Origin of the sequence: Ensifer sp. B1-9, assembly GCF_050474445.1 — a bacterium.
GTDB lineage: Bacteria > Pseudomonadota > Alphaproteobacteria > Rhizobiales > Rhizobiaceae > Ensifer.
Genome location: NZ_JBCHVG010000002.1, coordinates 110,646 through 221,409, shown reverse-complemented (window position 1 = coordinate 221,409; position 110,764 = coordinate 110,646). Strand labels below are relative to the sequence as shown.

Annotated in this window: 113 protein-coding genes and 1 pseudogene (1 of these 114 running past the window's edge); 62 read left to right on the top strand and 52 right to left on the bottom strand. The window is 62.6% G+C overall.

Translation table 11 applies throughout. The features are described 5' to 3' along the window. Positions 1–22: 22 nt before the first annotated feature. A complete protein-coding gene (locus tag ACQ5BM_RS04280) occupies positions 23–2,239 on the bottom strand; it encodes a caspase family protein (protein WP_429808201.1) in 2,217 nt (738 codons plus the stop codon). Positions 2,240–2,548: 309 nt separating this feature from the next. Here ACQ5BM_RS04280 and ACQ5BM_RS04275 point away from each other — a divergent pair, with 309 nt between their 5' ends. The 3 genes from ACQ5BM_RS04275 (at position 2,549) to ACQ5BM_RS04265 (ending at position 4,723) form a co-directional block, all read left to right on the top strand. After that, positions 2,549–2,905 carry a hypothetical protein gene (locus ACQ5BM_RS04275; protein WP_429808198.1) on the top strand — a complete coding sequence of 119 codons (357 nt, stop codon included), beginning with the start codon at positions 2,549–2,551 and terminating at the stop codon, positions 2,903–2,905. 193 nt (positions 2,906–3,098) lie between these two features. Next, positions 3,099–3,476, top strand: a complete 378-nt coding sequence (locus tag ACQ5BM_RS04270) for a PilZ domain-containing protein (protein WP_429808195.1) — start codon at positions 3,099–3,101, stop codon at positions 3,474–3,476. A gap of 131 nt (positions 3,477–3,607) precedes the next feature. Beyond that, positions 3,608–4,723 (top strand): pyridoxal phosphate-dependent aminotransferase, encoded by a 1,116-nt coding sequence (locus ACQ5BM_RS04265; RefSeq protein ID WP_429808192.1) that lies wholly within the window; start codon positions 3,608–3,610, stop codon positions 4,721–4,723. A gap of 58 nt (positions 4,724–4,781) precedes the next feature. Here ACQ5BM_RS04265 and ACQ5BM_RS04260 read toward each other — a convergent pair whose 3' ends face one another. Beyond that, positions 4,782–5,048 carry a sel1 repeat family protein gene (locus ACQ5BM_RS04260; RefSeq protein ID WP_429808190.1) on the bottom strand — a complete coding sequence of 89 codons (267 nt, stop codon included), beginning with the start codon at positions 5,046–5,048 and terminating at the stop codon, positions 4,782–4,784. 595 nt (positions 5,049–5,643) lie between these two features. Between ACQ5BM_RS04260 and ACQ5BM_RS04255 the strand changes: the two genes are divergently transcribed. The 5 genes from ACQ5BM_RS04255 (at position 5,644) to ACQ5BM_RS04235 (ending at position 8,800) form a co-directional block, all read left to right on the top strand. Continuing rightward, a complete protein-coding gene (locus ACQ5BM_RS04255; protein ID WP_429808187.1) occupies positions 5,644–5,985 on the top strand; it encodes a DUF2147 domain-containing protein in 342 nt (113 codons plus the stop codon). Between the two features lie 253 nt (positions 5,986–6,238). Then, complete coding sequence (locus ACQ5BM_RS04250) at positions 6,239–6,412, top strand: hypothetical protein (RefSeq protein ID WP_034804185.1); 174 nt, start codon at positions 6,239–6,241, stop codon at positions 6,410–6,412. Between the two features lie 76 nt (positions 6,413–6,488). Continuing rightward, complete coding sequence (locus ACQ5BM_RS04245; RefSeq protein ID WP_429808955.1) at positions 6,489–6,665, top strand: hypothetical protein; 177 nt, start codon at positions 6,489–6,491, stop codon at positions 6,663–6,665. Positions 6,666–6,891: 226 nt separating this feature from the next. Further along, positions 6,892–7,212, top strand: coding sequence for a YnfA family protein (locus ACQ5BM_RS04240; RefSeq protein ID WP_429808185.1), 321 nt, complete (start codon positions 6,892–6,894; stop codon positions 7,210–7,212). 85 nt (positions 7,213–7,297) lie between these two features. After that, positions 7,298–8,800 (top strand): AMP nucleosidase, encoded by a 1,503-nt coding sequence (locus tag ACQ5BM_RS04235; protein ID WP_173515983.1) that lies wholly within the window; start codon positions 7,298–7,300, stop codon positions 8,798–8,800. A gap of 56 nt (positions 8,801–8,856) precedes the next feature. Here ACQ5BM_RS04235 and ACQ5BM_RS04230 read toward each other — a convergent pair whose 3' ends face one another. After that, positions 8,857–9,810, bottom strand: a complete 954-nt coding sequence (locus ACQ5BM_RS04230) for a lysylphosphatidylglycerol synthase domain-containing protein (protein WP_429808183.1) — start codon at positions 9,808–9,810, stop codon at positions 8,857–8,859. A 133-nt stretch (positions 9,811–9,943) separates the two neighbouring features. Between ACQ5BM_RS04230 and ACQ5BM_RS04225 the strand changes: the two genes are divergently transcribed. Together ACQ5BM_RS04225 and ACQ5BM_RS04220 are read left to right on the top strand one after the other, a co-directional pair. Continuing rightward, positions 9,944–10,921: a glycosyltransferase family 2 protein gene (locus ACQ5BM_RS04225; protein WP_429808180.1), complete on the top strand. Its 978-nt coding sequence runs from the start codon at positions 9,944–9,946 to the stop codon at positions 10,919–10,921. Next, entirely contained in the window at positions 10,914–12,443 is a 1,530-nt protein-coding gene (locus ACQ5BM_RS04220) for an ArnT family glycosyltransferase (RefSeq protein WP_429808178.1), read from the top strand. The genes ACQ5BM_RS04225 and ACQ5BM_RS04220 overlap by 8 nt, the downstream gene beginning before the upstream one ends. On the opposite strand, the gene ACQ5BM_RS04215 is transcribed toward ACQ5BM_RS04220, so the two are convergent. Together ACQ5BM_RS04215 and ACQ5BM_RS04210 are read right to left on the bottom strand one after the other, a co-directional pair. Next, on the bottom strand, positions 12,380–13,303 hold the full coding sequence (locus ACQ5BM_RS04215) for a diacylglycerol/lipid kinase family protein (protein WP_429808175.1): 924 nt from the start codon (positions 13,301–13,303) through the stop codon (positions 12,380–12,382). The genes ACQ5BM_RS04220 and ACQ5BM_RS04215 overlap by 64 nt on opposite strands. A gap of 146 nt (positions 13,304–13,449) precedes the next feature. Then, complete coding sequence (locus tag ACQ5BM_RS04210) at positions 13,450–13,923, bottom strand: Lrp/AsnC family transcriptional regulator (RefSeq protein ID WP_429808172.1); 474 nt, start codon at positions 13,921–13,923, stop codon at positions 13,450–13,452. A gap of 152 nt (positions 13,924–14,075) precedes the next feature. On the opposite strand from ACQ5BM_RS04210, the pseudogene ACQ5BM_RS04205 reads away from it, so the two are divergent. Then, positions 14,076–14,983: pseudogene (locus tag ACQ5BM_RS04205) on the top strand (DMT family transporter). Positions 14,984–15,063: 80 nt separating this feature from the next. Here the strand turns inward: ACQ5BM_RS04205 and ACQ5BM_RS04200 are convergent. The 3 genes from ACQ5BM_RS04200 to ACQ5BM_RS04190 all read right to left on the bottom strand — a co-directional run bounded on the left by ACQ5BM_RS04200 (position 15,064) and on the right by ACQ5BM_RS04190 (position 19,067). Next, on the bottom strand, positions 15,064–15,951 hold the full coding sequence (locus ACQ5BM_RS04200; RefSeq protein ID WP_429808169.1) for an ABC transporter permease: 888 nt from the start codon (positions 15,949–15,951) through the stop codon (positions 15,064–15,066). A 109-nt stretch (positions 15,952–16,060) separates the two neighbouring features. Next, a complete protein-coding gene (locus ACQ5BM_RS04195; RefSeq protein WP_429808166.1) occupies positions 16,061–17,059 on the bottom strand; it encodes an ABC transporter substrate-binding protein in 999 nt (332 codons plus the stop codon). A 346-nt stretch (positions 17,060–17,405) separates the two neighbouring features. Next, positions 17,406–19,067 (bottom strand): electron transfer flavoprotein-ubiquinone oxidoreductase, encoded by a 1,662-nt coding sequence (locus ACQ5BM_RS04190; protein WP_429808163.1) that lies wholly within the window; start codon positions 19,065–19,067, stop codon positions 17,406–17,408. A gap of 460 nt (positions 19,068–19,527) precedes the next feature. Between ACQ5BM_RS04190 and ACQ5BM_RS04185 the strand changes: the two genes are divergently transcribed. The 5 genes from ACQ5BM_RS04185 to ACQ5BM_RS04165 all read left to right on the top strand — a co-directional run bounded on the left by ACQ5BM_RS04185 (position 19,528) and on the right by ACQ5BM_RS04165 (position 24,088). Then, entirely contained in the window at positions 19,528–20,826 is a 1,299-nt protein-coding gene (locus ACQ5BM_RS04185; RefSeq protein ID WP_429808161.1) for an Hsp70 family protein, read from the top strand. An 88-nt stretch (positions 20,827–20,914) separates the two neighbouring features. Then, the gene (locus ACQ5BM_RS04180; RefSeq protein ID WP_429808158.1) at positions 20,915–21,805 is read left to right on the top strand and encodes a uracil-DNA glycosylase; all 891 of its coding nucleotides are present in this window, start codon (positions 20,915–20,917) and stop codon (positions 21,803–21,805) included. 177 nt (positions 21,806–21,982) lie between these two features. Further along, positions 21,983–22,159, top strand: a complete 177-nt coding sequence (locus tag ACQ5BM_RS04175; RefSeq protein WP_156134297.1) for a hypothetical protein — start codon at positions 21,983–21,985, stop codon at positions 22,157–22,159. A 79-nt stretch (positions 22,160–22,238) separates the two neighbouring features. Next, the gene (locus ACQ5BM_RS04170; protein ID WP_429808155.1) at positions 22,239–22,394 is read left to right on the top strand and encodes a hypothetical protein; all 156 of its coding nucleotides are present in this window, start codon (positions 22,239–22,241) and stop codon (positions 22,392–22,394) included. A 401-nt stretch (positions 22,395–22,795) separates the two neighbouring features. Continuing rightward, a complete protein-coding gene (locus ACQ5BM_RS04165) occupies positions 22,796–24,088 on the top strand; it encodes an MFS transporter (RefSeq protein ID WP_429808152.1) in 1,293 nt (430 codons plus the stop codon). Positions 24,089–24,118: 30 nt separating this feature from the next. Here the strand turns inward: ACQ5BM_RS04165 and ACQ5BM_RS04160 are convergent, their stop codons facing one another. Next, on the bottom strand, positions 24,119–25,057 hold the full coding sequence (locus ACQ5BM_RS04160; RefSeq protein WP_429808149.1) for a DMT family transporter: 939 nt from the start codon (positions 25,055–25,057) through the stop codon (positions 24,119–24,121). Positions 25,058–25,484: 427 nt separating this feature from the next. Between ACQ5BM_RS04160 and pepN the strand changes: the two genes are divergently transcribed. Then, the gene (gene pepN, locus ACQ5BM_RS04155) at positions 25,485–28,133 is read left to right on the top strand and encodes an aminopeptidase N (RefSeq protein WP_429808146.1); all 2,649 of its coding nucleotides are present in this window, start codon (positions 25,485–25,487) and stop codon (positions 28,131–28,133) included. Positions 28,134–28,419: 286 nt separating this feature from the next. Continuing rightward, positions 28,420–30,750, top strand: coding sequence for a PAS domain-containing sensor histidine kinase (locus ACQ5BM_RS04150; RefSeq protein ID WP_429808143.1), 2,331 nt, complete (start codon positions 28,420–28,422; stop codon positions 30,748–30,750). Positions 30,751–30,759: 9 nt separating this feature from the next. Here ACQ5BM_RS04150 and ACQ5BM_RS04145 read toward each other — a convergent pair whose 3' ends face one another. From ACQ5BM_RS04145 to ACQ5BM_RS04090, 12 genes are all read right to left on the bottom strand, one after another. Then, positions 30,760–33,714 carry a bifunctional [glutamine synthetase] adenylyltransferase/[glutamine synthetase]-adenylyl-L-tyrosine phosphorylase gene (locus tag ACQ5BM_RS04145; RefSeq protein ID WP_429808140.1) on the bottom strand — a complete coding sequence of 985 codons (2,955 nt, stop codon included), beginning with the start codon at positions 33,712–33,714 and terminating at the stop codon, positions 30,760–30,762. Positions 33,715–33,795: 81 nt separating this feature from the next. Further along, the gene (locus tag ACQ5BM_RS04140; protein ID WP_429808137.1) at positions 33,796–35,202 is read right to left on the bottom strand and encodes a sensor histidine kinase; all 1,407 of its coding nucleotides are present in this window, start codon (positions 35,200–35,202) and stop codon (positions 33,796–33,798) included. Then, a complete protein-coding gene (locus tag ACQ5BM_RS04135) occupies positions 35,199–35,897 on the bottom strand; it encodes a response regulator transcription factor (protein WP_429808134.1) in 699 nt (232 codons plus the stop codon). The genes ACQ5BM_RS04140 and ACQ5BM_RS04135 overlap by 4 nt, the downstream gene beginning before the upstream one ends. Before the next feature lie 240 nt (positions 35,898–36,137). After that, positions 36,138–37,697, bottom strand: a complete 1,560-nt coding sequence (locus ACQ5BM_RS04130) for a Do family serine endopeptidase (protein WP_429808131.1) — start codon at positions 37,695–37,697, stop codon at positions 36,138–36,140. 428 nt (positions 37,698–38,125) lie between these two features. Then, the gene (locus tag ACQ5BM_RS04125; protein WP_429808128.1) at positions 38,126–38,581 is read right to left on the bottom strand and encodes a cytochrome c-type biogenesis protein; all 456 of its coding nucleotides are present in this window, start codon (positions 38,579–38,581) and stop codon (positions 38,126–38,128) included. Next, complete coding sequence (locus ACQ5BM_RS04120) at positions 38,578–40,566, bottom strand: heme lyase CcmF/NrfE family subunit (RefSeq protein ID WP_429808125.1); 1,989 nt, start codon at positions 40,564–40,566, stop codon at positions 38,578–38,580. The genes ACQ5BM_RS04125 and ACQ5BM_RS04120 overlap by 4 nt, the downstream gene beginning before the upstream one ends. Continuing rightward, a complete protein-coding gene (ccmE, locus tag ACQ5BM_RS04115) occupies positions 40,563–41,015 on the bottom strand; it encodes a cytochrome c maturation protein CcmE (protein WP_173515960.1) in 453 nt (150 codons plus the stop codon). The genes ACQ5BM_RS04120 and ccmE overlap by 4 nt, the downstream gene beginning before the upstream one ends. Then, positions 41,012–42,154, bottom strand: coding sequence for a c-type cytochrome biogenesis protein CcmI (ccmI, locus tag ACQ5BM_RS04110; protein WP_429808121.1), 1,143 nt, complete (start codon positions 42,152–42,154; stop codon positions 41,012–41,014). Before ccmI ends, ccmE begins: the two co-directional genes overlap by 4 nt. Before the next feature lie 129 nt (positions 42,155–42,283). Further along, on the bottom strand, positions 42,284–42,724 hold the full coding sequence (locus tag ACQ5BM_RS04105; protein ID WP_429808118.1) for a hypothetical protein: 441 nt from the start codon (positions 42,722–42,724) through the stop codon (positions 42,284–42,286). Positions 42,725–42,938: 214 nt separating this feature from the next. Continuing rightward, complete coding sequence (locus ACQ5BM_RS04100; protein ID WP_429808116.1) at positions 42,939–44,324, bottom strand: ATP-binding protein; 1,386 nt, start codon at positions 44,322–44,324, stop codon at positions 42,939–42,941. After that, positions 44,314–44,985, bottom strand: a complete 672-nt coding sequence (feuP, locus tag ACQ5BM_RS04095) for a two-component system response regulator FeuP (RefSeq protein WP_034789361.1) — start codon at positions 44,983–44,985, stop codon at positions 44,314–44,316. The genes ACQ5BM_RS04100 and feuP overlap by 11 nt, the downstream gene beginning before the upstream one ends. Positions 44,986–45,126: 141 nt before the next feature. After that, positions 45,127–45,381, bottom strand: coding sequence for a hypothetical protein (locus tag ACQ5BM_RS04090; protein ID WP_429808113.1), 255 nt, complete (start codon positions 45,379–45,381; stop codon positions 45,127–45,129). An 833-nt stretch (positions 45,382–46,214) separates the two neighbouring features. Here ACQ5BM_RS04090 and ACQ5BM_RS04085 point away from each other — a divergent pair. Both ACQ5BM_RS04085 and ACQ5BM_RS04080 read left to right on the top strand, forming a co-directional pair. After that, a complete protein-coding gene (locus ACQ5BM_RS04085) occupies positions 46,215–46,355 on the top strand; it encodes a hypothetical protein (protein ID WP_429808110.1) in 141 nt (46 codons plus the stop codon). A gap of 219 nt (positions 46,356–46,574) precedes the next feature. Further along, positions 46,575–46,913 (top strand): MmcQ/YjbR family DNA-binding protein, encoded by a 339-nt coding sequence (locus ACQ5BM_RS04080; RefSeq protein ID WP_429808931.1) that lies wholly within the window; start codon positions 46,575–46,577, stop codon positions 46,911–46,913. Positions 46,914–47,094: 181 nt separating this feature from the next. Here ACQ5BM_RS04080 and ACQ5BM_RS04075 read toward each other — a convergent pair whose 3' ends face one another. Further along, the gene (locus tag ACQ5BM_RS04075) at positions 47,095–47,562 is read right to left on the bottom strand and encodes a YcgN family cysteine cluster protein (protein ID WP_429808929.1); all 468 of its coding nucleotides are present in this window, start codon (positions 47,560–47,562) and stop codon (positions 47,095–47,097) included. Between the two features lie 163 nt (positions 47,563–47,725). Here ACQ5BM_RS04075 and ACQ5BM_RS04070 point away from each other — a divergent pair, with 163 nt between their 5' ends. The 3 genes from ACQ5BM_RS04070 (at position 47,726) to ACQ5BM_RS04060 (ending at position 51,200) form a co-directional block, all read left to right on the top strand. Further along, the gene (locus tag ACQ5BM_RS04070; RefSeq protein WP_429808108.1) at positions 47,726–49,924 is read left to right on the top strand and encodes a transglycosylase domain-containing protein; all 2,199 of its coding nucleotides are present in this window, start codon (positions 47,726–47,728) and stop codon (positions 49,922–49,924) included. Between the two features lie 147 nt (positions 49,925–50,071). After that, positions 50,072–50,662, top strand: a complete 591-nt coding sequence (locus ACQ5BM_RS04065) for a DUF1214 domain-containing protein (RefSeq protein WP_429808106.1) — start codon at positions 50,072–50,074, stop codon at positions 50,660–50,662. Beyond that, positions 50,652–51,200, top strand: a complete 549-nt coding sequence (locus ACQ5BM_RS04060; RefSeq protein ID WP_429808103.1) for a DUF1254 domain-containing protein — start codon at positions 50,652–50,654, stop codon at positions 51,198–51,200. The genes ACQ5BM_RS04065 and ACQ5BM_RS04060 overlap by 11 nt, the downstream gene beginning before the upstream one ends. Before the next feature lie 152 nt (positions 51,201–51,352). On the opposite strand, the gene ACQ5BM_RS04055 is transcribed toward ACQ5BM_RS04060, so the two are convergent. The 3 genes from ACQ5BM_RS04055 to ACQ5BM_RS04045 all read right to left on the bottom strand — a co-directional run bounded on the left by ACQ5BM_RS04055 (position 51,353) and on the right by ACQ5BM_RS04045 (position 52,942). Further along, positions 51,353–51,523 carry a hypothetical protein gene (locus ACQ5BM_RS04055; RefSeq protein ID WP_173515953.1) on the bottom strand — a complete coding sequence of 57 codons (171 nt, stop codon included), beginning with the start codon at positions 51,521–51,523 and terminating at the stop codon, positions 51,353–51,355. Positions 51,524–51,837: 314 nt separating this feature from the next. Further along, positions 51,838–52,119 carry a hypothetical protein gene (locus ACQ5BM_RS04050; RefSeq protein ID WP_429808100.1) on the bottom strand — a complete coding sequence of 94 codons (282 nt, stop codon included), beginning with the start codon at positions 52,117–52,119 and terminating at the stop codon, positions 51,838–51,840. 151 nt (positions 52,120–52,270) lie between these two features. Beyond that, positions 52,271–52,942, bottom strand: a complete 672-nt coding sequence (locus ACQ5BM_RS04045) for an SH3 domain-containing protein (protein ID WP_429808097.1) — start codon at positions 52,940–52,942, stop codon at positions 52,271–52,273. Positions 52,943–53,237: 295 nt separating this feature from the next. Here ACQ5BM_RS04045 and ACQ5BM_RS04040 point away from each other — a divergent pair, with 295 nt between their 5' ends. Beyond that, positions 53,238–54,311, top strand: coding sequence for a DUF2336 domain-containing protein (locus tag ACQ5BM_RS04040; protein WP_429808095.1), 1,074 nt, complete (start codon positions 53,238–53,240; stop codon positions 54,309–54,311). A gap of 255 nt (positions 54,312–54,566) precedes the next feature. Here ACQ5BM_RS04040 and ACQ5BM_RS04035 read toward each other — a convergent pair whose 3' ends face one another. From ACQ5BM_RS04035 to ACQ5BM_RS04025, 3 genes are all read right to left on the bottom strand, one after another. Continuing rightward, positions 54,567–54,926, bottom strand: coding sequence for a DUF1491 family protein (locus tag ACQ5BM_RS04035; protein ID WP_429808092.1), 360 nt, complete (start codon positions 54,924–54,926; stop codon positions 54,567–54,569). A 65-nt stretch (positions 54,927–54,991) separates the two neighbouring features. Beyond that, positions 54,992–55,957: a peptidoglycan-binding domain-containing protein gene (locus ACQ5BM_RS04030; protein ID WP_429808090.1), complete on the bottom strand. Its 966-nt coding sequence runs from the start codon at positions 55,955–55,957 to the stop codon at positions 54,992–54,994. Further along, positions 55,929–57,500, bottom strand: a complete 1,572-nt coding sequence (locus tag ACQ5BM_RS04025) for a sensor histidine kinase (RefSeq protein ID WP_429808926.1) — start codon at positions 57,498–57,500, stop codon at positions 55,929–55,931. The genes ACQ5BM_RS04030 and ACQ5BM_RS04025 overlap by 29 nt, the downstream gene beginning before the upstream one ends. A 641-nt stretch (positions 57,501–58,141) precedes the next feature. Here ACQ5BM_RS04025 and ACQ5BM_RS04020 point away from each other — a divergent pair. From ACQ5BM_RS04020 to ACQ5BM_RS04010, 3 genes are all read left to right on the top strand, one after another. Further along, a complete protein-coding gene (locus tag ACQ5BM_RS04020) occupies positions 58,142–58,609 on the top strand; it encodes a DUF5330 domain-containing protein (RefSeq protein ID WP_429808088.1) in 468 nt (155 codons plus the stop codon). A 208-nt stretch (positions 58,610–58,817) separates the two neighbouring features. After that, positions 58,818–59,498 (top strand): hypothetical protein, encoded by a 681-nt coding sequence (locus ACQ5BM_RS04015; protein ID WP_429808086.1) that lies wholly within the window; start codon positions 58,818–58,820, stop codon positions 59,496–59,498. A 182-nt stretch (positions 59,499–59,680) separates the two neighbouring features. Continuing rightward, on the top strand, positions 59,681–60,103 hold the full coding sequence (locus tag ACQ5BM_RS04010) for a SufE family protein (RefSeq protein WP_429808084.1): 423 nt from the start codon (positions 59,681–59,683) through the stop codon (positions 60,101–60,103). Between the two features lie 125 nt (positions 60,104–60,228). Here the strand turns inward: ACQ5BM_RS04010 and mucR are convergent, their stop codons facing one another. The 9 genes from mucR to ACQ5BM_RS03965 all read right to left on the bottom strand — a co-directional run bounded on the left by mucR (position 60,229) and on the right by ACQ5BM_RS03965 (position 67,375). Next, a complete protein-coding gene (gene mucR / locus ACQ5BM_RS04005) occupies positions 60,229–60,660 on the bottom strand; it encodes an exopolysaccharide biosynthesis transcriptional regulator MucR (RefSeq protein WP_043620098.1) in 432 nt (143 codons plus the stop codon). A 403-nt stretch (positions 60,661–61,063) separates the two neighbouring features. Then, positions 61,064–61,405, bottom strand: coding sequence for a monovalent cation/H(+) antiporter subunit G (gene mnhG, locus ACQ5BM_RS04000; RefSeq protein WP_429808924.1), 342 nt, complete (start codon positions 61,403–61,405; stop codon positions 61,064–61,066). A gap of 14 nt (positions 61,406–61,419) precedes the next feature. Continuing rightward, positions 61,420–61,785, bottom strand: coding sequence for a cation:proton antiporter (locus ACQ5BM_RS03995; RefSeq protein WP_429808081.1), 366 nt, complete (start codon positions 61,783–61,785; stop codon positions 61,420–61,422). Beyond that, positions 61,782–62,258 carry a Na+/H+ antiporter subunit E gene (locus ACQ5BM_RS03990; protein ID WP_429808079.1) on the bottom strand — a complete coding sequence of 159 codons (477 nt, stop codon included), beginning with the start codon at positions 62,256–62,258 and terminating at the stop codon, positions 61,782–61,784. The genes ACQ5BM_RS03995 and ACQ5BM_RS03990 overlap by 4 nt, the downstream gene beginning before the upstream one ends. Continuing rightward, positions 62,255–63,817 (bottom strand): Na+/H+ antiporter subunit D, encoded by a 1,563-nt coding sequence (locus tag ACQ5BM_RS03985; RefSeq protein WP_429808076.1) that lies wholly within the window; start codon positions 63,815–63,817, stop codon positions 62,255–62,257. Before ACQ5BM_RS03985 ends, ACQ5BM_RS03990 begins: the two co-directional genes overlap by 4 nt. A gap of 7 nt (positions 63,818–63,824) precedes the next feature. Further along, positions 63,825–64,202, bottom strand: coding sequence for a Na+/H+ antiporter subunit C (locus ACQ5BM_RS03980; RefSeq protein ID WP_173515941.1), 378 nt, complete (start codon positions 64,200–64,202; stop codon positions 63,825–63,827). After that, positions 64,202–64,621: a Na(+)/H(+) antiporter subunit B gene (locus ACQ5BM_RS03975; RefSeq protein WP_173515940.1), complete on the bottom strand. Its 420-nt coding sequence runs from the start codon at positions 64,619–64,621 to the stop codon at positions 64,202–64,204. The genes ACQ5BM_RS03980 and ACQ5BM_RS03975 overlap by 1 nt, the downstream gene beginning before the upstream one ends. Then, the gene (locus ACQ5BM_RS03970) at positions 64,618–66,978 is read right to left on the bottom strand and encodes a putative monovalent cation/H+ antiporter subunit A (RefSeq protein WP_429808073.1); all 2,361 of its coding nucleotides are present in this window, start codon (positions 66,976–66,978) and stop codon (positions 64,618–64,620) included. The genes ACQ5BM_RS03975 and ACQ5BM_RS03970 overlap by 4 nt, the downstream gene beginning before the upstream one ends. An 82-nt stretch (positions 66,979–67,060) precedes the next feature. After that, positions 67,061–67,375 (bottom strand): hypothetical protein, encoded by a 315-nt coding sequence (locus ACQ5BM_RS03965; RefSeq protein ID WP_429808071.1) that lies wholly within the window; start codon positions 67,373–67,375, stop codon positions 67,061–67,063. Positions 67,376–67,438: 63 nt separating this feature from the next. Here ACQ5BM_RS03965 and ACQ5BM_RS03960 point away from each other — a divergent pair, with 63 nt between their 5' ends. From ACQ5BM_RS03960 to ACQ5BM_RS03950, 3 genes are all read left to right on the top strand, one after another. Further along, positions 67,439–69,031, top strand: a complete 1,593-nt coding sequence (locus tag ACQ5BM_RS03960) for an EAL domain-containing protein (RefSeq protein WP_429808069.1) — start codon at positions 67,439–67,441, stop codon at positions 69,029–69,031. Between the two features lie 91 nt (positions 69,032–69,122). After that, the gene (msrB, locus tag ACQ5BM_RS03955; protein ID WP_247957925.1) at positions 69,123–69,530 is read left to right on the top strand and encodes a peptide-methionine (R)-S-oxide reductase MsrB; all 408 of its coding nucleotides are present in this window, start codon (positions 69,123–69,125) and stop codon (positions 69,528–69,530) included. A 110-nt stretch (positions 69,531–69,640) separates the two neighbouring features. After that, positions 69,641–70,165: a hypothetical protein gene (locus ACQ5BM_RS03950; RefSeq protein ID WP_429808067.1), complete on the top strand. Its 525-nt coding sequence runs from the start codon at positions 69,641–69,643 to the stop codon at positions 70,163–70,165. Positions 70,166–70,172: 7 nt separating this feature from the next. Here the strand turns inward: ACQ5BM_RS03950 and trhA are convergent, their stop codons facing one another. Further along, positions 70,173–70,829, bottom strand: coding sequence for a PAQR family membrane homeostasis protein TrhA (trhA, locus tag ACQ5BM_RS03945; protein ID WP_429808065.1), 657 nt, complete (start codon positions 70,827–70,829; stop codon positions 70,173–70,175). Positions 70,830–71,178: 349 nt separating this feature from the next. On the opposite strand from trhA, the gene ACQ5BM_RS03940 reads away from it, so the two are divergent. Next, complete coding sequence (locus ACQ5BM_RS03940) at positions 71,179–71,529, top strand: GNAT family N-acetyltransferase (RefSeq protein ID WP_429808063.1); 351 nt, start codon at positions 71,179–71,181, stop codon at positions 71,527–71,529. A gap of 41 nt (positions 71,530–71,570) precedes the next feature. Here the strand turns inward: ACQ5BM_RS03940 and ACQ5BM_RS03935 are convergent, their stop codons facing one another. Together ACQ5BM_RS03935 and ACQ5BM_RS03930 are read right to left on the bottom strand one after the other, a co-directional pair. Further along, positions 71,571–71,915: a TraR/DksA family transcriptional regulator gene (locus tag ACQ5BM_RS03935; RefSeq protein WP_429808060.1), complete on the bottom strand. Its 345-nt coding sequence runs from the start codon at positions 71,913–71,915 to the stop codon at positions 71,571–71,573. 62 nt (positions 71,916–71,977) lie between these two features. Then, the gene (locus ACQ5BM_RS03930) at positions 71,978–72,400 is read right to left on the bottom strand and encodes a universal stress protein (protein WP_429808057.1); all 423 of its coding nucleotides are present in this window, start codon (positions 72,398–72,400) and stop codon (positions 71,978–71,980) included. Positions 72,401–72,738: 338 nt separating this feature from the next. On the opposite strand from ACQ5BM_RS03930, the gene ACQ5BM_RS03925 reads away from it, so the two are divergent. Continuing rightward, the gene (locus ACQ5BM_RS03925; RefSeq protein ID WP_429808921.1) at positions 72,739–73,569 is read left to right on the top strand and encodes a VOC family protein; all 831 of its coding nucleotides are present in this window, start codon (positions 72,739–72,741) and stop codon (positions 73,567–73,569) included. 334 nt (positions 73,570–73,903) lie between these two features. Here ACQ5BM_RS03925 and ACQ5BM_RS03920 read toward each other — a convergent pair whose 3' ends face one another. After that, on the bottom strand, positions 73,904–74,176 hold the full coding sequence (locus ACQ5BM_RS03920) for a DUF2798 domain-containing protein (RefSeq protein ID WP_429808055.1): 273 nt from the start codon (positions 74,174–74,176) through the stop codon (positions 73,904–73,906). 136 nt (positions 74,177–74,312) lie between these two features. On the opposite strand from ACQ5BM_RS03920, the gene ACQ5BM_RS03915 reads away from it, so the two are divergent. Then, a complete protein-coding gene (locus ACQ5BM_RS03915) occupies positions 74,313–75,245 on the top strand; it encodes a LysR family transcriptional regulator (RefSeq protein ID WP_429808053.1) in 933 nt (310 codons plus the stop codon). Positions 75,246–75,248: 3 nt separating this feature from the next. Here ACQ5BM_RS03915 and ACQ5BM_RS03910 read toward each other — a convergent pair whose 3' ends face one another. Next, positions 75,249–75,659 (bottom strand): winged helix-turn-helix transcriptional regulator, encoded by a 411-nt coding sequence (locus ACQ5BM_RS03910; RefSeq protein WP_429808051.1) that lies wholly within the window; start codon positions 75,657–75,659, stop codon positions 75,249–75,251. 136 nt (positions 75,660–75,795) lie between these two features. Here ACQ5BM_RS03910 and gstA point away from each other — a divergent pair, with 136 nt between their 5' ends. The 4 genes from gstA (at position 75,796) to ACQ5BM_RS03890 (ending at position 79,847) form a co-directional block, all read left to right on the top strand. Continuing rightward, positions 75,796–76,410, top strand: coding sequence for a glutathione transferase GstA (gene gstA / locus ACQ5BM_RS03905; RefSeq protein ID WP_429808049.1), 615 nt, complete (start codon positions 75,796–75,798; stop codon positions 76,408–76,410). Further along, positions 76,407–76,802 carry a nuclear transport factor 2 family protein gene (locus ACQ5BM_RS03900; RefSeq protein WP_429808046.1) on the top strand — a complete coding sequence of 132 codons (396 nt, stop codon included), beginning with the start codon at positions 76,407–76,409 and terminating at the stop codon, positions 76,800–76,802. The genes gstA and ACQ5BM_RS03900 overlap by 4 nt, the downstream gene beginning before the upstream one ends. A 290-nt stretch (positions 76,803–77,092) precedes the next feature. Then, on the top strand, positions 77,093–79,201 hold the full coding sequence (locus ACQ5BM_RS03895; protein WP_429808043.1) for a S9 family peptidase: 2,109 nt from the start codon (positions 77,093–77,095) through the stop codon (positions 79,199–79,201). A gap of 127 nt (positions 79,202–79,328) precedes the next feature. Next, positions 79,329–79,847: a DUF1697 domain-containing protein gene (locus tag ACQ5BM_RS03890; protein WP_429808040.1), complete on the top strand. Its 519-nt coding sequence runs from the start codon at positions 79,329–79,331 to the stop codon at positions 79,845–79,847. Positions 79,848–79,921: 74 nt separating this feature from the next. Here the strand turns inward: ACQ5BM_RS03890 and ACQ5BM_RS03885 are convergent, their stop codons facing one another. Then, the gene (locus ACQ5BM_RS03885) at positions 79,922–80,539 is read right to left on the bottom strand and encodes a TetR/AcrR family transcriptional regulator (RefSeq protein ID WP_429808038.1); all 618 of its coding nucleotides are present in this window, start codon (positions 80,537–80,539) and stop codon (positions 79,922–79,924) included. A gap of 238 nt (positions 80,540–80,777) precedes the next feature. Between ACQ5BM_RS03885 and ACQ5BM_RS03880 the strand changes: the two genes are divergently transcribed. The 9 genes from ACQ5BM_RS03880 to ACQ5BM_RS03840 all read left to right on the top strand — a co-directional run bounded on the left by ACQ5BM_RS03880 (position 80,778) and on the right by ACQ5BM_RS03840 (position 89,769). Next, positions 80,778–81,734, top strand: coding sequence for a homocysteine S-methyltransferase family protein (locus tag ACQ5BM_RS03880; RefSeq protein ID WP_429808035.1), 957 nt, complete (start codon positions 80,778–80,780; stop codon positions 81,732–81,734). A 231-nt stretch (positions 81,735–81,965) separates the two neighbouring features. Further along, positions 81,966–83,471 (top strand): protein adenylyltransferase SelO, encoded by a 1,506-nt coding sequence (locus ACQ5BM_RS03875; protein WP_429808032.1) that lies wholly within the window; start codon positions 81,966–81,968, stop codon positions 83,469–83,471. Between the two features lie 409 nt (positions 83,472–83,880). Continuing rightward, entirely contained in the window at positions 83,881–86,214 is a 2,334-nt protein-coding gene (locus tag ACQ5BM_RS03870; RefSeq protein WP_429808029.1) for a glucose/quinate/shikimate family membrane-bound PQQ-dependent dehydrogenase, read from the top strand. A gap of 104 nt (positions 86,215–86,318) precedes the next feature. Beyond that, a complete protein-coding gene (locus ACQ5BM_RS03865; RefSeq protein ID WP_429808026.1) occupies positions 86,319–86,786 on the top strand; it encodes a hypothetical protein in 468 nt (155 codons plus the stop codon). A gap of 241 nt (positions 86,787–87,027) precedes the next feature. Beyond that, entirely contained in the window at positions 87,028–87,504 is a 477-nt protein-coding gene (locus ACQ5BM_RS03860; protein ID WP_429808024.1) for an alpha/beta fold hydrolase, read from the top strand. After that, positions 87,497–87,904, top strand: coding sequence for an alpha/beta fold hydrolase (locus tag ACQ5BM_RS03855; RefSeq protein ID WP_429808021.1), 408 nt, complete (start codon positions 87,497–87,499; stop codon positions 87,902–87,904). The genes ACQ5BM_RS03860 and ACQ5BM_RS03855 overlap by 8 nt, the downstream gene beginning before the upstream one ends. 136 nt (positions 87,905–88,040) lie before the next feature. After that, the gene (locus ACQ5BM_RS03850; RefSeq protein WP_429808019.1) at positions 88,041–88,454 is read left to right on the top strand and encodes a MerR family transcriptional regulator; all 414 of its coding nucleotides are present in this window, start codon (positions 88,041–88,043) and stop codon (positions 88,452–88,454) included. Positions 88,455–88,667: 213 nt separating this feature from the next. Beyond that, positions 88,668–89,171: a GNAT family N-acetyltransferase gene (locus ACQ5BM_RS03845; RefSeq protein ID WP_057250477.1), complete on the top strand. Its 504-nt coding sequence runs from the start codon at positions 88,668–88,670 to the stop codon at positions 89,169–89,171. Positions 89,172–89,181: 10 nt separating this feature from the next. Next, entirely contained in the window at positions 89,182–89,769 is a 588-nt protein-coding gene (locus ACQ5BM_RS03840; RefSeq protein ID WP_429808015.1) for a DJ-1/PfpI family protein, read from the top strand. 42 nt (positions 89,770–89,811) lie between these two features. On the opposite strand, the gene ACQ5BM_RS03835 is transcribed toward ACQ5BM_RS03840, so the two are convergent. From ACQ5BM_RS03835 to ACQ5BM_RS03820, 4 genes are all read right to left on the bottom strand, one after another. Next, positions 89,812–90,486: a nitroreductase family protein gene (locus ACQ5BM_RS03835; protein ID WP_429808011.1), complete on the bottom strand. Its 675-nt coding sequence runs from the start codon at positions 90,484–90,486 to the stop codon at positions 89,812–89,814. A 58-nt stretch (positions 90,487–90,544) separates the two neighbouring features. Continuing rightward, on the bottom strand, positions 90,545–91,459 hold the full coding sequence (locus ACQ5BM_RS03830) for a c-type cytochrome (RefSeq protein WP_429808009.1): 915 nt from the start codon (positions 91,457–91,459) through the stop codon (positions 90,545–90,547). 163 nt (positions 91,460–91,622) lie between these two features. Further along, positions 91,623–92,069, bottom strand: a complete 447-nt coding sequence (locus tag ACQ5BM_RS03825) for a c-type cytochrome (protein WP_429808006.1) — start codon at positions 92,067–92,069, stop codon at positions 91,623–91,625. Positions 92,070–92,305: 236 nt separating this feature from the next. Next, the gene (locus tag ACQ5BM_RS03820) at positions 92,306–92,938 is read right to left on the bottom strand and encodes a LysE family translocator (RefSeq protein ID WP_429808003.1); all 633 of its coding nucleotides are present in this window, start codon (positions 92,936–92,938) and stop codon (positions 92,306–92,308) included. Positions 92,939–93,069: 131 nt separating this feature from the next. Between ACQ5BM_RS03820 and ACQ5BM_RS03815 the strand changes: the two genes are divergently transcribed. Then, positions 93,070–93,762: a helix-turn-helix transcriptional regulator gene (locus ACQ5BM_RS03815; RefSeq protein WP_429808000.1), complete on the top strand. Its 693-nt coding sequence runs from the start codon at positions 93,070–93,072 to the stop codon at positions 93,760–93,762. Positions 93,763–93,847: 85 nt separating this feature from the next. On the opposite strand, the gene ACQ5BM_RS03810 is transcribed toward ACQ5BM_RS03815, so the two are convergent. Then, positions 93,848–94,450, bottom strand: coding sequence for a superoxide dismutase (locus ACQ5BM_RS03810; RefSeq protein WP_173515913.1), 603 nt, complete (start codon positions 94,448–94,450; stop codon positions 93,848–93,850). A 219-nt stretch (positions 94,451–94,669) separates the two neighbouring features. On the opposite strand from ACQ5BM_RS03810, the gene ACQ5BM_RS03805 reads away from it, so the two are divergent. The 3 genes from ACQ5BM_RS03805 to ACQ5BM_RS03795 all read left to right on the top strand — a co-directional run bounded on the left by ACQ5BM_RS03805 (position 94,670) and on the right by ACQ5BM_RS03795 (position 96,436). Beyond that, positions 94,670–95,008 (top strand): hypothetical protein, encoded by a 339-nt coding sequence (locus ACQ5BM_RS03805; protein ID WP_429807997.1) that lies wholly within the window; start codon positions 94,670–94,672, stop codon positions 95,006–95,008. A gap of 111 nt (positions 95,009–95,119) precedes the next feature. Continuing rightward, positions 95,120–95,707: a TetR/AcrR family transcriptional regulator gene (locus tag ACQ5BM_RS03800; RefSeq protein WP_429807994.1), complete on the top strand. Its 588-nt coding sequence runs from the start codon at positions 95,120–95,122 to the stop codon at positions 95,705–95,707. Positions 95,708–95,920: 213 nt separating this feature from the next. Continuing rightward, complete coding sequence (locus tag ACQ5BM_RS03795) at positions 95,921–96,436, top strand: hypothetical protein (protein ID WP_429807991.1); 516 nt, start codon at positions 95,921–95,923, stop codon at positions 96,434–96,436. A 99-nt stretch (positions 96,437–96,535) separates the two neighbouring features. Here ACQ5BM_RS03795 and ACQ5BM_RS03790 read toward each other — a convergent pair whose 3' ends face one another. Beyond that, on the bottom strand, positions 96,536–97,417 hold the full coding sequence (locus tag ACQ5BM_RS03790) for a branched-chain amino acid aminotransferase (protein ID WP_429807988.1): 882 nt from the start codon (positions 97,415–97,417) through the stop codon (positions 96,536–96,538). A gap of 152 nt (positions 97,418–97,569) precedes the next feature. On the opposite strand from ACQ5BM_RS03790, the gene ACQ5BM_RS03785 reads away from it, so the two are divergent. The 6 genes from ACQ5BM_RS03785 (at position 97,570) to tam (ending at position 102,238) form a co-directional block, all read left to right on the top strand. Next, positions 97,570–98,103 carry an N-acetyltransferase family protein gene (locus tag ACQ5BM_RS03785; protein ID WP_429807985.1) on the top strand — a complete coding sequence of 178 codons (534 nt, stop codon included), beginning with the start codon at positions 97,570–97,572 and terminating at the stop codon, positions 98,101–98,103. Further along, on the top strand, positions 98,100–99,140 hold the full coding sequence (locus tag ACQ5BM_RS03780; RefSeq protein WP_429807983.1) for a zinc-dependent alcohol dehydrogenase family protein: 1,041 nt from the start codon (positions 98,100–98,102) through the stop codon (positions 99,138–99,140). The genes ACQ5BM_RS03785 and ACQ5BM_RS03780 overlap by 4 nt, the downstream gene beginning before the upstream one ends. Positions 99,141–99,251: 111 nt before the next feature. Next, complete coding sequence (locus ACQ5BM_RS03775; RefSeq protein WP_429807980.1) at positions 99,252–99,935, top strand: YoaK family protein; 684 nt, start codon at positions 99,252–99,254, stop codon at positions 99,933–99,935. A gap of 106 nt (positions 99,936–100,041) precedes the next feature. Beyond that, positions 100,042–100,602: a phosphatase gene (locus ACQ5BM_RS03770; RefSeq protein ID WP_429807977.1), complete on the top strand. Its 561-nt coding sequence runs from the start codon at positions 100,042–100,044 to the stop codon at positions 100,600–100,602. A 191-nt stretch (positions 100,603–100,793) separates the two neighbouring features. After that, positions 100,794–101,456, top strand: coding sequence for a haloacid dehalogenase type II (locus tag ACQ5BM_RS03765; protein ID WP_173515905.1), 663 nt, complete (start codon positions 100,794–100,796; stop codon positions 101,454–101,456). Between the two features lie 11 nt (positions 101,457–101,467). Further along, positions 101,468–102,238 (top strand): trans-aconitate 2-methyltransferase, encoded by a 771-nt coding sequence (gene tam / locus ACQ5BM_RS03760; protein ID WP_429807974.1) that lies wholly within the window; start codon positions 101,468–101,470, stop codon positions 102,236–102,238. 12 nt (positions 102,239–102,250) lie between these two features. Here the strand turns inward: tam and ACQ5BM_RS03755 are convergent, their stop codons facing one another. Then, complete coding sequence (locus ACQ5BM_RS03755) at positions 102,251–103,144, bottom strand: LysR family transcriptional regulator (RefSeq protein ID WP_429807971.1); 894 nt, start codon at positions 103,142–103,144, stop codon at positions 102,251–102,253. Between the two features lie 144 nt (positions 103,145–103,288). On the opposite strand from ACQ5BM_RS03755, the gene ACQ5BM_RS03750 reads away from it, so the two are divergent. The 3 genes from ACQ5BM_RS03750 (at position 103,289) to ACQ5BM_RS03740 (ending at position 106,778) form a co-directional block, all read left to right on the top strand. Continuing rightward, complete coding sequence (locus ACQ5BM_RS03750) at positions 103,289–104,470, top strand: MFS transporter (RefSeq protein WP_429807968.1); 1,182 nt, start codon at positions 103,289–103,291, stop codon at positions 104,468–104,470. 103 nt (positions 104,471–104,573) lie between these two features. After that, complete coding sequence (locus ACQ5BM_RS03745) at positions 104,574–105,410, top strand: aldo/keto reductase (protein WP_429807965.1); 837 nt, start codon at positions 104,574–104,576, stop codon at positions 105,408–105,410. Positions 105,411–105,617: 207 nt separating this feature from the next. Beyond that, positions 105,618–106,778 (top strand): MFS transporter, encoded by a 1,161-nt coding sequence (locus tag ACQ5BM_RS03740; RefSeq protein WP_429807962.1) that lies wholly within the window; start codon positions 105,618–105,620, stop codon positions 106,776–106,778. Positions 106,779–106,850: 72 nt separating this feature from the next. Here the strand turns inward: ACQ5BM_RS03740 and ACQ5BM_RS03735 are convergent, their stop codons facing one another. Beyond that, positions 106,851–107,771, bottom strand: coding sequence for a LysR family transcriptional regulator (locus ACQ5BM_RS03735; RefSeq protein ID WP_429807959.1), 921 nt, complete (start codon positions 107,769–107,771; stop codon positions 106,851–106,853). Positions 107,772–107,875: 104 nt separating this feature from the next. Between ACQ5BM_RS03735 and wrbA the strand changes: the two genes are divergently transcribed. Next, a complete protein-coding gene (gene wrbA, locus ACQ5BM_RS03730) occupies positions 107,876–108,508 on the top strand; it encodes an NAD(P)H:quinone oxidoreductase (protein ID WP_429807956.1) in 633 nt (210 codons plus the stop codon). Beyond that, positions 108,508–109,710, top strand: a complete 1,203-nt coding sequence (locus ACQ5BM_RS03725) for a CynX/NimT family MFS transporter (protein ID WP_429807953.1) — start codon at positions 108,508–108,510, stop codon at positions 109,708–109,710. The genes wrbA and ACQ5BM_RS03725 overlap by 1 nt, the downstream gene beginning before the upstream one ends. An 87-nt stretch (positions 109,711–109,797) precedes the next feature. On the opposite strand, the gene ACQ5BM_RS03720 is transcribed toward ACQ5BM_RS03725, so the two are convergent. Further along, positions 109,798–110,190, bottom strand: coding sequence for a DUF2780 domain-containing protein (locus ACQ5BM_RS03720; protein WP_173515900.1), 393 nt, complete (start codon positions 110,188–110,190; stop codon positions 109,798–109,800). 361 nt (positions 110,191–110,551) lie between these two features. Here ACQ5BM_RS03720 and ACQ5BM_RS03715 point away from each other — a divergent pair, with 361 nt between their 5' ends. Next, a protein-coding gene (locus tag ACQ5BM_RS03715) for a helicase HerA-like C-terminal domain-containing protein (protein ID WP_429807950.1) crosses the window boundary here: on the top strand, positions 110,552–110,764 show its beginning. 1,359 nt of this gene lie beyond the right edge of the window; 213 of the gene's 1,572 nt are visible here — the first part of the coding sequence; it begins with the start codon at positions 110,552–110,554; the stop codon falls past the right edge of the window.

The window sequence follows — 110,764 nt, the reverse complement described above, 5'->3', positions numbered from 1 at the left end:
CCGCGCCTTTATCTCTTATGTCTCAAGACTTGCTTGCGAGGCGCTCGATCGCCTGTTGCGTGGCGGCACCGAAGTCGCCGTCAATCGGTCCGCCGTAATAACCGCGATCCCGAAGCAGCACCTGCATTTCCTTGCGGAAGTCCGGCGTGAAATTGTTGGGCTGCGTCCGCAATTCTTCGAGCTTGGCCGGATCGCCGCCCTCGATGCTCGCCGCCGCCCAGCGAACCGCCTCCTTGGCATCCGCTTTGGTGCCGAGGCCGTAATCATAAAGCCGGCTCAGATTGCCCATGGCGTAGGCGCTGCCGGCATTCGCTGCCATCTCATACCAGGTGCGTGCCTGCACATAGTCCTGCGAGACACCGTTGCCGATATCGTAGAACCAGCCGAGCAATGCCATGGAATAGGAATCGCCCATATTGGCGGCCTTCTCATACCAGACCTTGGCTTCGCTGTAGTTCTGCTCGGTTCCCAACCCGTTCTGATAGGCCCAGCCGAGCGAGGACATCGCATTGGTGTCGCCGCTTTCGGCCGCCTTTTTGTACCAGGAGAGCGATTGCGCCAGGTCCTTCGGGAGGCCAAGCCCTTCGCGGTAGAACCACCCCATCGTCGCCATGGCGTTGGCATAACCCTGGTTGGCCGCCAGTTCATACCATCTGGCTGCTGCGGCATAGTCCTGCGTGATGCCGCCATAGCCCTCACGGTAGAGCCAGCCGAGGGACGCCTGGCCGTAGGCGTTGCCACCCCTGGCCGCCTGCTCGAACATGCGCTTGCCCTGGTCGACATCCACCGGACCATCGGTCCCATAGACTGAAAACCAAGCGAGATTCGTCAGCGCATACAGGTTGCCGCCGTCGGCGGCCTTCCGGTAGTTGCGCCGCGCGTCGACATAGTTGCGGCCGGCATCCTGCGCCCGACCCAGCATGTTGACGAGCATCATATCGTCCGGATTCTCGTTGACGGCCTGGGCGCAGGCGGTCAAAGCCCGCTCGGAATCGAGCTTCAGGAAATTGACCCCGAGGAAGCCCGGCATCGATTGCGGCTCACCTGCGAGCAGATAGCAGTCGCGCGAGGCCTGCGTGTCCTTGCCGGTCGGCGAGACGTTGAGACCCTTTTGCGGTTCCAGCGCCGCGATCTGCTGTTCGGCCTCGGCCTTGTGCCTGCTATCCGGATAGCGCTCGATAAAGCGCGTCAATGCGGCAGCATCGGTCGACTGCTTCAACGCCTCCCAGGCAATCTCGTCGGGTGCCACACTCGACGTCTGCTCGGCCTCAGTCAGACGTTTCAGCTTCTTTTCGGCGAGCATCCTGTAGACGGGATCCGACCCATGCTTCGCCAGGAACGCCGCGATCAGATCCTTGTCGGCGAGGTCGCGAATGTTCTGCCAGTCGGCAGCGGCCTCCGATTGGCTGTTTGGCGAGAGTTGGCCGCCATTGTTGGTGATATTGATGTTCACCTCTTTGATATTGAGGAAGATCTGCGCCCCGCCAAGCGACCCGTAGACGAACGGCTCCTGGCCGCGATTGGTCACCGACACCACCTCGTCCCGCACCTTGCCAAGCGCAATGCGAACGTCGACGCCCGGCTCGGTCAGGTATTTGGCGAGTGCCGTGGCGAAGGGGCTGTTCTTTCCCTCCCCATCGAGGGCGACCGTGCCGGCCTTGGAGGCAAAGGCGACAAGCAGGTCGGCCGATTCCGGTTCGACACGCGCAAGCCCCCTGGAAACCGCTCTGGTCGAGATCGAGCGCGTCATGCTTTGTTCAAAGGGATTGTTGCGGCACGCGTCGAGGATGACAAGCTTGAGCTTGGTGGCACCTTCGAGCGAACGCTGAACCCGGTCGAGCCCGATCGCCTCGTCTTCGACGTCCTTGTCCGTTTTCAGTTGCACGTCGACGGGAAGCAGAAAATTCTCGCCGTTCATCTCCATTCCGTGACCGGAATAATAGACGATCGCCACTTCGGCGCCGGTCGCGAGATCCTCGAAGTCGCGCAGCGCCTTGACCATGTCCTGGCGGCCGACGTCGTGCACCGTCGTGACCGAATCGAAGCCGGCGTCCTCGAAGGAGGCCTTCATCAGTTCCACGTCATTGGCGGGGTTGTTGAGCGGCGACGTCGCTTCATATTTCTCGTTGCCGATCAACAGCGCGACGCGCTTGGCAGCCCATGCATCCGCAATCGGCACAAACAACGCGATACAAAGAATAGAAAGCGGCAGCCAGTGCCGCGAATGCCCCGTGAACATGCCATTCCCTCCGGCACCGACCATCGTCCTTCGCCTTGCCCGGCTTGAACGACCGACGATGCCCTCGCCCATCTGCCCGCGGAATCACCACAGCGGGCGCTCCGGTCATGCCTGACGGAAGTATTACGTATGAGATGGGGGCTTTCAATGTACGCAAGCGTCATAATTTGCTCGGTGAGGCGCGTGCGCACGGCGCAAGGTCGAAGCAAGCCGATGTGCTTAGCTGAGACACGAAAGCGGCACAGCCGTCGATTCCACAGACGGCGAAGCTGCGAGGGTTACGAAGGGCGGTCGGTCTCGGAGCTTGTCATGTCCATGAAGATGCATGTCGCGGAAGGAAAGCCCGGCCAGCTTGCAACGACGCATCAGCACTATTTCATCGAGCGGCCCTGCCGTATCCTCGTCATTGGCCAACACCTGAAAGCGAAGACCAAATATCAGTGCCTGCTGCGCCATATCTCGATTGCCGGCGCGATGCTCGACTTCAATGCTGCGATCCCGCTGCCGAAGCACTTCTTTCTGGAGATCGAAGGTTTCAAGGAGGAAATCGGTTGCTCGCAGGTTCATCGAGAAGGCACCGAACTCGGCGTGCGCTTCAACATGCTGCTGTCACCGGATTTCCTGAGACGCCTCATTCGAATCCAATTCTCCAGCGGCGCGCTCTGATTCTCAAGCGCAAACGCGCGACATTAGATTTTTAGTGATCGATTTCAGGGGATTGCAAGTTTCTCCTGCGAAAGTGATTCTATCATTGGCGGAGTTGGGCCACTGCGATGTGGGGCAAATGAATTGTCCTGGGTTGCCGAATGCGTTCGGGAAACGATCGCATGCGCAATCCGGCTCTGGCGGAGAATAGCGCATGTCGCACCAGACAATGTATTCCTGCGTCCCTTCGCCATTCTACGAGCGACGCTACGAACGTTTCTCCGTCGCCCACGCGGGTACGGTGACGTCGGTCCGGCCGGGACTCGGCGGCGTCTCGGTCAGGCCATGCCGAATGATCGACATATCGCGTGGCGGAGCCAGCTTTGCGGTCGATACCACCATCGGGCTGTCTCAACATTATTATCTGCACATTATCGGCACGCCGCTCAGGATCGGCTGCGCCGAGGTCTATCGCAACGGCGAGCGTATCGGTGTCCAATTCATTAAGCCGATCGAACAAACCTTGCTGCGCGAGATCATCCGGCAGGATTTCTTTACCGGACAGAACGGCAAGGCGGCCAAATCGCGCTGATTGCCCGGCTGCGACGGCGTACCGCGATGAACAGCGGAATTCCGGCAGCTTTTCTCGTCAAGGCGATTCCGAATTGCGGCAGCTTGCGCTAAGTTCCCCGGACTTTCTTCGAACGGGGCCCATTCTCCAGCATGTCCGCTTTCTCTCGCTTCACGCCGCTCATCCAATCCCTTCCGTCTACAATTCCGTTCGTCGGCCCGGAGGCAATCGAACGGCAACGTGGGAGAGCCATCGCAGCGCGCATCGGCGCCAACGAAAGTGGGTTCGGTCCGGCCCCAAGTGTCCTGGCGGCAATCAATGAAGCGGCCGGCGGAACGTGGAAGTATGCCGACCCGGAAAACCACGACCTGAAACAGGCGATCTCTGCGCATCTCGGCACCACACCGGCCAATATCGCCATCGGTGAAGGCATCGACGGATTGCTCGGGCAGATCGTCCGCATGGTGATCGAACCGGGCATGCCCGTCGTCACATCGCTCGGCGCCTATCCCACCTTCAACTTTCACGTCGCCGGCCATGGCGGTCGGCTGGTTACGGTACCCTATGCCGAAGACCGAGAAGACCTCGAAGCTTTGCTTGCAGCGGTGAAGCGGGAAAATGCGCCGCTCGTCTATTTCGCCAATCCCGACAATCCGATGGGAAGCTGGTGGCCGGCCGAGCGCATCGTCGAATTCGCCCGGGCTTTGCCGGAAACGACGCTCCTTATTTTGGATGAAGCCTATTGCGAGACGGCACCGGCCGAATCCCTACCGGCCATCGATGCCTTGATCGATTGCCCGAACGTCGTGCGCACGCGCACCTTCTCGAAAGCCTATGGGCTCGCAGGGTCGCGCGTCGGCTATGTCATCAGTACGCCGGGCACGGCGCAGGCCTTCGACAAGATCCGCAACCACTTCGGCATGAACCGCATCGGTGTCGCGGCAGCAATTGCCGCGCTTGCGGACCAGAACTATCTAAAGGAAGTAATCGCGAAGATCGCAGCGTCACGCCAGCGCATTGCGGCCATTGCCGCCGACAACGGCCTCACGCCGCTTGCCTCCGCCACCAATTTCGTGGCGGTCGACTGCGGCCGGGATGCCGTCCATGCCCGCGCGATCGTCGATACACTGATGAACGACCATGGCATCTTCATCCGGATGCCGGGCGTGGCCCCCCTCAACCGCTGCATCCGTGTCAGCACCGGACCGGAAGCGGAGATGGCCCTGTTTGCGGCCGCCCTGCCCGAGGTTCTGAAAAAGCTGGCCTGATCCGGCATTCAGATTCCTGCTGTTGGGCGGCGCTCACGCTGAGTGCCGCCTTGTCGGTTCAATGAACCGTCATCCATTCGCGAGCGGCGCGAAGGGCTGCGGCGAGATCTACCTTGCTCATCGTCATCGCCAGGTCGGCGCGCAGGTCGACGGCGCGGTCGCAGCCCTTGATCGCCGCGATGTTCAGCCACTTGTGGGCGGCGACGAGATCGACCGGGCGTCCGTGGCCGGTCGCATAGGCCAGCCCCATTTCACAGAAGATTTCCGCCTGGTTGTCACCACCCATCGCGGCATCCGAAGCAACCTGCATATCAAAGCGTGCCATTGTCTTGTCCCTGTTTTGCCTGGTTGGTTTTTCCGAAGCGGCCCGCCCGTTTGGAGCGGGCCATGCTCCAGATCAGCACTTGTTTTGGTCCCTGTTCGACCTTGCCTCTTATTGGGCCTTTCCGGAGCGCACCGTCTTTTTGCGGCGTCGTCTTCGGTGGTTTGTCGGAGCGTTTTTGTCCGCTCGTCTTATGGCTCCAATATGCAGCAGGGCTTTCAATGCGCGCTTAAAATGCATGCTTAATTTGCGACAAACAAAGTTCAAACGCTTGGTAAACTTGAGTTTTTGTTAAACATCGGAAGGCCGGGAATCCCGCGCATTCGCCTCAAAATTTACGAAAAATTCAACTGCCGATTTCAACCAAACGCTAACCACGAAATGATCGACGGTGGCGGAGCCGACAGGAATTCCTCGTTTCGACCTGCTTGAAATGGCCAAGAAAAAGCACCGAAAGCCGTCGCTGGGCTTGTTTACCTTTACGTGCGCGTAAGCTATCGTGCGCGTGGCGGTGAGGAGCCTGCCTTTGCACACGAGGACATCTCAAGAGCTGTCGGCGGAGCGGACCACGCCGGCAGCCTCGATCTGGAGGACTGGAATGTTACGAACCTTGCTCATGACCGCGACGCTCGCGCTTGGCATTACCGGGACGGCTGCGGCAGCAGAACCGATCGTCGGCAACTGGAAGACCGCGAGCGGAGCAACTGCGGAGATCGCCCCCTGCGGCGGCGCATTCTGCGTGACACTGAAGACCGGCAAGCATGCCGGCAAGCGCATCGGCAACCTCTCCGGCACCGACGGCAGCTATTCCGGCGAAATCACCGATCCGGATACCGACAAGACCTATAGCGGTTCGGGCTCCGTCGACGGCAATTCGCTGAAGATGAAGGGCTGCGTCCTGAAGGTGCTCTGCAAGTCACAGATCTGGACGCGCCTCTAAGCAACTTCGTTGCGCGACCCACGACCATCGAAGAATTGAAAGGGCGGCCACCGGCCGCCCTTTTTGCATATGCTTTCCATCGGCTTGGCCGCTCTGTTCCGCCAGGCTGGGCATTTCCCGGCTCGCGCGACGGCGGCCCAAATGCAACCGAAGATGAACGCCAGATGAACGGACATCTCAGCATCAATTCAGTTTGGGTGTGCGAAAACACACTCAATCGATTTGAACCTGCCTCCAAACAACGGACAGAACCATGGATATCCTTGCTCGGCGCCTCACCATCATCAGCCTTCTGATGGTCGTTTTCGCTGTAACTCTCGCCGCTGCCGTCAGCGCGGACACCGAACGCCGCCGCAGCAACACCTACCTCGGTTCGCTGACGGATTGCACCGCACACACGGCGCAATACTGCCAGGCCAAACTCTAACCCGGACGAGACGGGCTGCGCCCGGCTCCGTCGCCAAGTGAAACCGATCACCTCGTGATCTGATGGAGTGACGAACATGCTGGCCGCTCTTTCGACATCCGCGTTTCTCTCGCTGCGCGTGCTTGCGCTGGCCGGCCTGCTGATGGCACCGGTCGGGGCGCTTGCCTACTCCAAGGCCAACGGTGCCGGCATCGGTAAGCAGGGCGCCGGCCTCGTCCTCTTCGTGACCCTGCAGCGCCAGTCCATGAGCTGAGGCGGGGTACCCCGGAACGGAACCGCATGAAAAGGGGGCCTCGCGCCCCTTTATTCTTTCCGGCTTGCGTTTGGCGTCTCTTTCCTGTCCTCTCGCTCCGACTGCGCCGCGTATCTTGCGCGCCACAGTCGCCGTAGCACATTGAGTAGCTGCGTGTTTCCTTTGATCGGATAGGACTGAAGGAAACAGGCAGCGGGATTCACCACAACAAGCCCTTGTCAGCCTGATGCCCGCCTATCTCGTCTATACGCTTGCCGCCCTTGCCGAAATCGCCGGCTGCTTCGCCTTCTGGGCGTGGCTGAAGCTCGACAAGTCCATCCTCTGGCTCATTCCCGGCATGACGTCCCTGGCGCTTTTTGCGTGGCTTCTCACCCTGATCGACAGTCCGGCGGCCGGGCGGGCCTATGCCGCCTATGGCGGCGTCTATATCGCCGCCTCGCTGCTCTGGCTGTGGCTGGCGGAGGGCGTCAAACCGGACCGCTGGGATCTGACGGGCATGACGGTCGCGCTCCTCGGCAGCGCCATCATCCTTGCCAGCCCGCGTTGAGCCCATCGATATGCCAATCGCGATACGGTTGTGTGCGCCAATATCTTGTCGTTTGCTTGTCAGAAGCCGCAGCCTATAATGCGACATGAACAAGCGAATCTCTTCACACTCCGTCCTTTCCGTCGCAACGCCTCAGCCTTTCGAGCCGCAGTACTTCGACGATCCCGCCGCTGCCGTCGATTGCCTCGAGGCGCTTTACGAGCGTAATACCCGGTTCCTCTGCGAAGCTTTCGAGGGTCTGGGGAAAACCGATAAGCCCCTGACGCGCTATCGCGCCTGCTACCCTCAGGTCAGCATCGAGACGAGCAGCTTCGGCCACGTCGATTCCCGTCTGTCCTTTGGTTATGTCAGCGCCCCCGGCGTCTACACGACCACGATCACCCGGCCAAAGCTCTTCCGGCACTATCTGAAGGAGCAGCTCGGTCACCTGATCCGCAACCACGGCCTCGGCATCACCGTTTCGGAATCGGCGACCCCGATCCCGCTGCACTTCGCCTTTGGCGAGGGCGCCTATGTGGAGGCATCGGCCGCGAACACCATCGACATTCCGCTGCGCGATCTGTTCGACGCACCTGACCTGACGACCACCGACGACGAGATCGCCAACGGTTCCTATGAGCCGGGTCCTGGAGAACCCTCGCCGCTCGCGCCCTTCACCGCCCAGCGCATCGACTATTCGCTGGCGCGCCTTAGCCATTACACCGCGACAAGCGCCACGCACTTCCAGAACTTCGTTCTCTTCACGAACTACCAGTTCTATGTCGACGAGTTCTGCGCCTGGGCCCGCCAGCAGATGGCCGAAGGCGGCAACGGCTACACGGCCTTCGTCGAACCCGGCAACATCATCACGCCGGCCGGCTCCGACAGGCCGGAGACCGATTACCCGCTCGCCCGGCTGCCGCAGATGCCTGCCTATCACCTGAAGAAGAAGGGGCACGGCGGCATCACCATGGTCAATATCGGCGTCGGCCCGTCCAATGCCAAGACGATCACCGACCACATCGCGGTGCTGCGGCCGCATGTCTGGCTGATGCTCGGCCATTGCGCCGGCCTTCGCAACAGCCAGCGTCTTGGCGACTATGTGCTTGCGCACGCCTATATGCGCGAGGACCACGTGCTCGACGACGACCTGCCGGTCTGGATCCCCCTGCCGGCACTCGCCGAAGTGCAGGTGGCGCTGCAGGATGCCGTTGCCGAGGTCACCGGCTACCGCGACTACGATCTCAAACAGATCATGCGCACCGGAACGGTCGCGACCATCGACAACCGCAACTGGGAACTTCGCGACCAGCGCGGCCCGGTCAAGCGTCTGTCGCAGGCACGCGCCATTGCGCTCGACATGGAATCGGCGACGATCGCCGCCAACGGCTTCCGCTTCCGCGTGCCCTATGGAACGCTGCTTTGCGTGTCGGACAAGCCGCTGCATGGCGAATTGAAGCTGCCGGGCATGGCGACCGCCTTCTACAAGACGCAGGTCAGCCAGCACCTGAAGATCGGCATCCTCGCTCTACAGAAGCTTGCGTCCATGCCGCCGGAGAAACTGCATTCCCGCAAGCTCAGAAGCTTCTACGAAACCTCGTTCCAGTAATCATTGGGACTCCCGCAGCCACGCCGGGGGCCCAATTCACACTGTCACGGGATTGCTCAGCGTTTTCTCCCCAACGCCATCGACAGCATCGTGCCCGCCACCGCGGACACGATGATCAAAAGATGCGCGTTGACGCCGGCGGCCGCCAGCTGCTCCAGCCCGCCGCGATCGGCGCCAGCACCGAAGGATACCGCGCCGGCCGCGATCGCCGCCGGATAGGTCCCGACGCCCGCGGGCGCATGCATCGGCAGCACCGAGGAGAGCTCGCCGCCGAGGGCACCGCCGAAACAGGCGGCCAGCGGCGCGACGCCCATAAAGGCCAGCACCCAGGCAAGAACGATAACCTTGACCGCCCAGTTGAGAATGGTCATGCCCCAGGCGCGCAGAAACGCGACGATGTTGGCGGGAACACCCGCCTCCAATTCGTCGACGACGGCTTCGAGCTTTGTCGGCAGCAACCGGCGCGCCAGCGCAATCACTTGATCCTTCAGAAGAAAGAAGAGAAGCGGCGAGACGAACGCGGCGAGCCACAAGATCCATAGGACGGCTGACCCACGGTCGATGACGAGGCCAACGGCGGCAACGACGAGAAGGGCGTGCAGGTCGAGCAGGCGCATCACCAGGAGCGCCGACGTGCCGCGTGCAAGTGGCACGGAAAACTCCGAGCGCATCAGGAGCGGAAAGCTCGTCTCGCCGGCGCGAAACGGCAGCATGATGTTCAGGAGGTTGTGAACCTGGGTGACGCGAAACAGCGGCAGGAAGCGCCCCGCCGTTTCGTTCGGGAAGTAATCGTAGATGCGATAGCAGCGAATAAAGTAGGTCGCGACGAGCAACACCAAAGCCGAGATTGCCGAGCCGAAACCGATCTCGGACCATTGCCTCAGCAGCACGCCCCATCCCCAGAACCATTCGACGAAGGCCGCGTAGGCCGCTATGGCACCTGCCGACAGCAATGTCATCCGGTTGCGGGCGAGCCAGGATCGCCCGTCGGACTGGCAATCCGAAGTCATCAGATCTCGATTTCCCGTGTTGAAACGCAAGAATGAACGTTGGTTATCACTGATAACTGTGCAAGAAAACGATTATGTAAGCGCAATCCCAATCTTGCGGCATTTACAAGCGCCGCATGCACGAGCTGTTCCTATGTACTCCATCGAACTATCCGTCGTCATTCCCGTGTTCAACGAGGAGGACAGCATCCAGCCGCTGATTACACGGGTCCGCGATGCGCTGGCGACGTTTCCGTCTCCTTGGGAACTGATCCTCGTTGACGATGGCAGCACCGACCGAACGCTTGCAAATGCAAGAAAGGCCCTTTCCGATCCTGACCTCGATCTCAAGATCGTCGAATTGCAGAAGAACTTCGGGCAGACGGCGGCTATGCAGGCCGGGATCGATTCTGCTGCCGGACGGTTGATCGCCACGCTCGACGGCGACCTGCAAAACGATCCGGCCGATATCCCCGAGATGGTCAAGGCAATCGAGGAGCGCGAGCTCGACCTGCTCGTCGGTTGGCGAAAGAATCGGCAGGATGGCCTCTTGCTCCGGAAGATTCCCTCCTGGTGCGCCAACCGCCTGATCGGCAAGATCACCGGCGTCAGGCTGCATGATTATGGCTGCAGCCTGAAGGTATACCGGACCTCCGTCATCAAGCAGGTGAAGCTGATGGGGGAAATGCACCGCTTCATTCCCGCCTGGGTCGCCGGCGTGGTTCCGAGCAGCCGTATCGGCGAGATGCCTGTAACCCACCACGCACGGCAGCATGGCCAGTCGAAGTATGGGCTTTCCAGAACCTTCCGGGTGATTCTCGATCTGCTGTCGGTGCTCTTCTTCATGCGATACAAGGCGCGCCCGGGGCACTTCTTCGGCTCGATCGGGCTGGCCACAGGGGCGCTCAGCGCGCTGATCCTGGTCTATCTCGGTTTCGACAAGTTCATCCTTGGCAACGATATCGGAACGCGACCGATGCTGATCGTCGGCGTCATGCTGTTCCTCTCGTCCGTTCAGCTCATCACCACAGGCATTCTCGCTGAAATGATGGCGCGAACCTATTTCCGCGACGACGGCACCACCAACTACATCGTGCGGCAGGTTTTTGTCCGGGATCCGGCCGATGCTTGACGTCGTCAACCGTCGGCCAAACTTCGTCGTTGCGCTGATCGCCGGCTATTTCCTGTTCTGTATCGGTTTGCGCCTCGCCATATCCACATCTCTCGAAATCGACGAGTCGGAACAAGCCTTCGTCTCACAGTTCCTAATGCTCGGCTATGGTTCGCAGCCCCCCTTCTACAATTGGCTGCAATACGGGCTCACCTCGGTTTTCGGGCCATCGCTTGCGACGATGACGGTGCTCAAGAACGGGCTCCTGTTTCTCTGCTGTCTCTTCTACGGCCTTGCGGCGCGCGAGGTCCTCAACGAGCGGCGCCTGACCGCCATCGCCACGGTCGGCGTCCTGACCTTTCCGCCGATTTTCCTGCTCGCACAGCGCGACCTTTCGCATACGGTCGCAGCGCTGTTTGCCGTATCGCTGTTCCTCTACGGTTTCCTCCGGACGATGACGCGGCCAAGCCTCTTCGCCTACGTCCTGACCGGCGCTGCTGTCGGCATCGGCGTCATCTCGAAGTACAACTTCGCGCTCGTCCCGGCCGCGGCGGTTCTTGCGATCCTGCCGGAGCCAAAGCTTCGCGCCCGGCTCTTCGACTGGCGCATCCTGGTTGCGGTCGCCGTCTGCGCGCTGATTGCGTTGCCGCACGGCTACTGGATCCTGGAGAATCTCGGCGCCGCCTCGCGAAATACCCTCAACGAGATGGGAACGGCCCAGCAAACGAGCCACCTGAGCAAGGCGCTCAAGGGGATTGTTGCGCTGGTTGCCGCAACGCTTCGCGGCGCCGCCATTCCCTTGGTGGTCTTCGCTCTGGTGTTCCGCAAGGACCTGCCGGCCATCTGGCGAGCCGAGAGCCTGTGGACACGTGTCACCGGGCGCATGTTACTTCTCTGTCTCGGCACGGTGCTGTTGATCATGCTGGCCGTCGGCGCCACCCACATGCGCGAGAAGTGGCTGGTTCTCTTTCTTGTCCTGCTGCCGCTTTACCTTGCTCTCAAGGTGGAGGCTTCCGGCGTCGACACCGCACGCAGCGTCCGCCCGTTCCTGGCGCTCGTCGCCTTCATCATTGTCACGACATTGGTGGTCGTCTCGGCGCGCGCGGTTGTTCGCCCCTGGTTCGGCAAATTGTCGAGGTTGAGCATTCCCTACAGTACCCTTGTCGAAACCGTGGCCCGGCAGGAGGGAGACGAGCCGGCGATGGTAATCGCCGCCGACAAGCTGCTTGGCGGCAATGTGCGCACGCGGCTGCATGGCGCCAAGGTTTTCGTCCCCGGCAACACCAGCAGCCCTCCGATCGAGCATCTGGCCGGGCCGCTTCTCGTGGTCTGGAGCGATAACGGCAAGCTCGATGCTCCACCACCTCAAGGACTCCTCGATTTCCTGAGGTCGTTCGGCGTGCCGGAGGCGGCGATGAAGCCGCAGCAACTCGCGCTGCCCTATCTCAATGGCAATCTGCCGGATCGCTACGGCTTCGGCTACTTCTGGATCGCCGATCCGTCGCGGTCGGCGCCAACGAGCAGCTTGAGTTCACCGGGATGAATGCGAAGCGCGACGTCACGGCCCATCGGCAGGAGTTCCCCGTCGATGACGCAGTTGATCTTGCGCTCCACCCTCGGAAAATGCAGGTCGAGGGCATGACCGCTCATGGCGGTGATCAGCGGGCTGTCGCGAAATTTGCCGCGCATGACATCGAAGGCGAGCTTGGCCACGCCCGGCGGGCTCAGGGGCGGCGCCGTATAGAAGCCGAGGTGGCCGGCTGTGATGTCGTCGGCATACATCAGCGTATCGCGGCCAAAAGGATTGTTCGAGACTGAGACCGCCGAAACATGACGGCTCTCCTTGTGGCCGTCGACATCGAACTCGATCTCGAAATCAGGGGGATTGAGAATAACGCCGAACGCCGCGCGGGTGCTTGCGGCAATCTTGCCTGCCCTCGAACGAAAGCTGAAGGACTCGCGATAGCGCACCATGCGGGCATGGAGGCCCATGGAAAACTGGTGCACGAAGGCCCGACCATTCGCACTGCCGATGTCGCCGTCGATGATCACGCCGTTTGCCAGCACCTCCGGCACCTTCCAGATGTCGAGCGGCAGTTTCAGCGTACGGGCAAAAAGGTTCATCGTCCCGGCGGGAACGACACCAAGCGGCATGCTGTTCTTCCAGGCGACCCCGGCGGCCGCGGAAATCGTGCCGTCGCCACCACCGGCGAGGATCGCATCGAGATCGTCGCGGCGGCACGTGCGCTCCAGGGTCTCGCGCATCTCGCTTCCGGAAACCGCTGCGATCTCGACCTGATGCCCCGCATCGTGAAAAACTTCCTCGACCTTCCGGCCATAGGCGGCCATATCCGTCGTGCGGAAGGTTCCGCCATCACGATTGAAGATCGCCTTGATTTTCATGAATGGGTCACTGGCTCCGTTGCCGCGGCAATGCTGCTCATCGCGATCAGATAATCGCGTTCGCGGCCAATTCCAGAACCTTGCCGAAACTTAACGGGAATCGAGCGCGTGCCGATCCGCCCCCGAGATCCGCAACGGATCGCCGTTCAACGGGGCTCAGGTAACTTGAGCGGTCCGCCCGTCTTGATCGACCGGATCGCGAAGTTCGAGCGTATGTCGGTCACGCCCGGCAAGGCCAGCAAAGTCTCGGTCAGGAGCTTCTCGTAAGCCGGGAGATCCTCGACGACGACCTCGGCGAGGAAGTCGGCATTGCCCGAGATCAGGAAGCAGGAAACCACCTCGGGAATGGCAAGCAGCGCCTCCTGCTGCAATTGAGCGTTTTCGCGGCTGTGGCGCCCGACCTTGATCTCCACGAAGACCGTGAGCCCGAGGCCGGCCTCCTTGCGGTCAATATCGGCCCGATAGCCACGCAGAATGCCGGATTTTTCCAGATTGCGGATGCGCCGCAGGCAAGGCGATGGCGAAAGATTGACCTTGTCGGCGATCTCGACGTTCGTCGCACGCGCATCCTCCTGAAGGATCTTGAGGATGGCGAGATCGAACTTATCAAGATTTGGCATGATCGAAAACTTCTGAGATTATTATTGGCACATTGTTGCCGACAGTAATCTATTTCAGGCATAAATCGCAAGGACATGCCCTGCCTCCAGGGCGTAATCTTCCTTCCAGATCCAAAAGCCCCTCAGGTATCCAAATCGGGAAGGAAATTCAAATGGTTGCGCTCGCACTCGATCGCGGCAATACGACGCCTGTCGCCGCCGGCTATGCCGGTGCCCTGGTAACCGTCCTCATCTGGGCGAGCTGGATTCTGGCGACACGCCATTCGGCCGGGAGGCGCTTGGCACGATCGACCTCGGCCTGATCCGCTACGGCATCCCCGCACTTCTCCTCGCACCGGTCTGGCTGAAGACCGGACTCTTGCCGCGCAAGCTGCCGATCCTGCTTCTGGCAATGATGGTCGCGGGCTCCGGCGCCGTCTTCTTCCAGGCCTGCGCCTTCGCGATCCATTCGGTTCCCGCCTCCTCAGTCGGCATTCTTCTCGGCGGCTCGATGCCGCTTGCCACCGCCCTGATCGGCATCACGATCTTCGGTGAGCGGCCGGACCGGATGCGGATGGTCGGCTTCGCCGCGATCGTCGCCGGCGTCGCCATCCTGTTGACGCGCAGCCTTGCCGTCTCGGCCCCCACAAGCTGGATCGGCTACGCCCTGCTTCCGGCGGCGGCGACGCTCTGGGCGATTTACACCCACGCCTTCCGACGTTCGGGGCTCAGCCCACTGCAGGGAAGCGCCTTGATCGCCGTCTGGTCCTTCCTGATCCACCTGGGGCTTGCCGCCTGTTTCGGAAGCACGCTTGCCGACGTTCCGGTCAAGGAGATCGCCTTGCAGATCACCAGCCAGGGCATTCTGTCCGGCCTCGTCGCCATGGTCGCCTATGGTTTTGCGGTGAAGAGCCTCGGCGGCACGCAGGCTGCCGCCTTTACCGCGCTGACCCCGGTGCTCGCGATGATCGGCGGCGCCGTCCTGCTCGGCGAACAGATCGGTCCGTTCGAGATTCTGGCTGCGATCGCTACGGCTGCCGGCGTGGCGCTTTCAACCGGCATTCTTTCGGCCCGCAGTTGAGCCCGAAAGCCTCCCTGTACAACAAAGGCCTCGGCGCTTTTCCGCGCCGAGGCCTTCTCTTTGGTTGATATCGCTCGGGCTCAGCCGTGGATGATCTCCCGATGCTTCTGCAGGCGATGGCCATAGGCCTGGCTGACACGATCGAAGATGATGGCGATGCCGACGATGGCGAGGCCGTTGAAGATGCCGAGCGTGAAATACTGGTTGGCAATCGCCTTCAGCACCGGCTGGCCAAGCCCCTGAACGCCAATCATCGAGGCAATGACCACCATGGCGAGCGCCATCATGATCGTCTGGTTGATGCCCGCCATGATCGTCGGCAAGGCCAGCGGCATCTGCACGTTCTTGAGCTTCTGCCAACCGGAGGAACCGAAGGCATCGGCTGCCTCCAGCACGTCCTTGTCGACCAAGCGGATGCCGAGATTCGTCAGGCGGATCATCGGCGGGATGGCATAGATCACCACCGCAATCAGTCCCGGAACCTTGCCGATGCCGAGCAGCATGACGACGGGAATCAGATAAACGAAACTCGGCATGGTCTGCATCACGTCGAGGATCGGATTGACGATGTTCTGGAACCGGTCCGAACGGGACATGACAATGCCGATCGGAATGCCGATCGCGATCGACAGCACGGTACAGACGAAGATCATCGAGACCGTCTTCATCGTATCGTCCCACATGTCGAAGTAACCGATCAGCAGGAGCGTACCGGCGCAGCCGGCGACGATCTTCCAATTGCGGCTCGCCACCCAGGCGATCAGCGCGATCAGCACCAGGATGATCGGCCAGGGCGTCTTCGTCATGAAGCGCTCCGACTGGATGAGAAAGAACTGCAGCGGCTCAAAGAAGCCTTCGATGGCATCACCATAGGTGCGCGTGAACGTCCGGAATCCCTCGTCGATAGCCTTCTTCAACGCCCGCAGGCTTTCGTCGTCCATATGCGGAAACTGGGTAAACCAGTCCATTCCAATTCCCCTTCACGTCTCGCCGGCCGCGGTTGTTGTTTTGCTGTTGCCGGGGGTCAAACAAAGAGGCGGCGCAAGGATCGCGCCGCCTATGGGTTAATCGCTTAAATCAGAGCGAGGCCTTGATCTTTTCGGCAACCTCCGGCGAGACCCACTGGGTCCAGATGTCCGGGCTTTCCTGGAGGAAGTGCTTGGCGCCTTCTTCGCCGCTGGCCTGATTGTCGGTCATCCAGGCCATCAGCTTGTTGACCGTATCATTGGTCCAGGCGCGCTTGTTGAGGTAGTCCATGGCCGGGCCGGCGCGATCGGCGAAGGCCTTGGTCACCAGCGTCTGGACCTTGTCCTTCGGCCAGTCGTTCTTCTTCGGATCCGGGCAGTCGGCAACGGTGTTGCAACGCTTCCATTCGGCCGCATCGCCCGGAACGCCATGCTCGAGCTTCACCATCTCGTATTTGCCGAGAAGTGCCGTCGGCGCCCAATAGTAGCCGACCCAGCCCTGCTTGCGCTCATAGGCCTTGGCGATCGAGCCATCGAGGCCGGCGGCCGATCCGGTGTCGACAAGCGTGAAGCCTGCGGCTTCAGCGCCATAGGCCTTATAGAGCTGCGTCGTCACCACCGTTCCGCCCCAGCCCTGCGGACCGTTGAAGATAGCGCCCTTGCTGGCGTCTTCCGGATCCGGGAACAGGTCCTTGTGCTTCAGCACGTCGTCGATCGTCTTGATATCGGGGTTGGCGTCAACAATGTATTTCGGGACCCACCAGCCCTGAACGGCGCCATCGGAAAGCGCGACGGCGGCACCAACGAGCTTGCCTTCCTTGAGGCCGCGATTGACGACATCCGGCAGCAGGTCGACCCAGCCTTCAGGCGCGACGTCGGGCTCACCTTTTTCGATCATCGAGGTAATCGTCGGCACCGTGTCGCCAACAACCAGGTCGGCGTTGCAGCCGTAGCCTTCCGACAGGATGATCTTGTCGACGTTCGCCAGAACCTCGGCGCTCTGCCAGTTCATGTTGGCGATCGTCACGTCGCCGCACTCGGCGGCAGAGGCCGTACCAGCGAGGCCAAGGAGGCCCGCAGCCAGGCAGGTCGTTGCTAGAAGCTTCTTCATTTCCGTTCCCTTGTTTTGGCGGTGCATCCCGTCGCACTGCCGATCTCACCGCGGGGATCGACAGCGTCACAAGGCTCGGTCCAACTCGAAACAACAGGGACCGAAAGCCTGCAGATTCGTCGGCGTCGAGCCGATGACACCATGAAAGCTAACGGGGTTTTCCGGCAAGGACTTTTCCATTTGCGTCAACGAGTGCCTTTCCCAATCCTTGAACAACTCTGAGGCGCGAGTCAGGACGATTAGCTGCGCTGGACGAAGGCATGAAATGAAAAAGCGCCGTGGCCATTGCCATCGGCGCCTTTTCCGAACGTCGGCTCGGTCGCAAATTGCGACCTTCTCTCGAACATTACATGTTCGGATAGACCGGGCCCTCACCACCCTGCGGCGGCACCCAGTTGATGTTCTGGTTCGGGTCCTTGATGTCGCAGGTCTTGCAGTGCACGCAGTTCTGCGCGTTGATGACGAAGGTCGGCTTGCCGTCCTTCTCCACCCATTCGTAGACCCCGGCCGGACAGTAGCGCGTCGACGGACCGGCATAGATGTCGTACTCGGAGCGCTTCTGCAGCTCCATGTCCTTGACCTGCAGGTGGATCGGCTGGTCCTCCTCGTGGTTGGTGTTCGACAGGAACACCGAGGACAGCCGGTCGAAGGTCAGAACCCCATCGGGCTTCGGATAGTCGATCTTCTGGTGCTGCGACGCCGGCTCGAGCGACTGCGCATCGGTCTTGCCGTGTTTCAGCGTGCCGAACAGGGAAAGGCCGAAGAGCTGGTTGGTCCACATGTCCAAGCCGCCGAGTGCCACGCCCACGGCCGTGCCGAACTTCGACCACAGCGGCTTGACGTTGCGAACCCGCTTCAGGTCCTGGCCGATGGCGCTGTCGCGCCAGCCGCGTTCGATCTCGATCGGCTCGTCATTGGCACGACCGTTGGCGATCGCCGTCGCCAGCTTTTCGGCTGCGAGGATGCCCGACAGGACGGCGTTGTGGCTGCCCTTGATGCGCGGCACGTTGACGAAGCCGGCCGAACAGCCGATCAGCGCGCCGCCCGGGAAGGACAGCTTCGGCACCGACTGGTAGCCACCCTCGGTGATCGCACGGGCGCCGTAGGAGAGCCGCTTGCCGCCCTCGAAGGTGCCGCGGATCGCCGGATGGGTCTTGAAGCGCTGGAACTCCTCGAACGGGAAGAGATAGGGGTTCTTGTAGTTCAAGTGCACGACGAAGCCGACGGCCACCAGATTGTCTTCGAGATGGTAGAGGAACGAACCGCCGCCGGTCTTCATGCCAAGCGGCCAGCCGAAGGAGTGCTGCACCAGGCCGGGCCGGTGGTTCTCGGGCTTGACCTGCCAGAGTTCCTTCAGCCCGATGCCGAATTTTTGGACGTCGCGACCTTCGTCGAGCTTGAACTTGGCGATCAGCTGCTTGGCGAGCGAACCGCGCACGCCCTCGCCGATCAGCGTGTACTTGCCCAAGAGCGCCATGCCACGGGCGAAGTTCGGTCCCGGTTCGCCGTTGCGCTCGATGCCCATGTCGCCGGTGGCGACACCGATGACCGCGCCCTCGTCGTTGTAGAGGACTTCGGTCGCGGCAAAGCCCGGATAAATCTCGACGCCGAGTTCCTCCGCCTTGGTAGCCAGCCAGCGACAGACGTTGCCGAGCGAGACGATGTAGTTGCCGTGATTGTTCATCAGCGGCGGCATCAGGAAATTCGGCAGGCGGATCGAGCCCGCCGGGCCCAGGAACAGGAAGTGGTCGTCCTTGACTTCGGTCTTGAACGGATGGTCGGCGTCCTCGCGCCAATCCGGCAGCAGCCGGTCGATGCCGATCGGATCGACGACCGCACCCGACAGGATGTGCGCGCCGACCTCGGCGCCCTTCTCGAGCACGACGACCGAAAGCTCCGGATTGACCTGCTTCAGCCGGATCGCCGCCGCAAGACCGGCCGGCCCCGCGCCGACGATCACGACGTCGAACTCCATGCTCTCGCGCTCGGGCAGATCTTGCTCGGTCATACAGTCTCTCCAGTCTCACCGGTCTTCTGCCGGTTCAGTTCCCAGGATATATCATGCCGTCATGGCAAATGCAGTTTGGCTTGTCGAGCCGAGATGCGACAGACGATGCCCGCTTTTGCGCATGAGGTCATGAGTTTAGGGCAAATGTCTATATGACGTGCACGTAAACGTAAATACATCATTTTGTCGCGCGCCGGCGCTATGAGCCATTCGGCCTTGCTTTTGCCGAAGAGCCATGCCACGAGGCCGCCACATCCCTCCGGCGGTTCGCGCCGGCTTATCCCATTCGCAAACGGCACTCGAGAAGGCGCCCCGCTGGCGCCCGGACGGCGTGCCTTTTGTTGCCTTCGGTGCCGGCCGCCTGACATGCGGAAATGGCCCGACAAAATTTCATGTTGCGTTGCGCGCCACCGGCTTGCTCCGGGCGGCGCAGCGACGCCAGACGCAAGGAGACCACCATATGGCCAAGGCACTGGGCTTCGACTTCGGCACCACCAATTCCGTGCTTGCGGTTGCCGCCGGCGACACCACCCACTCGATGCGGTTCGACAGCCTTGCCGGCACGACCGACGCCATGCGCACCGCACTTTCCTTCATGAAGGATACCAATCTTGGCGCCCAGGCACTGAAGGTCGAGGCCGGCCAGGCGGCGATCCGCGCCTTCATCGACAATCCGGGCGACTGTCGTTTCCTGCAGTCGATCAAGACCTTTGCCGCAAGCCCCCTCTTCCAGGGCACGCAGGTCTTTGCCAAGCGCCACAGCTTCGAGGACCTGATGCGGGTGTTCCTGACCAAGCTGCGCGACTATGCCGGCGACGGCTGGACGGATCGGTATAGCCGCATCGTCGTCGGCCGCCCGGTGCACTTCGCCGGCTCCAGCCCCGATCCGGCACTCGCCCTGGAACGTTACGGCGCAGCACTTTCCGCCTTCGGGTTTCCGGAGGTGCACTATGTCTACGAACCGGTGGCGGCCGCTTTCTACTTCGCCCAGAATCTGAAGCAGGATGCCACGGTCCTCGTCGCCGATTTCGGCGGCGGTACGACCGACTATTCGCTGATCCGATTCGAGACCAAGGCCGGCCGCCTGACGGCGACGCCGATCGGTCATTCGGGCGTGGGCGTCGCCGGAGACCATTTCGACTTCCGCATCATCGACAACGTCGTCTCGCCGCTCATCGGAAAGGGGAGTCTCTTCAAGAGCTTCGACAAGCTGCTTGAAGTGCCGTCGAATTATTACGCGAATTTCGGTCGCTGGAATCAGCTTTCGATCTTCAAGACATTGAAAGATTTCACCGATCTGAAGCAGCTCGTGCGCCAGAGCCTGGAGCCGGAAAAGCTCGAAGCCTTCGTCGACCTGATCGACCATGACGAAGGCTACCCGCTCTATCAGGCGATCTCGGCGACAAAGATGCGGCTGTCGCAGGAAGACGAGACCGAGTTCTATTTCGCCCCGCTCGGCGAAATGTCGCGCCGAACGGTTCGCCGCAGCGATTTCGAAGGCTGGATCGCGCCGGAACTCGCCCGCATCGAAGGCGCGCTCGACGACGTCCTGCAGTCGACCGCGACGGAGCCCGGGTCGATCGACAAGGTGTTTTTGACCGGCGGCACGTCTTTCGTTCCGGCCGTGCGCGGCATCTTCGAGCGGCGTTTCGACGCCGATCGCATCGAAAGCGGTGGCGAACTGCTGTCGATCGCCCACGGCCTTGCGCTGATCGGCGAGCACGAGGACATCGCCCACTGGACGGCGAATGCGGCCTGAGCCGGACGTCATCGATGACCTTGGATAGGGATGGCGAGAGCCGGAAAAGCGGTTCCGGTCCGGCGGCTTATGGGTTAGGCTGGCGGCCATGATTTCCGCCCACGACCTCTCTTCGGCTGAGCTTGCCGCCCTCCTCGGCTTCCATGCGGATGCGGGCGTCGAATGGCTGCTGGAAGAGAAGCCGGTCGACCGCTTCGCCGAGTTCGAGGCCATGAAGGCGGCGCGCGGCAACGCGCGGGCCCCGGCAGCCAGCAGCCGTGCGGAGGCGCCTGCGGCGCAGCCGGCAGCGCGCCAGACAGCCGCGGCGGCCCCCGCACAATCCCGGGAAAACCGCGCACCGGCTCCATCCGCCAGCGCCCCTACCGTTGCCATTCCCGATGCACAGGCGATCGAAGAGGCGCGCTTTGCCGCCGAATCGGCGCGATCGCTCGCCGAGCTCAAGGTTGCGATGGAAGGCTTTGCCGGCTGCAATCTCAGGAACAGCGCCCGCAATCTCGTCTTTGCCGAGGGCGACCCGGCAAGCGGCATCATGGTCGTCGGTCCGATGCCCTATGCCGACGACGATCGCGACGGCCAGCCTTTCGCCGGGCGCCTCGGCGAGATGCTGGCCCGCATGCTCGCCGGCATCGGCCTTGCTCGCGAAAGCGTGCTGCTGAGCAATGTCGTGCCCTGGCGCCCGCCGGGCAACCGCGTGCCGACGGCGCGCGAAGCCGATATCTGCCGCCCCTTCATCGAGCGGCAGATCGCCCTTGCCGAGCCCAGGCATCTGCTCCTGCTCGGCAATTTCACCGCCCGCTTCTTCTTCGGCGGCAACGATACGATCCATCAGCTTCGCGGCGAATGGCGAGAGCTTCCGATCAGCGGCATCACGGTGCCGACCCTTGCGACCCTGCACCCGCAGGATCTGGTGACCGCGCCGGTCAACAAACGCTTCGCCTGGCAGGATCTGCTTGCCTTCAAGGCCCGGATTCACGGCTGATCCGCACCGAAACACCCTTGCCGCATACGGCGCCAAGCCGCTGGCCGGCTTTATGAACAAAGAATGAAGAAAGCCATGCGGTTTGCGCATATCAGCGGCGCGTTATGACGCATTGCAAAACACGATGTTGCGATGCAATATGATGACACGGGAGGAATGGAATTAAGGAATTGAACCATGACTGCCCGCTTTCGTCCGATCCACAGCAGCTTTGAGACGCTCCGTCACACCGGTGCCGCTCAACGGACGCCGTTTAACCGTTTCGGCACGGCAGCCAACGAGCAGATGACCGCGATCGGCCTTGCCCGGACCACTCGTCCGGCGCAGATTTTCGCCGATTTCATCCAGCGCTGATTCCCACGCGATACGCTTGACCGCGTATCGCGTGCACAAGTCGGCATAACTGGCCGGCGACGATGAAAGGAACGAAACCATGACCAAGCCCATCGCGAGCCTCAAGGTCCTGTTCGATTCGATCTCCGACATTGGCACTGCCGTGCGCGCCTCGCGCGAATACACCCTTCTCAGCACCAAGAAGGATGCACGCCGCGCCCATCGCGTGGCCGTAAGCCCGTTGCTGCCGAACTAGAGCGCCGTGCGTTCAGACGAACGCACTAACGTCGCTCTAGCACTTTGTTTCTGGATTTCCGCTTCAAGCGATTCCACATGAAAAGCAGTGTGCTCTCGTTGCTGCCGGCAAAGAGGCGTACCGCCTTTTTGCCATCGCCTGTCGCAATCGACAGCGCTTGAAAAACTGGATAGAGCCACACTCGTCCCGACTTACCGCATGTTCGTCCTTAACCCCACCTCGATTTAAGGACGAGCATGCAGCAAATCAAAGTGCTACAGCGACCTTTGCGCGTTTGATAAGACGCGCGGCGCTGTAGGAGTGTCAGGCTCATCCGGCCCCGGCCAGACCGTTCCTCGCTCCACCTGCGCTTTGCTCGTCATCGGTTTCGATGGCGAAGTGCCACATTTTCAGGAGCGCCGATGCTGGCCAGCCTCGCTTCCGTCTTCAGCCTGATGATATCGACCATGCTCATGATGGTCGCCTTCGGCCTGCAGAGCTATGTCATCCCGGTACGCTCCGTCGCCGAGAACTGGTCGACGCTGACGGTGTCGGTGATCGCCACCGGCTATACGGTCGGCTTTACGCTCTCCTGCGTCGTCACCCCGAAATTCGTGCTGCGGGTCGGTCACGTGCGCGTTTTCACCGCGCTGATCACGCTGCTGTCGATCGCAATCCTGCTCTGCGGCCTCATCGTCGACTGGCACGCGTGGATCGTGTTTCGGGCGATCGCCGGCTTCGCCATCTCCGGCAGCTATCTCGTGATCGAGAGCTGGCTCAATGAACGCGTCACCAACGAAAACCGCGGTCTGCTGTTTTCGCTCTACCTGATCACCACGATGGTCGGCACCATTGGCGGCCAATACATGGTGCCACTCGGCGACCCGACCAATACGTCGCTCTTCATGCTCTGCAGCGTGCTGTTCTCCCTGGCGCTGCTGCCGACGGCACTCTCCTCCTCGCCCATGCCGGCACCACCGGCGCAGGCGAAGTTCGATATCCCTGCGCTTTTCCGCCGTTCTCCGGTCGCTGTCGTCGGCGGCTTTCTTGCCGGCGCACTATCCGGCGCGTGGCTCAATCTCGGCGGCGTCTTCACGCAGAAGATCGGTCTTTCCACCGCCGAGGGTGCGACGCTGCTCGCCTCGCTTCTGACCGGCAGCGCGATCTCGCAGATCCCGATCGGCCGCCTCTCCGACAAGATCGACCGGCGTATCGTCATGGTCGGCTGCGGCGTGGTCGGCGTCGCGTCCTGTCTGCTGATGTCGGCTGCGATCGGCAGCCAGCCGGCGGTCCTCTACGTCATCGCCGCGCTCGTCGGCTCGGTGCTGTTTCCGATCTACGCGCTGAATGTCGCGCATGCGAACGACCTCGCCAAGCCGAACGAATATGTCGAGACGTCTTCCGGCCTGATGATCACCTACGGCCTCGGCACGATCTCCGGCCCGCTGATGGTCGGCCCGGTCATGGACCGCTTTGGCCCGGCGGCGCTGTTCCTCGTTCTCGCCGTCTATTTCACCCTTTATGGTGGCTATGCCGCCTGGCGTATCCTCCAGCGCGAACAGCACCAGGGCCTCGTTGCCAAGACCGATTTCCAGGCAACGAGCGTGATGCCCACACCCGGACCCGACGTGACGAGCCCTGTCGCCCAGCAGATGGCGCAGGAACCGCTGATCGACGACGACACGGTTCCCGCCTGGGAGAAGCCGCGCTCGTAAGGGCCACCGACATGAACGCGCGCTTCGTCCTCAGCCTTGCGGCGTCATGTGCTTGCGTGCGCCCCGGCGCTCGAGGCCGAGCCGATGTTCGCGGAAGATGATGAAGATGCCGGCCCCGACGACGATGGCGGTGCCGATCAGCATGGTGGCCGTCGGAACATCGTCGAACAGGAAATAGCCGATGATCAGGCCGAGCACGATCGAGGTATATTCGAACGGCGCGATCGTCGACATGTCGGCATGGCGATAGCTCTCGGTCAGAAGGATCTGCGCCACACCGCCACAGAAGCCGGCGACCATCAAGAACAGAAAGGCTTCGCGCGAGATCGATGGCCAGCCGAAGGGCAGCGTCGCCAGTGAGAAGACCGAGGCCGACAGCGAAAAATAGAGCACGATCGTATGGGTGCGCTCGTTCTTGACGAGTTTGCGCACCAGCACCATCGCCACCGCGCCGAGGGCTGCCGAAATCAACACCGATGCGGCACCCAGCGCCTCCAGCGAACCGAAGCCGCCTTCGCGGAATAGGGTCAGCCGCGGCCAGGTGATGATCATCACGCCGACCAGCCCGATGACCACCGCCGACCAGCGATAAAGTCGCACGGTCTCACCGAGAAAAAGCGCAGCGAAGGCAACGGCGATCAGCGGCATGGCGTAGCCGATGGCGATGGCTTCGGGCAACGGCAGGTGCACGAGTCCATAGAAGCCGAAGCTCATCGCGAGAATGCCGACGAAGCCGCGCGCGATATGGCCGGTGAAATCCGCAGTCTTGAAGGCATCGCGCAACTGTCCGCGGAAGGCGAGATAACCGAGGATCGGCACCATGGCGAAGGCCGAGCGGTAGAAGGTGATCTGGCCGGTGGCGATCTCGCTTCCGGCCGCCTTGATCAGCGTCGACATGCAAACGAAAATGACGACGGAAAGGACCTTCAACAGGATCCCCTTCATCGGGCTTTCGGCTTCCGCATCCATTGAGGGCACTTTTCGAACAGCCTCCGCCGGCCAGAGCAGACACGAGGGCTGGTTTGGAGATTTTTCAGCGGAGAACCCCGCCGCAGGACTCCTGCACCTTAGCGACGCTCGGCAAGAAAGTCGGATCAAACTTCGTGATGAATGGCGTTTTTTCTTGATCGATTGACGTTTGGCAAAACGACGTCAGACCTTTTTTAGCCGCGGCGAAAAAAACCTTTCCAATTCATGTCTTGTTAGTCCCACTTCGATACACGTCAATCCGATAAGGGAGCGGGAAGACCATCGGAAACCATGCCTTTTCTGTCGAAAGTGCGGTCGCCGGCATCACAATCGTGTGGCATTATCCGACTTTTCGCCCCCTGGCCTTTTCACCATCACAGGCGCCCACTACAAATTCTCCAGTAGAACGGCGCAAGCGGGACTGACCATGCGGACAAATACTGGCCAGATCATTCATCTGGAAGACTATCGGCCGACCGACTTCGTTCTGGAGAGAGTGGATCTGACCTTCGAGCTCGACCCGAAGGAAACCAAGGTCGAAGCCCGATTGATCTTCCATCGTCGCGAAGGCGTCGACGCGTCGGCGCCTCTGCTGCTCGATGGCGACGAACTGAAGATGACCGGCCTGCTGCTGGACCAGGAAGAGCTCGCGACCTCCCTCTACGACGTTACCGACGATACGCTGACCATCCGCGGCCTGCCGGAAACCGCCCCCTTCGAAATCACCATCACCACGCTGCTTTCGCCTGAGACGAACACGCAACTGATGGGGCTTTACCGCACCAACGGCGTCTACAGCACCCAGTGCGAGGCCGAAGGCTTCCGCCGCATCACCTATTTTCCCGATCGTCCCGACGTGCTTGCCGTCTACACGGTCAACATCATCGCCGACAAGGCGTCCGCTCCCCTCCTGCTGTCGAATGGCAATTATCTCGGCGGCGCCGACATGGGCGACGGCCGTCATTTCGCCGCCTGGTTCGATCCGCATCCGAAGCCGAGCTACCTCTTCGCTCTCGTCGCCGGTGATCTCGGCGTCGTCGAAGACACGTTCACGACGATGTCCGGCCGCGAAGTCGCGCTGAAGATCTACGTCGAACACGGCAAGGAACCGCGCGCCTCCTACGCCATGGACGCGCTCAAGCGCTCGATGAAGTGGGATGAAGACGCCTTCGGCCGTGAATATGACCTCGACATCTTCATGATCGTCGCCGTCTCCGACTTCAACATGGGGGCGATGGAGAACAAGGGTCTCAACATCTTCAACGACAAATACGTGCTCGCCGACCCGGAAACGGCGACCGATGCGGACTATGCCAATATCGAGGCGATCATCGCGCACGAATACTTCCACAACTGGACCGGCAATCGCATCACCTGCCGTGACTGGTTCCAGCTCTGCCTGAAAGAAGGTCTGACGGTCTACCGCGACCACGAATTCTCTGCCGACATGCGCTCGCGCGCGGTCAAGAGAATTGCAGAAGTGCGGCACCTGAAGTCGGAGCAGTTCCCTGAGGATGCCGGCCCCCTCGCCCATCCGGTGCGACCGACGAAATACCGCGAAATCAACAACTTCTATACGACGACCGTCTACGAAAAGGGATCGGAGGTCACCCGCATGATCGCGACGATCCTCGGCCGCGATCTTTTCAAGAAGGGCATGGACCTCTATTTCGACCGGCATGACGGCCAGGCCGTGACGATCGAGGATTTCGTCGCCTGCTTCGAAGCGGCAAGCGGTCGCGACCTTCGCCAGTTCGCGCTCTGGTACCATCAGGCGGGAACACCGCTGGTCACCGCTTCGGGCGCCTATGACGCCGCCAAGCAGACTTTCACCCTGTCGCTCGAGCAGATCGTTCCGGCGACACCCGGACAGGGCGCCAAGGAAGCGATGCACATTCCGCTCAAGATGGGCCTGCTGCTCGAAGGCGGCAGCGAAGCCGACCTTTCCGCGGTCTCCGGCGCCGACATGACCGGCGACGTCCTGCATCTCACGGAGCGCAAGCAGACGGTCGTCTTCTCCGGCATTCCGTCGCGCCCGGTGCCGTCGTTCAACCGCGGTTTTTCTGCGCCGATCAACCTGCACATCGAGCAGAGCGCCGAGGACCTTGCGCTGATCGCGCATCACGAGAGCGACCTCTTCGCCCGCTGGCAGGCGCTCAACGCCATCGCGCTCAGCAATCTAGTCGAGGCGACGGCGAATGTTCGCGCCGGAAAGCCGGTCACCTGCGACAAGGCGCTCATCGACGGCCTGATCCGCGCTGCCGCGGATGAAACGCTGGAGCCCGCTTTCCGCTCCCAGGCCCTGGCACTGCCAAGCGAATCCGACATCGCGCGCGAGATCGGCACCAACAACGATCCGGACGCAATCCACGCCGCACGTCAGCAAATCCTGACGGCCGTTGCCGCTGCCGGGCGCGACACGTTCCTCAAGCTCGCCGACGACCTCGTCTCCACGGCCGCTTTCAGTCCGGACGCCGCAAGCGCCGGTCGCCGGGCGCTGCGCAACAGCGCCCTCACCTACCTCGTCCAGGGCGACGAAGGGCCGGAGCGCGCCGCCAAGGCCTTTGCCACCGCCAACAACATGACCGATCTCAGCCATGCGCTGGCGCTGCTTGCGCACCGCTTTCCGGATGCCGCCGAGACCGCGGAAGCGCTTGCGACCTTCCGCGAGCGTTTTGCCGATAACGCGCTGGTCATCGACAAGTGGTTCGCCGTTCAGGCGACGATCCCCGGTGCCGGAACACTCGATCGCGTCAAGGCGCTGATGGCCGAGCCGCTGTTCAATGGCAACAACCCGAACCGCGTGCGCTCGCTGGTGGGCACCTATGCCTTCGCCAACCCGACCGGCTTCAACCGCGCCGACGGCGAGGGCTACCGCTTTCTCGCGCACCAGATCCTCGACATCGACCCGCGCAACCCGCAGCTTGCGGCGCGTATCCTGACCTCGATGCGCTCCTGGCGCTCGCTCGAGGACAAGCGCGCTGGTCATGCCCGCAAGGCGCTGAAGGAGATTGCCGGAGCGCCGAAACTTTCGGCCGACGTCGGCGATATCGTGGAGCGCATGCTCAAGGCCTGAAGCCTACTGCATGTTTCCTTAAATCGTCGCCGATTGAAGGACAAAAAATGCAGTACTTCCAAAGTGCTACAGCAACCTTTGCGCGTCTCATAAGACGCGCGGTGCTGTAGAACCCATTGATTTTCTTCAGGGCCGGGCCGCGCAAGCGGCCCGGCCTATTATTTCCCAACGATAAGAAATGGTTAAGAAATCTTTACCAGCGCCTCTGGACAAGGCGAATCGCCCTGTGATTCATTGAGTCAGATTCGGGCGAGCGGCGCGCCGAATCATCAGAGGGTTTTGAGAATTGGGAAAGATGGCGGACGCGCGACAGGCGAGCGCAGCCGACGGGCGGTTGCGACTCAAGTTTCCGGGGCTTGCCGGCCGCCTGGAGCAAGAGTTTATCTCGCATGCGAAGATCTTTGCCGGACCGACCTCGCGGCGACTGGCAAGCGCAGAGCCGATTCTCAAGCGTTCCATCCCGATCCTCATCATCGCATTCCTGATCATCGTGGCGGTCTCGCGCATGTCCAGCATCATGGACGAGCATGCCCGCATGGAAGAAAGTTCGCGCCAGACTGTCGGGCTTGCGGCGGCAACCGCCGTTGCGGCCTTCCAGACGGACGGCGCTGTCCTTTTTGACGAGAGCCGCCGCTCGGACGTGGAGCAACGCTTCAGCCATTATCTGCCCACCGGCATGCTCGATCCCGGCACGTTCATCCTTGCGGTCCGCAAGGACGGCCGGATCTTCGCCGGCACCCAGGAGGGCGAGCCGCTCATCGGTCGGACGCTCGCGGCCGTCGCGCCCGACATCGCGACACTGCAGTATTTCGGCGAGCACTCCAGTGTCATGAAGACGGCAATCGTCGGCGTCGATCATATCGTGGCACTGGCGCAACTGCCTGACGCGGCCGGAGTGGTTCTGGCTGCGACGCCGGTGACGCAACTCGAAACCACCTGGCGCGATGAAGTCTCGCTCAACGTGACGCTCTTTGCCGGCATCTCCGCCATCCTGCTGATGGTGCTCTATGCCTATTACATCCAGGCCAAGCGGGCTCGCGACGCAGACTCGGTCTTTGCCGAATCCAACCTGCGCGTCGAGACGGCGCTGTCGCGCGGCCGTTGCGGCCTCTGGGATTTCGACCTCGCCAACCGTCGGCTGTTCTGGTCGCGCTCGATGTATGAAATGCTCGGCATGCCCGGAGAAAACAGCGTGCTCTCCTTCGGTGATGCCGCGCGGCTGATGCATCCTGATGATCGCGGCATCTATGGCGTGGCGCGGACCATAGCGCGTGGCGACGCGCGCCAAATCGACCAGGTTTTCCGCATGCGACATGCGGACGGCCACTATGTGTGGTTGCGCGCCCGCGCGGAAATCATCCGTACCGTTTCCGGGCGGGCGCATCTGATCGGCATCGCCATGGACGTGACCGAGCAGCACCGGCTTGCCCAACGCTACGCGGAGGCAGACCAACGGCTCGCCGACGCGATCGAATGTACGTCGGAAGCCTTCGTCCTCTGGGACAAGCATGACCGCCTCGTCATGTGCAACACCCACTTCCAGGAGGCCTACAAGCTTCCCGACCACGTGCTCGTTCCGGGCACCGAGCGCGTCGCCGTCCAGATGGCCGCGGCGCGGCCGGTGGTCGAACGGCGCATCGCCGACCCCGATCGCAGCAACCAGTCGCAGACGAGCGAGGTCCAGCTTGCCGACGAGCGCTGGCTGCAGATCAACGAGCGACGCACGCGCGACGGAGGCCTCGTCTCGGTCGGCACCGATATCACCCTCCTGAAGCGGCATCAGGTGCGCCTGCGCGAATCCGAGCGGCGGCTGATGGCGACGATCGGCGATCTTTCGGCGTCGCGCATGACGCTGGAGCGGCAGAAGACCGAACTGTCGATCGCCAACGCCAACTACCAGGCGGAAAAGGAACGCGCCGAGGCGGCCAACCGAGCCAAGTCGGAATTCCTGGCGAACATGTCGCACGAACTGCGCACACCGCTCAACGCCATCCTCGGCTTCTCGGAAATCCTGCAGAACCAGATGTTCGGGCCGCTCGGCTCGGAGAAATACAACGAATACTCGCGCGACATTCACGAGAGCGGCAAGCATCTCCTCAACGTCATCAACGACATTCTCGACATGTCGAAGATCGAGGCCGGGCACATGCGCATCAGCCGCGAGACGATCGATCTGGCGCCGCTGATCGAAGAGACGCTGCGCTTCACCACCATGCCGGCCGAACAGAAGAACATCCATGTGGTGCAGCAGATCTCTTCGGGTCTCACCATGATTGCCGACCGCCGCGCCATGAAGCAGATATTGCTCAACCTGCTTTCGAACGCGGTGAAGTTCACCAATGAAGGCGGGCGCATTTCGCTTCGTGCCCGCAAGGTGACCGGCGCCGTGACGCTGACGATCGCCGATTCCGGCATCGGCATACCGCGCGACGCGCTTCAGAAGATCGGCCAGCCCTTTGAGCAAGTGCAGAGCCAATATGCCAAGAGCAAGGGCGGCTCGGGCCTCGGGCTGGCGATTTCGCGCTCGCTCACCCGCTTGCACGGCGGCAGCATGAAGATTCACTCGACGGAAAACGTCGGTACGATCATCTCGGTCAGAATCCCTGACCGGGCCTGAGGCACTCCATCACGCCGAAACGACCGATTGGAAGACGCGCCGCGCGGACTTCGACAGCCGGCGGATATCTCCCTCCAGTGTCTTCAGGTCGGGATAGTCCCCTGCCCGGCAGACGAGATCGATCAGCCCGGCCGGCGCTTCCTTCGGGTCGAACTCCCCCTCGATGCACAGCCGCACGATCTGCGACAACTCGGTAAAGAGGTGTAGCGCCTCCAGGGCAACATCGAGATCGTTGGGGTTCATCAAGGAGTCGCCGAGCAGCTTCAGCGCATCGGCCGTATTCGTGCCTGATGTCAGCGGCTGAATGCCCTTCGCGGGCGCGACGAGCGCCAGGTACTGGCTGATGAACTCGATATCGACGAGACCGCCCGGGATCAGCTTGAAATCCCAGATGTCGCTCGGCGGCTTCTCGCTGTCGATCATCTCGCGCATGGAGATCACGTCGGCGCTGACCTTGGCGACGTCTCGCTTGCGGCCGAGAATTTCGGCGAAGATCGCATTGGCCTCGGCGATCAGCTTCTCGTCGCCACAGATGCAGCGCGCCCGGGTCAGGGCCAGATGCTCCCAGGTCCAGGCCTCTTCGCGCTGATACTTGGCGAAGGCGTTGATCCTCGTCGCGACCGGCCCCTTGTTGCCGGACGGACGAAGCCGCATGTCGACTTCGTAGAGAATGCCTTCGGCCGTCGGCGCGGAAAGTGCCGCGATCAGGCGCTGCGTTACCCGCGTGAAATAACGGGTCGGATCAAGCGGCTTGGTGCCGTCGGATTCGGTTGCCGCCTCGTCGTAATCATAGAGCAGGATCAGGTCGACGTCCGAGCCCGCCGTCAACTCGTGACTTCCGAGCTTGCCCATGCCAACAACAGCTATGCGGCCGCCGGGGAAATCGCCGTGCACCGAGCGAACTTCGTCCTGGACCGCCTTTACCGCCGCGGCGATGATCAAATCGGCGAGATCGGTAAAGGCGCGGCCGGCCTGGGCGCCGGAGATGGCGCCGGTCAGGAGCCGGATCCCGATCAGGAAGCGCTGTTCGGCAGCGATGATGCGCAGACGATCGAGCACTTCCTCATAGTGTCGCGCACCGCCGACGAAATTGGCAATGCGCGGCGCGAGGTAGTCCCTGGTCGGCAGTTCGGCGAGCAGGCCCGGATCGAGCATACCGTCAAAGACATGCGGGCGCGCGGCAATGATTTCGGCCAGCCGCGGCGCCGACGACATGACGTTGACGATCAGCGACAGCAGACCCGGATTGTTGCCGAGCAGCGAAAAGAGCTGGATGCCCGCCGGCAGGCCGGAAATGAAATTGTCGAAGCGCAACAACGCTTCGTCCGCCCGGCGGCTTTCGCCGAAGACGCGCAGAAGCTCCGGCGTCAGCTCTGTCAGGCGCTCGCGCGCTTCGACTGATTGCGTCGCACGGTAACGGCCGTAGTGCCAGGTGCGGATCGTATGGGAAATGTCCGACGGCCGCTGGAAGCCGAGCTTCCTCAGCGTCTCCAGCGTATCCGGGTCGTCGCGCTGGCCGGTGAAGACGAGATTGCCGGCCTCGGTCGAGAGCTTCGCCTCCTGCTCGAAGAGCTGGGCATAGCGGCGCTCGACCGTCTTCAACACGCGCGACAGCGCCTTCGAGAAGGCGGCCGTATCTTCGAAGCCAAGCATATAGGCGATGCGCTTCAGCTCCGCTTCGGTCTCGGGCAGGAGATGGGTCTGTTCGTCGCGTACCATCTGGATCCGGTGCTCGACATCGCGCAGGAACCAATAGGCCTCGACGAGTTCATCGGCCGTCTCCTCGTCGATCCAACCGGCCTTGACCAGTGCGCGCAGCATCGGCTCCGTTGCGCGCTGGCGCAACTCCGGCATGCGGCCGCCGGCGATCAACTGCTGCGTCTGCACGAAGAATTCGATCTCGCGAATGCCGCCGCGGCCGAGCTTGATGTTGTGTCCCTTGACCGCGATTTCGCCATGCCCCTTGTGCGCGTGGATCTGACGCTTGATCGAATGAATGTCGGCGATCGCCGCATAGTCGAGATATTTGCGGAAGACGAAGGGCACCAATTCCCGGAGGAACCGCTCGCCGGCCTCGATATCGCCGGCGACCGGCCGCGCCTTGATGAAGGCGGCCCGTTCCCAGTTCTGCCCCCTGCCCTCGTAATAGAGCATCGCCGCCTCGACCGGAATCGCGAGCGGCGTCGAGCCCGGGTCGGGGCGTAGCCGCAGGTCGGTGCGGAAGACGTAGCCATCGCCGCTACGCTCCTGCAGGATGCGGATCAGGCGACGCAGCAGCCGGCCGAAGGTCTCCGAGGCATCGTCGCGGTCGACGATGATGCCGGATTGAGGATCGTAAAAGACGACGAGATCGATATCGGAGGAATAGTTGAGCTCGAAGGCGCCGAGCTTGCCCATGCCAAGCACGACGACGCCGGAACCTATGCTGGGGTTGGCGACGTCCTTGACGACGAGCTTGCCGCCCTCGTGCGCACTCAGCAGCAGGTGATCGATCGTTGCGGAGACGGCAGCGCCAGCAAAATCGCTAAGCCAGCGCGTGGTTTCGCGGCCGTCGAAATGCCGGGAGAGATCGGCGAGCGCCACGGCGAAGGCGAGCTCGCGCTTGGCCCGCCTCAGCCGCGCCATGATCTCCGTGTCCGGCAGGGCCGCGCCGCCTTCGTTGGGCCTCCAGGCATCGCGGGCGCGGCGCACCCGTTCGGTCAGGAAGGCCGTCAGATCGGTGGAAAGGAGTTCTTCGAGAATGGCCGGGCGGCTGTCGCCCGTGTCGCGCAGGAAGGGCGACAGCGCGAAGGCTGCGACCACGAAGGTCTTGAACGGGCCGTCGGAAGCAAGCAGCCTTGCGATCCTGTCATGCCCCTTCGCCATGTCCTTCAGCACCGAGAGCGCCGCCTTGGCATCGGCCTGGCTTGCCGGACGGATCGGCGCTGTCTCGATCTCCCAGCACTGCTGCACCTGTTCCTGCATGCCCTCTCCCCTTGCCTACAGCCTGCACATCCCACGCAGCGGCAAGCCGTGCTCGTCTCCTGTTCTCAAGGAACCGGTCTATCAGTTTGCCGCCGCGGGGAAAACCATCTGCACCGTCAGGCCCTTGCCACCATCCCCCGCCGCCGGATCGGTATCGGCGAGACGCAGCGAGCCGTGATGCATCTCCATGACCGCCTCGACCAAAGACAGTCCGAGACCCGTGCCCGGCTTGGACCGGCTCTCGTCCAGGCGAACGAAGCGCTTCACCACCTCGTCATGCATTGCAGTAGGTATGCCGGGGCCGTGATCGGCGACGGACAAGAGCACATGCCCTTCGCGCTTTACCAGCGAGACCCTGATAAGCGGATTGTCGGCTCCATCGGCATATTTGATCGCGTTGTCGATAAGGTTGCCGAGAGCCTGGCTGACCAGTTCCCGGTTGCCGGAGATTGCGATGTTCTTGATGACCTCGGCTTCGAGCTTCAAGCCGACATCCTCCGCCACGGGCTCGTAGAGCTCGACGCAATCGGAAACGATCTCGGAAAGGTCGATCTCGCTCATCTCGGCGGCGGACGAGCCGGCCTCGACTCGCGAGATCATCAGGAGCGCATTGAAGGTCCGGATCAACTGGTCGGACTCACCGATGATCTCCTCGAGCGCGCCACGCTGGCTCGTTCCCTTGCGGGCGAGTGCTGCTTCGGCCTTGTTGCGCAGCCGCGTCAGCGGCGTCTTCAGATCGTGGGCGATGTTGTCGGAGACCTGGCGCAGACCTTCGTTCAGCTTCTCGATACGGCCCAGCATCGCGTTCAGCGATTCCGACAGCCGGTCGAACTCATCGCCGGAACCGCTCATCGGCAAGCGCTGCGAGAGATCGCCGGCCATGATCTTGGTGCTCGCCTCCGACATGCGGTCGATGCGTTTGAGCGCGTTGCGGCCAATACCGAACCAGATGACGAGCGCGCCAAGCCCCATGACGCCGAGCGCCACCATGAGTGCCTGACGCACCAGGGCGCGAAACTTCTGCGGCTCCTGAAGGTCACGGCCGACGAGAATGCGCAGGCCATTGTCGAGCACCAGCACATGGGCGAGCGCCACGTGGCTGTCCTTCTTCGTTTCGTCCGTATAGCGCTGATAGGCAAAGGGGCGTTCTGTCCAGCCCTCGCTGTCGAGCAGCCCGGGCTCGAGGCTCGCGACGTTGCCCGCGAGAATCTCGCCGCTCGGCCCGGCGATCACATAGAGATTGGCGCCCGGCTGACGCGCGCGCCGTTCGAGCGAGCGCAACAGGCCGTTCATGCCGGCCCGCGTGTAGACCTGCTCGATCTGCGTCACCTCCGCGGTGATGGCGTCACGGGTCTGCTGCTGCAGCAACCGCTCCGACATGCCGGTGACATAGAAGACCAGAAAGGCCGCACAGAGCGAAAAGAGAATGAGATAAAGGGCGGAAAGCCGAACCGCGGTCGTTCTGAAGAGAACGCGAAGCTTGCTCATGCGGAGGCCCGGTCATCCTTGATCATGTAGCCGGCGCCGCGCACGGTGCGCAGCAGCGGCACGTCAAAGTCCTTCTCGATCTTCGAACGCAGCCGGGACACATGCACGTCGATGACGTTGGTCTGCGGGTCGAAGTGATAGTCCCAGACATTTTCGAGCAGCATGGTACGGGTGACGACCTGGCCGGCATTCTTCATGAGATATTCGAGCAAGCGGAACTCGCGCGGCTGCAGCGGGATCTCCTTGCCCTGTCGGCGCACCGAATGCGACAGGCGGTCGAGTTCGAGATCGCCGACGCGGTAGACCATATCCTGTTCCGGCGTGCCCTTGCGGCGGCCGAGCACCTCGACACGCGCCAGCAGTTCGTTGAAGGCATAGGGTTTCGGCAGATAGTCGTCGCCGCCGGCACGAAGGCCAGTGACACGGTCGTCGACCTGCCCGAGCGCGGAGAGGATCAAGACCGGCGTGTGGATGTCCTTGCGCCTGAGCTCGGTGATGACGGACAGGCCGTCGCGGCGCGGCAGCATGCGATCGACCACCAGAACGTCGTAGCTGTTCTCGCTGGCCATGAAGAGACCGCTCTCGCCATCGCTGGCGTGGTCGGAAACGATACCCGCCTCACGGAAGGCCTTCGCCAGATAGGCTGCCGCCTCGAGATCGTCTTCAATGATAAGAATCTTCATACGCGCGACCATAGTCCCGGACCCCTGTCTGTCTCAACCGGTTTCGGCTTTCCGACAACCGGATTGGCGAGTGCCCTCGATCACGATGATATTGGCCGGATCGACCCAAACTCATGGTGATCGATTCTCGTCGGTGAAAGCGGGATGCGAGCGGAACACCGCACACACATTTGTACCTCCCGCTCGAAACGGCGAGCGCCGCGAAATCACTTGGAAATCGCGGCGCTCCGGTCATTCATTTGACTGCCGCGATCAGCCCTGATCGATCGGGAGGGCCACGAAGCGGCTGCCGTTTTCGGCCTCGATCTGGAAGAGCGCCTTGCTACGGCCGTCCTTCTTGGCAGCATTGATGACCTTCAGGATATCGTCCGCGGACTTCACTTCCTGATTGTTGACGGAGACAATCTTCTCGCCCGTCTTCAGACCACGGTCGCTGGCATCGGAGTCCTCATCGACCGAAGCGATGGTGACGCCCTTGCCGTCGTCGGACGGGACGACGGTGACGCCAAGGTTAGCCAGGGCCTGCTCGCTCGAAGGCTGCGTTTCTTCGGACTGGCTGTCCTGGCTCTTGGCGGCCTCCTTGTCATCCTTCGGCAGCGTGCCGATCTCCAGCTTGACGCTTTCGGACTTGCCGTTGCGCCAGAGGCTCAGATCAACGGTCGTGCCCGGGCGGATGGCAGCAACCTTGCGAGCGAGGTCGCGCGGATCCTTGATGGTGTCGCCGTTCAGCGCAGTCACCACGTCGCCCTTCTTGATGCCGGCCTTTTCACCCGGCGAACCCGCCTGCGGTTCGACCACCAGCGCGCCGCTTGCTTCTGCAAGGCCGAGCGATTCAGCGATGTCCTTGGTGACGGGCTGGATCTGCACGCCCAGCCAGCCGCGGGAAACCGAACCGTCCTTGATCAGGTCGGTAACCACATCCTTGGCAACGGCCGCGGGGATCGCAAAGGCGATGCCGACGTTGCCACCCGACGGCGAGAAGATCGCGGTGTTGATGCCGACCACTTCGCCGGAGAGATTGAAGGTCGGACCACCCGAGTTGCCGCGGTTCACGGCAGCGTCGACCTGCAGATAATCGTCATAGGGGCCGGAGCCGATATCGCGGCCACGGGCGGAAATGATGCCCGAGGTCACGGTTCCGCCGAGACCGAACGGGTTGCCGACAGCAACCACCCAGTCACCGACGCGGACCTTGCTGTCGTCGGCCCAGCCGACATAGGTGAACTTGCGCTTGTCATCGACCTTGAGCACGGCGAGATCGGTGCGGCTGTCCTTGCCGATCAGCTTGGCATCGAGTTCGGTGCCGTCGTTGAGGATGACGGTGAAGGCCGCGCCGTCGGAAACGACGTGGTTGTTGGTGACGAGGTAGCCGTCTTCGGAGATGAAGAAGCCCGAGCCCTGGGATGTCGGACGCAGGCGACCTTCGCCATGCGGGCCACGGCGACCCGGGCCGCCGCGCTCGCTATGGTCATCGCCGCGCGGGCCGAATTCCTTGAAGAAGCGCTTCAGCGGGTGATCGTCCGGCAGATCGTCGAAGCCACGGCCGCCGAAGCCAAAGGTGAAGTCGCTGCCATCTTCGGTAACCGGATTGACGCGCGACTGGACGCGAACCGAAACGACGGCGGGCGAGACCGCGTCGACGACATTGGCGAAGCTCGGCACCGACGGCGCTTCCACCTTGACCGCTTCCGCAAAGGACTGGGAAACGCGCGCCGGCAGACCGGAGGTCAACATGACGGCAGCAAGGCCGGCAACCGTCGAGGCCTTCAGAACGGTCTTGAGGGAGGGACGCAGGGATTTGGTCGTATTCATCCGTTTTGCCTTTTCTCTTCCTTGATGCCGTCAAAGACGGCACCGAAACCTGGTTGCGATGCCCGCCCCGAGGAGGGGCAGATCCCGTTTGGCTGACTGCAGCGCCACGCGTCGTCTTTGCCGCGTAAGGTCGCTGCAGCGTCCTGATGCCAGAGCATCTTGTCCGCTTTCCGTGAACCACCCGAAAGCAGGATGCCCTGGAGGAACAGCCGATGACGAAAGATGTAACGGATGGGACCTTACTGAGTTCTGTCCGGAAGATGAATTTTTGGTAATGTTGCGGGAAGCGATGATAAGGGCATGGATTGCCGACCGACGGGCGACAACACGCGCCGTCACCTTTGGTCCCCGTCGCGGACAATCTTCAGCGATTTCAAAATATTATGGGGCCAGGGCGGCAATTGTCATCGACCCGGCCGGAGCGAGCGTCAGGGGTGAAGCAGCTTCTTCAGCTTTTCCTTTTCGTCCTCGGAGAGCGGCGTTCCCTTTGCCTGGGCGCCGCGACGGCGGGCCGCGACGACGAGGGTGATCGCCCCGACGAGAAGCAGGGTTGCAGGCATGCCCCATAGGATCAGCGTCTTCGTTTCGAAGCGTGGCTTCAGCAGCACGAATTCGCCGTAACGGGACACGACATAGTCGATCACCGCCTCGTCGCTGTCGCCATTGGCCAGGCGCTCACGCACCAGAACCCTGAGGTCCTTGGCAAGTTCGGCATTGGAATCATCGATCGACTGGTTCTGGCAGACCATGCAGCGGAGCTCAGCCGAGATCGCCCGCGCTCGCGCTTCCAGTGCGGGATCTGCCAACACCTCATCCGGATTGACCGCGAACGCCGAGCCGATCGGCAGGACGAACAGCAGGAGTGCCAGCAGCAGACGCATCATTCGGCAGCTCCCACCGGCACCGCCCTCGGCCGCTTGGCCCGAGCCGGCGCGCCGACCCGCAGGCGGCGATCGCTCAAGGACACGAAACCGCCCGCCATCATGAACAGGGTTCCGCCCCAGATGCAGAGGATCATCGGCTTCCACCAGATGCGCACGACGATGCCGCCTTCGCCGATCTGGTCGCCGAGTGAAACATAGAGCTGGCTGAGGCCAAAGGTGCGGATGCCGGCTTCCGTCGTCGGCATGCGGCGCACCTGGTAGAGGCGCTTCGACGACCAGACCTCGGAGACGGCAACGCCGCCGCGACTGATGGTGAAGTGGCCGGATTCTTCCGTGTAGTTCGGGCCGCTGCCGTTGCGCATGCCGTCGAAGCGCAGGGTGTAGCCACCGGCTTCGACCGTCATGCCTGGCTTCATCTCGACGACGGTCTCGGTTTCGAAGGCCGTAACGGCGACGATGCCGATCAGGGTGACGCCGAGACCGATATGGGCGAGCGCCGTGCCGAAGGCCGAGCGCGGCAGGCCGGTGAAGCGCCGCCAGGCGACATTACCTGCGACCTTGCCAAGGCCGGAGCGCAACGCGATATCCGTCACGGAACCGATGATCAGGTAGACCCCGAGAGCAATGCCAAAGAGCGCCAGCACCGGGCCGCCATTCATCGCGTAATAGTAGCCTGTGCCGAAGACGAGACCGATCGCGACCGCAGCGAAGAGCCGCTGGGAGACGCCGACGATGTCACCGCGCTTCCAGGCAAGCAATGGACCGAACGGCACCGCGAAGAGCAGAGGCAGCATCAGGAGACCGAAGGTCATGTTGAAGAACGGCGGACCGACGGAGATCTTGTCGCCGGTGAGCGCCTCCAGCACCAGCGGATAGAGCGTGCCGGTCAGGACTGTCGCCGCTGCCGTCGTCAGGATGAGGTTGTTGAAGACCAACGACCCCTCGCGTGAAATCGGCGCGAATATGCCGCCGGCTTTCAGGTGCGAGGCACGCAAGGCGAAGAGCGCGAAGGCGCCACCGATGAAGAAGACGAGGATCGCGAGAATGAAGATGCCGCGGGTCGGGTCCGTGGCAAAGGCATGAACCGAGGTCAGCACGCCCGAACGGACGAGGAAGGTGCCGAGCAGCGACAGCGAGAAGGTCATGATCGCGAGCAACACGGTCCAGATCTTCAGCGCCTCGCGCTTCTCCATGACCAGAGCCGAATGCAGAAGGGCGGTGCCCGCGAGCCAGGGCATGAAGGAGGCATTTTCCACCGGATCCCAGAACCACCAGCCGCCCCAGCCGAGCTCGTAATAGGCCCAGTAGGATCCCATGGAAATGCCGGCCGTAAGGAAGGTCCAGGCGGCAAGCGTCCACGGGCGGACCCAACGCGCCCAGGCGGCATCGATCCGGCCCTCGATCAGCGCGGCGATCGCAAAGGAGAAGCAGACGGAGAAGCCGACATAACCGAGGTAGAGCAACGGCGGATGAATGGCGAGACCGACATCCTGCAGGATCGGGTTCAGGTCCTTGCCCTCACCCGGCGCCGGGACCAGCCGCGCGAACGGGTTGGATGTCAAGAGAATGAAGAGGGCAAAGGCCATGGCGATCCAGGCCTGCACGGCGAGCACGTTCGCCTTCAGCGTTTCCGGCAGGTTGCGCCCGAAGGCCGCCACCAGCGCCGAGAAGAACGTCAGGATCAGCAGCCACAGCAGCATCGAGCCTTCGTGGTTCCCCCAGACACCCGAGATCTTGTAGATCAGCGGCTTTAGCGAATGGGAGTTCTCCCAGACGTTGCGGACCGAAAAGTCCGAGGTCACATAGGCGAAGGTGAGCACCGTGAACGCGAAGGCGACCAGCAGAAAGCAGGCGACCGCCGCGCTCGACGCAAGCTCCATCAAGCCGCGATCATTCAGCCGCGCACCGAGGATCGGCAAAGCGGCCTGGATGACCGCCGTCGCCAAAGCCAGGACCAGCGCGTAATGTCCGAGCTCGATGATCATTTAATGGTTTCCTTCCCGCTGAGCTCAACGCCCTGGGCTTTCAAGCGGTCGGCGACATCCTTGGGCATATAGGTCTCGTCATGCTTGGCGAGCACCGTATCCGCCACGAAAACGGAGCTCCCTTGAACGAAGGCTCCCTCCGTTACCACGCCCTGCCCCTCGCGGAACAGGTCGGGCAGGATGCCCGTGTAGGTTACCGGCACGCCGGCAAGCGTGTCGGTGACGGTGAAGGTGACGGTCTTGCCGTCGCCGCGCTTTACCGATCCCCCTTCGACCACGCCGCCGAGGCGGATGCGTGTACCCGGCGACAAGTTTGCCTTGGCGAGATCGCTCGGCACGTAGAAATAGGCGATCGCCTGGCTGAAGGCGAACATCACCAGAAAGGCTGCGAGAACCAGGAAGCCGACACCGCCGCCGATGATCGCTAGTCTTTTTTGTTTGCGCGTCATTGCGTCACTCCATCGGTCGCAATACCGAGTTCACGAGCAAGCGCCAGGAGCTGCTTGCCCCCGTCGCCATCGGCCGGGAAGGTCTTCAGGCCCTCCTTTAGCGCTGCCGCCGCCTTGTCTCGTTGATCAAGGACAACGTGGGAGCGGATCAGCCGCGCCCAGCCTTCGAGGTTGTCAGGGTTTTGCTTGAGGCGGCTTTCGAGGCTTTCGACCATGCCGCGGATCATTTCCTGCCGATCACCGCTGCTCATGTTTTCCGCGGCTGCGACATCCTCGGCGCTGGGATTGCCGGGTGCTGCAGCGCTGGCGGTGGCGGCGCCCGTCAACTCGGCCACATGTTGCTTGACCAGCGGCAGCCAGGGCGCATCGGCAGGCGATGTCGCGACCAGCCTATTGAAGGCGGTCAGCGCCTCGTCTTTCTTGCCTTCCTGCTTGAGGCCGAGGGCAAGGTAGAATTCCGAGCGCGGGTCATTGGGATCGAGTGCCAGCGCCTGCTGGAGTGCCTCCTGGGCCTTCGTTGTCACGAGACCATCGGACTGCACGACGAGTGCCTCCGCGTATCCGCCGAGGCGCGCCGGCGTCGGCCCGAGCAAGCGGATCGCCCGGTCATAGGCGTCAACCGCTTCCTCGATACGGCCGTTGCGCATGTAGATCGGCGCGAGCAGGTCCCAGCCGGCGCCGTCGTTCGGGTTCACCGCCAGGTGGTTTTCAGCCTTGGCGATCAGGACATTGATGTCGCCATTGGGATCGGCAAGACGAGCGGCAAGCGGCTGCGCCGGCACGCCGGGGCTACCCGTGAGCAAGTAAAGACAGAGGCCAACTGCGGGAAGACAGAGCAGCACGAAGGCCTGGGCCAGCCGATTGGCCCCGCGTCGCGGCGAAACGGCCGGCGTCACAACTCGGTCGCTCTCGCCGGCTGCCAGCAATCGGCGCGCTATCTCGGCCCGCGCAAGCTCGGCGTCATCGCTTGCGATCAGGCCGCTGTCCTGATCGCGCTTCAATTCGTCGAGCTGATCGCGATAGACCTCGATGTCATGGCTGTGGGGAGACGAAGGCGCTTCCCCTGCCCGCATCAGCGGCAGGATCAGCACGACGGCAACGGCCGCCGTCAAAATGGCGACGAGGATCCAGAACAACATGCACGCTCAATACTATGAGGCCCATGCCATTCCAACTCGAAAACCCGCCATGACGGAGATTTGAGGCGTTTCGCCGCAACGGCCGATCAAGCCGCCTGGTAACGCTCGGACGCCTGAGAAGACCCACGCTCAGGTGAGCGGCGTCCAGCTGCCGTCGGGATTGCGGCAGGCAGCGCCGCGTGCCGTCTTCGTCTGGCTCTTGATCGTCACGGTATGGCTGTACTGGCGGCAGTTCTGCGATCCGACCTGATAGGGAGCGGCCGCAACGACGGAGCCGCTGACGCCGCGTCCGTCCCAGGTCACCGGCTGGCCGCCCGGCGCTGCCTCGAGCGCGCGATACTCCGCCTCGAGCGCGCGCTGGCGGTCGGACGAACCGATATCGAGATCGGCAAGGCGACCGATCACGCCGCCCTGAAGCGCGGCGATGTAGGTTGTCGAGGACATCCGAGTGGCGGTCGAGCCAAGGCCGGCGACAGCACCCTTGCCGCCCGCGGTCGTGCCGCAACCGGCAAGAGCCACGGCCGACGCGATCACTGCGATCCTACCGCCAACGACAAAAGTCCGTGTCATTTCTGCCTGGTTCCTCATGATCCGCGACACTCAACCATTCCTATCCGAAGCCGTATTCGTGAACCCCGTGCATTCGGGTGAAATGACGACTTGTCCTTGATTTTCTTTTGGCATTCCCCGCTTGCCGAGGCAACGGCGCGCCCTGCCGGTGTGACATTTTCGAGCACGGGTGTGACACCTTGATCACGAAAGCCCGCACACTTTTCATCCCGCCCTAAGCCGCGGCCGGCAACAGGAGCTGGGCACGCAGTCCCCCTTCGTCCCGCCGCGACAGCGTGATACTGCCCTGGTATTCCCGCACGATCTCGCTGACGATCGAGAGCCCGAGCCCGGTTCCAGGCTTGCTTTCGTCAAGCCGCTTGCCGCGCTTCATCGCCAGCGCGATCTGGTCGGGATTGAGCCCCGGACCATCGTCATCGATGTCGAGCACGATCCACTGTCTCCCGGGCTCCTTCGCATGAAGCTCGCTCGGCGCCGGCCGCACGTTGAGCCACACTTCGCCACGAGCGTGGCGGGCAGCGTTTTCAAGCAGGTTGCCGACGGTTTCCTCGACATCCTGCAATTCCATCGCGAGCACCAATGCCGGCGGATTGATCGACAGGTGAACCTGCTTTTCCGGGTTGAGCTTGCGCATCACCCGAACGAGACGTTCGAGCGCCGGCTGTGCCTCGGTCCGCGCCAGCACGGACTCCCGCTGCGCCGCGATCCGCGCGCGGCTGAGATAGGATTGTACCTGCGTCTGCATCGCATCCACCTGGTTGCGCACCAGTTCACCATGCGGCGCATCGAGCACGCGGGCTTCGTTGAGCAGGACGGCGATCGGCGTCTTCAGCGAATGCGCAAGGTTGCCGACCTGCATGCGGGCGCGTTCGACAATGCGGCGGTTGCTGTCGATGAGTGCGTTCACTTCGTTGGCCAGCGGCTGGACCTCGCGCGGAAAGGCCCCGTCAAGCCTCTCGCTCTCACCGGTGCGGATCTTCTCCAACGAGCGACGGACCTGATCGAGTGGGCGCAGGCCGAAGAGAATGGTGAGCGCATTCACGCCAAGTCCGCCGAGACCGAAGATGGATAGCGCGATGGTCAGGTTACGGGTGAAGCGATCGATGTCAGCCTCGAGCACATCACGGTTGCCGGCAACGCGAAAGCGCGCGGTGTGGCCCTGGATGTCGAGCACGACCTCGGTCTCGGAGACCTCGACCTCGTTACCGAACGGATCCTTGGTTGTATAGAAACGGACGTAGCCGGTGTCGAACGGGACCTCATCGACGCTGGCGATCGGCAGCTTGCCGTTGCCGAGAGACGTCGAGATCAGGGGTGGCGTGTCGAATTCGCCGATCGGATCGACGATCCAGTACCAGCCGGTCTGCGGCTGCGAAAAGCGGAGATCGCCAAGCTGCGGACTGCCTGAAAGCACGGTCTTCTCGTTGACGGAAATCGAGTTGACGACGTTGAAAAGCTGCGCGCGCAGCAGGTCCTTGAAGCCGCGCTCGGAGCCCTGGCGGTAGAGTTCGGAAATGACCACACCGATCACGACCAGAGCGACGACCGCCCAGACGGTGGAAACCGCCAATACGCGGGCTGTGAGCGATCTAATTGCCATTGCCCGGAGCTTGCATTCGGTATCCGAGACCGCGCACCGTTTCGATCAGATCGTTGCCGATCTTCTTGCGCAACCGGCCGATGAACACTTCGATCGTATTGGAATCGCGGTCGAAGTCCTGATCGTACATATGTTCGACCAGTTCCGTGCGCGAAACGACCTGACCCATGTGGTGCATGAGATAGGAGAGCAGCCGGAACTCGTGCGACGTCAGCTTGAGCGCCACGCCATCCACGGTTGCCTTGGAACCCTTGGTATCGAGGCGCACCGGGCCGCAGACGATCTCCGAGCTTGCATGCCCGGCAGCACGGCGGATCAGGGCGCGGATGCGGGCGAGAACCTCTTCGACATGGAAGGGCTTCGCGACATAGTCGTCGGCGCCGGCATCGATGCCCGCGACCTTATCGCTCCAGCGATCGCGCGCCGTCAGGATCAGGACCGGCATGGTCTTGCCGTCGCCGCGCCACTTCTCCAGCACCGTGATACCATCCATCTCCGGCAGGCCGATATCGAGGATCACGGCATCGTAGGGCTCGGCATCGCCGAGATAATGCCCCTCTTCGCCGTCATAGGCCTGGTCGACGACGTAGCCGGCCTCCTTCAGCACCTCGGCGAGCTGCCGGTTCAGGTTGGCGTCGTCCTCGACAATCAGAATGCGCATTCGTCTCTACTTCCTCTCGCGGCCATCCCGCTGCATGCTTCGGTTCAATCCTAGCCGATTTAACGATAGAAACATGCGGGCTTTCAAAGCGCCACAGCGACCTTTTGCGCCTGACAAGACGCACGGCGCCACAGGGATGGCTTACATCGGCACCTTGACGGTCACCTTTTTCGGCCGCCCGCCATTACCGGGGACGAGCACCGTGATCACACACTGGCCATCGGACGTCGGCTGCGCCGACAGCAACTCGCCGCCGGTGTCGGCAACCACCTGTGCAGCGGCCGCACTGCAATCGCCGGACACGCGGACGACATTATCCGACGGCACGTTGATCGCAGGCAGGCTGAAGCCCGCGAGGCCTGCAGCAAGCGCGGCTATGATCACTGGTGAAGACATGAACGCACTTTCAACTTGGGAAGCATCATGGCAGAAGCAATAACCGAATGAGGCTGAATGGCAAATGAATGTCGGATTTCCGACCCGCTGGGCGCCCATCGCGGAAGCCATAGACCTCACTGGAAATCCGACCCTAGATTGCAGCGATTCCGTTCCCGACGGAACCCGCTCAAGGCCGCAATTGCCCCTTCATGCGGCAGTTTCGCCTTGAGCGGCGCCGCGAGGAATGGCCTCATGGTCCCCGGCATTGCCCGCAGCAGGCGGAAATCAGCCTTTTGTTAAGCATGTTCCGCTAGGATTGAGAGGTCGGCAAGGCTCTGGCGTCGCGGCGCGCAAGGTATCCGCCATATCCTGGACGCTGAAAGATCACATCAAGCAGGAAGCGATTCGCGATTCCTTTGAATCCCTTGGGGGAGACCGTTCAAAGGTTGAGTCACCATCCTGCAAGGTTGATTCAAGATGATCGCGTTTCGATTCCGGCAGCCGGACTAAACCACTGACACGCTTCGATTTCGTCGCCACGGCTTCCCCACCGAGGGCGTGAGCGTCCCTCGCGCTCAGCAGCCGCATTGGCTGCTGAACTGCGCCGAAATTGGCGTGCGCGCGGAAGAAGAGATGTCCGCAAATTTACTTCAAAAGAACGCCTAATTTTGACGTATCGGCACCTGTGTGCATGCGCACCGACGGACGGCTGTGGATCAACCAAAAATTAATCGATTTAAATATTCTTTAATCGTTTAAATGATTTAAGCCACTGATTTACAAAGCCTTTACGATATGAAATTGTCCGCCCCGTCAAACGTCATGAAACCGTCATAGGCCCGGAGGATCGGATGCAGACGCTAGCGAACAACCAGCCCGCATCTCAGCAGTCCAAAGTACCGCAATCGCTGCTCGACCGTTTCGAAAACGAATGGCGCGCCATGCGCGCCGCCGGCGAAAGCGCCCCGAAGCCGATCCAACCGGCCGAGTAAGCCCGTCGGTGACGAGCCGGATCTCGCCACCACCATCCCGAGTTATGCTAGACGCAACACGAAGTTGAACCTTGGGTGTCAGGCTGGACCGCTTCCTGCAACCCTTGTGTCGTGTCGTTGCACAAACGGACAGGGCCGTGGCAGAAGCTGCGGCCCTTGAATATTTGTGGCGATTTTCAGCCTTTTGGCCATTCGGAAAAACCATGTTACTCTTTCCGTATGCTGACCGAAGAGATTGAAAAACTCGCGCTAAGCTTGCCGGGAACGGAGGAGAACGCGCATTTCGGCACACGGGATTTCCGCGTGGGCAAGCGCATTTTCATGACCTTGCCGGAAGCAGGTCGCGCGGTCTTCAAACTCACGCCCGACCAGCAACGCATGCTCCTGGAAATGGAGCCTGGGGTCTGCGCCGCTGTGCCCGGCGGCTGGGGAGATCGTGGCTGGACCTCATTCTACTTCGTCGAAGCGGACGAAGGCCTCGTCCGTCAGTCGATGGAAACGGCCTGGCGCAACGTCGCGCCGAAAACCCTCGTCAAGAAGAACGGCGGCAGCCACTAAAGCGCGTCGCGATCTTTCAGATTCGCTCCTCGCGCTTCAAGTCTATTGATATTTCGCATATCGTTATCGCAAAACCGCTGCGCCCTTTTGCGCGATATGCTTTGGGCTGACTCCAGAGGAGTGCATTTCCGGCTCGTGCGGCACCGGCGCAAATCGATCCCGAACGCCGGCCAATCCCCTCTTATTCCACGCTTTCCTGCCCCACTTCCAATGGCCAGGTGACGAGATAATCTTCGTAGTCTTCGATATCGACGTCGTCCTCGGCGACGGTGCGGCCGCGCACCGAAATGCCGGCAGCATGAACCGTTTCCGGATCGCCCGAAATCAGCGGGTGCCACCAATAGAGATCGCGCCCCTCGGCTACGAGGCGATAACCGCAGGTCGGCGGCAGCCAGGTGATCTCGCGCACGGCCTTGGGCGTCAGCTGGATGCAGTCAGGCACCGTCGCCTGCCGGTTTTCATAGTCCCTGCAGCGACAGCTCTCGCCATCGAGAAGCGTGCAACGGATCGAGGTCCAGGCGATCTCGCCAGTATCCCAATCCTCCAGCTTGTTCAGACAACAGAGCCCGCAGCCGTCGCAGAGGCTTTCCCACTCCGTATTGGTCATGTCCTCAAGGCTCTTCGCCTTCCAGAAAGGCATTTCGCCCATCGTCATCACACTTTCGTCAAATAGCCCGCGATACAGAAATTTCGCAGAAAATTGCCGGTTTTTTAAGGCCGCCGGCGCGATATGCAAGTAGATTGGAATTTGACGCCGTGCAAATATTATACGGCGCCGGCATGATGCCGCAGAGCCTTCAGGACGTTGAGACGTGCGGGAACCGAGGAAAGACGATAACCGGCCGAAAAAGCGGCACATCTTTCTCAGGATCGACTCCTGGATCGATTCCACGGTCTGGAATGCCGGCTTCAAACTGGCGCAATGGTGGGAAGACACCACCATCTTCTTCCGCCGGTTCCGCGTCACGGGCTGGAAAAGGGTCGTCTTCGAGGTGCTCGGCGAAGGCATGACCTGGGGTACCGTCGGCTCGGTGCTGATGCTGGCCTTGGCGCTTCCGGCCTTCGAGGAGACCAAGGGCAACTGGCGCGCCCAGAGCGACTTCGCCGTCACCTTCCTCGACCGCTACGGCAATGAAATCGGCCACCGCGGCATCATCCACGAAGATTCCGTGCCGATCGACGAGCTGCCCGATCATCTGATCAAGGCGGTGCTCGCGACCGAAGACCGTCGCTTCTTCGACCATTGGGGCATCGATTTCCTCGGCCTTACCCGAGCGATGACCGAGAATGCCCGCGCCGGCGGCGTCGTCCAGGGCGGCTCGACGCTGACGCAGCAGCTTGCCAAGAATCTCTTCCTGTCGAACGAACGCACGATCGAGCGCAAGATCAAGGAAGCCTTCCTGGCGGTTTGGCTCGAATGCAACCTGTCGAAGAAGGAAATCCTCCGGCTCTACCTCGATCGCGCCTATATGGGCGGCGGCACCTTCGGGGCGGCTGCGGCCGCGCAGTTCTATTTCGGCAAGTCGATCACCGATGTGAGCCTTGCGGAGTCGGCGATGCTCGCCGGGCTCTTCAAGGCGCCGGCCCGCTACGCGCCGCACGTCAACCTGCCGGCCGCGCGCGGGCGCGCCAACGAGGTTCTGACCAACCTCGTCCAGGGCGGGCTGATGACCGAGGGCCAGGTGATCGCCGCACGCCTCAATCCCGCCAGCGTTATCGACCGCGCCCAGGTAAAGGCGCCCGACTTCTTCCTCGATTGGGCCTTTGACGAGGTCCAGCGTATCGCTCGGCCCTTCGCGCAGCATTCGCTGATCGTGCGTACCACGATCGACATGGGCCTGCAGAACGCCGCCGAGGACTCGGTGGAATCGAGCCTGCGCCAATATGGCGAGAGCTTCAATGTGAAGCAGGGCGCCATCGTCATGATCGAGAACGGCGGTGCGGTGCGGGCCATGGTCGGCGGCCGGGACTATGGCGAGAGCCAGTTCAACCGCGCGACCCGCGCTCTGCGGCAGCCAGGCTCCTCCTTCAAGGTCTACACCTACGCTGCGGCGATGGAGAAGGGCATGACGCCGGAAACGGTGGTCGTCGACGCGCCGATCACCTGGCGTGGCTGGTCGCCTCAGAATTACGGCCGGAGCTATGCCGGGCGCATCACGATCCTGACGGCGATCGCCAAGTCGATCAACACCATCCCCGTGCGCCTCGCCAAGGACAAGCTTGGCACCGATCTGATCGCCCAGACCGCCAAGGCGATGGGTATCGAGACGCCGATCCGCACCGACAAGACCATGCCGCTCGGAACGTCGGAAGTCACCGTGCTCGATCAGGCGACGGCTTACGCGGTGTTTCCGGCGGGCGGTGTACAGTCGCGCCGTCACGGCATCAGCCAGATCCTCAACTATGACGGCGATATCCTCTACGACTTCGGTCGCGACGAACCGCCGGCGCGGCGCGTGCTTTCGGAAGCCGCGAATGCGTCGATGAATTCGATGCTGACACAGATTCCGATCATCGGTACCGCGCGCAAGGCCGCCCTCGACAACGGTATCGTCGTCGGCGGCAAAACCGGCACGACGCAGGCCTATCGCGACGCCTGGTTCGTCGGCTTCACCGGCGACTACACGACCGCCGTCTGGTTCGGTAACGACGACTACACGTCGACCAACAACATGACCGGCGGTTCGCTGCCGGCGATGACGTTCAAACGGCTGATGGACTATGCCGAGCAAGGCATCGAGCACCGGGCGATCCCCGGTGTGGTCGCCCCGACGACGCCAGCGAAGCAGCCGCAGGTCGCGACGGCGAAACCGGATGAGAACGCCCTGCCTCCACTCGTCCGTCCTCGCTCGCTGTCGGCCGAGGTTACCCGCCTGCTGCGCACGATCGGCGAGACCTTTGAAAAGGCACCGGCCCTGAAAGCGCCGGAGAGCGGCGGCAAGCTCGCCGCCCTCGGTACTGCCGAAGAAAAACGCCCCGGACAGGCGGATCCCAATGCCGCCAGCAACTGAAATCTCCCGCTCTGACTTGCGGCAGCGATCCCGACAGGGAGCCGCACGCGCGGCGTCGGCCGCCGTTGCACCGGTCGCTGTTTTCGGCGAGATATGGGGGCAGCCCCATGTTGCCCCGCCGCAGAACGATTTCCGATAGAGCCGCCCTTGTTTCGAATCCCCTTCCTCGTCGCCCTCGCTCTTGCCATCGCCTTCGGCGGCGGCATTGCCTCGACCGTATGGGCGCTGAAGGCGACCGTCGGCTTCGGTTCGATCGCGATCGGCCCGTGGGTCGCTTTCCCGGAGGCGCAGACGATCAACGCCGATCCCTATGCCAAGGCGCACCGGGCGCGCGCCGGAGAACTTCTTTACGGCGGCGCCGAAGGACTGATGTTCAGCGCGCAGACCGACGACAAGGGCCAGAAGCTCCAGGCTTCCTGCTCCTATGACGTCACGGGGCTGACGCCACAGGCTCGCTTCTGGACGCTCTATGCGGCCAATGCCGACGGCCTGCCGTTGCGTCCCGGCTCCGACCTGCCCTCGGCCGTCAATTCCTGGACGGTGCTGCGCAGCGAAAACAGCAATTTCACCATCCATGTGTCGCCGAACGCCCAGCCGGACAATTGGCTGGCCTTGCGCCATTCAGGCACCTTCCGACTGGTTCTGACGCTGCTCGACACGCCGACGGCAGGTTCGTCGGGGCTGCTAGACCTTGCCATGCCGATCATCACCAAGACCGGGTGCGGCGATGCTGCGTAAGGTTCTCTTCGCCACGGCCCTCGGCCTCGTCGGCGCCGCGCTGCTGCACATCATCATCATTCTGGCGCTGCCGCAGTTTACCGGCCGTGACGCCTATACCCGCGTGCTGGGACTGCTGGAGATGGACAGCTTCTTCGCGCTGACGAGCACGCCGGGGCCAACGGGCCTTGCCAATGACGACCCCTATCTCAGGACGGCCGTTTGCAGCTTCTCGATCTCGGACGGACCGGCGCGCTTCCTCGCCAGTGGCAATGTGCCATTCTGGTCGCTTGCGGTCTTCGACAGCAATTCGAACGAAGTCTTCAGCATGAACGACCACACGGCAGTGAACGGCAAGCTCGATCTTGTCGTCGCGACGCCGATTCAACTGGTGGAATTGCGCAAGTCGCCGCCGGAGGCGCTGGCGCAATCGATCATGGTGGAGATGAAGGAACAGGATGGCTATGCCGTTCTGAGAGCGATGGCGCCGGTCGACAGTTTCGAGGAGCAAGTCCGCAACTTCCTTGCGGAATCAAGCTGCGAGCCATTTCGGCGCTAAGTGCGGCGAACGCGAGGCAGCCTACCGCTCGGTCGCAGATAGCGAAGAGCAAAGACTGCGTTCAGGCAAGAATTATGGTGAAGGGGCCTTGATGTTTCTGGCCAAGGACACGCGCCCGGCCATCGCCGGTCGTCGACGCGCGAAATCGAACGCTACTGCTTCTTGATCCGGCGTCCATCCGGTGCCGTCGGCTGCGGGTCGCGGTCGAGGCGCTCATAGCGGATGCCGGTGAACAGAAGCACTTTGGCTCCGCTCGATATGGCCGGTGGTCTACGCGGCGGTACGCGAACCTTTCGGTCCTGAATTCTGATCACGTCTGCCATGCTCGTCTCCACAAAGTCTTGAGACGGATGAACTACCGTACAGATTTCACCCTGCCCTCTCGGGCCAGCGCATTTCTCCAGGCTTGCCTGGACAGGCGCGCTTTTCTCGTCTGCTCCTTCTTCCGGTCGCCCGGATGTTGCTCTTCTGGTTCATACGATGCAGCCCGATGATAACGGGTCCGCCCCGATTGAGCCATAGGCTGGTTAACAGAATGCTAATACACCGCTCCGGCACCAACCTGGATTCATTATCGCGCCAGACGAACCCTCGAGATGTATCCAAGGTAACAGTCCGGAGCGGCATCAAACCGCAGTCAGCGCCGCGATATCAGACCAAGCAGGAACGACACACCGGCAACCGCCACCAACGTCGCCAAGGGCTCCTCGCGTACCCGCTCGCGAACGCGTTCCGCCATCAATTCCGCCTCCCCCTGAACAACCGCCCTCGTACCGCTACCGATGGCCGAGACAGCTTCGGTCAGTCGAGCGATTTCCGCCCGCAGTTCGGCGATCTGAACATCAACCTCAGCACGCGCCTGCACCTGCGAAACGTTTTCGCCGACTTTCTGCACGGCCTCCAGTTTCTTTTCCACCATTACAACGCTCCCTTGTCTGCGCGGTCTCAACGCTCCGGATGGCGTTTGGTTCCGCCTGAGACCACAGAAACCGGGCTGCCAAAAGCAAACGGGCGGCCCGCGCCGCCCGTTTCCTATTCAACGGAATAGCGCCGAAGCACGGCGCTTCCCGTCAGTTCTCGCAGTCTGGGTCGTCGAACTGGCACCGAATCAACGGCGCCGGGCGGGCGCGTTCGTAGATACCGTCGTCGTCCTGGCGAATGCGGACGCTGCGACGTTCCCATTCTCGGCGATCTTCACGTTCCGAACGCCACCACTCCTCTTCACGCTGACCGCTTTCCCAGTCGCGCTGCGCGCGACGCCGATCGCGTTCCCAGTCATTGCGGTCGCGCTCGCGCTGCCGTTCCCAGTCGCGGCGATGCCGGCTGTCATCGACCCAATCCGGTCCCCGGCGCCACCGATCGCGCTCACGATAGAAATCGCGGCCACGGTAGTTGCGGTCCCAATAGCTGTCGAACTGGAAGACAACCGTCGGAATGCCGAGCGGGCGATAATAGCGGGGCTCGACATAAACGCGATTGCGGCGATAGTCGGCCTGGACGTAACGCCCGGCAACCCAGCCGCGCCCGCCATAGAACGAGACGTCGCACCACGGCAGATCTGCAAGGCATCCGTGAATTTCGACGGATTCGCCGACCGGGATCAGCGATACCGCCGGATAGCGGGTGCTCGGACCGGAGCGCATGTTGACATTGGCAGTGGCAAAGCCTTCCGCGGCTTCGGCGATCGCCGGGGCCGCCAGCAGCGCGCAGACCGCCGCTGCGCGCAGGATAAATTTCTTCACAGTTCCATATCTCCCATGGAGAGGCCCCTCTTCACTCGGCCTCCAGGCGTCGGCGGGCGTCCGGAGCCCTTGACCGTCGCCGCGATAACTCGTGACCGCATGTGGATTTTTTATGGCTAATGCCCCGAATGTCCCCGGAAATGCGGGGTAATCGGGCAATCTGTCGGCCTTGCCGGGCGCCACGCAGGTGCCGCAAGCCTGAATAAAGCTCCAACATCCATAGTTAACAGTACGCTAACGCTTTTCTTCTAATTTTTGCGACGTGTGCCTTTCCGGATCACCGGAAACGGCGATCATGTTTTGCGTGCAGGGAATTACCGTGACGGATCGCTTTCGTGAGTTGGAAAGGCCACAGACCGGCCGCTTGAAGGACGTCGTCCTGATGGCGACGGTCACCGGTTTCGAAAGCCTGCGCATCCCCGGCAAGTCCGACATGAAGCAATTTGCCGAACTGTTCGAGCCGCTTTTCCTCGGTTCCAGCAACGAGGCCCGCCGTCAGGCGGCGGCAGCCCTTTCCCAGTGTCCACAGGTCCCGGAGCCGGTCGCCGCGCTGATCGGCGGCATGCCGATTTCCATTGCCGCGATTTTTCTGACGCGCTCGAAGGCGATTACCGACCGCACCCTCATCGCGGTCATCCGCGACCGCGGGCCGGAACACGCCGCAGCGATCGCGCGCCGCCCGAACCTCTCTCCCCTTGTCGTCGATGCCCTGGTCGAGCACCACAATCCGCCCGGGCTCGCCGCGCGCAGCAATGCAGCAAGGCAGGCGGTGGCCGAGCGAAGGAACCCGGAGGCCGAGGCTGGTTCGGTGCGCGCGGCCCGCGAAGAAGCGCTGCGACACGAGATCAAGACGTTGGCGCGAGCGGGGTCACGCACCACCGCACCGACGACCTCAACCGATGCGATCGGCGACGTGCATGCGGCGCTGCTCGTGCGCTTTGCCCGTAGCGGCGAGATCATCCTGTTCTCACGCGTCCTCGGCCAGGCACTCGGCACCAAGGACGCGCAGGTCGAACGCATCCTGCTCGATATCTCCGGGCAGCGGCTGGCGACGAGCCTCGTCGCGCTCGATGTCGAGACGTCCGATGCCGGTTTCGTGCTCGAGACGCTATATCCGCATCTTCGCGAGCCCTTCGGCGAGACGACCCATGCCGAAGCGTTGATCGGCGCCATGAACCGCGCCGCCTGCCGCGAACAGCTCGATGTCTGGCTCGAGGCGGAGGCCGAAGTATCAACCGCAGCTGCAAGGCACGAAGCATACTTCGCTGAAAATCCCGCCAACAGTGCGCGCCAGATCGGCCCTCGTCGGATTGCAGCGGCCGGCGGCAATGTGCAGCCACTGCGACTTTTCGGCCGGCGACGCGGCTAGGCGCAGAAATCTCTTATCTTGCGCGCTACCTTGATGCGGCATCCTCCGGCGAGATCCGCGCCGCATGCGGTAGCCGCTCTCAGTCCATGCAAACGGCGGCAACAACCCTTGTCCGAGTAAAACCGAAGCCGCCTGATCGGGCTGCCGCTCAGCTTCGAGAGTTCGCCTATTGAGTCGATTTGATCGTCCATGAGCGCGTTCCACGGCCTCACCAAGCGGAGAGGCAAGCAGGTTCGCCTGATCGGCAAGACTGTGTCAGGGCCGGCTTGCGCCATCCTGCGGAACGACCTCGAACAGATCGCCATGGTCGTCCAGCTCGATTTCCACGATCCAACAATCCGGGTCGAACCGGATCTCGCTCGCAAGGGCCGCTTCGACCCTTTCCGCGTCACTGTCGCGCAACCTCACTTCAAACTTACGGCCAATATCAACTTCGTCGGCGAAGAAATTCTGCGGCGCCGGGGCAAAGAGCGTCTCGGTGCCGAGCCGCGTCCGCTGGCGGATGAAGATTGCGCCGGCCTCCTGCGCTCCCTTGCGCAGCACGGCCGCATAGCCGCCGAGCAAAAATGCGCGGCGCAAGAGGGACGAGACGAAGATGTGAGACTTCAAGCGCATGGAAGGCTGATACACGCGCCGGCTGGCAGAGGCAAATCGGCGGCGTGGTCAAGCCCGATCATCGATCAGAGCGCGCCGATTTCCTTGAGCTTCTTCAAGACCTGCGCATTCGGCTCGCCGGTCTGCGGCAGGCGGTAGTGTTTTTCAAAGTGGCGGATCGCTGCCCGCGTCTGCTCTCCGGCGACGCCATCGACCGCAACATCCGCATAGGCGAGGTTGCTGAGCCCCTTCTGGATGTTCAGCACCAGTTCGCTCGAAACCGGGATTTCGGCACGCGGAATGAAATTACCTTCCTTCTCGGAGGAACGAATGGCGGCAGCGACCGGATCGATCTCCACGCCGTTGCCCTTTGCCTCGGCGAGCGGTCTTCCCGCCGGCGTGACCTGAGCAGCCTTGTCGCTCGGCGCGGCCCGCAGCGCCTGCAACAACGCGGTGCTGGCCAAGCCCGTCTCGGCGCGGCCCGCCTGCGCTTCGAAGCGCAGGATCGCAGCCGCCGTCCGCGGGCCGGTGCGCCCGTCCGGTACGCCGTCATAAAGGCCGATCCGGTTCAATTCCTTCTGGATGTCAGCGACGAGCTTCGAGGTCGCGCCCGCGGGCACGCTTGCCACGCGCTCGGGCGACGGCTTGTCCGCCGGAAGATCTGCGGAAGCAGCGGCAATCACGTCCTCGACGTTGTCCGCCTTGGCCTCGCCTTCGCGTTCGATGACGAACGTGGTCACGTTACGCTGCTCGGCCTCCTCACCTTTGGCGATGGCGATCCGCTGCGCGGTTTCGGCACTGACGAGCGGCACACGGGTGCGCAGAAGCGGCGACGGGTGCACGCCGTGCTGATACCACATGGCATTGGCGGCAACGAAGGAAAACACGACCAGGAAGGCGGCCGAGCCGCCAGAGACAAGCGGATGACGCGCCATCAGGCGGCCGGCAAGTCCAACACCCTGTCCGGCAAGAGCCAGCCCGCGCACGGCCAGGCCGGGCGCACGCCGCGCGGCCTTCTTCCGTTCAGGCTGTTTTCGCTTGCGCGGCGCCATATCCCCGTTCCTCGTTCAAACCAACGTCTTCGGGCCGTCCCCCTTCGGCAGCCGGTTTCGTTTCTCCATCGCGCAGGCGCGGCGGAAACTCCACCGTTACCGACGAACGCTGCTGCTCCTGGCGCGCGGCAACGGCGATGCCGGAGCCGTCGCGCGGTATCGTCACGACGATGACAGTCCCCTCGCCCTCGCGGCTGCGAATCGTCAGATCGCCACCATGAAGCGCAACGAGGCCCTTGACCAGCGAAAGGCCGAGGCCGGTGCCCTCGTAGCGGCGCGTATAGTCGTTCTGGATCTGGACAAAAGGTTGACCGAGCAGCTCCAGCTTGTCGGCGGCGATACCGATGCCGGTGTCGCTGACCGAGAGCTTCAGCATCGCACCATCCACCTCGGCGTCGATCGTCACGACACCGCCATGGTCCGTGAACTTCACGGCGTTGCCGATCAGGTTGATGAGAACCTGCTGGAAGGCGCGCTGATCGGCGTTGATTTCGCCGATGCCGCGGGTAACACGGCTGAGCAGCTTGACGCCCTTTTCGGCGGCCTGATGCGATAGCATCGCCTCGCAGGCGGCAACGGCCTCGGCGACGCGGAAAGGCTCGGGCAGGAGTTCGTAGCGCCCCGCCTCGATCTTGCTCATGTCGAGCATGGTGTTGACGACGGAGAGCAGATGTTCGCCCGACTTATGGATGAGGCCTACATATTCGCGCTGGCGATCGTTCTCGAGTTTGCCGAAATATTCGCCGGCCAACACGTCGGAAAAACCGAGGATGGCGTTGAGCGGCGTGCGCAGTTCGTGGCTGACAGCGGCGAGAAAACGGGTTTTGGCGTCGTTCGCAGATTCCGCCTCGGCCGTCCGGGCAGCGGCCTCGGCGCGCAAACCGGCCTCCTCGGAGACATCGCGCGACTGGGCAAGGATCCCCGTCAAGTTGCCGTCGCGATCACGTAGCGGCGCCAGTTCACAGGACATGTAGACGAACTGTTCGCCTTCAATCGGCAATGTCCGCCGTTCGATACGGATATCGACCGTCGCCCGGTCGCCACCCTGGCGAAGGATGTCGATCGCGCTCAGGAAGGTGATGCGGTCGGAAACATGAATCTGCTCGATGAAGCCGCGGCCTGCGGGGTCGCGCATCAACGTCAGGTGCTCGGCGGCATCGCGCCCATGCACGGAGAGAACATTGCCGCGCAGGTCATGCACGGTGACGATACCGGCAAAAAGATCATAGGCGGCCGAGAGGTCCGGGAGAGCGGGATCGGACGGAGCCGGCGCTCCAGCGTCCGGCGCCCGACCGCGGGCGATGGCAACGGCCGCCGCCAGCAGCGAGGCGGAAGCCCAAAGGGCGGTGCCGAGCGGCAGGGCCGAGGACACGGGCATGGCGAGCGACAGGGCGAGCGGCACCACCGGCAGCGTCGTCAGCGAGACGGCCGCAACGGCACGCAGGCGTTTCGTGTCGCGGCGTCCGGCGAGCGAGGAAGCTTCACGACGGGGCAGCCACAGGGCCGCGACCTCGTCCACGCGGGACGCCCATCTGCCAGCCATGTTACGCAATACGTTCACGCTTTACCCTGCTACATTTGTTGTTCTTGCGAAGCTGGCGCGACCGATTTCCCCTACCTGGGAACCGCGATTCAGACTGCCTCGTGACATGTCGGAATCTCGCATCCCCGGCTTAATGAAAGAATAAACGCGCCCGTGCCGGAACGGTGCGAAACGGCTGAAAAATCCCGTTTTGAAGCAAATCGAGCGACCTTCATTTCTTGTGGTTAACGGGGCGTAAGCAACGGATTTCTGTGTATTTTCTGGACACTGTTAACGATTGTGGCGCGCCTGCCGGCACGCCATTCCCGACGCTTCCGGGCTTCGCGCCACGAGGTCCGCCACGAACCTTAACGGCGAAAGCTAAAATGCGACACAAATGCGCGGCAAAGCACTCGACGGCGGCATTTCATTAAAATTTGAAGCAAATGCCATCCGATTTTGAAAAGCCGTCTTGTGATTCCCGTCCTAATGTCGACGTCAACAAAGGGCCGACGCTGCATCGAAGGCAGCAGGTTCCCCGAGGAAACGACGGCAGCGTGAACGGGTATCAGGGGATACTCCAGCGCTGCGGGATGCCGAGGGCGCAAAAGCCGGCTAGAAGACTGGCGAGCTCAGGCAACTGAACGAAGGATGGGCAGAACATGTGGTTTCTCATCAAGGCGACATTCTGGTTTTCGCTGGTGCTGGTGCTGCTGCCATTCCTCGATCCGTCGAGTTCGCAGAAGCTGGAGCATGCCCCCAAGGTCGAGCTTGGCGACACCTTCGCCGCCGCCAATGAGGCTTTCCAATACATCAGCGCCATCTGCACCCAGAAGCCTGAGATCTGCGAGAAGGGTGCCGAGACCTTCGTCGCCCTCGGCCATCGGGCTCGCGAAGGCGCACGCATCGCCTATGAATTCCTGGATACCCAGTTTGCCGAAACCGATGCCCAGCCCGATGCCAAGGTGACGACCGGTACGGTCGTACCGGCGATGACCGGCACGGCCAAGCCGCAGACCGATCTGGCGGCTCCGGCTACCGAGGTCAGCACCATCGATGCAGAGCCTGTCTTCAAGCGCACGCCGGTTCCGGAAAAGCGCCTCGATCCCAAGGCCGCGATCATCCAGTAATCACGCCAAGCCCTCGGTCGGGCCGGCGGCCGCCCATCCACCCATTCGCAACTTAACTGCCTGACTTGCCGCCCTGTCGTGGCCGCCGCGAGGATCCATCCCCTCGCGGCGTTTTCTTTTTCGCTGGCGCAACCTTGGATCGCGCCCGAGCCAGCCACGCGCAAGCCGTGGCTGCTTAGGTCCGCCGCACGGCAGGCGGAGGCACCCGATGCAGATCCATGGGCTTTTTTCGAATGCGGGCGTCAGGCGGCCGGCGACGCCCGGCACTTCGACCGCCGGCGAAGGCAAGAGCCCGGCATCGGCCGCATTGCTTCTCGGCACCGACGAAGGCGCGGACGACCACGCCGCCGCAGCCAAGAAGAAGATCGACGAGATCAAGGAGCAGCTTCGCATGCTCCGCTTCTTTGCATCGGATCCCGAAACGCTTGCGAGGCTCGCCAAGCAGCTCGCTCAGCAACTCGGCGCGGCCGTCCAGCAATTGGCCGGCGCAGGCGGTATCGAAGCGGCAGATGGCGTTGCATCCGCCGCAGCCGCGACTGCCCTGGCAGAGGCCGGCAATGCGCAGACGGAAGGTGCTGCGACAGACGATGATGCAGTCGCGCCCCCCGGGCCGGCAAACTTCGCCGAGCGCGCCTATCGCGAATTCAGCGACGAAGATCGCGAGTCCGGCTCAACCATGAAAGTGGTCGCCGAACTCAAATCGCTTGGCGAACAGGTAAAGCAACTGTTGCGAAAAGCCGAGCAGGAATTGCGCAACGATGGATCTGTCCGTGACGCTGACGATGCGCGCGCGGCCGGCCATGTCTTGTCTGCCGCCATCGGCAAACTCGGCGGGATCGACGCAAGCGACGGAAATACCTTCACATTTCCGTCAAGCGTTTCGATCTGACGCGCCCGCGAAATGCCGCCGATGCCCAAGGCAACCGCTATTGACGGTTCTCAATGGCCTTTCGATCCCCTATATGAGGGCTGAAAGCCTGCGCGCCCGACAGCAAAGGGCATGGCAGGGACGAACCTCGTTCGCGGCAAGGGCCGGCGGGGGTATACTATTCCGACAACTGGACCTGGATCATGACGACGCTTGAGCAGATCATCGACGATTTCGCCTTCCTCGACGAGTGGGAGGATCGCTATCGCTATGTGATCGAACTCGGCAAGGCGCTGCCGGAGATGCCTGAGGCCAAGCGGACCCAGGAAAACAAGGTTCAGGGCTGCGCCAGCCAGGTCTGGCTCGTCACCCAGACGACGGGCGATCCGGAGGACCCCGTGCTGACCTTCGAAGGCGAATCGGATGCGCATATCGTGCGCGGCCTTGTCGCGATCGCGCTCGCCATCTATTCCGGCAAACATGCCTCGGAGATCGCCGAGATCGATGCCATCGATACCTTCGGCAAGATCGGCCTGATCGAGCATCTCTCGACGCAGCGCGCCAACGGCCTGCGTTCGATGATCCGCCGCATCAAGAACGAAGCGGAGCTTCGGCTGGCGGCCTGACACCGTCAGGACCTGACAGCAAAACACAAGAGCCGGACGCTCAGGCCCGGCCCTTTGTGATCAAACCAAATGCCGTCAGGTACTCGCCGCAAACGGCCGCAATGCCTCACCAGACGGTTGAAGCCTTACTTGCCGCGGCGCTTGCGGCGCTGGCCGAGGCCCATTTCCTTGGCGAGGCGCGAGCGCGCTTCCGCATAGGCGGGCGCAACCATCGGGTAGTCGGTCGGCAGGTCCCACTTCTCGCGGTATTCTTCCGGTGACAGATTGTGGTGGGTCATCAGGTGACGCTTCAGCGACTTGAAGGTGCCGCCGCATTCAAGGCAGGTGATCTGGTCGTCCTGGACGGACTTGCGAACCGACACGGCCGGCTTCGGCTTTTCAACCGGGATGACGACCGGTGCCGGCGCCGCGGTGTTGTTGAGGGCCGAGTGCACGTCTGCGATCAGCGTGGGAAGCTCGGCGACGGGAACCACATGATTGCTGACGTAGGCGGCAACGATTTCCGCCGTCAGTTCAACCAGAAGTTCATGGCTCGCGCCAAGCGCTGTTTCAGTCATTTCTTTCTCCTATCGGACTTCAGCACAACCCGAAACGACGTCTCGGGGGAGGAACGCTTGCAAGAGCCGTCAGGAAGCCTTCGCTGCCTTGGGATGGACCATCAAACGCGGCAAAGACAAACGCCGGCCACGATATCAAGAGTTGGAATTTTGATTACGAAACCTGCTGCCGAGTCACCGGGACGACCGAACTCTCAAAGCAACAACCAAACATACACAACTCAAGCTGGAATTTCAGATCAAAGTATTTTCCGCGACGACACTTTACATTTACCCGATTAACATCGATGCGTGAAATGTCCAAACATAAATTTGCCGACACTTAGCAACTTTATCTCCAAATTGCTAAAATGGCCACACTGCATCGCAAAGTTCTGAAATACAAATTCAGAAATGTCATCGATCAGCGACGACGTGGCTCTTCCTTTTGCGGAAGCTGATCTACGACTGACAGTTTCGTAAGTTTGTAACCAGCCTGATGTGCGGCTTTTGCCAAGAGATGAGCCGAAATTGGTGCAGTCAGCACGAAGAAGAAGAAGCCTGCAAGCGCCCGAATCAGTATTGCCGCATCCAGAGAATGAACGCCTGCAGCCAGCAGCAACAGGCCGGAACCTATGGTGCCGGCCTTCGACGCTGCGTGCATACGGGTGTAAAGATCGGGAAAACGCAAGATGCCAATTGCCGCAAGCAGCGAAAAGATCGCGCCGACGATCAACAGAGCGGCAACCAACACGGAGATGGCCATCTCCAGCACAGGGTTCATCGGCGGCCTCCCTTGTGCCTGCGACGGACCGCGTTGGATCGCGGTGTGGAGACGCGCGTTGCTTCCCGTGCGCTTTCCGGCGAAAGCCCGCGAGCGAGGACGAAACGCGCAAAGGCGACCGTCGCCAGGAAGCCGACCAGGCCCAGGGCGATGGCAATATCGATGTAAAGGTTAAAACCGGTGCGGATCGCGACGACGGCAATCAGGCCGATGGCGATCGCCACCAGCATGTCGAGACCGAGCACGCGGTCCGGCAGGGTCGGGCCGCGGACGATGCGCCAGACGGTAACCAGAAGGGCGGTAGACAGCGCGATGAGCGCGAAGCCCGTGGCGAAGGCTTCGATCTGGTCTGGCAGGCTCATTCGAACGCCTCCTTTATCCGCCGTTCGAAGCCGTTGGCGATGTCGCGCCGCAAGCCGCCCGGGTCGGCGCAATCGAGCGCATGGACGTAGAGCGTCCGGCGGTCGTCGGAGACGTCGACCGAAAGGGTTCCTGGCGTCAGGGTGATGAGATTGGCGAGCAGCGCGATCTCGAAATCGCTCTTGACCGTCAGCGGAAAGGCAAAGATGCCGGGCTTCAGCACCATCTTCGGCTGGATCACCATGAGGGCGACCTTGGTTGCCGAGATTGCCAACTCCTTGAAGAACAGAGCCGTCAGCAGAAACAGTTTGAGCGGCCGCACCGGATAGGTGACGGGCTGGAGCTCGCGCCGGATCAGCGACAGGGAAAGAGCTCCGACGGCGAAACCGAGGATCAGATTGGCCAACGAGAAGCTGGCGCTAATCGCCCCCCAGATCGCCGTGAACACCAGGTTGATGGTGAGGAACTTGGTCACGGGGCACCTCCCGGGAAAACCGAGTTCAGATAGGCCGAGGGTTCGGAGAGCCCCGCCGCCGCGCTTTGAATGGTCGCAAGCAGCGGCTCCGGATAGAGGCCGATCGCCAGGGCGAGGACAGTCAATGCAGTAAGCGGCAGGAGTGCCGCGGGCGAGATCGTCGCGGACGCCGTCGCTCCCTCCCCGGCGCCGGCATCGCGCCAATAGGCCAATAGGAAGAACCTCCCGGTGACAACGGTCGTCAGGAAACCGGTGAGAAGCAGGGCCCCTGCCAGCCACCAGGCGCCGATATCGAGCGCCGCTTTGACCAGCATCACCTTCGGCCAGAAGCCGGAGAACGGCGGCAGCCCGGAAACGGCGAAGGCCAGCATCAGCGTCAACGCCGCGAAACCGGCATGGCGACGATAAAGGCCTGCAAGCGACGAAAGCGAGAAGCTGCCGCCGAGCCTGGCCGCGATGCCGGATGCGAAATAAAGCGCAGTCATCACCAGCATCGAATGCAGCGCGTAGAAGATCGCCCCGCCGATACCGCCCGGCCCGCCGACGGCAATACCGGCGAGGATCGAGCCGATGCCGGCGACCACGAGATAGCCGAGCATGCGGCGGAAATCCGATTGCGCCAGCGCCCCGAAGGCGCCGACGAGCATGGTCAGCGCGCCGGCAAGCGCGACGACGAAACTCAGTTCCTCGCGCTGGATCGGCAGCAGCATGACGGTGACGCGGATCAGGGCGTAGATCCCGACCTTGGTCAGCAGGCCGGCGAAGAGCGCCGATACCACGACGCGCGGCGTGTGATAGGAAGCCGGCAGCCAGAAATTGACCGGAAAGGCTGCCGCCTTCATGCCGAAAGCGAGCACGAAGAGCGCCGTCAGAGTCATCAGCGGCGCAGTACCGGCAAGACCTTCGGCCTTGCGGGCGATATCGGCCATGTTGAGCGTGCCGAAGCTCGCATAGAGATAGCCTGTGGTGATCAGGAACAGCGTGGTCGCGATCAGATTGAGGAAGCCGTACTTCACTGCGCCGTCGATCTGCTCCCGCTCGGAGCCGAGCACGATCAGGCCGAAGGAGGAGATCAGCAGCACCTCGAACCAGACGTAGAGGTTGAAGATGTCGCCCGTCAGAAAGGCGCCGGAGACACCCGCCATCAGGAGCATCAGGAACGGATAGAAGCCGTAGCGCCGGCCGCTGTCATTGATATCGGCCAGCGAATAGACCCCGCCGGCAAGGGCCACCACCGAGGCCGCCAGCGCAAAGAGCGCGCCGGTGAGATCGACGGTGAAGGCGATGCCGAAGGGCGGCAGCCAGCGCCCCATGACCATCGTCAACGGACCGCTTGCGAGTACATGCCGAAACAGGAGAACGTCGATGAGAACGAGGCCGGCAAGGCCGAGGACCGCAATATAGGGATGCCAGTCGATCTTTCGGCGCAGCATCACCAGCAGTGCGCCGATCGCCAGGCACCAGGCGACAGGCAGGATCACCAGCCATTCGGCAGAGGCGACCGGATCGAGAACGAGCGCGGCGGCGAGATCTGCGGGGGGAGAAGTCGAAGCGGCCATGGGTCGGTCAATATCCAAGCGGCGGAGCCGGCTCGTCCTTCGGCTCGGCGACGCGCATCTCGTCGGTATTGTCGGTTTGCAGCTCCTCGTAGGCGCGCCACGCCAGGACCAGCAGGAAAGCGAAGAAGGAGAAGGAGATGACGATTGCCGTCAGGATCAGCGCCTGCGGCAGAGCGTTTGCGGCCGGTCCCGTGAGCGTATCCTGGTGGCCGGGAATGACCGGCGGCACGCCGCGCGTCAGCCGCCCGCCGGTGAAGATCAGCAGGTTGACCGCGTTGCCGAGGATGGCGACACCAAGCAAGACGCGGATGATGGACTTCGACAACAGCAGATAGACCGCCACCGTGAAGAAGATGCCGACGAGCAACGCGAACCAGGCTTCCATCACTCGCCTCCCCGCTCTTCGAGCGAAAGCGCAACCGAGCTGATCGCGCCAACGACGACGAGATAGACACCGCAGTCGAAGAGCATCACGGTCGACAGCGGGATCTCCACGCCGAGAACCGAGGGATAGATCCAGAGACCGGTCATGAATGGGACGCGTGCGGCAATCGAGATCAGGCCGGCGACCGCCGATGCGAAGAGCCCCGCGCCGGCGATTGCCATCGGATGGAAATAGATCGCGCGGCGCACGGTCTCGACACCGCAGGCGATGCCGTAGATCGCCAGCGCCGAAACCGCGATCAACCCGCCGATGAAACCGCCACCGGGTTCGTTATGGCCGCGCAGCAGCACGAAGATCGAAAACAGCACCATCAGGCTGGCAAGAAACGGGGCGACGGCCCGGAAGATCACCGACTTCATGCGCGCTCCTCCGCATCCGGATCGTTATCGGCGATACGGCGAAGCGAACCGGCCCTCAAGCGGACCAGCGACAGGATGGCAAGACCGGTGACCATCAGCACGGCGATCTCACCCAGCGTGTCCGTGCCGCGGAAATCGACGATGATGACGTTCACCACATTGGCGCCGTGCGCGATCGACTTCGAATAGAGATTGAAGAAATCGGTCAGCGTGGCGTCGAAGGGAACACCCGTCGCCTTCAGCAACATCAGGCTGAAGCCGACGCCGCAGGCGAGCGCGATGGCGAAATCCGGAACCTTCTGTGCGAGCGGCCGATGGTCGGACGGCGAGAGCCTGAGCCTTGTCATCACCAGCGCCAGCACGACGACCGACAGCGTCTCGATCATGAACTGCGTGAAGGCAAGGTCCGGCGCACCATAGAGCAGGAAGATGACGGCCACGGCAAAACCCTGGATGCCGAGCGAGACGATCGCCGTCAGCCGATCGGGTGCGAGCACGACGGCAACGAGACCGATGACCGCGATTGCCATGATCGCAAGCTCATGCAGCGGCACGTCGGGTGCGAAGAACGGCGCGCGCGGCAGTTCGCCATAGATGAGCGGAACGAGCAGCAGCACGAAGGCAACCAGGATGAAGGTCACCGTCATGTAAACATCGAGCCGGCCGGATTGCAGCCGGCGCGTCAGGGCGCCGGAAAAACGAACGAGCCCGCGAATGAACTGGTCGAAACCACGGTCCGGCCCCCAGCCGATATCGGCAAGGATCGTGGCGATGAAGCCACGCAGGCGATCGAGCTTCAGGTAGAAGACGATCCCGATCAACGCGGTCGCGATCGACATGGCCAACGGCACCCCGACGTGCGGAACGACCGATATCGTGACCGCACGCGGTTCGCCTGATATCGCTGATGCCATCGGCGTCGAAACGAGTTCGTGGGTCAACCCCGAGAGCAAGGCCGCCGAAAGCCCCTTGGCGGCGAGCAGCGCCGGTCCGAGCCAGAGCAGCAACGGCGCCTCGTGCGCGGCCTTCGGCGTCTCGACCTTCGCACCGACGAATGGCTTGAGGGCTACGGCGAAGGCGGCCGCAAACATCAGCGCATTGCCGAAGATCGCGAGCGCAGCAAAGACCATCGAGCGGCGGTCGAAGCCGGAGAGTGCATAGTAGATTTCCTCCTTGGCGATGAAGCCAAAGAAGGGGAACAGCCCGCCCATCGAGAATGCCGCGGCAAGCGCAATGACGAAGGTGAGCGGCATGGCCGAGCGCAAGCCCCCGAGCCTCGTCACGTCGCGCGTGCCGGTCTCATGGTCGATGATGCCGGCAACCATGAAAAGCGCGCCCTTGAACAGGGAGTGTGCGACGAGATAGAGCGCCGCCGCCTCGATCGCATGCGGGGCGCCGAGACCGGTCAGCATGACGAGCAGGCCGAGCGACGCCATCGTCGTATAGGCGAGCATCAGCTTCAGGTCGGTCTGGCGGCAGGCCAGGGCTGCACCGATGACGAGCGTAGCGACGCCAAAGAGCGGCAGCAGGATCTGCCATTCAGGCGTGCCGCCGAAAACGGGATTGAGCCGCATCAACAGATAGACGCCAGCCTTCACCATGGTCGCCGAATGCAGATAGGCCGAGACGGGCGTCGGTGCTTCCATCGCGTTCGGCAGCCAGAAATGGAAGGGGAACTGCGCCGACTTCGTAAAGGCGCCGCCGAGAACGAGAAGGAGCGCCGCCAGATAGAACGGGCTTTCGCGCATCTCCGTGCCAAAGGCCATGAGCAGCGAAAGCTGGGTGACGCCGCTGACGTTCCAGATGATCAGAAGTCCTGCGAGCAGGAACAGCCCGCCTCCTCCGGTCACGACCAGCGCCTGAAGCGCCGCACGCCGGGCCGCTTCGCGCGAATGGTCGAAGCCGATCAGCAGGAACGACGTGATCGAGGTCAGTTCCCAGAAGACGAAGAGCATCAGGAAGCTGTCGGACACGACGAGCCCGAGCATCGATCCCATGAACATCAAGATGAACGAGAAGAACCGCCCTTGCTGCGGATGGCCTTTCAGGTAACCGCCGGAATAGAGCACGATCAGCACGCCGATGCCGGCGATCAACAAGGCAAACGTCAGCGACAAGCCGTCGATCAGCCAGGAAAAGCTGACATTGAACGACGGGATCCAGGCATAGCCGCCGGTGACCACCTCGCCCTTGGCCACTTCCGGCCAGAAGCGGGTGAAATGCAGGACTATGGCCGCGGGGAAGAGTGCCAGAACCCAGGCCGCCTTGTGCCCGAGCAGGCGCGTGAGCAGCGGCGCGACCAAGGCCCCCACGAACGGGAGTGCGAGGGCCAGAAATGTCAGGGCCGCAACATCCATCGTCCTGGCCTGCTCCTTTATATTTTCACCAAATAATCAATCGAAGACCCGACATAAAAGAAGGGTTATGGCGCCTCAAGCCTTATCCAGATAAAATCGACGTTATGTGCCCTAAAGTCGCTTCGGAGATCGGAGACAGCAGTCCAAGCCCTATCAGATTCGTTCGTTTCATGCGGCGGCCACCGACTACAATTAAAATGCTGTTAGCATAATATTCAGTTGTCGTCGCAGCAGGATCGAACGTCCTGGAATCGGGACAATAAGACGTGGTAGTTGTACGTAAAGGCTTCTTCAATTCAAAATAATACGAAGCCTCGATCGCCGGACCGGCGGAAACCAACGGCTGCTCGCAACGTCTGCCTTCGACGACATCCGCGAACTGCCAGGCTCCGCTCATCGAGCGTCTTTCTGCCGCAAGCAGCATGAACTGAAGAACACAACGATCACGGGCGAGGCCTGCTTGGAACGATCTCGCATAGTCGTCATCGCCAGTATCCTGGCTGCACTCGGCGCGATCCTGCCGATGCTGGCGGCCTATTATCTTTCCTGGTCGATCGCGGTGCGCAGCGAGCAGACGCGGCTTTCGCGCCTTGCCGACTACGCCGTCATGCGCGCCGATGCGGCGCTCGAGGAAGCCTTCCGGGCGCTGAAGGTCGCCGACCGGTTCGACATGCCGCCGTGCATGTCGACGCACATCGCAGCGCTGCGCTCGCTCGTCGTCAACACGACCTCCATCGAAGATATCGGCTACTTCGAGAACGGGCTGCTGAGGTGCACGTCGTGGGGCTACCCTCCGCGCCGTCTCACCCGCTCCCCGCCCGCCGATTTTTTCGCCAGCAATGGCGTCGAAGTCATCCCGCGGATGTATCCGACAATCAGTACCGGCGCCCCCATGACGGCCTTCCGATATCGCTCCTATACCGCGCTGACCAATCCGGCTCGATTCGTCGACGTGATTGCGGAGCCCGGCACCCGGCTTGCGGTGGCCACGAAAAACGGTGTCCTGATCGGCACTCTGAATAATCCGGATGCGTCGCTTACGGCGCGGCTCGCCGAACTTCCCGGAACCGGCAGCGACGGCGACGACCTGTTCGCAACCTCCCGGGGTGCAAACTGGATTGCCGTTGCGAGTGCCCCCGGTATCGCCATTCTCAACGACATGGACCGGGAGCGGCTGCTGCTCCTGCCGGTCGGCGCCCTGGTCGCAGCACTGATGGTCGGTCTCGTCGTCTGGCTGTCGCGGCGCCGCCTTTCGCCGCTCGGAGAACTCTCGATCGCCGTGCAGCGGCGCGAGTTCATCGTCCACTATCAGCCGCTGATCGAACTGAAGACCGGCATCTGCGTCGGCGCGGAAGCGCTCGTGCGCTGGCGGCGGCCCGATGGGCAAATGGTCCGCCCCGATCTCTTCATACCGTTGGCGGAGGAGAATGGCCTGATCGAAGAAATCACCGACCAGGTCATCCATGCCATGATCGCCGAGCTGAGAACGATACTCCTTGCGGATCGCTCGCTGCATATTGCCGTCAACCTCGCCGCCGATGACATTAAATCAGGGCGCATCCTGCCGGTGATACAGGCAGCACTGGAAAACACCGGCATATTGACCCAGCAGATCTGGCTGGAAGCGACCGAGCGCGGCTTCATGGACGTGAAATCGGCTCGCGCGACGATCGAGGAAGCCCGCCGGCGCGGCCACTCGGTGGCGATCGACGACTTCGGCACCGGCTACTCGAGCCTGCAATATCTGCAGGAGCTTCCGCTCGATGCACTGAAGATCGACAAGTCCTTCATCGACACGATCGGAACCGATTCCGCCACCAGTTCGATCACGCCGCATATCATCGACATCGCCAAGTCGCTCGACCTCTACATCGTCGCCGAGGGCATCGAGCGGCAGGAGCAGGCCGATTATCTCATCGAGCGCGGCGTGCAATACGGCCAGGGCTGGCTGTTCTCCAAGGCGTTGCCGGCAGCGGAATTCATCGCCTTCTACAACAACAGCAAACGTCGGCGCGGGGCCGGCCCGACGGTGATCCGCCGCGAGATCGCCTGACCTACGCCGCGTCGGCCGCAAGGCGAGACACGTCGATTGCGCGCTTCCGGCAGCATTCCTATATAGTCGCCGCAACGACAGGAGATCTTCCATGACGACTGTAAAGACGCCCAAGGTGGTGAAGACCGATGCGGAATGGCGGGCCATGCTCTCGCCCGAACAATACCGCATCACCCGGCAGCAGGGTACCGAGCGTCCGTTCACCGGCCCTTTCCTCAACAACAAGCGGACCGGCACCTATGAATGCGTCTGTTGCGGCCGGGCTCTCTTCCGCTCGGACACCAAGTTCGATTCCGGCTGCGGCTGGCCGAGCTATTTCGCTGCGATCGACGACCAGGCGATCCGGGAAATCGAGGACCGTTCGCACTTCATGGTGCGCACGGAGATCCGCTGCGCCGATTGTGACGCCCATCTTGGTCACGTGTTCCCGGATGGCCCGCCGCCGACGGGACTTCGCTATTGCCTCAACGGCCATGCGATGACGTTTACCGAGGATTGACACCGACGCGCGGAAGGAGTGGCATGGGGTCTGGTGTTCCATTAGGAACAGGCCTTGCGCCGGGGCCGCGCTATCTAGACTATCTGTCGAGCAAGCGAGAGGAGGTCCGCATGCTGCGCATACTGACAGCACTCACTCTCCTGCTCTCGTCGGCCGTGGGAGCGACGGCCGCCGACGACTGGGTACCCTATGCCAATGCGCGTTTCGGCTACGTGCTCGACATACCGCCTGGCTTCGAGTTGCAGAGCCAGGGCGACAATGGCGACGGCGCCAGCTTCCATGCCAACGACAATGGCGCGACCCTTTCGGTCTTTGGCAGCACATTGCTTGATGGCGACTTCGAAACCGACGTCAACGACCGCATCGGCTACGAGCGCGAGAGCGACTGGCGGATCGCCTATTCGCGCGTGACGACCGCCTGGGCAAGCTTTTCGGGTGTCCGTGGCGAAGAGGTGTTTTATACGCGTGCCATCGCGCTCTGCGACGGCAGCGCTGCCTATTTCCGCCTGCAGTACCGCAAGAGCCGGCTCACCAGCTTCGACGGCGTGATCTCACGCATGGCGGAAGCGCTGAGGCCATCGGAAGGCTGTCAGCATCCGCCTGTCGCTGCCGCTGCGGGCGAAGCGCCAAACTGACCACGGTTCAGGACGCGGCGCTATAGCAGGTCAGCACGGCCGAATAATGCACGGCTGCACCGGTCACGACGAAGCCGTGCCAGATCGCGTTCTGGAAGCGCAGCTTTTCCCAGACATGGAAAATGACGCCGGCGGAATAGATGATTCCGCCGATCAGGATCAGCACCAGCGTCGTTGCCGTCAGCGCCGACAGGAGCGGCCCGGCGGCGAGCACGCCGCTCCAGCCCATCGCGAGATAAAGCAGGATCGCCAGCCGGTCGAACCGGCCGGGGAACAGACACTTGATCGCAACGCCGAGGGCGGCGATCGCCCAAATACCGATCAGCATCACGAACAGGAACGGGTCGTCCAGCCCGCGCTGCAGGAATGGCGTATAGGTCGCCGCGATCAAGATGAAGATCGAGGAATGGTCGAAGCGGCGCAGGAACCATTTGGTGCGCGAGATCGGGTAGAGATTGTAGAGAAACGAGATCGACAGCGTCGCAAGCAGCCCCGCCCCGTAGACGGCGGCGGCGGCAAGCTGGCCGCTGGTGCTCCAGAGCGTCGCATAGAAGATCAGCGCGGTGACACCGACCAGCGCGGCGGCAAGGCCGATGCCGTGCACGATGCCGTCGGCAATCAGTTCCGAGCGATCATAGTTCCATTTGACGCCAGCAAATTCCACGCAATCCCTCTCCCCGGGGTCTCTGTCCTTCTTTCCGTCACGCGCCCGTTCTGTCGCGCCGCCATCGTCATCCTGCCACAGCCCCGAGCTGCCGCAAAGATAGGGTAGCGTGCCGAAAGCATCAACTTTTGCAACGCATTACAACAATCGCATGACATGTCTGCGAAGTGCATGGGACCTTGTTTGCGGGCCCGGTCACGACCACATGGGGCGCACAGGATGACGTGCCGATCAGGAGGAGAACCATGTCAGTCTTACGCACCCCGGAGCCGCAACTGGCGGCCGCGCTCAGCGACCTCTGCCTGCGGTCGAAGGCGGTGTGGGGATACGACGCCGCCTTTCTGGAGGCGTGCCGTCCGGCGTTGACGCTGACGGCCGAGACTGGAAGGATTCCGATCTGCAGATCGCCGTCGATGGTGAACGGATCCTCGGTCTGGCGCAGGTTCGCTCCCATGGCCAGATCGCCGAACTCGACAAGCTCTTCATCGAGCCCGACGCCCGCGCCGCCGGCATTGGCCGGAGCCTCTTCGACTGGTGTGTCGAGGCGGCGATCAGCCGTGGCGCCAAGGCGATGACGATCGACGCCGACCCGGGTGCTGCCGACTTCTATCGCCGCATGGGCGCAGTCGATGACGGCGTCATCGCGTCGACCGTCATCCCGGGACGCTTTCTGCCGAGACTGAAGCTGGAACTAAGATGACAATCGAAAGATCGCCGCTGGCGCGGCGATCACTCGATGGATCATCTTGCGCCACGGGTAACTTCCGCCGCACATTCCTGACAGAGCGGCGCATGGGGAACGGCCTGCAGGCGCGCCGACGATATGGGCAGCCCGCAGCGGACGCAGGTGCCGAAGGTGCCGGCGGCGATCCGGTCGAGTGCCGCGTCGATGGCGCGGATCTCTTCCTGACCGGCAAGACCGAGGCCTTCCAGAACCTCGTCGCCTTCCCGCTCGGTCACGCGGTCCGGCACATCGGCGTTCATCGGCTCATCGAGATCGTGCTCGATCTTGACCAGTCGCCCTTGCAGCTCCTCCTTGCGGTGAGCGAGGCGGCTGCGAAAATCGTCAAGCGCAAACTTGTCCATCTGAAGACTCCTCGGCGATGGCGGCGCAAGATCGCGCCGCAGCCGCTCTTATTGTTGGCAGATTACCGGTCGACGAGTACGGCGCAGGGGCAATGGCTGACCACGCGGCTCGCGGTCGAGCCGATGAAGTAATCAATCAGCCCCGGCCGGTGGGAGGCGATGATCACCAGATCGGCATTCTCTTCGCTTGCGAAGGCGTTGATCGTACCGGCAGCGCCGCCGGTGCGAATTTCGACACGCCCGTTGATCCCGTGCTTGGTCTTCATGGCCTCGAGCGTCTTCTTTGCCTGCTTACGGGATTCCTCGACCATCTCCAGCGGGAAATCGACGATCATGTAACCCTGCGCATAGGCATTCAGATCCTCGACTACATTGAGCAGGACAATCTCGCCCCCGTCGTCGATCAGCTTCTCGGCGATGCCCAGCACAGATTCACCGTGCTCGAGCTGGTCCATGGCAATCGGGACGATGATCTTCTTGTACATGCTGTACTCCTTCTGTTGCCCTCACGGATCGCCGCGCCAGATGTGGCGGGCGAATCCCTCGTCTGGAGATTGCGCCTCGACCGCTTTCCCGGCTTTGATTGAAATCAAATCGAAAGCGCCGCGCTCGCGTGACCCTACACAAGTGGAGGTAGGGCGACGGCAACCACTGTCAACGCTCATCGAACACAACATCAAGCGACTGACGGGCTTCCGTGAACGGACGCTCCGGCCCATATTCCCAACAACAGTTTCAACGAAACTGGGCCGGCAGACCGGCTGCAGTTTCGACGCCCAAGGAGGCAGACTTGACGGATATCCCGAAGGACCACGCCATTGCCATGCCGGCGCATGTCGACCACGCACACCTGGTCGTCCAGGATCTGCCCGTCGTTTCGGCCTGGTACCAGAAGATCATCGGCTTGAAGCCGATCGAAACCAGCAAAAGCGGCGAGACACTCGGCGTCGCCGGCCGCCCGCTCCTCAGCCTGACGACCGAAGGCAACGCCGCCAGGGCACCCCGCAATGCGCCGGGCCTCTTCCACAACGCCTTTCTGGTGCCGAGCCGGGAAGAACTCGCTCGCTGGCTGGCCCACGCCGCGCACAACAACATCCGGCTGCAAGGCGCCTCCGATCATCTGGTCAGCGAAGCCATCTATCTCGCCGATCCCGAAGGCAATGGCATCGAGGTCTATCGTGACCGGCCCCGCTCCGAATGGAGCTTCAAGCCCGACGGCACCGTCGGCATGGACACGCTGCCGCTCAATCTCCAGGCGCTCTATGACGAAGCGCCCAAGGATGACTGGGACGGGATGGCCGATGGAACCGCGATCGGCCATATCCATCTGCAGGTCTCCGATATTCCTCAGGCCGATGCCTTCTTCCGCGACGTATTGGGTCTCGGGCTGATGGCCCGCTATCCGGGCGCCAGTTTCTTCGGCTCGGGCAAATATCACCACCACGTCGCCGCCAATATCTGGAATTCGCGTGGCGCGCCGAAGCGCGAAGACCACATGACCGGGCTTTCGGACTACACGATCCAGTACAAGGACCCGGCGGAACTCGCGGCGGCGCTGGCCAAGCTCGATGCGCTGGAAATTCCGGTCAGCCGCGCCGGCGATGGCTACAGCCTCATCGACCCCTGGGGCATCGGCCTCAAGCTGGTCGCCTGACCCCTCTCTCCCGGGCCGCAGACGAATGGAGTTTGCGGTAACTCGTCGGCCGCAGCCGCCTCGTGCACTGCGGCCGTATTTTTTGCCGGGCCTGCAGCACCGCCTCGATGTCGTCGCCGACCCAGCGTGTCGGGGCCGCGACCTCCGACGTCAGCCATGTGTATTGTTCACGATCCCCCGCTCCGACGAAAACAAAGCAACGTCGCGCTTCATACGGGAGCAACTGAGCGGGATATCTTGTTTGCCAGCCACGCTCGCGATTTATCGCTCTTCCGCTTCATCCGATCGCGATACACAGAACTGCCCGTCCCGGCTTTCCGGGACGGTGCTTCGCTCAGCCGGGCAGACGGCAGACGACGCCGACCAGCCTGGCAACCAACGGTCGCACGAGCAGCACGCAGATGAAGGCGACGGGCATCGCCAGCCCGTAGGAACTGAGCACGCGGGCCGGATAGCCGGCATCAATCCCTGTATTTGCGCCAACGATGACGCAGCACATCAGAAACGCCATGATCGCCGACATGAAGAAGGCAAAGGCGACGGGCACCGCTCGGGGCGGCAGCTTGCGGCGACGCGCGATCCGCGGAGCCGATAGGGTATCTTCCATCAGAAGCTCTCCCGAAATGACCGAGAGGACCATCCCCTCGCTTCGGAGCGCACTATACGGATAGCGGCCCAGCGAAGTAGGCCATTGCAGGCTCCTTCAGAAATAGGCAAAACTATCGAATAGGTGCAAGCATTCGATGGGTAGACTTATGGACACGCTGCGCGGAGTGGAGAGTTTCGTCAGAAGCGTCGAGGAAGGCAGCATTGCCGCGGCCGCGCGAAAGCTCGGGATCACCCCCGCCTCGGCAAGCCAGAACATCGCGCGCCTGGAGCGAACGCTCGGCAGCCGGCTTTTGAGCCGCACCACACGCCAGCTCGGCCTGACCGAGAGCGGCCGGATCTATTACGAGCGGGTGCGCGGCGTCGTTCATGAACTGGAGCTCGCCGCAGCCGCCGTCTCCGCGCTCAACGCCGAGCCGCGTGGCTCCCTCAAGATCGCCTCCTCCGTCGCCTTCGGTCGCCACGTGGTGGCGCCATTGGTGCCGTCCTTCGCCGCAAAGTATCCCGATGTTTCGATCGAACTCGTCGTCACCGACCGCGAGATCGACCATATCGGCGAAGGTATCGACATCAGCGTGCGTTTCGGCCTGCAATTGGAACCGGGCCTGATCGCGCGCAAGCTTGCGTCAGTGCCGATGATGATCTGCGCGGCGCCGTCCTATCTGGAGCGACGTGGCCTTCCGCAACGGCCGGAAGACCTCATCCACCACGATTGCCTCGTCTATCGCTATGCCGGGCATGGGCGTATCTTTCGCTGGGCATTCACCCGCGACGGCCTGCGCTTCGAGCCGGAACTGAAGGCGACGATCGTCAGCAACGACATCGATACGCTGGCGGAAATGGCGATCGCCGGCGCCGGCATTACCCGCCTCGGCGCCTTCATCGCCGCGCCGCTGATCGAGCGTGGCCTGGTCGTGCCGCTGTTCGGCGGCCTGCCACGCGAGGGGGTGGCCAACACCGACCACGAGCCCTTCGACTTCTACGCCTGCTTTGCCGACCGCCAGGCGGAAACCCCGAAGGTCCGGGCGTTCATCGAGCACGCCGCGCAATCGCTGAAAGGGCGTTGGTAGGTTTCACGCGCCGGCGGCAGCAGCGGGCGCGGCAGTCGGCGCCGCGGCTTCGGCAGGCAACTGCTCGGCCGCACGCCGCTGCTTCAGCCGGTAACCGACCTCGACGATGGCATGGATTGCCGGAATGAACTCCTGGCCGAGATCGCTGAGGCTATATTCCACGGAGGGCGGCGAGGTCGGGACAATCCGCCGGTCGATCGCCCCCTTCTCCTCGAGTTCCTTCAAGCGTGTGCTCAACACTTTTGCCGAAATGCCGGGAACGTCGATCCTGAGCTCGCTGAAGCGGCGCGGGCCTGCACTCAAGGACCAGAGGATGTTCGGCGTCCAGGCACCACCGAGCAGCACCATGCACTCGCCCACCGGGCAATTGGGCGGCAAGGCCGGGGCCCGATTTTTCCGAATTTTCAAGCTCATCGACAAAATTTACCAGTTACCGACGGGAAACCGGAAAAGGAGGTAACATAAGGTTATCTGATATACAAAGGTTATCGCTTCCGCTTAGGTTCCGCCGTCCCGACAAGGGGCAGTCATTTCAGGAAGGAACTTGCTCATGAAGCTCTATTACGCCCCCGGCGCCTGCTCGCTTTCCCCCCATATTAGCCTGCGCGAAGCCGGCGCCGACTTCGAGATCGTCAAGGTCGATACGAAGACGCATCTCACCGAAGCCGGAGCCGATTTCAAGGCAATCAACCCCAAGGGCTATGTACCGGCCCTGGTGCTGGAGAGCGGCGATGTCGTCACCGAGGGTGCAGCCGTGGTGCAATACATCGCCGATCGCTTTCCGGAGGCAAAGCTCGCGCCGGCTAACGGCACGCTGGAACGCACCCGCCTGCAGGAACAGTTGAACTTCATCTCGTCCGAACTGCACAAGGCCTTCGCGCCGCTGTTCAACGGTGCGGCAAGCCCTGAGGCAAAGGAGGCAGCAAAGGCGCAAGTGGCCAAACGCTTCGGCAATGTCGAAAGCCTGCTCGCCGACGGGCGCCACTATCTGCTCGGCGCGGACTTTTCGGTCGCCGATGCCTATCTCTTCACCGTCGTCAACTGGAGCGGCGCGACCGGCATCTCACTCTCTCCCTGGCCGCATCTTGAAGCCTATGTGCAACGGATCGCCGAACGGCCGGCAGTGCGCGCGGCCATGCAGAGCGAGGGGCTGATCGCGGCATGAGCGGCCTGTCGACCGATCGAGAATTCGCCGCCGTCGTCGAGATGCTGCAACATTATTTCGACGGGCTCTACCGGAGCGATACCCGTATTCTCCGACAGGTGTTCCATCCGAAGGCGCTCTACGCCACGGCAACGGACGGCACCCTGCTCGAGCTTGACATGGACAGGTACTTTCCGATCGTCGACGGACGCCCTTCACCGGCCAGCCGTGGCGAGGAACGCGCCGACCGTATCCTCTCGATCGAATTCGCAGGGCCGGTGACGGCGCTCGCGAAAGTGCAATGCGCCATCGGCGAAAGGGCTTTTACCGACCTGCTGTCTCTCGTCTACGTAGACGGGCGCTGGCAGATCATCGCCAAGGTCTTCCACTACGACATCAAGCCCGCGCAATAAGGAGAAGGGCGCCCTGGTCAGGGCGTGCCCGACCTGCTTGCTGCTCAACAGGATCCCGCCCCCTTTGTCGTCAACGACGAAGGGGGCTCGAAGACGGGGTATCGGCGGGCAGCAGTTCAGGAGTATCGGCGGCAGGTGAAGACGAAAACGTAAGCCTTCCCCCCGATCGCAAGGGGGAACGCAGCCCGAGACAACGGCGAACACGCGGCCGCTTCTGCCTTTGCGCTTGATCGCTATCGCCAGGCTCTCTATCTCAATGTCTCCCGCCGCATCGATCCCGGAGACGCATCTTGTCCGTATTCAGCAACCTCCCCAAAGCTCCCGTCGCCGTGAAGAAGCCGGTGAGCGATACGCGCCACGGCATTACCCGCACGGACAATTACGCCTGGCTGCGCGCGGACAATTGGCAGGCGATGTTCCGGGATCCCTCGATCCTCGACCCGGAAATCCGCAAGCATCTCGAAGCCGAAAATGCCTACATGAACGCGGCCATGGACGACACGAAGCCGCTGCAAAAGACGCTGTTTGCCGAGATGCGCGGTCGGATCAAGGAAGACGACAGTTCGATACCGGTCAAGGACGGTCCGTATGCCTATGGCCACGCCTATGTCACCGGCGGCGAGCAGCCACGCTACTTCCGCATTCCCCGCGACGGCGACCACAAGGATGAGGCGATCCGCCAGCTCCTGCTCGACGGCGACAAGGAGGCGGAAGGCAAGGCCTATTTCCGCCTCGCCGGCCTCGACCATTCGACCGATCATGGCCTCGGCATCTGGGGCTACGACGACAAGGGCTCGGAATACTTCACGCTCAGGGTCCGCGATCTCGCCACCGGCCAGGATCTGGCCGACGTGATCGAGAATACCGGCGGCGGCGGCGCGTGGGCGCCCGATGGCAAGAGCTTCTTCTATACCGTGCTCGACGACAACCATCGCCCGTCGAAGATCTTCCACCACGTGCTCGGCACCAGCCAAGCGGACGACCGGCTGGTCTACGAAGAGGATGATCCCGGCTTCTTCATGTCGGTCGGTGGTTCGCTGCTCGACGATTTCATCTATATCGACATCCACGATCACGAGACCAGCGAATACCGGCTGCTCTCGACCAGTGACCTGACGGCAGAACCGAAGCTTGTTGCCGGACGCGTCACAGGACTCGAATATTCGATGACCGAAGGCGGTGACGTCTTCTACATCCTGACCAATGCCGACGGTGCCAAGGACTTCAAGATCGTCGAGGCGCCGGTCAACGCGCCGGGCAAGGAAAACTGGCGCGAGGTCGTGCCGCACAAGCCGGGGACGCTCATCCTCAGTCACATGGCCTATGCCCGCCATCTCGTCTGGCTGCAGCGGCGCGAAGGCCTGCCGGAGATCGTCATCCGCGACCGGCAGACCGGCGAAGAGCATGCAATCGCCTTTGCCGAAGAGGCCTACTCGCTCGGCCTTTCCGGGGCCGCCGAATACGACACCAATGTCATCCGCTTCTCCTATTCGTCGATGACGACGCCGTCGCAGCTCTTCGACTACGACATGGCGACGCGCGAGCGCACGCTGCTCAAGACCCAGGAAGTGCCTTCCGGCCACAACCGGGACGACTATGTCACCCGGCGCGTCTTCGCTCCCTCCTGGGACGGCACCGAAGTGCCGGTGACGCTGCTCTACCGCAAGGACACGCCGCTCGACGGCTCGGCTCCGTGCCTGCTCTATGGTTACGGCGCCTACGGCATCACCATTCCGGCCGGCTTCAACACCAATTGCCTGTCGCTTGCCGACCGCGGCTTCGTCTATGCCATCGCCCATATCCGCGGCGGCAAGGATCGCGGCTTTGCCTGGTACGAAGACGGCAAGATGGCCAAGAAGACCAACACCTTCAAGGATTTCATCGCCGCCGCTGACTATCTGAATCAACAGAAGTTCACGTCCTATGCGAAGATCGTCGCCGAGGGCGGCTCGGCCGGCGGCATGCTGATGGGCGCGATCGCCAACATGGCGCCGGAGAAGTTCGCCGGCATCATCGCCGCCGTGCCCTTCGTCGACGTGCTCAACACCATGCTCGACGACACCCTGCCGCTCACCCCACCGGAGTGGCCGGAATGGGGCAATCCGATCGAAAGCCGTGAATTCTACGACATCATCGCCGGCTATTCGCCCTATGACAACGTCGACGCCAAGTCCTACCCGGCGATCCTCGCTCTCGGCGGCCTGACCGATCCGCGCGTCACCTATTGGGAGCCGGCGAAGTGGGTGGCGCGGCTGCGCGAAAAGACCACCGGCATCGAGCCCATTCTGCTGAAGACCAATATGGATGCAGGCCATGGCGGTGCCTCGGGACGCTTCCAGCGGCTCGAAGAGATCGCCTTCGAGTATGCCTTCGCCATCAAGGTCGCCGGCAAGATGTAAGCAGAGCGGGATGAGGAAAAGTGTTCACGGCTTTCCGCCCGCACCCCGCTCTAACCCATGACGATCGATCACGTTTATGATTTTGGCGCGATCCGGCCCAACATCGTCGTGATCCAGGAGGTCCCGCATGCCCGTTCATGTCGCCCTGCTCCGTGCCGTCAATGTCGGCGGCACAACATCGCTTGCGATGGCCGACCTCAAGGCGATCTGCGAGGGGCTCGGCTTTGCCGACGTCAAGACCTACATCCAGAGCGGCAACGTGCTGTTCCGCTCGGATCTGCCGGCAGCGAAAGCAGCAGCGATGCTGGACGACGCCCTTGAGGAAAAACTCGGGAAGGCGCCGGGCGTGATGATCCGGACCGGCGCACAATTGCAGGCGATCGCCGATCGCGCACCGTTCCCGGACGCTCAACCCAACCTGCTGCACGTCGTCTTCCTTTCTGAGCCCGCACCGGCGGACGCACTCGACAAGCTGGTCGCCCCGGATGGCGAGGAAGCGCGGTTGGCTGGAAGCGAAATCTACATCCATTTTCCGAACGGTTCCGGCCGTTCGAAACTCAAGCTGCCGGCGGCGAAATCCGGCACCGCCCGCAACCTCAACACGGTGCGCAAGCTCGCTGCTCTGGCGCTCGAAATGGAAGATTAATCCGTTTTCTCTAGCCGGACTGAGGCGCGTTTTCTGTTGTCGCAAGACCGCTTCGCCCTTTCGCGCGGCATCCCTCAGGCGGTCACCGGCTGGAATAGCAGCCGGACAAAGGATCTGAGCACGAGCAACTGCTGCGGCAGGCTCTCCGGCTGCTTCAACGCCTTGGACAAAATGATGCCGCCTTCGAGCACCGTCGAAACCATGTCGGCGAGTTGATCGACATCCAGCGGTTCGCGCGGCCGATAAACGCGCATGATCTCCTCGAACATCGCGCCGAAGCGCCGGCGCCACATCAGCGCCGCCTGCCGGTTGATCTCCTGGATCTCGCGATCGAAGGCGCGTTCCTGGGTACACATCACCGCGACCAGACAACCGGGGTGGCCGTTCGGCAGGTCGGACAGCGTTTCGGATAGCAGTTTCAAGCCGAGCAGGAGAGCCTGGAGCGGATCGTCGGCCAATTGATGGGCCCGACCAAAGATCTCGTCGTAGATGCGCTCGTCGTTCTCGATGTAGCGTTCAAGCAGCGCCCGTGCGAGCTCGTTCTTGTCGCGGAAATGGTAGAAGAAACCGCTCTTGGTAATGCCGATCTCGGCGATCAGTTCGTCGATCGAGGTCGCGCCGAAACCCTTCGCCAACACCGCCGCCTCCGCGATGTCGAGGATTCTCGCTCGCGTTTCCTCACCCTTTCGCATTAGCCGGTGCCCTACCATTGGTGCGGTTTCCGACAACGAAGGGGCCACCAGCCGGCGACGCCGTGACGGAACCAACGCAGTAAGTTACTGATTTCGCTACAATATGCGGATATATTAGCAATAGTATACCTTAAGTCGTCTAGTTTAGAAGACGATAAAAAGGCAGTAATTTACTTGGTTCTGCGGGAAGGGAGGCGTCCCCGAGCCCATCAGCAAGACTGAACCGGTGGAGACCGACATGGCCAAATACCGACGGAGCCTGCCACTCTTGAAGGGTGGGCTGTTCCTGAGCGACGGCGGCATGGAGACGACGCTGATTTTCCACGAAGGCGTCCCGCTTCCGCATTTCGCAGCCTTCGTGTTGCTTTCAACCGCCGATGGGCGGCGGCGGCTGCTGAACTACTACACACGCTATCTCGCGATCGCCCAGCAACATGGCACCGGCTTCGTGCTGGATACGCCCACCTGGCGCGCAAGCTCGGACTGGGGCGTCAAGCTCGGCTATAATGACGAGGCGCTGGCGGTCACAAACCAGAACGCCATCTACATCCTCTCGGAACTGCGCTCCGAATACGAGCGCCCACAGGCACCGATCGTGCTCAGCGGAGCGATCGGTCCGCGTGGCGACGGCTACCGCCTGGGCCGTATGAGTCCAGACGAGGCCGAAGACTATCATTCGCCGCAAATCTCGGCCTTTGCGGCCAGCGAGGCGGATATGGTCAGCGCCTATACGCTGACCAGCATCGACGAAGCGATCGGCATCGCCCGGGCCGCTCAGAGCCACGGCATGCCCTCAGCCATCTCCTTCACGGTGGAGACAAATGGTCGTCTGCCGGACGGCCGCACGCTTCAGGCTGCGGTCGAGACCGTCGACGCTGCGACCGGCGGCTATCCGCATTACTACATGATCAACTGCGCCCATCCGAGCCATTTCGAAACGGTTCTCGACGCCCAAGCCACCTGGACGCAACGCATCGCCGGGATCCGGGCCAATGCCTCGATGATGAGCCACACCGAGCTCGACGACAGCGAAACGCTCGATGCCGGTGATCCCGCCGACCTCGGGCGGCGGTATAGAACACTGACGGCGCATTTGCCACGATTGCGCATCCTCGGTGGCTGCTGCGGCACCGATCATCGCCATATCGCGGCAATCTGCGAGGCCTGCCTTCCACCGACGGCGCTTAGCGCCTGAGGCACGGGGCCTCGCCCTCCCGGCCCTCTCGCGACTGATCGCGGGAGGGCGCCGCCGCTCACACGAAAGCCACGGTGCCGGAGCGATTTCCGCCCGCATCCCGCTCCAGCTTCCAAGAATCGATCACGATGATTTTTGCTCGAGTCGGCGCAAAATCATCGTGATCTCGTGTAGACTTGGGCGGAAAGGACGGCCCCGGGCAATCCCGGCAGACGCCGTTGACCGCTGATCATGAACTATGCTCCCCCCTCACCGACCGGAAATGCCGAAGCCTTTGCCTTCGACAATAGCTATGCAAGGCTGCCGCAACAGTTCTTTGCGCGCGTCGAGCCGACGCCCGTCGCGGAGCCCTGGCTGATCAAGCTCAACAAGCCGCTCGCCGAGGAGCTCGGGCTCGACGTCGCCATGCTCGAGCGCGAAGGTGCCCAGATCTTCTCCGGAAACCGTGTGCCCGTTGGCGCCAAGCCGCTCGCCATGGCCTATGCCGGGCATCAGTTCGGCACCTTCGTGCCGCAGCTTGGCGACGGCCGGGCGATCCTGCTCGGCGAGGTGATCGACCGCAACGGAACGCGGCGCGACATCCAGTTGAAGGGACCGGGCCAAACGCCCTTTTCGCGGCGTGGCGACGGGCGCGCGGCGCTCGGGCCGGTGCTGCGCGAATACATCGTCAGCGAGGCGATGTTTGCCTTGGGTATCCCAACGACACGGGCGCTCGCGGCCGTGGTCACAGGCCAGCCGGTCTATCGCGAGCAGATCCTGCCCGGCGCCATCGTCACGCGCGTCGCAGCGAGCCACCTGCGCGTCGGCACTTTCCAGTTTTTCGCCGCGCGCGGCGACATGGCTTCCGTGAAAATCCTCGCCGACTACGCGATCGACCGGCACTATCCCGAGATCAAGGACCATGAGCGGCCCTATCTCGCCTTCTTCAAGGCGGTGGCAGCGCACCAGGCGGAACTGATTGCCCGCTGGCTGCATGTCGGCTTCATCCATGGCGTGATGAACACCGACAACATGACGATATCCGGCGAGACGATCGATTTCGGCCCCTGTGCCTTCATGGATGCCTACGACCCCAAGAAGGTATTCTCCTCGATCGACCAGATCGGCCGTTATGCCTATGCGAGCCAGCCCGGCATCGGCCAATGGAACCTTGCGCGCCTCGCCGAGACGCTGGTGCCACTCTTCGACGATAATGCGGACACGGCGGTGGAACTGGCCAATGATGCGCTCGGCGAATACGGCGCAATCTTCCAGCGCCATTGGTTGGATGGCATGCGGGCCAAGATCGGGCTGGTCACGAGCGAAGAAGGCGACCTTGATCTCGTGCAGGCACTGCTGACGGCCATGCACAAGGGCGAGGCCGATTTCACCCTGACCTTCCGGCGGCTTTCCGACAGTGCCCGCGATCCGGCAGGCGATGCAACGCTCAGCGCTACTTTCGCCTCGGCCGAGACGATCCAGCCATGGCTTCAGAACTGGCGCCAGCGGCTTTCCCGCGAAATGGCGACGCCCGAAGCGCGCTCGAGCGCGATGAAGGCCGCAAATCCCGCCTACATCCCCCGCAATCACCGCATCGAACAGGCGATTGCAGCGGCAACCGATGACGGCGATTTCTCGCTGTTCGAGGCGCTCGTCGAGGTCACCGCAAAGCCCTACGAGGACCAGCCGCGCTTTGCTGCCTACCAGGAGCCGCCGAAGCCCGAAGAAGAAGTCCTACGGACCTTCTGCGGCACGTGACAGTCGTCTGAAGCTGCGCCAGCTCGAAGCGATCCGGCCAGTTGCTTCTGGTCCTGATTCACCGAAACGTTCTATCTTCTTGTTTTTTCACGGCGCGATGACACGGCTCGCCAGCGGGTGAGGCCATGCCGGCATCGGCCTCGTGTTCAATTATCGCTTAAGCTTGAGCGCAACCCCATTGCACACCGCTAAATTTCCGCGTTGCGGAATTGTGACTATTGAAAGGCATGTGCGGCGCGTTAGGTGCTAGCGGTAAGGGTGCCAGGCGCGCCTTTCCACACCCGGCTGCCGCGACTTCGCTTGCGACCGCCAACTCCGAAACAGACCTGTCTCACGCGGCCCCGAACGGGACCGGCGTTATGGAAAAAACCGTGCCGCGGCACCTTTCTTCAATGCGGGAGTTTCCATCATGCTCATCCTGACGGCCATCGTCTTCGCTCTCATTGGCCTCGTGCTCGGCGGTGGCGGAGCCAAGCTGCTGATGCTCGGCGGCAGCCCCTACTATCTCGTCGTCGGGATCGGCTTCGTGCTGACGGCCGTGCTCATGTTCATGCGCAAATCGGCGGCGATCTGGCTCTACGCGTTCATCGTCCTCGGATCGCTCGGCTGGGCGGTCTCCGAGGTCGGCTTCGACTGGTGGCAGCTCGGCCCGCGCGGCGGTGTCATCGTGCTTCTGGGGCTCTGGCTGCTGCTGCCGGCCGTTCGCCGGCCGCTTGGTTTCGAGAGCCCAACGGGCGAGCGCTACGCGGTGAGCGGCTGGCCGCTGGCGATCGCCGTGCTCATCGCGATCGGCGTGGCCGGGTATGCGCTGACGCAGGACCCGCACGACATTCGCGGAGATCTGCCAAGCGATATCGTTGCCGCCAGTCCGCCGCTCGGAGGCTCGGTGCCTCCGGGCGAATGGCACCAGTACGGGCGTACGCCGTTCGGTCAAAGGTACTCGCCCCTCAATCAGATAACGCCGGACAACGTCGGCGCCCTCAGGGTTGCCTGGCAGTACCAGACCGGCGACGTCAAACGGCCCGACGACGTCGGGGAGACGACCTATCAGGTCACGCCGCTCAAGGTGAAAGACACGCTCTATGCCTGTACGCCGCACAATTGGGCGATCGCGCTCGATGCAGCGACCGGTGAGGAGAAATGGAAATATGATTCCAACTCGGGTATGAACCCCGACCGCCAGCATCAGACCTGCCGCGGCGTCACCTATTGGGCCGACCCGGCCGCAGCACCCGGCAGCCCCTGCGCCGAGCGGGTCTACCTGCCGACCTCCGATGCGCGCCTGATCGCGCTCGACGCGGCAACCGGCTCCGTCTGCGCCAGCTTTGCCGACAACGGCGTGCTGCGTCTCGAAACGGGCATGAAGTACAATCCGGCCGGCTACTACTATTCGACATCACCACCGGTGGCGGTTGCCGGCAAGCTCATCATCGGCGGCGCCGTCAACGACAACTATTCGACCCAGGAACAATCCGGCGTGATCCGTGCCTTCGACATCAACACGGGCGCGCTGATCTGGAACTGGGACAGCGGCAATCCGGATGTGACGACGCCGCTTCCCGAGGGCCAGACCTACACGACCAACTCTCCGAATAGCTGGTCGGTGTTCAGCTATGACGAAGCGCTTGGCCTGGTCTATATCCCCATGGGCAACCAGGTGCCGGACCAGCTCGGCATGGGGCGCAGCGAACACGTCGAGAAATATTCGTCCTCGATCGTCGCGCTCGACATCAACTCCGGCGCGATGCGCTGGGTCCGCCAGACCGTGCATCACGACCTCTGGGACATGGACGTGCCGGCGCAGCCGGCTCTGCTCGACATCACCAAGGACGACGGCACCGTGGTGCCGGCGCTGGTCGGGCCGACGAAACAGGGCGATATCTACGTGCTCGACCGCAGAAGCGGCGAGCCGATCATCCCCGTCGAAGAGGTTCAGGCGCCGGGCGGAGCGATCCCCGAGGATTTCAGCGCAGCGACGCAGCCGGTCTCGGGCCTCACCTTCATGCCTGCGCCGCTGCAGGAGAAGGACATGTGGGGCATCACGCTGTTCGACCAGCTTGCCTGCCGCATCGCCTTCCGGTCGCTGAAATACGAGGGGCGCTACACGCCGCCGTCGATCGAAGGGACGCTCGTCTACCCCGGCAATTTCGGCACCTTCAATTGGGGCTCCGTCGCCGTCGATCCGGAGCGGCAGGTGATGTTCGGTATGCCGACCTATCTCGCCTTCACCTCGCGTCTCGTGCCTCGTGATCAGATTCCGCCAAGGGGGCAGGACGAGAAAGGGTCGGAACAAGGCCTCAATCGCAACGAAGGCGCACCCTATGGCGTCTTCATGGGTCCCTTCCTCGGCCCGCTCGGCATTCCCTGCCAGGCGCCGCCATGGGGCTATGTCGCCGGAGCGGACCTCAGGACCGGCAAGATCGCCTACAAGCACAAGAACGGCACCGTCGAAGACATGACGCCGCTGCCGTTGCCGTTCAAGGTGGGCGTGCCGGGCATCGGCGGACCGATGATCACCAAGGGAGGCGTCGCCTTCCTGGGTGCTGCGGTTGACGATTATCTGCGCGCCTATGACCTGACGACCGGCCGTCAGCTCTGGGAGGCACGCCTGCCCGCCGGCGGGCAATCGACACCGATGAGCTATGCGGTCGGCGACAAGCAATATGTGCTGATCGTCGCCGGAGGCCACGGTTCGGTCGGCACCAGGCCGGGCGACTACATCATCGCCTACGCCCTGCCCTGACGCGCGAGAAGCGTCCCTAATTCTCGCTAGAAGGTTGCAGAAGCAAGCTCCACGCAAGCCCGCAAAAGCAGCTTCCCCCGGACGACAGATTCCGGGGGATTCCCATGAAGATCGACAACAGCATCTCAAGCTACTACTTCTCCCAGCGCCGCCAGCAGATGGGTACGGTTTCGCCGATCGAAGAGACCGGCGCCGATACGCGCCCGCGGCTTCCCCCGACAATCGCACCGCCGTCGACGTCGAACGCGCTCTCCAACGCCTTGTGGGCGACCGCAACCCGCGGCGAACCCGGCACGGCCTCGATCACGGACAAGGAAGGGGCCGCTCCCTCGGGCAATTCGGTCAGCGACGAGTTCCTGAAGCGGGCGAAGATGAGCCTGGAGGAGCAGATCCGCGCGCAAATCCTCGAATCGCTTGGTCTCAGCGAAGAAGACCTGAAGGCCATGGACGCCGACCAGCGCAAGGCGGTCGAGGACGAAATCCGCCAGGCGATCGAACGCGCGATGGGCGTCGAGAAGCAGCGTGACAACGCGGCTACCGACATCGCCGACGGCGGCAGTGACAACGCCTGACCGACTGCCGCAAGGTCTCGGACAGAACGCGTGCGACTTGTCCTGCCCTGACCAAAAATGGTATTCAGCGGTTCCCAGGAAAGGACCAAGACCCGTGCGCCTGATCCGTTAGCGACGCTCACCGACAGAAAATCACCGACGCCATGACCGCCTTTCGGCGGCTTCTGGCATGGCTTTTTCTGGCCGCGTAAACGCCTGACGTCGATATGACCGCTCACCGGCCACCGCTGGGATCATCTTCATGACAACCAAAGACGGATACGTTTCCGAATCCAGCCTTCGCGCCGGCCCCTTCGACCTTGGCTATACGATCGAGGGCAGCGGCATGCCGCTGCTCGTCATCGGCAGCGCCATCTACTATCCACGCACCTTCTCCAGGACGCTTCGCGAAAAGCTGCGGTTGATCTTCGTCGACCATCGCGGCTTTGCGCCGGCCCGGACCGAATACTCCGCTGGCGACATCGGCTTCGAGACGGTGCTCGCCGACATCGACCGGCTGCGCGCCCATCTCGGTCTCGAGCGTTTTGCGATCCTCGGCCACTCCGGTCACGGCTACATGGCGCTCGAATATGCCAAGCGGCAGGCGGAGCGCATCAGCCATGTCGTCATGGTCGGGACCGGACCGAGCCATTCGGCCCGCCACATGGCGCTCGCCGACCAGGTCTGGGAAGAGACCGCGTCGCCGGAGCGCAAGGCAATCTTCGCGGGAAATGGCTAAGCTCGGTGCCGACATCGCCGCACGGCCGGAGGAGCGGTTCAAATCGCTGCTGATCCGGCTTGGCGCGAAGAGTTGGCATCAGGCGGACTTCGACGCCGCACCCCTCTGGCGCGACGTCACCGTCAACAACGCGGTCTTCGATCATCTGTGGGGCGAGGTCTTTCGCGACATCGATATCCGCAAAGGGTTGAACGCACTGACGGCGCCTGTGCTGCTTGCGCTTGGCCGATCGGACTATCTCGTCGCCCCCGCCTCTACCTGGGACGAGTACCGGGAAAGCTTCGCGGACCTGACGGTGCGAACCTTCGAGAAGAGCGGGCATACGCCGCAACTGGAGGAAAGCGATCTCTTCGACGAGGTCTTGCTCTCGTTCCTCGGGAAGGAACCCGACCGCGGCTAAGCCAGGCCGGGATTGATGCAGAGGCGACAGCCTCCGCATTCGGAAGGGCGCAGGCGGGCCCTTCCCTCACCCCGCCATTGACACAAGGCTGCACGCAATTATCTATTGCTCCAGAAGCTATAGGTTTGAGGCGAACATGTATTCCATCGGCGATCTCTCGCGGCGCACCGGCGTGAAAATTCCGACCATTCGCTATTACGAGCAGATGGGGCTGATCGCGGCGCCCGAGCGTTCCGAAGGCAACCAGCGGCGCTACGAGAAAAGCGAACTCGAGCGACTGGCCTTCATCCGTCACGCACGCGATCTCGGTCTGTCTATCGATTCGATCCGGGATCTGCTCGCCCTCAGCCAGCATCCGGAACGCCCGTGCGGCGAAGCCGACCGGATTGCCAGCGAACATCTGGCGACCGTTCGCGAAAAGATCGCCCGGCTGAAGAAGCTGGAGCACGAACTGGAACGCATCGTCGCCTGCGACGGCAATCACACGGTGGGTGACTGCTATGTGATCCGGGCTTTGGCCGACCACTCCATGTGCGAGAGCGAGCACTGAGATCGCAGCGGATAATCGACTGCGCGAAAAATCCCCGTTGACAAAGTGGCGAAAACGAACAATCTAGCGCCCATGATCAAGAACGCACCCATTTGCCGCGTGTATTTTTGGCTGTTCCAATAGGAGCGGCCTGCTGATCATATTCAACAAGGCCGCCATCAGGCGGCTTTTGTTTTTCCGGCTCCTGATGGCGAGAGAACCCGAGGAGCCGACATGCTACAGACCGCCATCCCCACCCTTCATCCTGTCCCGTCGACGCGGCCGCCGATGGTCACGATCCGCTGCGCCAAGCAGCGCGACCTGCCGGAACTGCGCGAGATGATCGCCGAACTGGCCGCCCACCATGGCGATGCCGCGCCGATCACGCCGGAACAGCTCGAGCGCGACCTCTTCGGCCGCACGCCCTGGATCACCGCGCTCGTTGCCGAGGCTGGCAACCGGCTGATCGGCTACGCGATCCTGGTGCCGATCTACCGGGCCGCCGAGGGCGCACGCGGCATGGAACTGCATCACCTCTTCGTTCGCCCTGAAAGCCGCGGCACCGGCATCGGCCGTCACCTCGTTGCCAAGGCGCGCGAGCAGGCGAAGATGGCCGGCTGCGACTTCCTTTCGGTCAGCGCCGCCACCGGCAATTTCCAGGCGCATCATTTCTACGAATCCGAACGCTTCGTGCCTCGTCCGGTGACCGGCATGCGCTATATGCAGAAGCTTGGATGAGGACGGAACGATGCGCCTTGCAATCGTGCTCTGTGAAGGCTTCGCCGATTGGGAATGTGCGCTGTTGATGGCGGCGGCGCGCACCCATCTCGGCGTAGACATCGATGTTGCCACTGCCGACGGTGCCCGCGTGACGTCGATGGGTGGCCTCGACGTCTCGGCGCATCTGTCGATCGACTCGCTCGATCCTGCGGGTTTCGACGGGTTGGTGATCTGCGGCGGCTCGATCTGGGAGACCGGTGAGGCCCCTGATCTCTCAGCGACGATCCGCGCTTTCGACCGCGACAAGCGCGTGGTCGCGGCCATTTGCGGCGGCGTCAACGCGCTCGCCGCAAGCGGTCTTCTCAATAGCATCAACCACACCGGCAACAGCGCCGAAAGCCTTGCGGCGCTGCCCGGCTATCGCGGTGGGCCGCATTATCGCGATCAGTCGCAGGCGCTGCGCAGCGGCCATGTCGTCACCGCCGCAGGAACCGCACCGATCAGTTTTGCCGCCGAGATCCTGCGCGGCCTTGGTCTTGGCTCACCGGAACTCGACGACTTTCTGGCCCTTTACGGACATGAGCATCGGGTGAACGAAAGTGCCAGCGTCGGCTGAGAAGCGTGACTGGGGACACGGGTCGGAGGGGATGGACTGGCGCTAGAGCCAGTTCGCAATCTGGTCGAGCGGCTTCTTCACCTTGCCGGCGACCGGAACGGTCGCATCCGGGGCGGGATGACCGACAACCAGGATCAGGAACGGCTTTTCACTTTCCGGCCGGCCGCAGATCTCGTTGAGGAAATTCATCGGCGCTGGCGTGTGGGTGAGGGTCGCGAGCCCGGAATGGTGCAGCGCCGTGATCAGGATGCCCGTGGCGATGCCGACGCTCTCATTGATGTAGTAGTTCTTTTTCAGGTCCCCCGGATTGGGGCCGCCGCGCTTTTGCGAGAAGATGACGATCAGGTAGGGAGCGGTTTCAAGGAAAGGCTTGTCCTCGTCCGTGCCCAGCGGCGCCAGGGCGTCGAGCCATTCCTGCGGCGCTTTATCCCGATAGAAGATGCGCTCCTCCTCTTCCGCCGCGCGGCGCACCTCGGCCTTGATTGCGGCACTCTCGATGACGGTGAAATGCCAGGGCTGATGATTGGCGCCACTCGGCGCCGTGCCGGCCGCCTTCAGGCAGGTCTCGATCACCTCCCGCGGCACCGCGCGATCGCTGAAATAGCGTGTGGTGCGCCGACGGTTGATCTCCTCATAGAAGTCGGCGGCGCGTGTCGCCATCTGCTCGGGGCTGCGTTCGATCCATTGGTCATAGGGCACGGTTTCGTGTGGGCGCATTCAATCTCCTCCTCGACGGTTCACGGAGTTGAGCGCGCCTTGCAGCCAAGATCAAGCGTCAGAGCGCCGGAACCGCCTTGAGATAGGCGGCAATCGCCTCCCGGTCGGCCGGCGTCAGTTTCGCCATGTTCTTCTGCACCTCGACCATCGAGCCTCCGACGGAATCGAATTCCAGGGTGAAACCGGTTTCCAGATAGGAGGCGATGTCCGAGGCGCTCCAGCTACCAATGCTCTTGGAGCCGGGCGTGATGTCGGGGATTCGGCCCTTACCTTCCGGGTTCGGCGCACCCGCAAGCCACTGGTCAGGCTCGAAGCCGCCAAGCGCATTTCGGGGCGTGTGACATTCGCCGCAATGGCCCGGCCCCTCGACGAGATATTGGCCGCGCGTGAGCTTCGGATCGTTGCCGGCAACGCTGACACGCGGCTTGTCGGTGAGGAACAGCAGCTTCCAGGCACCGAGCGCCATCCGCATGTTGTAGGGGAACGGCAGTTCGTGCGGCGGCGCCACGTCGGCGCTCTTCGGCAGGCTCTTCATGTAACCCCAGAGGTCGTTGACGTCCTTCGCCGTCATGCGCGCATAGGAGCCATAGGGGAAGGACGGATAGAGATGCTCGCCATCGCGTCCCACACCGCGGGTCATCGCGTTGCCGAAATCGGCAAGCGTCCACCCGCCGATCCCGGCGGTCTCGTCAGGCGAGATGTTCGGTGCATGGAAGGTACCAAACGGGCTCTTCAGCGGTGCGCCGCCGGAGAGCACGAGGCGGGCGTCACCTTCGGCGCCTGGCTTGGCATGACAGCTCACGCAGCCGCCGGCCCAGAAGACCTGTTCGCCATTGGCGAGATCAGGCTCGCCGAGCCCCTCCCAATGAGAAGCACTCCACGGCGCCGGCTTCGTCAGCCACCAGAAGGCTGCCCCACCGACAACACCCAGCACCACAAGACCCGAAATCAGCTTTCTCGTGCGACGACCCATTGTCACCCCTCGTGCAGCAAATCAAAGTTCTACAGCGACCTTTGCGCGTCTGATGAGACGCGCGGCGCTGTAGCCGCAAGCGGACTGGCCCCAAATACACATCGAGGCACGCGGCTCGAAGTCGCGTGCCTCTCTTGTCAACATGATGCGGCGTCGCCGCCCATCAATTCTTCTTCAGGCGATAAGTCTCATGACAGCTGCCACAATCCTTGCCGATGCCGCCCAGGGCGGTACCGACGGCCGCCTGGTCAGCGGGAAGCTGTGCCAGAACCGTCGCAGCATCGGTGCCGAGCTTGGCGGCCTTGGCTTTGAAGTCGTCCATGTTTTCCCAAATCTTCGGGCTCGCCTCGGTCTCGTGGCCCGTCTCGGAACCGGCCGGGAAATGCTCGGGGAAGGTCTTCATCGTTTCGCTGATCGTCGTCAGCGACGCCTTGACGACCTCCGCGTCATAGGGCTTCTCGCCCTTGGCAATCCCGGCAAGTGCACCGGTTGCCGCCCCCACCTTCTTCATCGCCTGCTGGCGAACCACCTGCGGCTCGTCGGCTGCCGTCACGGCAGTAACACCCAGGCCCGCAAGAGCGGCAGCCAACATGAATGCGCGTATTTTCATCAGGATCTCCCGGTCAATCAAATCGGTTTGGCAAATCTGCCTGGCTGGCCTTCATGTCCAATGCGGCGGCATGATGTCATCTTGAGTATTCTGCGGAAGTAACATTTTTTTGATGTGCTTGTTACGACAACAGAATTTCGAATGGCCGCCTTGTTTTCCGGGCTTTCGACCGATCAATCGAATAAACATGACTTTTGTATTCATATTTATACTTCGGCCGTTACGCATGATGAACGTCAATTCGCCCAGCCCTGCCAGATGGTGAAGACCGCGACGAGAATGAGCACGGCGCCGGCGGCGCGACCGATCCACACTGTTGCGCCGGGGCTGCCCACCAGGAAATCGCGGCCGCGGCCGGCCGCGAGTGCCAGGCCGCCATATATCGTGAGCTGCGTCGTCGCGATCATTGCGGCCATGACCAGGGCCTGCGACCAGATTGGCCCAAACTGCGGTTTGAGGAACTGCGGATAGACCGCCAGCATGAAGAGATAGGCCTTCGGGTTCATCAGGCTCGTCAGCGCACCCTGCCGGAAGCTCGCCCAGCGGGAGAGCCTCCCCGAGCCTTCTATTCCGCCGATGGTGATCGAACTCCTGACGAGCGAAAGACCGATCCAGGCGATGTAGGCCGCCCCCACGACGAGCAGCATGTTGAAGAGTCCGGGCACGAGGTGGAGGATGACGCTGACACCGAGCGCCGCATAGAGCGTGTGCAGCACGCCGCCGGCCATGATACCGGCCGTCGCCGACAGGCCCGAGGCCCGCCCTCCCGTCAGCGAGTTGGCCAGAACGAAGACCATATCCATGCCCGGCACGATGATGATGCCGAAAAGCAAGGTGAAGAAGAGCCAGAGATTTTCCGTATAAGTCATGTCAGTTGTCCATCGCCCGATTTTTCATTTCTCTAGACGAATTGCTGTTTTTTCAACTCGTTGGCTGATGATATAAATCCGGGCAACTGACAAGGTATTGTCAGGAGCGTTGATGACTGGAGCGGTTTCCGATGCGCAAGGCGGCACGGCTTTTCGAGATCATCCAGATCCTGCGGATTGCGCGAAAACCGGTGACCGGGGCGGCGATGGCCGAGACGCTGGAGGTGACGGTGCGCTCGATCTACCGTGATATCGCAGCACTCCAGGCGATGCGGGTGCCGATCGAGGGCGGGCGCGGCATCGGCTATATCCTCAGACCCGGCTTCGACCTGCCGCCGCTGATGTTCTCGATCGAAGAAACGGAAGCGATTGCCGTGGCGCTGGCGCTGCTGTCGCGGACCGGCGACGAGGAACTGAAGGCGGCGGCCGTCAGCGTCAACCAGAAGATCACCGCCGCAGTGCCCGAGCCGCTGCGGCTCGCCTTCCGCTCCCAGGCGCTGCACGCCTGGGGAACGATTGCCCCCTCGCCCGCCGGCATCGATCTTGCCCTGGTGCGCCGGGCAATCCGCGACGAACAGAAGCTCGAACTCAACTATCGCGACGAGCTTGGCCGAGCGACGGAGAGAACGATCCAGCCGGTGGCGCTGATCTACTATTCCGAAACCGCCAACATCGTTGCCTGGTGTGAGTTGCGGAAGGCGATCCGCAATTTCCGGGCGGACCGCGTCGAACATTGCGAAGCGGCGGGCGCCTATTTCCCGGGCGAGGGAAACCGCCTTCGGGAACTGTGGATCAGCGGCTGGCGTACGCCGCCGGCAGCCTGACGCCGCACGCGACAGCAGGGCTCAGCAAACGAAAAGACCCGGCGCAAGCGCCGGGTCCAAACGTCATGCACTGAAGACGGGCGGCTTACTTGGCAGCCGCTTCGTACATTTCGAGCACGTAGTCCCAATTGATCAGGCTGTCGACGAAGGCTTCGAGGTACTTCGGACGGGCATTGCGGTAGTCGATGTAATAGGAGTGTTCCCAGACATCGACGCCGAGGATCGGCGAAGCACCGTGAACGAGCGGGTTTTCGCCGTTCGGGGTCTTGGAGATTTCAAGTTTGCCGTTCTTGACCGAGAGCCAGGCCCAGCCCGAGCCGAACTGGCCGGTGCCGGCGGCGATGAAATCGGCGCGGAACTTGTCGTAGCCGCCGAGATCGGACTTGATGGCCGCCTCGAGCTTGGCCGGCAGGCTGGTGCCGCCGCCGCCCTTCTTCATCCATTTCCAGAAGTGGATGTGGTTGTAGTGCTGGCCGGCATTGTTGAACAGCGGCTGGTTGGTGCCGTAGGACTTCTTGACGATTTCCTCGAGCGACAGGTCGGAGAGGCCGGCTTCTTCAGCGAGCTTGTTGCCGTTGGTCACGTAGGCAAGGTGGTGCTTGTCATGGTGATATTCGAGCGTCTCGCGCGACATGTAGGGCGCCAGCGCATCGTAGTCATAGGGAAGGTTCGGCAATTCGAAAGCCATGTGGGCATCTCCTCTTGGCATGGGATTTCGTGAGGGAAATCTGTGAGCGGGAACATAGGCACCAGCCCCCATGGAGGCAACCGATGCAATGCCATTTTTTCCTCAACCCACGGAATATACTTTCAACATCATTTTGAAAGCATGACACTTTCGAGCACAATCGCGCCACGGTTTGCGTGCAGCTTTGCAATGTCCACAACCATGCATAAGGACTACCCCATGCCATCGCGCCTGATCCACGCCCTCGCCCTTTCCGCTGCCGCGGCGCTGCTGGCGTCCAATGCCGCAGCCTCCTCCGGCGACGCATGGGAGGCCTTCCGGGCCGAGGTTTCGGAAAAATGCCTCGCCGCTGCCTCGTCGCTCGAAAAGGCAAGCGCGGTCGTCGATCCCTTCGGCTCGGAAAGCTTCGGCCTGGCGCTGGTGATCGGCACGCCCAAGGGATCCGACACGGCCGTGACCCGGATCTGCGTCTTCGACAAGCAAAAGAAGACGGTCGAAGTCGGCGGCGAACTGGCACCCGATACGGTGACCATCAAGGCACCGGAAAAGGCCAAGTAACGGGCGGCTGACACGCGACGATCACATCACGCTCTTCGCAGCCTGCCGTCCCTATGCTCGGGCACTCCTTATAGCTTGAGTTCCAACCAACCAGTTGGTAGAGCTTTCGCCATGGTGAGCGAGACCTACGAAAAGATTCTGGATGTCGCGGAACGCCTGATGGTGTCGAGGGGCTACAACGCATTCAGCTATGCCGACATTGCGCCCGAAGTGGGTGTCGGCAAGGCAACGATCCATCATCACTTCCCGACCAAGGCGGAGCTGGCGGCGGCGGTGCTTGCACGGTATCGCAAGAACAATCGCCGCCACGTCGAAGGGCTGCTGGCGGCCGTTGCCGATCCGGTGGCGCGGCTCGACGCCTATATCGGCTTTTGGGAGGACTGCATTCGCCGGCAGGACATGCCGTTCTGCATCGGCGCATTGCTCGCCTCCGAGATCCCGTCATTGCCGGAAACCGTCGTTCAGCAGGTGCGTGGCCATTTCGCCGATCTCGCCGGCTGGCTTCGCGCGGTGATCGAGGACGGCGTCGCCAAAGGCTTGCTTAGGGCTGAACATGGATCGGCAGTCGCGGCCGATTCCTTGATTGCCTCGGTCCACGGCGCGATGCTGGCCGCGCGCGTCGCCGGTTCCGATCCAAGCGTATTTTCCGTTATCGCCCGTCGCGCAATGGATGAGCTTCTGACCACCAAGCCACGCTGATGACAGCTTCGCCGGCGTTGTTGCGACGTGGCAAAGCCGCAACAATGAAGACACAGCCTCCACAAGGCTGTTCCCACGGTAACGCCAGATAGCCTGTAGCTGGCATAAGTTCAGTCTGAAGGACCCCGATGCGCCGGCGTAAAGCAAGCGCATCTCTTTTTTGCAGCGGATCCGACCAACTAGTCGGTCGATAACATAGGAAGAAGTAAGATCATGGCAAATCCCCTATCCACCCTCGGCATCGTACATACGGCAATCAGCCTGGCGCCCGTCGTCGCCGGGCTTTACGGCTTCGCCCGCTATGGCGCGATCGATCCTGCGACGCGCTCCGGCAAGATCTATCTCGCCACTCTCGTTCTCGCCGTGCTGACAACGGCGGGGCTGTCGAGCACTGGCGGCTTCAATGCAGGGCATGCGCTTGGCATCGTCACGCTCGTCGTGATCGCCGGAAGCCTTGCCGTTGCGCGCGTCGACGTCTTCGGCCGCCTCAAACCCTATCTCACGACGCTCGGCCTCTCCTTCACTTACTTCCTGCTGATTGTGCCGGCAGTCGCCGAAACGCTGAAACGTCTGCCGGCCTCGCAGCCGCTCGCAAGTGGGCCCGAATCGCCGATCGTGCAGACGACGTTGCTCGTCTGGCTGCTGATCTTCCTGTCGGGTATTTCAGTCCAGGCCTATCTGATCCATAAGCGCACCGCAGTCAGCGCGCGCGCTTCCCTCTCCCGCTGATGACGGGAAAGCAAGCGACCGGCGTTCGGCCGCGCACCCGAGTGTATACCGTCCGAGCGCGGCAGACCTCGCGCTCGGTGCCGGGACCTTCGGATTGTTTCAGACGTCGCGTGCCGCGTGCGCCCAATCCATGTAGAGATCGCGCGCCTTGGCGGCGACCGGGCCGGCCTGCAGGTCGCGGCTCTCGAGGCGCGTCACCGGCAGCACCTTGGAATAGTTGCCGGACGTGAAGATCTCGTCCGCCGCCTCGAAATCGGCCATGGTCAACGTCGCCTCGACCACTTCGAAACCGGCTTCCCGCAGCAGCGTCATGACGCGGAATCGGGTGATACCGGCGAGGAAGGTGCGGTTGGCGGCCGGCGTGAAGACGACGCCGTCCTTGACCAGGAAGACGTTGGAAGAGCCGGTCTCGGCGATGTTGCCGAGCATGTCGCGCACGAGCGCATTGTCGAAGCCGCGCGAACGGGCCTCGGTCAGGATGCGCGCATTGTTCGGGTAGAGGCAGCCGGCCTTGGCGTCGGTCGGCATCGATTCCAGCGTGGGCCGGCGGAAGGGCGAGAGCGTCAGCGACGAGCCGCCATGCCCGTTGCCCATCGGCGCCTCGAACAGGCAAAGCGCGAAACGGGTCGATTCCGGATCGATGGCGACGACGCCGGCGGCGCCGTGTTCGGCCCAGTACATCGGCTTGACGTAAAGGGCGGTCTTGCCATCGAATTTCTTGGCACCTTCCCAGGTCAGCGCCTCGATCTCTTCGGCTGCCATGGTCGGCTTCAGGCCAAGTGCGGTCGCCGAGCGATTGACGCGCTGGCAATGCAGGTCAAGGTCGGGCGCGACGCCGTCGAAGACGCGGGCGCCGTCGAACACCGTCGAACCCAGCCACATCGCGTGCGAGGTCGGGCCGATCAGCGGCGGGTTGCCCGAGAGCCATTCACCATCGACATAGGTCCAGGTCACTGAGCGGGGGGATGTATCGACGGCCATCGGCGTCTCCTTCACTTTCCTTGTTCCGTTCGTTCGGCATAGCCCAAAAAAGCAGCATCGGGGTGAATGGGTATATCAAAAAATGTCATGGCGGCCATTCTGGCACCGGAACGGCGTCTCGCTTAGTCTCTTGCGCAAAGGAAGGGAAAGCCATGCGCATCAAGCATCTTGAAGAGGAAGACGTGGACATCTTCCGCCGCATCAGGCTGGAGGCGCTCAACCGCGAGCCGCAGGCGTTCGCCTCGACAGCGGCCGACTGGGAGCGGCTTTCGACTGAGGAATGGCGGGCGCGGCTGACCGCCAACGCCGTATTCGTGGCCTTCGACGGCGATGAGCCGGTCGGCATCATGGGGCTGATGCGCGAGCGCGCGAGCCGGCTGGCGCATCGAGGCACGATCATCATGGTCTATGTGTGCGACGAGGCTCGCGGGTCCGGCGTGGCGCAGCAGCTGCTTGCGCAACTGACCGACCATGCGCGCGCGGCAGGCATCCGGCTCCTAGAGCTCGTCGTGCGTGCCGACAATCCGACGGCAATCCGCTTCTATGAGCGCGCGGGTTTCTACAAGATCGGGCACGTCCCCGGCGGCATGCTCGACGGCGACCGGGAGGTCGACGAATTTCTGATGGTGCGCCACATCGATGGTCGCGCCCCACCCATTGAGACATTGCAAGGAGTGCCCCGATGAAAGCCATGTATTACGACGCGTTCGAGAAGACGCCGGAAATCCGGACGCTTCCCGATCCGACTCCGACGGAAAATGGCGTGGTCATCAAGGTCGAGGCGACAGGGCTTTGTCGGTCCGACTGGCACGGGTGGATGGGCCATGACGCCGATATCCGGCTGCCGCACGTGCCGGGGCACGAGCTGGCGGGCGTGGTCACCGCTGCCGGGCGCGGCGTGATGCGCTACAAGGTCGGCGACCGGGTCACCGTGCCCTTCGTTTCCGGCTGCGGCCGCTGCGGCGAGTGCCGCTCGGGCAACCAGCAGGTTTGCGAGGCGCAGTTCCAGCCGGGCTTCACGCATTGGGGATCCTTTGCCGAATATGTCGCGCTCGACTTTGCCGACCAGAACCTCGTGCACCTGCCCGAAAGCATGGACTTCACCACGGCCGCGAGCCTCGGCTGCCGCTTCGCCACCTCGTTCCGTGCCGTCGCCGACCAGGCCAAGGTCAAGGGTGGCGAATGGGTGGCGGTGCATGGCTGCGGCGGTGTCGGTCTTTCGGCGATCATGATCGCGGCCGCCCTCGGCGCCCAGCCGATCGCGATCGACATCGCCGAGGACAAGCTCGCCTTCGCCAGAAAAATCGGCGCGGTCGCGACGATCAACGGCCGCGAGGTCGAGGACGTCGCGGCGGCCGTCAAGGACATCACCGGCGGCGGCGCGCACGTCTCCATCGACGCCCTCGGCAATCCCGTGACCTGCTTCAACTCGATCAAGAACCTGCGCCGACGCGGGCGCCACGTCCAGGTCGGCCTGATGCTCGGCGACCAGGCGACGCCGCAGATCCCGATGGCCCAGGTGATCGGCCACGAGCTCGAGATCTACGGCAGCCATGGCATGCAGGCCTGGCGCTACGACGCCATGCTGGCGATGATCGCCGACGGCAAGCTGAAGCCGCAACAACTGATCGGCCGGGAGATCTCGCTCGCCGAGGCGATCCCTGCGCTGACCGGCATGGATCGTGCAACCGACCTCGGCATCAGCGTCATCACGCGGTTTTGAACCGGACATGGACAGCCGGATCGGAGCGGCCGACGCAAGAACGCCGAACGCACCCATTTCGACTCACCTGCTGCCTGGGCTAAACCTCGTTCCCAACAGGGGGCAAGGCAGATGACCATTGCGAGACGGCGAAAATTGATCAAGCGGCAGCGCACCGGCACGGCGCTGGCCATTGCAGCGACGATCTCATTCCTCGCCGGCATGACCGACGCGATCGGTCTTCTGAGCATCGGCGATTTCGTCTCCTTCATGAGCGGCAACACGACCCGGGCGGCGATCGCACTCGGTGAAGGCAATTTCACCGGTGCGCTGCTGCTCGTCGGCGCGCTCGGAGCGTTCATCATCGGTAACGCGCTTGGCGTGATCGTGGCCGCGCGCCTCGGCGTCGTCGGCGTTCTCTCGACGGTCAGTCTCGTGCTGATGCTCTGCGCCGGATTCGGACCCCTTATGCCGCGACCCTTCTACTTCTACGGTGTCGTGCTCTCCATGGGCCTGGTCAACGCGGCGGTCGAACACATCGAGGGCCTGCCGATCGGGCTTACCTATGTCACCGGGGCCCTTTCCCGCTTCGGGCGGGGTCTCGGACGCTGGCTGCTCGGCAACAAGAACCGTCAGTGGTTCGTGCAGATCGTCCCTTGGCTGGGCATGTTCTCGGGCGCGGTTGCAGGCGCTCTGCTGGAGCATCACTTCAGCGCGGCCGCGCTCTGGGCGTCCTTTGCGCTCAGCACCGGGCTCGCGCTTGCCACCGTTCTCGTGCCGTCCCACTGGTCGCGGCGCTATATCCATTCGGGCTGACGCCCTGCCCTCCGGCAGCTTTTCGCCTATCCCATGATTTTGCCCTTAAGCCTCGACCGATTTCAGGGCAAAATCAGCACGAAAGAATCACGAGCGAGGTCCTGTCATGGCGCTTGCGGCAGCCGTTACCGGGGATGAACTCTACCATCCCGTTCTCAAGGCCAATCCGGCGCATCCGTCCGGCTGGCCGGTGCGGGCGATCGTCAGCTCGCAAACAGAAGCGCGGCACAATCGGGCGCTCTGGGCGCCGACGCACCTGATCTCGATCCGCGCCCCCGGCAGCCGGTTGCTCTCGATGATCGAGCTGCCGCCGGAGCGGCACCTGGAACTCTTTTTTGGCGACAGCACCGATCCGGACGAACCGGATGCGGCCCGTCCGGAGGCGATCGAGGCCGCCTTCGCCTTTGTTGATCGCCTGCCCGAAGACGCACATTTGCTCGTCCACTGTCTGAGGGGGATCGGCCGCGCGACCGCGCTCACCCTCGGCATCCTGGCGCGCTATATGCCGCCGGAAGACGCCGCCGCCGCGCTCCATGCGCTGCGGCCGGAGGCCAAGCCGAACCGGCACGTGGTCAACCTCTGCGACACGGCGCTCGGCCTCAAGGGCAAGCTCGCCAAGCAGGCGCTGCGCTTCCCGGCGAAAGTTTGGAAACCAGGCAAAAGCTGACGCGAGAATTCTGCAGCCGTCCCATCAGCCGTTGTGCATTGCACAAAGATTTGACATGATCCCGCGAAAGAACGGTGACAGTTGGCTGCCTGATCAGGCATGATGCTGTAAGCCTTTGTTTTCGGATGGGCTTTGACAGGGCGATTCGACCTTGTCCCGCCAGTGCCGAAGACAAATGACGGGAGGAAACGATGTCCCACGCGGCCTATGTGTTTGACGCCTACGGCACGCTCTTTGACGTGCATGCGGCTGTCAGGCGCCACGCTGAGGAAATCGGGCCGGACGGACAGGCTTTTTCCGAACTCTGGCGCGCCAAACAGCTCGAATATTCCTGGGTGCGCTCGCTGATGGGCAGCTATCAGGATTTCTGGCAACTGACCGAACAGTCGCTCGACTACGCCTTCGCCCGGTTTCCTTCCGCCGACCCGAAACTTCGCAAGCGGCTGCTCGACGCCTATTGGGCGCTCGACTGCTATCCGGAAGTGCCGGCGGTTCTGAAAGGGCTCAAGGAGCGCGGCGCGCGCATCGCCATCCTCTCCAACGGCTCGCCGGCCATGCTTGCGTCCGCGGTCCGCAATGCGGCGCTCGACATCATCATCGACGATGTTTTTTCCGTCGACGCGGTGAAAGCCTTCAAGACCGCGCCTGCCGTCTACGACATCGTCACAACCGGGTACCGGCTTTACCCGCATGCCGTCTCCTTTCAGTCGTCGAACCGCTGGGACATTGCCGGGGCGACGAAATTCGGCTTCCGCACCGTATGGATCAACCGCGCGGACATGCCGGACGAATATCGTGATCACGGGCCTGCGCTGATCCTGCCCTCTCTCGAAAGCCTGCAATTCGGTATCTGAAGGATCCCCCGATGGTCTGGTCGCCTGCGCAATATCTCAAGTTCGAAGATGAACGCACCCGGCCAGCCAGAGACCTTCTTGCCCAAGTGCCGGACCTGCCAAAGGGCGTCGCCTTCGACCTCGGCTGCGGCCCGGGCAACTCCACCGAGCTTATCCGCGACCGGTTTCCCGAGGCCACCCTTTCGGGCCTCGATAGCGACGAGAACATGCTCGTTGCGGCGGCGAAGCGGCTGCCCGGCGTCACCTTCGAGAAGGCGGATCTCGCAAACTGGGTTCCGCCTGCCGGCGCGGCGCTGTTTTACGGCAACGCTGTCTTCCAATGGCTTCCGAACCACCTGACGATCTTCGAAAGACTGATGGCGGCGCTCGCATCGGGCGGCACGCTTGCGGTCCAGATGCCGGACAATCTTGGAGAGCCGAGCCATTTGCTGATGGAGGAGACGGCTCGCAGTCCGGCGTTCTCAGACGTCTTTGCCGGCAAGACCATCCGCCGCAATCCCATGCCGAGCCCGGCAGCCTATGTCGAATGCCTGGCGCCACAGGCAGCCAGCATCGAGGTCTGGCACACGATCTACTACCACCGGCTCGCCAATGCCGAGGCGATCGTCGAATGGGTGAAAGGCACGGGCCTGCGCCCCTATCTCGACGCCGTGCCGGAAGACAAGCGTGACGCTTTCGTTGCCGACTACACGGACCGGATCCGCGCTGCCTATCCGGCGATGAGCGACGGCAAGGTCCTTCTGCGCTTCCCGAGACTCTTCATCGTCGCGGTGAAGGCGTAGCGCCGACCGGCGCTACATACGTTCGACCAGAAAATCGATGAAGGCGCGGATACGGGCGGCGAGATGCTCATGGCCGGCATAGACGGCGTAGACCGTCTCGATCTCGCCCGATTGATAATCTTCGAGCAACGGCACGAGCGTTCCGGCTTCGAAGTCCGGCTCGACGTGGAAGCGGCCGATACGGCCAATGCCGATGCCGGCAAGGCAAAGCTGGCGGACGATCGAACCGCTCGAGACCTGCATGTTGCCGAAGACCGAGCGCAGTTCCGCGGCCGGCTGCCCGGGCATGCGGAATGCCCATTCGTCGACGCTGCGACGGAAATTGAAGCGGATGCAATTGTGGCCGTCGAGTTCATCCGGCGTTTGCGGTGTCCCGTGCCTTTCCAGATAGGCGGGCGATGCGATCACCACCGGGCGGCTTTCCATCAGCTTGCGTGCCTTCAGCGATGAATCACGCAACGGACCAGTGCGGATCGCCACGTCTGCCCTCTCGCCGACCACGTCGATCATGCTGTCGGTCAAGGTCAGATCCAGCCGAACCTCCGGATAGCGGGCGAGGAACTCCGGCGCGAGCGGCATGATGTAGCGCTCGCCGAAGCCGACGGCGGCATTCACACGCAAAAGCCCACGCGGTGTCATACGGCCGCCGGCGGCGACGAGCTGTTCGGTTTCGACGATCTCGGTCAGAATTCGCTGCGCCCGCTGAAGGTAGACCTCCCCCTCCGCCGTCAGTTGCAGGGTCCTGGTCGAGCGCACGAGAAGCCGTGTGCCGAGCCGGTCCTCGATCCGCGTCACCAGTTTGCTGACTGCAGACGGCGACAGCTTCAGGCGTCGCGCGGCGGCCGAGAAGCTGCGGGCCTCCGAAACGGCAACGAAGACCTCCATCTCACCCGCCCGATTGTCCATGGATCTTTACCTTTGAAATCAATTCACAGTTCTTTGTACGATTATGCTTATTATCGTGCGGAGTGCAAAGGCTCATATTCCGCTTCGATTTCATCAACAACCAACACGCCCGGCCGCTCCCAGCCGGGTGGGAAAGGTCTCGTCGTGCCCATTGCTATCCTTGCGCTGACGATCGCGGCCTATGCGATCGGAACAACGGAATTCGTGATCGTCGGCCTGCTGCCGACAGTCGCCACCGACCTCAATGTCACCCTGCCGCTCGCCGGCCTGATCGTCAGCGTCTATGCGCTTGGCGTCACCTTCGGCGCGCCGGTGCTGACGGCGCTCACTGGCCGGATCGAGCGCAAGCCGCTCCTGATCGGGCTGATGGCGCTGTTCATCGTCGGCAACGCCGCCGCCGCACTGTCGCCGAGCTATGAACCGTTGCTCGTCGCTCGCGTCATTTCCGCCTTTGCCCATGGCGTGTTCTTTTCGGTCGGCTCGACCATCGCCGCCGACCTCGTCCCGGAGGATCGCCGCGCCTCGGCCATTGCCATGATGTTCATGGGCCTCACGGTCGCGATCGTCACCGGCGTGCCGCTCGGCACCTGGATCGGCCAGACCTTCGGCTGGCGCGCCACCTTCTGGGCCGTGACCGGTCTCGGCGTCATCGCGCTCACCGCGATCGTTGCCCTGCTGCCGAACACGCTCTCCAAGGCGGCGCCGGCCAAGCTCATCGATCAGGTGCGTGTGCTCGGCTCCGGCCGCCTGCTGATCGTCTTTGCCATGACCGCGCTCGGCTACGGCGGCACATTCGTCGCCTTCACTTTCCTCGCGCCGATCCTGCAGGACATCACCGGCTTCTCCGAAGGCGCCGTCAGCCTGATCCTCGTGCTCTATGGAGTTGCCATCGCCATCGGCAACATTGCCGGCGGCAAGATCGCCAACCGTGATCCGGTGAAGGCGCTTGTCGGCCTGTTCCTGGCCCAGGCGGCCGTGCTGGTGCTCTTTACTTTCACTGCTCCCACGCCGGCGCTGACGCTGGTGACGCTTGCCGCGCTCGGCTTCCTGTCCTTCGCCAACGTGCCGGGCCTGCAGCTCTATGTGGTGCAGCTTGCCAAGCAGTACCGCCCGGGTGCCGTCGATGTCGCCTCGGCGCTCAACATCGCAGCCTTCAATCTCGGGATTGCTGTCGGCGCCTGGCTCGGTGGCGTGGTCGTCGCCTCGCCGCTTGGTCTCGGCATGACGCCGATCGTCGGTGCCCTGCTCGTTGCGGCCGCCCTGCTGCTTACGCTCTTGAGCGGCGCTCTTGATCGCCGGGCCGGCGCCGCCTACCAACCGGCTTGATCCGCCGCCGTCGAGGACCACCTATAGATCGTTCCTTTCTCGCCCGGCCATCCGGCCGGGCGCTCGCCAGGTATGGCAGGTCAAGTACAAGGAGTTACCCACCATGCATTCCGTCAATTCGAACGGCGCCAACATTCCAGCGCTCGGCTTCGGCACATTCCGCATGCCTGGCGCCGACGTGCTGCGGGTGCTGCCGGAAGCGCTCAAGCTCGGCTTCCACCACGTCGACACGGCGCAGATCTACGGCAACGAGGCCGAGGTCGGCGAAGCCATTCATAACTCCGGCGTCTCGCGCGCCGACATCTTCCTCACCACCAAGGTCTGGGTCGACAGATATGCGTATCGCGACTTCCTCGCCTCGGTCGACGAGAGCCTGAAGAAGCTGAGGACCGACCATGTCGACCTGCTTCTCTTGCACTGGCCGGGCGGCAGCGACGTACCGATGGCAGAGCGCATCGGCGCCCTCAACGACGTGCAGAAGGCCGGCAAGGTCCGCCACATCGGCGTCAGCAACTTCAACACGGCGCAGATGGAAGAGGCCGTAAAGCTCAGCGATGCGCCGATCGCCACCAACCAGGTCGAGTACCATCCCTATCTCGATCAGACCAAGGTGCTTCAGACCGCCCGAAAGCACGGCATGTCGATCACCGCCTATTACGCGATGGCCAACGGCAAGGTGCCGAGCGATCCGCTGCTCAATGAAATCGGCGCGCGCCACGGCAAGACGGCCGCGCAAGTGGCCCTGCGCTGGCTGGTGCAGCAGAAGGACGTGGTCACGCTCTCGAAGACCGCGACGATCGATCGCCTGAAGGAAAACTTCGCGATCTTCGACTTCGCGCTCGGTGACGGCGAGATGGCGGAGATCCACGCCCTGGCCCGCCCGGATGGCCGCATCGTCAATCCGGACGGACTCGCACCGGTCTGGGACAAGGCCGCCTGATCGACTCTCCTAGATTGGAGCGGGATGCGAGCGGAAAACCGCGCACACTTTTCCTATCCCGCTCCCTGGGATTGGAGCGGGATGCGAGCGGAAAACCGCGCACACATTTCCTCATCCCGCTTCGACCATTTCGCCGCCGGCCAATTCCCAGCCGGTGGCGGATACGATATGGAGATCGCCGCAGACACCGATCAGAGGGAGGGGGCGATGTCTTTGCACGGCGCGCAGACGAGCGACTTCGCACCGGATTGGGCGGCGATCGTCGCCGTCGTTCTGGGGGTTACCGCCTTCTCGGTGGCACAGGGGCTCACCTATCCGCTGATCTCGCTTTCGCTTGAAAGCCGTGGCGTTTCCGCCGGCATGATCGGCCTCAATGCCATGGGCTTTGCTGCCGGCCTCGGCGTGGCGACCCTGCTTCTCGGTCGGCTGACCCGGCTTGCCTCCGCCGACAAGCTGATCATTGCCAGCCTCTGCGGCTGCTCCATCTGCCTCGCAACACTTGCCTCAACCTCAGAACTCGCCATCTGGTTCGTCGCCCGCTTCGCGCTCGGCTTCTTCGTCAGCATGGTGTTCATGCTCGGCGAAGCCTGGTTGAACACAGCCTGTCCCGATCGGCTGCGCGGTCGCGTTTCCGGCCTCTACGGCGCCGGCATGTGTGGCGGCTTTGCCGCCGGTCCGTTGGCGATCCCTCTACTCGGCACCAGCGGCGGTCTCGGCTTTGCCCTGCTTGCGATCTATGTCGCCCTCGTCGCCTTCGTCACCGGGCTTTTGACCATGGGCGCCCGCTCGCGGCCCGAGCCTTCCTCGACACGCGACCTCTTCGCCTTCTTCAAGAAGGCACCGATGCTGATCCTCATGGTGCTGATGTTCGGCTTTGCCGATATTGCGGCGATCTCCGCCATGCCGGTCTATTTCGTCAAGACCGGCCACAGCCAGGCCTTTGCCGCGCTCAGCGTGACGGCGCTTGCGATCCCAACCGCATTGGCACAGCCCTTCATCGGCGTGCTGCTCGACCGGCTGCCGCGCCGCCGAGTGGCGATTTCGGCCGCCGCCGTCGCTGCCACCGGCTATCTTCTCGTGCCGTTGCTCTCTTCCGACATCGCGCTGCTGTTGATTTTTGCCTTCATCGGCGCCGCCAGCTTTGCGCTCTACACGGCCGCGCTCACCATGCTTGGCGAGGAATATCGCGGCAGCATGCTGGTCGCTGGCAGTGCCGCCTTTTCGCTCGCCTATGCGGCAGGTAGCGCCGCAGGATCCGGCGCTACCGGCGCGTTGATGAATTTCATCCATCCTGTCGCGGGCCCCACCGGCGTCGGCACCGTGCTCGTGATCTTCGCCCTTGCCTTTTCGCTCGCTGGTCGCCGCTAGATGAGGAAAGGCGTATTCCGCTCCCACTGATGGGAATCAATCACGATGAATTGGCGTCGCCCGGACTCAAAATCATCGTGATCCAGGGGCGGCGCTCAGCCGTGCAAGCGCCTCTCCGAAAACGCGTGCGGCGGGCCCGAGCGGCTCGTCGATCCGATGGGTGAGATAGCACTCGGCGCCGACCTGGCTGTTGCGGCCGAGGGCCGTCGTCGGCATGCGCACGAGGCGGCCTTCCTCGAGATCCCGCTGAACCTGCCAGAGCGGCAGCCGGCCCCAGCCGAGACCGGCCCGGATCATCGCATATTTGGTATCCTGACTGCTCACACGGCAGGTCTGCGGCGACAGCACGCCAAAATCCCGCCCCGCCGTGCGCTGCGACGGATCGGACTGCACGATCTGCAGGTAGTCGGCGAGTTCGGCGTTTTCGAGTGCGCCATCGTCGGCACTGAGCCCAAGAGGATGATGCGCAGCCACGACCGCAACGATTTGAACCGTCGAGAGCGCTTGGCGGGCGATCGCCGGATCGCGGAAATCCTCGCCAACCATGATACCGAGGGTAAAGCGGCGTTCGACGAGACCATCCAGCGGCCCGCCCAACGGCGAAACCGCGAGCCTGATGGAAACATTGGGGTAGATCGTCCGCATCTCGTTCAGCGCCGATCCGACCGTCTCGATGGGGAAGAGCGTGTCGACGATCAGCGAAAGCTCGAGCTCGATTCCCTCGCCAAGCCCGCGCGCGCGGGCCCGCATGGCGTCCACTCGCAGCAGGATGTCGCGGGCGTTGGCAAGCAGCGCCTGCCCTTCCGGTGTCAGCGCCGGCCGATGGCCCGAGCGGTCAAACAGGGCGACGCCGAGTTCCGTCTCGAGATTGGCGATCGCGTGGCTGACCGCCGACTGCACGCGCGAAAGCCTGGCGGCACCGGCACGGAAACTTCCGCTTTCGGCGATGGTAACGAAGGTCCGCATTTGATCGAGGGTCAACGCATCCAGCATGATCGATCCCATAGATCAAGTTGATGAATTTTATCTCACTACATCAGATCAAATAAAGCCACCATCTTTATCCGAACAGCAGCACTCCGTGGAAGGAAAGCCGGATGGCTAGGATACTCGTACTCTACTACTCGTCTTACGGTCACATCGAGACCATGGCGAAGGCCGTCGCCGAGGGCGCGCGGACGGCCGGCGCCACCGTCGCGCTGAAGCGCGTGCCCGAAATCGTGCCGGAAGCCGTTGCCACCAAGGCGGGTTACAAGCGCAATCAGGACGCGCCGATCGCCAAGGTCATGGAACTGCCGGACTATGACGCGATCATCATCGGCACGCCGACGCGCTTCGGCAACATGTCAGCGCAGATGAAGAACTTTCTCGATCAGGCGGGCGGCATCTGGGCGCGGGATGCCTTGGTCGGTCGCATCGGCAGCGTCTTCACCTCGACGGGCAGCCAGCATGGCGGCCAGGAATCGACGATCCTCGCCACCCATACCGTGCTTCTCCATCTCGGCATGGTGATTGCGGGCCTGCCCTACAGCTTCAAGGGTCAGATGCGCATGGACGAAATCACCGGCGGATCGCCCTATGGCGCCTCTACGCTTGCCGACGACGGCAACGGCGGCGACCGTCGGCCGAGCGCCAACGAGCTGGAAGGCGCACGTTTCCAGGGACGCCACGTCGCAGAACTGGCGGCAGCGCTGGTCGCCGGGCGTGCGCGCGTGGCGGAGCTCGCCTGATGACCACGGCCGCAATCTTCGTTCGGGAGAGGACCGATTGGGCGGGCGTGTTGACCGTCGTTGCGGCGGGCGTGGTCGCAGCGATGCAGGTCGGCAAGGGGCTGATTGCCGGCCCGCTGCTTCAGTCCGATCTCGGGCTCGACCTCTCCGCGCTCGGCTGGATCACCTCCGTCTTCGCCATCGTCGGCGTCGTCGGCGGCATGGTTGCCGGCGCGATCGTCGCGGCGGCGGGGGATCGGCGCCTGCTGGGCGCCGGGATGGCGATGTTGGCGCTCGGGTCCTTCGCCGGAGCGGCCACCCACGCCTTCACGCTGCTCCTTCTGTCGCGCATCTTCGAAGGTTTCGGGTTCCTGCTCGTCGTCGTCGCCGGGCCTGCCATCCTCATGCGTCTCGTGAGCACCGATCGCCGTGATCTCGTCTTTTCGCTGTGGAGCTGCTTCATGCCCGCGGGGATGGCGGCCGCCATGCTGATCGGACCGTTCTTTGCCGATTGGCGGTCGATCTGGTGGAGCAATGGCTTGATCACATTCGCAAGCCTGCTTTCCGTCTTCCTGGCCGTTTCGCCACCGCGAGAAACAGCCGACAGCGCCGCCAGCTTCCGGAATGATGCGGCCGAAACACTGGCAAGCCGCGGCCCGGTGCTGCTTTTCGTACTGTTTTCCCTCTTCAGCCTGATGAGCTTCACGCTTTCCAGTTTCCTGCCGATCCTGCTCGTCGAGCGCTTGAACGTTCCGCTTGCAACCGTCGGCATCATCAGCGCCGTCATCACCCTGGTGAATGTCGTCGGCAATCTCGCTGCCGGTCATATGCTGTCACGCGGCTTTGCCCGTGGACGGCTGATCGCCACCGCTGCGGTGCTGATGGGCGCATCCGGACTGTGGATCTTTCTAGGTCAGTCCGGCGACGTTCTGACCGTTGGCCTCTGCCTTCTGTTTTCGGCGATCGGCGGCGTGATTCCCGCCACGCTGATTTCATCGGTGCCGATCCTTTCGCCTCGCCCGGCGCTTGCGCCGATGGCGATGGGGCTGCTGATGCAGGGCAGCAATCTCGGACAACTTGTCGGCCCCGTCGCAGTCGGAACGGCGATTGAACTTTACGGCTGGGCCTCGGGCGCAGCCTTCATCGGTGTCGGTGCCCTTTTCTGCATTCTTCTCTCCTCCACGCTCGAACGAACTCTGCAGAGCAAGGCACAGCGGAAATGATGACCGTCACCCGTTGAGACATCGTCCCACAGAAAACCCCACCGGCCGGGACCGGTGGGGTGGCATTTCAGACGGATTGTCCGCGGATCAGACGAACTGGCTGAGGCCCGGAACCGAGGCGACAACTTCGTCGACCACTTCGTCGCCGGCCTTTTCCTTGGCGAAAGCAATGGTCTCCTTGGCGAGCGAGGTGATTTCGCCCATGCCGAGGCCCTGGCTCATCAACTGTTGGCCGAGCGCCATGACGCCGCCGCCGCCGATGGCCGACATCAGCCCGCCAAGCAGGCCGCCGCCGCCGGAACCTTCCCCGTTGTATTGAGCGATCAGTTCGGATGCGCCCGGGATCGCCTCGATCATCCTGGCAACCGGGCCGTCGGCGGCTTCGCGCTGCAGAAAACCGAGGATCATGCCGACAGCCTTTTCGGCCGTTGCCGGCTCAATGCCAACGTTTTCCGCGACGCGCGTGACCAGTTCATTCATGGACCTAACTCCCTCATTGGATTTTTGACGTTGACGTCAAGGTAAATGATCGCTTCCAAAATGACAAGCGGCGACGGCTGCCGGCGCCGGACAAACCCACGGTTTTCGGCCGGCATCTGCAGGCCTCTTTCAATGGCGTCCGGCCCACGAAAGCCCGATGGTTTCACGGCGCCGCAGGCTTGGCAAGGCGTCGAGCCGGGCACTGTTCACCCATCCGCCTTCCCGCTCCCTGGGCAGGAACAGTCTTGTTGCCGGGCGTGGCTGCACCCCCTATAACAGGAGCAAGCCACATAGCGATGACGGGCACCGGCAAAAACCGCGAACCGCCCGCTTTCATTGACGAAACGGAGATGAAGCCCACATGTTGGAAGAAGGCAAGCTCTTTATCGGCACCAGCCGCAAGCCTGATGATTCGATCAACAAGGGCGAGTATCTGGAACTCAAATTCGGCAACCGCCACGGCCTGATCACCGGGGCCACCGGCACCGGCAAGACAATCACCCTGCAGATCCTCGCCGAAGGCTTTTCCAACGCCGGCGTCCCGGTCTTCTGCGCCGACGTCAAGGGCGATCTC

Coding starts and splice junctions, on each gene's coding strand:
- ACQ5BM_RS04280 (WP_429808201.1), bottom strand. CDS start 2,239: ATGTTCACGGGGCATTCGCGGCACTGGCTGCCGCTTTCTATTCTTTGT.
- ACQ5BM_RS04275 (WP_429808198.1), top strand. CDS start 2,549: ATGTCCATGAAGATGCATGTCGCGGAAGGAAAGCCCGGCCAGCTTGCA.
- ACQ5BM_RS04270 (WP_429808195.1), top strand. CDS start 3,099: ATGTCGCACCAGACAATGTATTCCTGCGTCCCTTCGCCATTCTACGAG.
- ACQ5BM_RS04265 (WP_429808192.1), top strand. CDS start 3,608: ATGTCCGCTTTCTCTCGCTTCACGCCGCTCATCCAATCCCTTCCGTCT.
- ACQ5BM_RS04260 (WP_429808190.1), bottom strand. CDS start 5,048: ATGGCACGCTTTGATATGCAGGTTGCTTCGGATGCCGCGATGGGTGGT.
- ACQ5BM_RS04255 (WP_429808187.1), top strand. CDS start 5,644: ATGTTACGAACCTTGCTCATGACCGCGACGCTCGCGCTTGGCATTACC.
- ACQ5BM_RS04250 (WP_034804185.1), top strand. CDS start 6,239: ATGGATATCCTTGCTCGGCGCCTCACCATCATCAGCCTTCTGATGGTC.
- ACQ5BM_RS04245 (WP_429808955.1), top strand. CDS start 6,489: ATGCTGGCCGCTCTTTCGACATCCGCGTTTCTCTCGCTGCGCGTGCTT.
- ACQ5BM_RS04240 (WP_429808185.1), top strand. CDS start 6,892: ATGCCCGCCTATCTCGTCTATACGCTTGCCGCCCTTGCCGAAATCGCC.
- ACQ5BM_RS04235 (WP_173515983.1), top strand. CDS start 7,298: ATGAACAAGCGAATCTCTTCACACTCCGTCCTTTCCGTCGCAACGCCT.
- ACQ5BM_RS04230 (WP_429808183.1), bottom strand. CDS start 9,810: ATGACTTCGGATTGCCAGTCCGACGGGCGATCCTGGCTCGCCCGCAAC.
- ACQ5BM_RS04225 (WP_429808180.1), top strand. CDS start 9,944: ATGTACTCCATCGAACTATCCGTCGTCATTCCCGTGTTCAACGAGGAG.
- ACQ5BM_RS04220 (WP_429808178.1), top strand. CDS start 10,914: ATGCTTGACGTCGTCAACCGTCGGCCAAACTTCGTCGTTGCGCTGATC.
- ACQ5BM_RS04215 (WP_429808175.1), bottom strand. CDS start 13,303: ATGAAAATCAAGGCGATCTTCAATCGTGATGGCGGAACCTTCCGCACG.
- ACQ5BM_RS04210 (WP_429808172.1), bottom strand. CDS start 13,923: ATGCCAAATCTTGATAAGTTCGATCTCGCCATCCTCAAGATCCTTCAG.
- ACQ5BM_RS04200 (WP_429808169.1), bottom strand. CDS start 15,951: ATGGACTGGTTTACCCAGTTTCCGCATATGGACGACGAAAGCCTGCGG.
- ACQ5BM_RS04195 (WP_429808166.1), bottom strand. CDS start 17,059: ATGAAGAAGCTTCTAGCAACGACCTGCCTGGCTGCGGGCCTCCTTGGC.
- ACQ5BM_RS04190 (WP_429808163.1), bottom strand. CDS start 19,067: ATGACCGAGCAAGATCTGCCCGAGCGCGAGAGCATGGAGTTCGACGTC.
- ACQ5BM_RS04185 (WP_429808161.1), top strand. CDS start 19,528: ATGGCCAAGGCACTGGGCTTCGACTTCGGCACCACCAATTCCGTGCTT.
- ACQ5BM_RS04180 (WP_429808158.1), top strand. CDS start 20,915: ATGATTTCCGCCCACGACCTCTCTTCGGCTGAGCTTGCCGCCCTCCTC.
- ACQ5BM_RS04175 (WP_156134297.1), top strand. CDS start 21,983: ATGACTGCCCGCTTTCGTCCGATCCACAGCAGCTTTGAGACGCTCCGT.
- ACQ5BM_RS04170 (WP_429808155.1), top strand. CDS start 22,239: ATGACCAAGCCCATCGCGAGCCTCAAGGTCCTGTTCGATTCGATCTCC.
- ACQ5BM_RS04165 (WP_429808152.1), top strand. CDS start 22,796: ATGCTGGCCAGCCTCGCTTCCGTCTTCAGCCTGATGATATCGACCATG.
- ACQ5BM_RS04160 (WP_429808149.1), bottom strand. CDS start 25,057: ATGGATGCGGAAGCCGAAAGCCCGATGAAGGGGATCCTGTTGAAGGTC.
- pepN (WP_429808146.1), top strand. CDS start 25,485: ATGCGGACAAATACTGGCCAGATCATTCATCTGGAAGACTATCGGCCG.
- ACQ5BM_RS04145 (WP_429808140.1), bottom strand. CDS start 33,714: ATGCAGGAACAGGTGCAGCAGTGCTGGGAGATCGAGACAGCGCCGATC.
- ACQ5BM_RS04140 (WP_429808137.1), bottom strand. CDS start 35,202: ATGAGCAAGCTTCGCGTTCTCTTCAGAACGACCGCGGTTCGGCTTTCC.
- ACQ5BM_RS04135 (WP_429808134.1), bottom strand. CDS start 35,897: ATGGTCGCGCGTATGAAGATTCTTATCATTGAAGACGATCTCGAGGCG.
- ACQ5BM_RS04130 (WP_429808131.1), bottom strand. CDS start 37,697: ATGAATACGACCAAATCCCTGCGTCCCTCCCTCAAGACCGTTCTGAAG.
- ACQ5BM_RS04125 (WP_429808128.1), bottom strand. CDS start 38,581: ATGATGCGTCTGCTGCTGGCACTCCTGCTGTTCGTCCTGCCGATCGGC.
- ACQ5BM_RS04120 (WP_429808125.1), bottom strand. CDS start 40,566: ATGATCATCGAGCTCGGACATTACGCGCTGGTCCTGGCTTTGGCGACG.
- ccmE (WP_173515960.1), bottom strand. CDS start 41,015: ATGACGCGCAAACAAAAAAGACTAGCGATCATCGGCGGCGGTGTCGGC.
- ccmI (WP_429808121.1), bottom strand. CDS start 42,154: ATGTTGTTCTGGATCCTCGTCGCCATTTTGACGGCGGCCGTTGCCGTC.
- ACQ5BM_RS04105 (WP_429808118.1), bottom strand. CDS start 42,724: ATGACACGGACTTTTGTCGTTGGCGGTAGGATCGCAGTGATCGCGTCG.
- ACQ5BM_RS04100 (WP_429808116.1), bottom strand. CDS start 44,324: ATGGCAATTAGATCGCTCACAGCCCGCGTATTGGCGGTTTCCACCGTC.
- feuP (WP_034789361.1), bottom strand. CDS start 44,985: ATGCGCATTCTGATTGTCGAGGACGACGCCAACCTGAACCGGCAGCTC.
- ACQ5BM_RS04090 (WP_429808113.1), bottom strand. CDS start 45,381: ATGTCTTCACCAGTGATCATAGCCGCGCTTGCTGCAGGCCTCGCGGGC.
- ACQ5BM_RS04085 (WP_429808110.1), top strand. CDS start 46,215: ATGCAGACGCTAGCGAACAACCAGCCCGCATCTCAGCAGTCCAAAGTA.
- ACQ5BM_RS04080 (WP_429808931.1), top strand. CDS start 46,575: ATGCTGACCGAAGAGATTGAAAAACTCGCGCTAAGCTTGCCGGGAACG.
- ACQ5BM_RS04075 (WP_429808929.1), bottom strand. CDS start 47,562: ATGGGCGAAATGCCTTTCTGGAAGGCGAAGAGCCTTGAGGACATGACC.
- ACQ5BM_RS04060 (WP_429808103.1), top strand. CDS start 50,652: ATGCTGCGTAAGGTTCTCTTCGCCACGGCCCTCGGCCTCGTCGGCGCC.
- ACQ5BM_RS04055 (WP_173515953.1), bottom strand. CDS start 51,523: ATGGCAGACGTGATCAGAATTCAGGACCGAAAGGTTCGCGTACCGCCG.
- ACQ5BM_RS04050 (WP_429808100.1), bottom strand. CDS start 52,119: ATGGTGGAAAAGAAACTGGAGGCCGTGCAGAAAGTCGGCGAAAACGTT.
- ACQ5BM_RS04040 (WP_429808095.1), top strand. CDS start 53,238: ATGTTTTGCGTGCAGGGAATTACCGTGACGGATCGCTTTCGTGAGTTG.
- ACQ5BM_RS04035 (WP_429808092.1), bottom strand. CDS start 54,926: ATGCGCTTGAAGTCTCACATCTTCGTCTCGTCCCTCTTGCGCCGCGCA.
- ACQ5BM_RS04030 (WP_429808090.1), bottom strand. CDS start 55,957: ATGGCGCCGCGCAAGCGAAAACAGCCTGAACGGAAGAAGGCCGCGCGG.
- ACQ5BM_RS04025 (WP_429808926.1), bottom strand. CDS start 57,500: ATGGCTGGCAGATGGGCGTCCCGCGTGGACGAGGTCGCGGCCCTGTGG.
- ACQ5BM_RS04020 (WP_429808088.1), top strand. CDS start 58,142: ATGTGGTTTCTCATCAAGGCGACATTCTGGTTTTCGCTGGTGCTGGTG.
- ACQ5BM_RS04015 (WP_429808086.1), top strand. CDS start 58,818: ATGCAGATCCATGGGCTTTTTTCGAATGCGGGCGTCAGGCGGCCGGCG.
- ACQ5BM_RS04010 (WP_429808084.1), top strand. CDS start 59,681: ATGACGACGCTTGAGCAGATCATCGACGATTTCGCCTTCCTCGACGAG.
- mucR (WP_043620098.1), bottom strand. CDS start 60,660: ATGACTGAAACAGCGCTTGGCGCGAGCCATGAACTTCTGGTTGAACTG.
- mnhG (WP_429808924.1), bottom strand. CDS start 61,405: ATGGCCATCTCCGTGTTGGTTGCCGCTCTGTTGATCGTCGGCGCGATC.
- ACQ5BM_RS03995 (WP_429808081.1), bottom strand. CDS start 61,785: ATGAGCCTGCCAGACCAGATCGAAGCCTTCGCCACGGGCTTCGCGCTC.
- ACQ5BM_RS03985 (WP_429808076.1), bottom strand. CDS start 63,817: ATGGCCGCTTCGACTTCTCCCCCCGCAGATCTCGCCGCCGCGCTCGTT.
- ACQ5BM_RS03980 (WP_173515941.1), bottom strand. CDS start 64,202: ATGGAAGCCTGGTTCGCGTTGCTCGTCGGCATCTTCTTCACGGTGGCG.
- ACQ5BM_RS03975 (WP_173515940.1), bottom strand. CDS start 64,621: ATGAAGTCGGTGATCTTCCGGGCCGTCGCCCCGTTTCTTGCCAGCCTG.
- ACQ5BM_RS03970 (WP_429808073.1), bottom strand. CDS start 66,978: ATGGATGTTGCGGCCCTGACATTTCTGGCCCTCGCACTCCCGTTCGTG.
- ACQ5BM_RS03965 (WP_429808071.1), bottom strand. CDS start 67,375: ATGAGCGGAGCCTGGCAGTTCGCGGATGTCGTCGAAGGCAGACGTTGC.
- msrB (WP_247957925.1), top strand. CDS start 69,123: ATGACGACTGTAAAGACGCCCAAGGTGGTGAAGACCGATGCGGAATGG.
- ACQ5BM_RS03950 (WP_429808067.1), top strand. CDS start 69,641: ATGCTGCGCATACTGACAGCACTCACTCTCCTGCTCTCGTCGGCCGTG.
- ACQ5BM_RS03935 (WP_429808060.1), bottom strand. CDS start 71,915: ATGGACAAGTTTGCGCTTGACGATTTTCGCAGCCGCCTCGCTCACCGC.
- ACQ5BM_RS03930 (WP_429808057.1), bottom strand. CDS start 72,400: ATGTACAAGAAGATCATCGTCCCGATTGCCATGGACCAGCTCGAGCAC.
- ACQ5BM_RS03925 (WP_429808921.1), top strand. CDS start 72,739: ATGCCGGCGCATGTCGACCACGCACACCTGGTCGTCCAGGATCTGCCC.
- ACQ5BM_RS03920 (WP_429808055.1), bottom strand. CDS start 74,176: ATGGAAGATACCCTATCGGCTCCGCGGATCGCGCGTCGCCGCAAGCTG.
- ACQ5BM_RS03915 (WP_429808053.1), top strand. CDS start 74,313: ATGGGTAGACTTATGGACACGCTGCGCGGAGTGGAGAGTTTCGTCAGA.
- ACQ5BM_RS03910 (WP_429808051.1), bottom strand. CDS start 75,659: ATGAGCTTGAAAATTCGGAAAAATCGGGCCCCGGCCTTGCCGCCCAAT.
- gstA (WP_429808049.1), top strand. CDS start 75,796: ATGAAGCTCTATTACGCCCCCGGCGCCTGCTCGCTTTCCCCCCATATT.
- ACQ5BM_RS03900 (WP_429808046.1), top strand. CDS start 76,407: ATGAGCGGCCTGTCGACCGATCGAGAATTCGCCGCCGTCGTCGAGATG.
- ACQ5BM_RS03890 (WP_429808040.1), top strand. CDS start 79,329: ATGCCCGTTCATGTCGCCCTGCTCCGTGCCGTCAATGTCGGCGGCACA.
- ACQ5BM_RS03885 (WP_429808038.1), bottom strand. CDS start 80,539: ATGCGAAAGGGTGAGGAAACGCGAGCGAGAATCCTCGACATCGCGGAG.
- ACQ5BM_RS03880 (WP_429808035.1), top strand. CDS start 80,778: ATGGCCAAATACCGACGGAGCCTGCCACTCTTGAAGGGTGGGCTGTTC.
- ACQ5BM_RS03875 (WP_429808032.1), top strand. CDS start 81,966: ATGAACTATGCTCCCCCCTCACCGACCGGAAATGCCGAAGCCTTTGCC.
- ACQ5BM_RS03870 (WP_429808029.1), top strand. CDS start 83,881: ATGCTCATCCTGACGGCCATCGTCTTCGCTCTCATTGGCCTCGTGCTC.
- ACQ5BM_RS03865 (WP_429808026.1), top strand. CDS start 86,319: ATGAAGATCGACAACAGCATCTCAAGCTACTACTTCTCCCAGCGCCGC.
- ACQ5BM_RS03860 (WP_429808024.1), top strand. CDS start 87,028: ATGACAACCAAAGACGGATACGTTTCCGAATCCAGCCTTCGCGCCGGC.
- ACQ5BM_RS03855 (WP_429808021.1), top strand. CDS start 87,497: ATGGCTAAGCTCGGTGCCGACATCGCCGCACGGCCGGAGGAGCGGTTC.
- ACQ5BM_RS03850 (WP_429808019.1), top strand. CDS start 88,041: ATGTATTCCATCGGCGATCTCTCGCGGCGCACCGGCGTGAAAATTCCG.
- ACQ5BM_RS03845 (WP_057250477.1), top strand. CDS start 88,668: ATGCTACAGACCGCCATCCCCACCCTTCATCCTGTCCCGTCGACGCGG.
- ACQ5BM_RS03840 (WP_429808015.1), top strand. CDS start 89,182: ATGCGCCTTGCAATCGTGCTCTGTGAAGGCTTCGCCGATTGGGAATGT.
- ACQ5BM_RS03835 (WP_429808011.1), bottom strand. CDS start 90,486: ATGCGCCCACACGAAACCGTGCCCTATGACCAATGGATCGAACGCAGC.
- ACQ5BM_RS03830 (WP_429808009.1), bottom strand. CDS start 91,459: ATGGGTCGTCGCACGAGAAAGCTGATTTCGGGTCTTGTGGTGCTGGGT.
- ACQ5BM_RS03825 (WP_429808006.1), bottom strand. CDS start 92,069: ATGAAAATACGCGCATTCATGTTGGCTGCCGCTCTTGCGGGCCTGGGT.
- ACQ5BM_RS03820 (WP_429808003.1), bottom strand. CDS start 92,938: ATGACTTATACGGAAAATCTCTGGCTCTTCTTCACCTTGCTTTTCGGC.
- ACQ5BM_RS03815 (WP_429808000.1), top strand. CDS start 93,070: ATGCGCAAGGCGGCACGGCTTTTCGAGATCATCCAGATCCTGCGGATT.
- ACQ5BM_RS03810 (WP_173515913.1), bottom strand. CDS start 94,450: ATGGCTTTCGAATTGCCGAACCTTCCCTATGACTACGATGCGCTGGCG.
- ACQ5BM_RS03805 (WP_429807997.1), top strand. CDS start 94,670: ATGCCATCGCGCCTGATCCACGCCCTCGCCCTTTCCGCTGCCGCGGCG.
- ACQ5BM_RS03800 (WP_429807994.1), top strand. CDS start 95,120: ATGGTGAGCGAGACCTACGAAAAGATTCTGGATGTCGCGGAACGCCTG.
- ACQ5BM_RS03795 (WP_429807991.1), top strand. CDS start 95,921: ATGGCAAATCCCCTATCCACCCTCGGCATCGTACATACGGCAATCAGC.
- ACQ5BM_RS03790 (WP_429807988.1), bottom strand. CDS start 97,417: ATGGCCGTCGATACATCCCCCCGCTCAGTGACCTGGACCTATGTCGAT.
- ACQ5BM_RS03785 (WP_429807985.1), top strand. CDS start 97,570: ATGCGCATCAAGCATCTTGAAGAGGAAGACGTGGACATCTTCCGCCGC.
- ACQ5BM_RS03780 (WP_429807983.1), top strand. CDS start 98,100: ATGAAAGCCATGTATTACGACGCGTTCGAGAAGACGCCGGAAATCCGG.
- ACQ5BM_RS03775 (WP_429807980.1), top strand. CDS start 99,252: ATGACCATTGCGAGACGGCGAAAATTGATCAAGCGGCAGCGCACCGGC.
- ACQ5BM_RS03770 (WP_429807977.1), top strand. CDS start 100,042: ATGGCGCTTGCGGCAGCCGTTACCGGGGATGAACTCTACCATCCCGTT.
- ACQ5BM_RS03765 (WP_173515905.1), top strand. CDS start 100,794: ATGTCCCACGCGGCCTATGTGTTTGACGCCTACGGCACGCTCTTTGAC.
- tam (WP_429807974.1), top strand. CDS start 101,468: ATGGTCTGGTCGCCTGCGCAATATCTCAAGTTCGAAGATGAACGCACC.
- ACQ5BM_RS03755 (WP_429807971.1), bottom strand. CDS start 103,144: ATGGACAATCGGGCGGGTGAGATGGAGGTCTTCGTTGCCGTTTCGGAG.
- ACQ5BM_RS03745 (WP_429807965.1), top strand. CDS start 104,574: ATGCATTCCGTCAATTCGAACGGCGCCAACATTCCAGCGCTCGGCTTC.
- ACQ5BM_RS03740 (WP_429807962.1), top strand. CDS start 105,618: ATGTCTTTGCACGGCGCGCAGACGAGCGACTTCGCACCGGATTGGGCG.
- ACQ5BM_RS03735 (WP_429807959.1), bottom strand. CDS start 107,771: ATGCTGGATGCGTTGACCCTCGATCAAATGCGGACCTTCGTTACCATC.
- wrbA (WP_429807956.1), top strand. CDS start 107,876: ATGGCTAGGATACTCGTACTCTACTACTCGTCTTACGGTCACATCGAG.
- ACQ5BM_RS03725 (WP_429807953.1), top strand. CDS start 108,508: ATGACCACGGCCGCAATCTTCGTTCGGGAGAGGACCGATTGGGCGGGC.
- ACQ5BM_RS03720 (WP_173515900.1), bottom strand. CDS start 110,190: ATGAATGAACTGGTCACGCGCGTCGCGGAAAACGTTGGCATTGAGCCG.